Annotated in this window: 109 protein-coding genes, 2 tRNA genes and 1 pseudogene (1 of these 112 only partly in view); 62 read left to right on the top strand and 50 right to left on the bottom strand. The window is 64.2% G+C overall.

Translation table 11 applies throughout. From position 1 onward, the window contains the following. Nucleotides 1-264, bottom strand: partial view of an MOSC domain-containing protein gene (locus P7F60_RS04225; RefSeq protein ID WP_277916433.1) — the 5' end (the start) only. The gene continues 345 nt to the left of window position 1, outside the view; only the first 264 of its 609 coding nucleotides appear in the window; its start codon is at nt 262-264; its stop codon lies beyond the left edge, outside the window. Between the two features lie 58 nt (nt 265-322). On the opposite strand from P7F60_RS04225, the gene recR reads away from it, so the two are divergent. The 11 genes from recR (at nt 323) to P7F60_RS04170 (ending at nt 13,709) form a co-directional block, all read left to right on the top strand. Then, complete coding sequence (gene recR, locus P7F60_RS04220; protein ID WP_277916432.1) at nt 323-928, top strand: recombination mediator RecR; 606 nt, start codon at nt 323-325, stop codon at nt 926-928. Nucleotides 929-947: 19 nt separating this feature from the next. Beyond that, nucleotides 948-2,189, top strand: coding sequence for a lytic murein transglycosylase (locus P7F60_RS04215; RefSeq protein WP_277916431.1), 1,242 nt, complete (start codon nt 948-950; stop codon nt 2,187-2,189). 162 nt (nt 2,190-2,351) lie between these two features. Next, complete coding sequence (gene rimP / locus P7F60_RS04210) at nt 2,352-2,984, top strand: ribosome maturation factor RimP (RefSeq protein WP_277916430.1); 633 nt, start codon at nt 2,352-2,354, stop codon at nt 2,982-2,984. Nucleotides 2,985-3,048: 64 nt separating this feature from the next. Next, on the top strand, nt 3,049-4,677 hold the full coding sequence (gene nusA / locus P7F60_RS04205; RefSeq protein ID WP_277916429.1) for a transcription termination factor NusA: 1,629 nt from the start codon (nt 3,049-3,051) through the stop codon (nt 4,675-4,677). Next, nucleotides 4,674-5,363: an RNA-binding protein gene (locus tag P7F60_RS04200; RefSeq protein WP_277916428.1), complete on the top strand. Its 690-nt coding sequence runs from the start codon at nt 4,674-4,676 to the stop codon at nt 5,361-5,363. The genes nusA and P7F60_RS04200 overlap by 4 nt, the downstream gene beginning before the upstream one ends. A 99-nt stretch (nt 5,364-5,462) precedes the next feature. Continuing rightward, the gene (gene infB / locus P7F60_RS04195; protein WP_277916427.1) at nt 5,463-8,222 is read left to right on the top strand and encodes a translation initiation factor IF-2; all 2,760 of its coding nucleotides are present in this window, start codon (nt 5,463-5,465) and stop codon (nt 8,220-8,222) included. A gap of 159 nt (nt 8,223-8,381) precedes the next feature. Further along, on the top strand, nt 8,382-8,789 hold the full coding sequence (rbfA, locus tag P7F60_RS04190) for a 30S ribosome-binding factor RbfA (RefSeq protein ID WP_277916426.1): 408 nt from the start codon (nt 8,382-8,384) through the stop codon (nt 8,787-8,789). Nucleotides 8,790-8,800: 11 nt separating this feature from the next. After that, nucleotides 8,801-9,733, top strand: a complete 933-nt coding sequence (gene truB / locus P7F60_RS04185; protein ID WP_277916425.1) for a tRNA pseudouridine(55) synthase TruB — start codon at nt 8,801-8,803, stop codon at nt 9,731-9,733. Nucleotides 9,734-9,899: 166 nt separating this feature from the next. Continuing rightward, on the top strand, nt 9,900-10,169 hold the full coding sequence (rpsO, locus tag P7F60_RS04180; RefSeq protein ID WP_277916424.1) for a 30S ribosomal protein S15: 270 nt from the start codon (nt 9,900-9,902) through the stop codon (nt 10,167-10,169). 297 nt (nt 10,170-10,466) lie between these two features. Next, the gene (gene pnp, locus P7F60_RS04175; protein WP_277916423.1) at nt 10,467-12,617 is read left to right on the top strand and encodes a polyribonucleotide nucleotidyltransferase; all 2,151 of its coding nucleotides are present in this window, start codon (nt 10,467-10,469) and stop codon (nt 12,615-12,617) included. Nucleotides 12,618-12,698: 81 nt separating this feature from the next. Beyond that, entirely contained in the window at nt 12,699-13,709 is a 1,011-nt protein-coding gene (locus P7F60_RS04170; RefSeq protein WP_277916422.1) for a class I SAM-dependent methyltransferase, read from the top strand. Between the two features lie 62 nt (nt 13,710-13,771). On the opposite strand, the gene fabI is transcribed toward P7F60_RS04170, so the two are convergent. The 3 genes from fabI to fabA are packed head-to-tail and all read right to left on the bottom strand — an operon-like array spanning nt 13,772 to nt 16,368. Next, the gene (gene fabI, locus P7F60_RS04165; protein ID WP_277916421.1) at nt 13,772-14,578 is read right to left on the bottom strand and encodes an enoyl-ACP reductase FabI; all 807 of its coding nucleotides are present in this window, start codon (nt 14,576-14,578) and stop codon (nt 13,772-13,774) included. A 6-nt stretch (nt 14,579-14,584) separates the two neighbouring features. Next, a complete protein-coding gene (gene fabB, locus P7F60_RS04160; protein ID WP_277916420.1) occupies nt 14,585-15,805 on the bottom strand; it encodes a beta-ketoacyl-ACP synthase I in 1,221 nt (406 codons plus the stop codon). A 47-nt stretch (nt 15,806-15,852) separates the two neighbouring features. Further along, the gene (fabA, locus tag P7F60_RS04155) at nt 15,853-16,368 is read right to left on the bottom strand and encodes a 3-hydroxyacyl-[acyl-carrier-protein] dehydratase FabA (protein ID WP_277916419.1); all 516 of its coding nucleotides are present in this window, start codon (nt 16,366-16,368) and stop codon (nt 15,853-15,855) included. 292 nt (nt 16,369-16,660) lie between these two features. On the opposite strand from fabA, the gene irrA reads away from it, so the two are divergent. Next, nucleotides 16,661-17,080, top strand: a complete 420-nt coding sequence (gene irrA / locus P7F60_RS04150; protein ID WP_277916418.1) for an iron response transcriptional regulator IrrA — start codon at nt 16,661-16,663, stop codon at nt 17,078-17,080. Between the two features lie 88 nt (nt 17,081-17,168). Then, nucleotides 17,169-17,642 carry a hypothetical protein gene (locus P7F60_RS04145; protein ID WP_277916417.1) on the top strand — a complete coding sequence of 158 codons (474 nt, stop codon included), beginning with the start codon at nt 17,169-17,171 and terminating at the stop codon, nt 17,640-17,642. Between the two features lie 6 nt (nt 17,643-17,648). Here the strand turns inward: P7F60_RS04145 and P7F60_RS04140 are convergent, their stop codons facing one another. The 3 genes from P7F60_RS04140 to P7F60_RS04130 all read right to left on the bottom strand — a co-directional run bounded on the left by P7F60_RS04140 (nt 17,649) and on the right by P7F60_RS04130 (nt 20,421). Beyond that, complete coding sequence (locus P7F60_RS04140; RefSeq protein WP_277916416.1) at nt 17,649-18,434, bottom strand: YdcF family protein; 786 nt, start codon at nt 18,432-18,434, stop codon at nt 17,649-17,651. A 10-nt stretch (nt 18,435-18,444) separates the two neighbouring features. Beyond that, a complete protein-coding gene (locus P7F60_RS04135) occupies nt 18,445-19,635 on the bottom strand; it encodes a TMEM43 family protein (protein WP_277916415.1) in 1,191 nt (396 codons plus the stop codon). A 90-nt stretch (nt 19,636-19,725) separates the two neighbouring features. Then, nucleotides 19,726-20,421 carry a YoaK family protein gene (locus tag P7F60_RS04130; protein ID WP_277916414.1) on the bottom strand — a complete coding sequence of 232 codons (696 nt, stop codon included), beginning with the start codon at nt 20,419-20,421 and terminating at the stop codon, nt 19,726-19,728. Nucleotides 20,422-20,697: 276 nt separating this feature from the next. Between P7F60_RS04130 and P7F60_RS04125 the strand changes: the two genes are divergently transcribed. Continuing rightward, complete coding sequence (locus P7F60_RS04125) at nt 20,698-21,939, top strand: adenylate/guanylate cyclase domain-containing protein (protein ID WP_277916413.1); 1,242 nt, start codon at nt 20,698-20,700, stop codon at nt 21,937-21,939. On the opposite strand, the gene P7F60_RS04120 is transcribed toward P7F60_RS04125, so the two are convergent. Then, nucleotides 21,936-23,840: a potassium transporter Kup gene (locus P7F60_RS04120; RefSeq protein ID WP_277916412.1), complete on the bottom strand. Its 1,905-nt coding sequence runs from the start codon at nt 23,838-23,840 to the stop codon at nt 21,936-21,938. The two genes, P7F60_RS04125 and P7F60_RS04120, sit on opposite strands and share 4 nt — an antisense overlap. A gap of 294 nt (nt 23,841-24,134) precedes the next feature. On the opposite strand from P7F60_RS04120, the gene P7F60_RS04115 reads away from it, so the two are divergent. Beyond that, nucleotides 24,135-25,295: a DUF4214 domain-containing protein gene (locus P7F60_RS04115; protein WP_277916411.1), complete on the top strand. Its 1,161-nt coding sequence runs from the start codon at nt 24,135-24,137 to the stop codon at nt 25,293-25,295. Between the two features lie 64 nt (nt 25,296-25,359). Here the strand turns inward: P7F60_RS04115 and P7F60_RS04110 are convergent, their stop codons facing one another. The 3 genes from P7F60_RS04110 to P7F60_RS04100 form a co-directional block, all read right to left on the bottom strand. Beyond that, nucleotides 25,360-25,947, bottom strand: a complete 588-nt coding sequence (locus P7F60_RS04110; RefSeq protein WP_277916410.1) for a DUF4214 domain-containing protein — start codon at nt 25,945-25,947, stop codon at nt 25,360-25,362. Between the two features lie 533 nt (nt 25,948-26,480). Then, nucleotides 26,481-26,556 (bottom strand) — tRNA-Ala (locus tag P7F60_RS04105). Nucleotides 26,557-26,716: 160 nt separating this feature from the next. After that, complete coding sequence (locus P7F60_RS04100; protein ID WP_277916409.1) at nt 26,717-27,106, bottom strand: TIGR02300 family protein; 390 nt, start codon at nt 27,104-27,106, stop codon at nt 26,717-26,719. A gap of 287 nt (nt 27,107-27,393) precedes the next feature. On the opposite strand from P7F60_RS04100, the gene aroA reads away from it, so the two are divergent. The 3 genes from aroA (at nt 27,394) to rpsA (ending at nt 31,280) form a co-directional block, all read left to right on the top strand. Continuing rightward, entirely contained in the window at nt 27,394-28,776 is a 1,383-nt protein-coding gene (gene aroA / locus P7F60_RS04095; protein WP_277916408.1) for a 3-phosphoshikimate 1-carboxyvinyltransferase, read from the top strand. Continuing rightward, nucleotides 28,773-29,417, top strand: coding sequence for a (d)CMP kinase (gene cmk / locus P7F60_RS04090; RefSeq protein ID WP_277916407.1), 645 nt, complete (start codon nt 28,773-28,775; stop codon nt 29,415-29,417). The genes aroA and cmk overlap by 4 nt, the downstream gene beginning before the upstream one ends. A gap of 159 nt (nt 29,418-29,576) precedes the next feature. Further along, nucleotides 29,577-31,280 carry a 30S ribosomal protein S1 gene (rpsA, locus tag P7F60_RS04085; RefSeq protein ID WP_277916406.1) on the top strand — a complete coding sequence of 568 codons (1,704 nt, stop codon included), beginning with the start codon at nt 29,577-29,579 and terminating at the stop codon, nt 31,278-31,280. A gap of 108 nt (nt 31,281-31,388) precedes the next feature. On the opposite strand, the gene P7F60_RS04080 is transcribed toward rpsA, so the two are convergent. Continuing rightward, the gene (locus tag P7F60_RS04080; RefSeq protein WP_277916405.1) at nt 31,389-33,206 is read right to left on the bottom strand and encodes a hypothetical protein; all 1,818 of its coding nucleotides are present in this window, start codon (nt 33,204-33,206) and stop codon (nt 31,389-31,391) included. Nucleotides 33,207-33,501: 295 nt separating this feature from the next. Between P7F60_RS04080 and P7F60_RS04075 the strand changes: the two genes are divergently transcribed. Continuing rightward, the gene (locus P7F60_RS04075; protein WP_277916404.1) at nt 33,502-34,893 is read left to right on the top strand and encodes a nicotinate phosphoribosyltransferase; all 1,392 of its coding nucleotides are present in this window, start codon (nt 33,502-33,504) and stop codon (nt 34,891-34,893) included. Nucleotides 34,894-34,953: 60 nt separating this feature from the next. On the opposite strand, the gene P7F60_RS04070 is transcribed toward P7F60_RS04075, so the two are convergent. The 4 genes from P7F60_RS04070 to P7F60_RS04055 form a co-directional block, all read right to left on the bottom strand. Further along, nucleotides 34,954-35,271: a hypothetical protein gene (locus tag P7F60_RS04070; RefSeq protein ID WP_277916403.1), complete on the bottom strand. Its 318-nt coding sequence runs from the start codon at nt 35,269-35,271 to the stop codon at nt 34,954-34,956. 134 nt (nt 35,272-35,405) lie between these two features. Further along, nucleotides 35,406-36,680, bottom strand: a complete 1,275-nt coding sequence (locus P7F60_RS04065) for a hypothetical protein (protein WP_277916402.1) — start codon at nt 36,678-36,680, stop codon at nt 35,406-35,408. A 92-nt stretch (nt 36,681-36,772) separates the two neighbouring features. Further along, nucleotides 36,773-37,399, bottom strand: coding sequence for a ribonuclease D (locus P7F60_RS04060; protein WP_277916401.1), 627 nt, complete (start codon nt 37,397-37,399; stop codon nt 36,773-36,775). A gap of 71 nt (nt 37,400-37,470) precedes the next feature. Continuing rightward, nucleotides 37,471-38,187: a transcriptional regulator NanR gene (locus tag P7F60_RS04055; protein WP_277916400.1), complete on the bottom strand. Its 717-nt coding sequence runs from the start codon at nt 38,185-38,187 to the stop codon at nt 37,471-37,473. Nucleotides 38,188-38,432: 245 nt separating this feature from the next. On the opposite strand from P7F60_RS04055, the gene oiaX reads away from it, so the two are divergent. From oiaX to P7F60_RS04010, 9 genes are all read left to right on the top strand, one after another. Continuing rightward, a complete protein-coding gene (oiaX, locus tag P7F60_RS04050) occupies nt 38,433-39,683 on the top strand; it encodes a 3-oxo-isoapionate-4-phosphate decarboxylase OiaX (protein WP_277916399.1) in 1,251 nt (416 codons plus the stop codon). Between the two features lies 1 nt (nt 39,684). Further along, on the top strand, nt 39,685-41,025 hold the full coding sequence (locus tag P7F60_RS04045) for a four-carbon acid sugar kinase family protein (RefSeq protein ID WP_277916398.1): 1,341 nt from the start codon (nt 39,685-39,687) through the stop codon (nt 41,023-41,025). 88 nt (nt 41,026-41,113) lie between these two features. Then, nucleotides 41,114-41,941 carry a phosphogluconate dehydrogenase C-terminal domain-containing protein gene (locus P7F60_RS04040; protein WP_277916397.1) on the top strand — a complete coding sequence of 276 codons (828 nt, stop codon included), beginning with the start codon at nt 41,114-41,116 and terminating at the stop codon, nt 41,939-41,941. A 109-nt stretch (nt 41,942-42,050) separates the two neighbouring features. Continuing rightward, nucleotides 42,051-42,992: a D-ribose ABC transporter substrate-binding protein gene (locus P7F60_RS04035; RefSeq protein WP_277916396.1), complete on the top strand. Its 942-nt coding sequence runs from the start codon at nt 42,051-42,053 to the stop codon at nt 42,990-42,992. A gap of 87 nt (nt 42,993-43,079) precedes the next feature. Then, nucleotides 43,080-43,715, top strand: a complete 636-nt coding sequence (locus P7F60_RS04030) for a DUF2291 family protein (RefSeq protein ID WP_277916516.1) — start codon at nt 43,080-43,082, stop codon at nt 43,713-43,715. After that, nucleotides 43,712-45,256: a sugar ABC transporter ATP-binding protein gene (locus P7F60_RS04025; protein ID WP_277916515.1), complete on the top strand. Its 1,545-nt coding sequence runs from the start codon at nt 43,712-43,714 to the stop codon at nt 45,254-45,256. The genes P7F60_RS04030 and P7F60_RS04025 overlap by 4 nt, the downstream gene beginning before the upstream one ends. Further along, entirely contained in the window at nt 45,256-46,320 is a 1,065-nt protein-coding gene (locus P7F60_RS04020; RefSeq protein WP_277916395.1) for an ABC transporter permease, read from the top strand. Before P7F60_RS04025 ends, P7F60_RS04020 begins: the two co-directional genes overlap by 1 nt. Before the next feature lie 5 nt (nt 46,321-46,325). Next, on the top strand, nt 46,326-47,360 hold the full coding sequence (locus tag P7F60_RS04015; RefSeq protein ID WP_277916394.1) for a Gfo/Idh/MocA family oxidoreductase: 1,035 nt from the start codon (nt 46,326-46,328) through the stop codon (nt 47,358-47,360). Then, entirely contained in the window at nt 47,357-49,303 is a 1,947-nt protein-coding gene (locus tag P7F60_RS04010; RefSeq protein WP_277916393.1) for a hypothetical protein, read from the top strand. The genes P7F60_RS04015 and P7F60_RS04010 overlap by 4 nt, the downstream gene beginning before the upstream one ends. Nucleotides 49,304-49,366: 63 nt before the next feature. Here the strand turns inward: P7F60_RS04010 and P7F60_RS04005 are convergent, their stop codons facing one another. Genes P7F60_RS04005 through P7F60_RS03985 form a run of 5 tightly spaced genes read right to left on the bottom strand, consistent with a single transcriptional unit; the run spans nt 49,367 to nt 53,286 of the window. Beyond that, nucleotides 49,367-50,626, bottom strand: a complete 1,260-nt coding sequence (locus tag P7F60_RS04005) for an ABC transporter substrate-binding protein (protein WP_277916392.1) — start codon at nt 50,624-50,626, stop codon at nt 49,367-49,369. A 25-nt stretch (nt 50,627-50,651) separates the two neighbouring features. Continuing rightward, entirely contained in the window at nt 50,652-51,083 is a 432-nt protein-coding gene (locus tag P7F60_RS04000; RefSeq protein WP_277916391.1) for a DUF4440 domain-containing protein, read from the bottom strand. Next, the gene (locus P7F60_RS03995; RefSeq protein ID WP_277916390.1) at nt 51,083-52,138 is read right to left on the bottom strand and encodes an aldo/keto reductase; all 1,056 of its coding nucleotides are present in this window, start codon (nt 52,136-52,138) and stop codon (nt 51,083-51,085) included. Before P7F60_RS03995 ends, P7F60_RS04000 begins: the two co-directional genes overlap by 1 nt. Nucleotides 52,139-52,141: 3 nt before the next feature. Then, nucleotides 52,142-52,495: a TIGR04076 family protein gene (locus P7F60_RS03990; protein ID WP_277916389.1), complete on the bottom strand. Its 354-nt coding sequence runs from the start codon at nt 52,493-52,495 to the stop codon at nt 52,142-52,144. Continuing rightward, nucleotides 52,492-53,286 (bottom strand): GntR family transcriptional regulator, encoded by a 795-nt coding sequence (locus tag P7F60_RS03985; RefSeq protein ID WP_277916388.1) that lies wholly within the window; start codon nt 53,284-53,286, stop codon nt 52,492-52,494. Before P7F60_RS03985 ends, P7F60_RS03990 begins: the two co-directional genes overlap by 4 nt. A 122-nt stretch (nt 53,287-53,408) precedes the next feature. Between P7F60_RS03985 and P7F60_RS03980 the strand changes: the two genes are divergently transcribed. The 8 genes from P7F60_RS03980 (at nt 53,409) to P7F60_RS03945 (ending at nt 61,328) form a co-directional block, all read left to right on the top strand. Beyond that, entirely contained in the window at nt 53,409-54,215 is an 807-nt protein-coding gene (locus tag P7F60_RS03980) for an ABC transporter ATP-binding protein (RefSeq protein ID WP_277916514.1), read from the top strand. Then, nucleotides 54,212-54,961, top strand: coding sequence for an ABC transporter ATP-binding protein (locus P7F60_RS03975; RefSeq protein ID WP_277916387.1), 750 nt, complete (start codon nt 54,212-54,214; stop codon nt 54,959-54,961). Before P7F60_RS03980 ends, P7F60_RS03975 begins: the two co-directional genes overlap by 4 nt. Further along, nucleotides 54,958-55,866, top strand: coding sequence for a branched-chain amino acid ABC transporter permease (locus P7F60_RS03970; protein ID WP_277916386.1), 909 nt, complete (start codon nt 54,958-54,960; stop codon nt 55,864-55,866). Before P7F60_RS03975 ends, P7F60_RS03970 begins: the two co-directional genes overlap by 4 nt. Beyond that, nucleotides 55,866-56,846, top strand: a complete 981-nt coding sequence (locus P7F60_RS03965; RefSeq protein WP_277916385.1) for a branched-chain amino acid ABC transporter permease — start codon at nt 55,866-55,868, stop codon at nt 56,844-56,846. The genes P7F60_RS03970 and P7F60_RS03965 overlap by 1 nt, the downstream gene beginning before the upstream one ends. Nucleotides 56,847-56,882: 36 nt before the next feature. After that, nucleotides 56,883-58,370, top strand: coding sequence for an aldo/keto reductase (locus tag P7F60_RS03960; protein ID WP_277916384.1), 1,488 nt, complete (start codon nt 56,883-56,885; stop codon nt 58,368-58,370). A gap of 106 nt (nt 58,371-58,476) precedes the next feature. Next, nucleotides 58,477-59,685, top strand: coding sequence for a pyridoxal phosphate-dependent aminotransferase (locus P7F60_RS03955; RefSeq protein ID WP_277916383.1), 1,209 nt, complete (start codon nt 58,477-58,479; stop codon nt 59,683-59,685). Between the two features lie 88 nt (nt 59,686-59,773). Further along, nucleotides 59,774-60,571, top strand: a complete 798-nt coding sequence (locus tag P7F60_RS03950; protein ID WP_277916382.1) for an ABC transporter substrate-binding protein — start codon at nt 59,774-59,776, stop codon at nt 60,569-60,571. A gap of 82 nt (nt 60,572-60,653) precedes the next feature. Next, nucleotides 60,654-61,328: an amino acid ABC transporter permease gene (locus P7F60_RS03945; RefSeq protein WP_277916381.1), complete on the top strand. Its 675-nt coding sequence runs from the start codon at nt 60,654-60,656 to the stop codon at nt 61,326-61,328. A 54-nt stretch (nt 61,329-61,382) separates the two neighbouring features. Here the strand turns inward: P7F60_RS03945 and P7F60_RS03940 are convergent, their stop codons facing one another. The 6 genes from P7F60_RS03940 to P7F60_RS03915 all read right to left on the bottom strand — a co-directional run bounded on the left by P7F60_RS03940 (nt 61,383) and on the right by P7F60_RS03915 (nt 68,855). Beyond that, a complete protein-coding gene (locus P7F60_RS03940; RefSeq protein ID WP_277916380.1) occupies nt 61,383-61,892 on the bottom strand; it encodes a MarR family transcriptional regulator in 510 nt (169 codons plus the stop codon). Nucleotides 61,893-62,004: 112 nt separating this feature from the next. Continuing rightward, complete coding sequence (gene dnaJ, locus P7F60_RS03935; protein ID WP_277916379.1) at nt 62,005-63,138, bottom strand: molecular chaperone DnaJ; 1,134 nt, start codon at nt 63,136-63,138, stop codon at nt 62,005-62,007. Nucleotides 63,139-63,319: 181 nt separating this feature from the next. Beyond that, nucleotides 63,320-65,236, bottom strand: a complete 1,917-nt coding sequence (gene dnaK, locus P7F60_RS03930; RefSeq protein ID WP_277916378.1) for a molecular chaperone DnaK — start codon at nt 65,234-65,236, stop codon at nt 63,320-63,322. Nucleotides 65,237-65,518: 282 nt separating this feature from the next. After that, on the bottom strand, nt 65,519-67,825 hold the full coding sequence (locus P7F60_RS03925; RefSeq protein ID WP_277916377.1) for a transglycosylase domain-containing protein: 2,307 nt from the start codon (nt 67,823-67,825) through the stop codon (nt 65,519-65,521). A 140-nt stretch (nt 67,826-67,965) separates the two neighbouring features. Further along, nucleotides 67,966-68,427, bottom strand: coding sequence for a YbaK/EbsC family protein (locus P7F60_RS03920; protein ID WP_277916376.1), 462 nt, complete (start codon nt 68,425-68,427; stop codon nt 67,966-67,968). A gap of 266 nt (nt 68,428-68,693) precedes the next feature. After that, on the bottom strand, nt 68,694-68,855 hold the full coding sequence (locus tag P7F60_RS03915; RefSeq protein ID WP_277916375.1) for a hypothetical protein: 162 nt from the start codon (nt 68,853-68,855) through the stop codon (nt 68,694-68,696). A gap of 189 nt (nt 68,856-69,044) precedes the next feature. Here P7F60_RS03915 and P7F60_RS03910 point away from each other — a divergent pair, with 189 nt between their 5' ends. Both P7F60_RS03910 and cysK read left to right on the top strand, forming a co-directional pair. Next, entirely contained in the window at nt 69,045-69,290 is a 246-nt protein-coding gene (locus P7F60_RS03910; protein ID WP_277916513.1) for a DUF2188 domain-containing protein, read from the top strand. A gap of 122 nt (nt 69,291-69,412) precedes the next feature. After that, entirely contained in the window at nt 69,413-70,381 is a 969-nt protein-coding gene (gene cysK, locus P7F60_RS03905) for a cysteine synthase A (protein ID WP_277916374.1), read from the top strand. Between the two features lie 66 nt (nt 70,382-70,447). Here cysK and P7F60_RS03900 read toward each other — a convergent pair whose 3' ends face one another. The 5 genes from P7F60_RS03900 to rsmI form a co-directional block, all read right to left on the bottom strand. Next, a complete protein-coding gene (locus tag P7F60_RS03900; RefSeq protein WP_277916373.1) occupies nt 70,448-71,980 on the bottom strand; it encodes a YifB family Mg chelatase-like AAA ATPase in 1,533 nt (510 codons plus the stop codon). A gap of 164 nt (nt 71,981-72,144) precedes the next feature. Beyond that, the gene (gene gshB / locus P7F60_RS03895) at nt 72,145-73,092 is read right to left on the bottom strand and encodes a glutathione synthase (RefSeq protein ID WP_277916372.1); all 948 of its coding nucleotides are present in this window, start codon (nt 73,090-73,092) and stop codon (nt 72,145-72,147) included. Between the two features lie 80 nt (nt 73,093-73,172). Next, nucleotides 73,173-73,679 (bottom strand): cupin domain-containing protein, encoded by a 507-nt coding sequence (locus tag P7F60_RS03890; RefSeq protein ID WP_277916371.1) that lies wholly within the window; start codon nt 73,677-73,679, stop codon nt 73,173-73,175. Nucleotides 73,680-73,886: 207 nt separating this feature from the next. After that, a complete protein-coding gene (locus P7F60_RS03885) occupies nt 73,887-74,255 on the bottom strand; it encodes a YraN family protein (RefSeq protein ID WP_277916370.1) in 369 nt (122 codons plus the stop codon). After that, on the bottom strand, nt 74,245-75,159 hold the full coding sequence (gene rsmI / locus P7F60_RS03880) for a 16S rRNA (cytidine(1402)-2'-O)-methyltransferase (RefSeq protein ID WP_277916369.1): 915 nt from the start codon (nt 75,157-75,159) through the stop codon (nt 74,245-74,247). The genes P7F60_RS03885 and rsmI overlap by 11 nt, the downstream gene beginning before the upstream one ends. Nucleotides 75,160-75,408: 249 nt before the next feature. Here rsmI and dnaN point away from each other — a divergent pair, with 249 nt between their 5' ends. From dnaN to P7F60_RS03850, 6 genes are all read left to right on the top strand, one after another. After that, nucleotides 75,409-76,527 (top strand): DNA polymerase III subunit beta, encoded by a 1,119-nt coding sequence (dnaN, locus tag P7F60_RS03875; protein WP_277916368.1) that lies wholly within the window; start codon nt 75,409-75,411, stop codon nt 76,525-76,527. Nucleotides 76,528-76,644: 117 nt separating this feature from the next. Beyond that, complete coding sequence (pmtA, locus tag P7F60_RS03870; protein ID WP_277916367.1) at nt 76,645-77,283, top strand: phospholipid N-methyltransferase PmtA; 639 nt, start codon at nt 76,645-76,647, stop codon at nt 77,281-77,283. Between the two features lie 87 nt (nt 77,284-77,370). Then, nucleotides 77,371-78,078 carry an orotidine-5'-phosphate decarboxylase gene (pyrF, locus tag P7F60_RS03865; RefSeq protein WP_277916366.1) on the top strand — a complete coding sequence of 236 codons (708 nt, stop codon included), beginning with the start codon at nt 77,371-77,373 and terminating at the stop codon, nt 78,076-78,078. Nucleotides 78,079-78,096: 18 nt separating this feature from the next. Beyond that, nucleotides 78,097-78,384: a DUF1330 domain-containing protein gene (locus P7F60_RS03860; protein ID WP_277916365.1), complete on the top strand. Its 288-nt coding sequence runs from the start codon at nt 78,097-78,099 to the stop codon at nt 78,382-78,384. A 111-nt stretch (nt 78,385-78,495) separates the two neighbouring features. Then, nucleotides 78,496-79,476: a complex I NDUFA9 subunit family protein gene (locus P7F60_RS03855; RefSeq protein ID WP_277916364.1), complete on the top strand. Its 981-nt coding sequence runs from the start codon at nt 78,496-78,498 to the stop codon at nt 79,474-79,476. 300 nt (nt 79,477-79,776) lie between these two features. Next, complete coding sequence (locus tag P7F60_RS03850; RefSeq protein WP_277916363.1) at nt 79,777-79,932, top strand: hypothetical protein; 156 nt, start codon at nt 79,777-79,779, stop codon at nt 79,930-79,932. A 141-nt stretch (nt 79,933-80,073) separates the two neighbouring features. Here P7F60_RS03850 and P7F60_RS03845 read toward each other — a convergent pair whose 3' ends face one another. After that, nucleotides 80,074-80,871 (bottom strand): undecaprenyl-diphosphate phosphatase, encoded by a 798-nt coding sequence (locus P7F60_RS03845; RefSeq protein ID WP_277916362.1) that lies wholly within the window; start codon nt 80,869-80,871, stop codon nt 80,074-80,076. Between the two features lie 313 nt (nt 80,872-81,184). Here P7F60_RS03845 and P7F60_RS03840 point away from each other — a divergent pair, with 313 nt between their 5' ends. The 13 genes from P7F60_RS03840 to guaA all read left to right on the top strand — a co-directional run bounded on the left by P7F60_RS03840 (nt 81,185) and on the right by guaA (nt 94,933). Then, nucleotides 81,185-81,877 carry a glutathione S-transferase family protein gene (locus P7F60_RS03840; RefSeq protein WP_277916361.1) on the top strand — a complete coding sequence of 231 codons (693 nt, stop codon included), beginning with the start codon at nt 81,185-81,187 and terminating at the stop codon, nt 81,875-81,877. Between the two features lie 11 nt (nt 81,878-81,888). Beyond that, a complete protein-coding gene (queG, locus tag P7F60_RS03835) occupies nt 81,889-83,043 on the top strand; it encodes a tRNA epoxyqueuosine(34) reductase QueG (RefSeq protein ID WP_277916360.1) in 1,155 nt (384 codons plus the stop codon). A gap of 1 nt (nt 83,044) precedes the next feature. Next, a complete protein-coding gene (locus P7F60_RS03830; RefSeq protein WP_277916359.1) occupies nt 83,045-83,923 on the top strand; it encodes an SDR family oxidoreductase in 879 nt (292 codons plus the stop codon). A 448-nt stretch (nt 83,924-84,371) separates the two neighbouring features. Then, nucleotides 84,372-84,731, top strand: coding sequence for a septal ring lytic transglycosylase RlpA family protein (locus P7F60_RS03825; RefSeq protein WP_277916512.1), 360 nt, complete (start codon nt 84,372-84,374; stop codon nt 84,729-84,731). A 146-nt stretch (nt 84,732-84,877) separates the two neighbouring features. Continuing rightward, nucleotides 84,878-86,167, top strand: a complete 1,290-nt coding sequence (locus P7F60_RS03820) for an RsmB/NOP family class I SAM-dependent RNA methyltransferase (RefSeq protein ID WP_277916358.1) — start codon at nt 84,878-84,880, stop codon at nt 86,165-86,167. Between the two features lie 110 nt (nt 86,168-86,277). Further along, nucleotides 86,278-87,552, top strand: coding sequence for an imelysin family protein (locus P7F60_RS03815; protein WP_277916357.1), 1,275 nt, complete (start codon nt 86,278-86,280; stop codon nt 87,550-87,552). A 354-nt stretch (nt 87,553-87,906) separates the two neighbouring features. Further along, nucleotides 87,907-89,436, top strand: a complete 1,530-nt coding sequence (locus P7F60_RS03810; protein ID WP_277916356.1) for a di-heme oxidoredictase family protein — start codon at nt 87,907-87,909, stop codon at nt 89,434-89,436. Further along, a complete protein-coding gene (locus P7F60_RS03805) occupies nt 89,436-90,536 on the top strand; it encodes an imelysin family protein (protein ID WP_277916355.1) in 1,101 nt (366 codons plus the stop codon). Before P7F60_RS03810 ends, P7F60_RS03805 begins: the two co-directional genes overlap by 1 nt. Before the next feature lie 4 nt (nt 90,537-90,540). After that, nucleotides 90,541-91,629 (top strand): DUF1513 domain-containing protein, encoded by a 1,089-nt coding sequence (locus tag P7F60_RS03800; RefSeq protein WP_277916354.1) that lies wholly within the window; start codon nt 90,541-90,543, stop codon nt 91,627-91,629. Nucleotides 91,630-91,692: 63 nt separating this feature from the next. Next, nucleotides 91,693-92,145: a TspO/MBR family protein gene (locus P7F60_RS03795; protein ID WP_277916353.1), complete on the top strand. Its 453-nt coding sequence runs from the start codon at nt 91,693-91,695 to the stop codon at nt 92,143-92,145. A gap of 67 nt (nt 92,146-92,212) precedes the next feature. Then, nucleotides 92,213-92,662, top strand: a complete 450-nt coding sequence (locus P7F60_RS03790) for a PaaI family thioesterase (RefSeq protein WP_277916352.1) — start codon at nt 92,213-92,215, stop codon at nt 92,660-92,662. Beyond that, complete coding sequence (locus tag P7F60_RS03785; protein ID WP_277916351.1) at nt 92,659-93,300, top strand: 5'-methylthioadenosine/S-adenosylhomocysteine nucleosidase; 642 nt, start codon at nt 92,659-92,661, stop codon at nt 93,298-93,300. Before P7F60_RS03790 ends, P7F60_RS03785 begins: the two co-directional genes overlap by 4 nt. 70 nt (nt 93,301-93,370) lie before the next feature. Continuing rightward, the gene (guaA, locus tag P7F60_RS03780; protein WP_277916350.1) at nt 93,371-94,933 is read left to right on the top strand and encodes a glutamine-hydrolyzing GMP synthase; all 1,563 of its coding nucleotides are present in this window, start codon (nt 93,371-93,373) and stop codon (nt 94,931-94,933) included. Between the two features lie 62 nt (nt 94,934-94,995). Here the strand turns inward: guaA and P7F60_RS03775 are convergent, their stop codons facing one another. Further along, on the bottom strand, nt 94,996-95,946 hold the full coding sequence (locus P7F60_RS03775; protein ID WP_277916349.1) for an aldo/keto reductase: 951 nt from the start codon (nt 95,944-95,946) through the stop codon (nt 94,996-94,998). A 181-nt stretch (nt 95,947-96,127) separates the two neighbouring features. Between P7F60_RS03775 and P7F60_RS03770 the strand changes: the two genes are divergently transcribed. Next, nucleotides 96,128-97,114, top strand: coding sequence for a Gfo/Idh/MocA family oxidoreductase (locus P7F60_RS03770; RefSeq protein ID WP_277916348.1), 987 nt, complete (start codon nt 96,128-96,130; stop codon nt 97,112-97,114). On the opposite strand, the gene P7F60_RS03765 is transcribed toward P7F60_RS03770, so the two are convergent. The 4 genes from P7F60_RS03765 to P7F60_RS03750 are packed head-to-tail and all read right to left on the bottom strand — an operon-like array spanning nt 97,111 to nt 99,505. After that, nucleotides 97,111-97,440: a hypothetical protein gene (locus P7F60_RS03765; protein WP_277916347.1), complete on the bottom strand. Its 330-nt coding sequence runs from the start codon at nt 97,438-97,440 to the stop codon at nt 97,111-97,113. The two genes, P7F60_RS03770 and P7F60_RS03765, sit on opposite strands and share 4 nt — an antisense overlap. Next, complete coding sequence (locus tag P7F60_RS03760) at nt 97,440-97,802, bottom strand: transporter (RefSeq protein ID WP_277916346.1); 363 nt, start codon at nt 97,800-97,802, stop codon at nt 97,440-97,442. The genes P7F60_RS03765 and P7F60_RS03760 overlap by 1 nt, the downstream gene beginning before the upstream one ends. Nucleotides 97,803-97,806: 4 nt before the next feature. Next, a complete protein-coding gene (locus P7F60_RS03755; RefSeq protein WP_277916345.1) occupies nt 97,807-98,502 on the bottom strand; it encodes a class I SAM-dependent methyltransferase in 696 nt (231 codons plus the stop codon). 13 nt (nt 98,503-98,515) lie between these two features. After that, nucleotides 98,516-99,505: a glycosyltransferase gene (locus tag P7F60_RS03750; RefSeq protein WP_277916344.1), complete on the bottom strand. Its 990-nt coding sequence runs from the start codon at nt 99,503-99,505 to the stop codon at nt 98,516-98,518. A gap of 137 nt (nt 99,506-99,642) precedes the next feature. Between P7F60_RS03750 and P7F60_RS03745 the strand changes: the two genes are divergently transcribed. Further along, the gene (locus tag P7F60_RS03745) at nt 99,643-101,493 is read left to right on the top strand and encodes a hypothetical protein (RefSeq protein WP_277916343.1); all 1,851 of its coding nucleotides are present in this window, start codon (nt 99,643-99,645) and stop codon (nt 101,491-101,493) included. 6 nt (nt 101,494-101,499) lie between these two features. Here the strand turns inward: P7F60_RS03745 and P7F60_RS03740 are convergent, their stop codons facing one another. Both P7F60_RS03740 and P7F60_RS03735 read right to left on the bottom strand, forming a co-directional pair. Continuing rightward, on the bottom strand, nt 101,500-101,745 hold the full coding sequence (locus tag P7F60_RS03740; protein ID WP_277916342.1) for a hypothetical protein: 246 nt from the start codon (nt 101,743-101,745) through the stop codon (nt 101,500-101,502). A 104-nt stretch (nt 101,746-101,849) separates the two neighbouring features. Then, nucleotides 101,850-102,113 (bottom strand): hypothetical protein, encoded by a 264-nt coding sequence (locus P7F60_RS03735; RefSeq protein ID WP_277916341.1) that lies wholly within the window; start codon nt 102,111-102,113, stop codon nt 101,850-101,852. Nucleotides 102,114-102,282: 169 nt separating this feature from the next. Here P7F60_RS03735 and xseA point away from each other — a divergent pair, with 169 nt between their 5' ends. Then, nucleotides 102,283-103,872, top strand: a complete 1,590-nt coding sequence (gene xseA / locus P7F60_RS03730) for an exodeoxyribonuclease VII large subunit (RefSeq protein ID WP_277916340.1) — start codon at nt 102,283-102,285, stop codon at nt 103,870-103,872. Between the two features lie 19 nt (nt 103,873-103,891). On the opposite strand, the gene P7F60_RS03725 is transcribed toward xseA, so the two are convergent. From P7F60_RS03725 to P7F60_RS03690, 8 genes are all read right to left on the bottom strand, one after another. Further along, nucleotides 103,892-104,026, bottom strand: a complete 135-nt coding sequence (locus P7F60_RS03725; RefSeq protein ID WP_277916339.1) for a hypothetical protein — start codon at nt 104,024-104,026, stop codon at nt 103,892-103,894. 260 nt (nt 104,027-104,286) lie between these two features. Beyond that, nucleotides 104,287-104,463 carry a hypothetical protein gene (locus tag P7F60_RS03720; protein WP_277916338.1) on the bottom strand — a complete coding sequence of 59 codons (177 nt, stop codon included), beginning with the start codon at nt 104,461-104,463 and terminating at the stop codon, nt 104,287-104,289. A 517-nt stretch (nt 104,464-104,980) separates the two neighbouring features. Further along, entirely contained in the window at nt 104,981-105,181 is a 201-nt protein-coding gene (locus P7F60_RS03715; protein WP_277916337.1) for a hypothetical protein, read from the bottom strand. A 34-nt stretch (nt 105,182-105,215) separates the two neighbouring features. Beyond that, nucleotides 105,216-105,461 carry a 30S ribosomal protein S21 gene (gene rpsU / locus P7F60_RS03710; RefSeq protein ID WP_277916336.1) on the bottom strand — a complete coding sequence of 82 codons (246 nt, stop codon included), beginning with the start codon at nt 105,459-105,461 and terminating at the stop codon, nt 105,216-105,218. A gap of 127 nt (nt 105,462-105,588) precedes the next feature. After that, nucleotides 105,589-105,798, bottom strand: coding sequence for a cold-shock protein (locus tag P7F60_RS03705; RefSeq protein ID WP_277916335.1), 210 nt, complete (start codon nt 105,796-105,798; stop codon nt 105,589-105,591). 393 nt (nt 105,799-106,191) lie between these two features. After that, nucleotides 106,192-106,278 (bottom strand) — tRNA-Leu (locus tag P7F60_RS03700). An 80-nt stretch (nt 106,279-106,358) separates the two neighbouring features. Beyond that, a complete protein-coding gene (locus P7F60_RS03695; RefSeq protein ID WP_277916511.1) occupies nt 106,359-107,786 on the bottom strand; it encodes a phosphomannomutase in 1,428 nt (475 codons plus the stop codon). 130 nt (nt 107,787-107,916) lie between these two features. Beyond that, the gene (locus P7F60_RS03690) at nt 107,917-108,210 is read right to left on the bottom strand and encodes a SelT/SelW/SelH family protein (protein WP_277916334.1); all 294 of its coding nucleotides are present in this window, start codon (nt 108,208-108,210) and stop codon (nt 107,917-107,919) included. A 190-nt stretch (nt 108,211-108,400) separates the two neighbouring features. Here P7F60_RS03690 and P7F60_RS03685 point away from each other — a divergent pair, with 190 nt between their 5' ends. Next, entirely contained in the window at nt 108,401-108,835 is a 435-nt protein-coding gene (locus P7F60_RS03685; protein ID WP_277916333.1) for a DoxX family protein, read from the top strand. 68 nt (nt 108,836-108,903) lie between these two features. Continuing rightward, complete coding sequence (locus tag P7F60_RS03680; protein ID WP_277916332.1) at nt 108,904-109,650, top strand: type 1 glutamine amidotransferase; 747 nt, start codon at nt 108,904-108,906, stop codon at nt 109,648-109,650. A gap of 53 nt (nt 109,651-109,703) precedes the next feature. On the opposite strand, the gene pheT is transcribed toward P7F60_RS03680, so the two are convergent. Together pheT and P7F60_RS03670 are read right to left on the bottom strand one after the other, a co-directional pair. Next, nucleotides 109,704-112,127 carry a phenylalanine--tRNA ligase subunit beta gene (gene pheT / locus P7F60_RS03675; protein WP_277916331.1) on the bottom strand — a complete coding sequence of 808 codons (2,424 nt, stop codon included), beginning with the start codon at nt 112,125-112,127 and terminating at the stop codon, nt 109,704-109,706. 22 nt (nt 112,128-112,149) lie between these two features. Then, nucleotides 112,150-112,336 (bottom strand): annotated as a pseudogene (locus P7F60_RS03670) (phenylalanine--tRNA ligase subunit alpha); the annotation flags it as partial.

The following is a 112,336-nucleotide window of genomic DNA, read 5'->3' as shown; positions in this document are numbered from 1 at the left end:
GGCGATGACGAGATTTTCGCCAAAACTGCCGGGCGGCAGGTCGCGGCCCAGCTCCGCCCGCCACCAGTCGAGGGTTTGTTCGCCCTCGATCAGGATCGCCTGATCGGGGCCGCCGTGATGCTTCTTGTTGCAGACCTTGTCGCCGACGAGACCGAGGCGGTCGATCATGACAGGGCCGCCGACGGCGCGCTTGTCGATGCCGCTGCGGTAGGATTTGCCGGGCAGCTTTTGCGAGGCACCGATGCAGACGGCGGTGATTTTCATGCGGCTTCTCTCATCCAGATCATTTCTTCACGGGCGAACATGGGATAAAAGCGCGGCCATGGCAAAACGAGTCACCGGCCCGGAAATCGAAAAACTCATCCAGCTTCTGGCGAAGGTACCGGGTCTCGGGCCCCGGTCGGCGCGGCGCGCGGCGCTGCACCTCGTCAAGAAGAAGGACCAGCTTCTCGGCCCCCTGTCGCAGGCGATGGGCGAGGCTTACCAGAAGGTGCGCATCTGCTCCACCTGCGGCAATGTCGATACGATCGACCCCTGCACGGTCTGCACCGATATCCGCCGCGACCAGTCTGTCATCATCGTCGTCGAGGATGTCTCCGATCTCTGGGCGCTGGAACGCGCCGGCGCCATGAACGCCGCTTACCATGTGCTCGGCGGCACGCTGTCGCCGCTCGATGGCGTCGGGCCTGACGACCTCAACATCCGCACGCTGATCGACCGGGCGCAGGCGGGCGGCGTGCGCGAGATCATCCTCGCCGTCAACGCCACCGTCGAGGGCCAGACGACGGCCCATTACATCACCGACCAGCTCTCCGGGCTGGAGGTGAAGATCACGAGGCTTGCGCATGGCGTTCCCGTCGGCGGCGAACTGGATTATCTCGACGAGGGCACGCTGACGGCGGCGCTGCGCGCCCGCACGGCGATCTGAGTTTCAACGGGACGGCTTCATGCGCACATTGCTGAAAACATTGCTGATCTGCGGTCTTTCCCTGCTGCCGCTGCCGGCCTTCGCCCTGGATAAGGCGGCGGTCGAAAAGCAGTTCCATGGCTGGATCGAGGCCGAGATCTGGCCGCAGGCGAAAGCTTCGGGCGTCTCGCGGGCCAATTTCGACGGCGCCTTTGCCGGCGTGACGCTGAACTGGGATCTGCCCGATCTCGTGCCGCCCGGCACCAAGCCGCCCAAGGAACAGGCGCAGACACAGGCCGAGTTTTCCGCCCCTGGCGGCTATTTTTCCGAAAAGCGCCTGAGCGGGCTGGCCGCGACCGGCAAATCGCTCGCCGCCACCCATGCCTCGACCTTGAGGCGCATCGAAAAGACCTATGGCGTGCCGGGCGCGGTGGTGCTGGCGATCTGGGGCCGCGAAAGCGGTTTCGGCGCGGCGAAAATTCCCTATTCGGCGATGCAGGTGCTGGCGACCAAAGCCTTCATGTCAACCCGCAAGGACATGTTCCGCACCGAGCTGATCGCGGCCCTGCACATCGTCGACGGCGGCGACGTGACGCCGGCGGCGATGAAGGGCTCCTGGGCCGGCGCCATGGGCCAGCCGCAGTTCATGCCGACCAGCTACCTGAAATATGCCGTCGATTTCGACGGCGACGGCCACCGCAACATCTGGACCTCGGTGCCGGATACGCTGGCCTCCATCGCCAACTATCTGGTCAAGAAGGGCTGGAAACCCGGCCGCACCTGGGGCTACGAGGTGACGATCCCCGAAAACGTCTCCTGCGCGCAGGAAGGCCCGGATCTGGCAAAGCCGCTGTCGGCCTGGACCGGCATGGGCATCGCCCGCATTTCCGGAAAAGCCTTTCCGCCAAACGAGGCCAAGGCCGAGAGCATGATGCTGCTGCCCGCCGGCCGCCACGGCCCGGAATTCATCGTCTCGCCGAATTTCTACGTGCTCAAGGAATACAACAATTCCGACCTCTACGCGCTGTTCATCGGCAATCTCGCCGATCGCATCGCCGGCGGTGCTGGTCCGTTCAAGGCGCCTTGGGGCGATGTCGGAAAGATGCTGCGCTCGGACGTGCTGACCATGCAGAAGACGCTCGCCGCCAAGGGCTACGATGTCGGCAAGGTCGACGGCCTGCCGGGCTACAAGACGCGCCGCTCGCTCGGCGACTGGCAGGGCAAGAACGGGATTGCCGCGACCTGCTATCCCGACGAATCTCTCAAGAAACGGCTCAAATAGAGCAATTCCGGCAAAAGTTTGCAGCGGTTTTGCGTCCGGAATTGCGTCGGAATAAGCCGGTCCTTGCAATTTGCGCCGATCGCGCGTATATCAACGTCAAATTCTTGATCGTTCGATGAAGAGTGGGCCCGGCAGGACCCGCTCTTTTTTATTACCGCGATCATGGCAATCCGAATTTCAGGGAGAGATCGCTTGGCCGATATCCAGGCTGAAGACGCCAACGAACCGCGGCTGATCGTCGAAACCGGCCTCGACCGCCGCATCGCCGAGATCATCGAGCCGGTCATCGTGCCGATGGGCTACAAGCTGGTGCGCGTGCGGCTCCTGAATCAGAACGGTTTGACGCTGCAGGTGATGGCCGAGCGCAACGACGGCACCATGACCGTCGAGGACTGCGAAGCCCTGTCGATGGCGATTTCGCCGGTGCTGGATGTGGAAGATCCGGTCGACAAGGCGTATCATCTGGAAATGTCGTCGCCCGGCATCGACCGCCCAATGGTCCGCAGGTCGGATTTTTCGCGCTGGCAGGGTCATGTCGTCAAATGCGAGACCTCGGTGCTGCTCGACAACCGCAAGCGGTTTCGCGGCAAGATCGCCGAAGTCGACGCCGAAGGTTTCACGCTGGAGCGCGACCAGGTCGCCTACGGCGAGTCCCCGCGCGTGATCATCCCGTTCAGCGCGCTGGCGGAAGCCAAGCTGGTGCTGACCGACGACCTGATCCGCGACGCGTTGCGCGCCGACAAGCTGGCCAAGGCGGAAGCCGCCAACCAGAACGAACAGAGTGACGACGAGTAATTTTCGACAATCCCGCGGCCCATACGAGGGGTCCGCGATTTGAATTGGCTGATGGAGAACGAGAATGGCAGTCAGTGCGAACCGGCTTGAACTTCTGCAGATCGCAGATGCTGTCGCGCGCGAAAAGGTGATCGACCGCGAGATCGTGCTGGCCGCGATGGCCGACGCCATCCAGAAGGCGGCGCGCTCGCGCTACGGTTCGGAATCCAACATTCGCGCCGACATCAATTCCAAGACCGGCGAAATCCGCCTGCAGCGTCTGCTGGAAGTGGTGGAGCAGGCCGAGGACTATTCGACCCAGATCCCGCTGCTTCTGGCGCGCGACCGCAATCCCGACGCCAAGCTCGGCGATTTCATCGCCGAGCCGCTGCCGCCGATGGATTTCGGCCGCATCGCCGCCCAGTCGGCCAAGCAGGTCATCGTGCAGAAGGTGCGCGAGGCCGAGCGCGATCGCCAGTTCGACGAGTTCAAGGACCGTGTCGGCGAAATCGTCAACGGCACCGTCAAGCGCGTCGAATACGGCAATGTCATCGTCGATCTCGGCCGGGGCGAAGGCATCGTGCGCCGCGACGAGATGATCCCGCGCGAAAACGTCCGCTACGGCGACCGCATCCGCGCCTATGTCTACGACGTGCGCCGCGAGCAGCGCGGCCCGCAGATCTTCCTGTCGCGCACCCATCCGCAGTTCATGGTCAAACTCTTCACCATGGAAGTGCCGGAAATCTACGACGGCATCATCCAGATCAAGTCGGTGGCCCGCGACCCGGGCTCGCGTGCGAAAATCGCGGTGATTTCCAACGATTCGTCCATTGATCCGGTCGGCGCCTGCGTCGGTATGCGCGGCAGCCGCGTCCAGGCGGTGGTCGGCGAGCTGCAGGGCGAGAAGATCGACATCATCCCGTGGTCGAACGAGCCGGCGAACTTCGTCGTCAACGCGCTGCAGCCGGCCGAAGTCGCCAAGGTGGTCCTCGACGAGGATTCCGAGCGCATCGAGGTCGTGGTGCCGGACGAGCAGCTGTCGCTGGCCATCGGCCGTCGCGGCCAGAACGTCCGCCTCGCCTCGCAGCTCACCGGCTGGGACATCGACATCATGACGGAAGCCGAGGAATCGGAACGCCGCCAGAAGGAATTCAACGAGCGCTCGAAGCTGTTCATGGATTCGCTCGACGTCGACGAGATGGTCGGCCAGGTTCTGGCCTCGGAAGGTTTTGCCGCCGTCGAGGAGCTCGCCTATGTCGACCTGGAGGAAATCTCCTCGATCGACGGCTTCGACGACGACACTGCCGTCGAAATCCAGACCCGCGCCCGCGAATATCTCGACCGCATCGAGGCCGAGATGGACGAGAAGCGCAAGAAGCTCGGCGTTTCCGACGAGCTGCGCCAGATCGACGGCATGACCGCGCAGATGATGGTCGCGCTCGGCGAGGAAGGCATCAAGACGATCGAGGACTTCGCCGGCTGCGCCGCCGACGATCTCGTCGGCTGGTCCGAACGCAAGAACGGCGAGACCAAGAAGTTCGAGGGCGTGTTCTCGAAGTTCGACGTCTCCCGCGTCGAGGCCGAGAACATGATCGTGCAGGCGCGTCTCGCGGCCGGCTGGATCACCGAGGAAGAACTGGCGAGCCAGCAGGTCGAAGAGACCGATGCCGAGGCCGAAGCCGGCGATGAAACGGGCGACGAGCAGGACGCATGATGGCCGGGCCATTGCGCAAGCGCGAGGGCGACGACGATGCGGCCGGTGACGACGTGAACGGCCGCATGTGCATCGTCACCCGCGAAAGCGGGACGCCGGAGATGCTGATCCGCTTCGTGGCCGGGCCCGACGGTTCCGTCGTGCCCGACCTGAAGCGCCAGCTTCCGGGACGCGGCTGCTGGGTCAAGGCCGAGCGGACGCTGGTGGACAAGGCGGTGGCGAAGAAACTTTTCGCCCGCGCCCTCAAGACGGAGGTGACTGTCGCGGCCGATCTCGGCGCGATGGTCGACCGGCTGCTGGCTGCCCAGCTTGCCGGCATGATGAACCTGGGGCGCAAGGCCGGCGGCTTCATCACCGGCTCGGCCAAGGTCGATGCGGCGGTGCGTTCGGGCGAGGCCTTGGCGGTGTTCCACTCTCTGGATGCCGCCGCCGACGGCGTGAGAAAGATCGACCAGGCCCGCAAGGCCTGGCATCTCGGAATGGAGACCGAGGAAGAAATTCCCTCATTTCGCTTGTTCACGGACAGCGAAATGCAGGAACTGATGGGCCAGAATGCTTTTATCCATGCTGCGGCGCTTGCAGGGCAGGCGGGTGAAGGTGTAGTGAAGCGCGCAAACCTGCTCGAACAGTACCGCAATGGCGGTCAGTCCCGGGCAATTGGCGTCGCTGCCCAGACAAGACAATGACGCGGTCACCGGCGGGTGCCGGTCGCGACTTCGAGTTTAAGGTATGTAAAGACAGGGTCTGATGTCGCATCCGTCCCTGCCCGAAGGAACAGGAACGGAATGACCGACAACAAAGACGACAAGACAATCAGCGTACCGGGCAAGAAAACCCTCACCCTGAAGCCAACGGGCGTGACGCAGGGCACGGTGCGTCAGGATATGGGTCGCGGTCGCACGAAAGCGGTGGTCGTCGAAACCCGCAAGCGGCGCCCGATGCGCCCTGAAGACGAAAAACCGATCACGCCGGTGGCGAGCACGCCCGCTCCGGCGGCCCGCGCGCCCGAGCCGCAGGCCAGCCAGCCTGCGCGCCCGGCGCAGCCGCAACCGCGCATCCACCAGCCGAACCAGCAGCGTCCGCAGCCTGCGCGCCAGGACCGTGACAACCGCGACCGTGACAACCGCGATCGCGATCGTCCGCGCGGCCAGGTCCTGCACGGCCTGTCGGCCGGCGAAATGGAAGCCCGCCGCCGCGCGCTGATCGAAGCGCAGGCGCGCGATCTCGAAGACGCCAAGCGTCGTGCCGAGGAAGAGGCGCGCCGCAAGGCGGAAGAGGAACTGCGCGCCGCCGAGGCCGCCCGCGAGGCCGAAGAGCGCCGCCGCGAGGAAGAGCAGCGCCGCGCCGCAGAAGCTGCGGAAGCCAAGGTTGCGCCCCGCGCCGAGCCCGCCGTCGCCCAGGCGCCGGCTGCTGCCCGCACCGATAGCCCGGCGCCTGCCGCGCGCCGTCCCGACCAGCGCCCACAGGCTCCGCGCCCGCAGGCCCCCGGCGCCGTGCCGCCTCCGGACGGTGCACCTGTGCGTCGCCGCACCGGTGATCAGGAAGACGGTCGTGGAGCAGGGGTTCCCCGTGGCGGTCTGCCCGCCCGCGGCAAGGTCGTGCGTCCGGAGCCGGCCAAGCCCGCCCCGCGCGCCAAGACCGAGGAAGAACGCCGTCGCGGCAAGCTGACGGTCGGTGCCGCCAGCGTCGACGACGACGGTTCGACCCGTGGCCGCTCGATGGCCGCCATCCGCCGCCGCCAGGAAAAATTCCGCCGCAGCCAGATGCAGGAAACCCGCGAGAAAATCGCGCGTGAAGTCATCCTGCCGGAAACCATCACCATTCAGGAACTGTCGCAGCGCATGGCCGAACGGGCCGTCGATGTCATCAAGTACCTGATGAAGGAAGGCCAGATGATGAAGCCGGGCGACGTCATCGACGCCGACCTTGCGGAACTCATCGCCGGCGAATTCGGCCACACGGTCAAGCGCGTCTCCGAGTCCGACGTCGAAGAAGGCATCTTCAACATCTCCGACGAAGAAGGCGAAATGCAGTCCCGTCCGCCGGTCGTGACCATCATGGGCCACGTCGACCACGGCAAGACCTCGCTGCTCGACGCCATCCGCCACGCCAATGTGGTGGCGGGCGAAGCCGGCGGCATCACCCAGCATATCGGCGCCTATCAGGTCGAGCAGAACGGTCAGAAGATCACCTTCATCGATACGCCCGGCCACGCCGCCTTTACCGCGATGCGTGCCCGTGGCGCCCAGGCGACCGACATCGCCATCCTGGTGGTCGCCGCCGACGACAGCGTCATGCCGCAGACGATCGAATCGATCAACCACGCCAAGGCGGCCGGCGTGCCGATCATCGTGGCGATCAACAAGGTCGACAAGCCGACCGCCGACCCGCAGAAGGTGCGCACGCAGCTCCTCCAGCACGAGGTGTTCGTCGAATCCATGGGCGGTGAAGTGCTCGACGTCGAGGTCTCGGCCAAGAACAAGACCAATCTCGACAAGCTGCTCGAAGCCATCCTGCTGCAGGCCGAAATCCTTGATCTGCGCGCCAATGCCAACCGCACCGCCGAAGGCACGGTCATCGAAGCCGAGCTGGATCGCGGCCGCGGCGCCGTCGCCACCGTCCTGGTCCAGAAGGGCACGTTGCGCCCGGGCCAGATCATCGTGGCCGGCGATCAGTGGGGCCGTGTGCGCGCTCTGGTCAACGACAAGGGCGAGCACGTCAAGGAAGCCGGCCCGGCGACCCCGGTCGAGGTTCTCGGCCTGTCCGGTACTCCGGCAGCCGGCGACAAGTTCGCCGTCGTCGAGAACGAAAGCCGCGCTCGCGAGATCTCCGAATATCGCCAGCGTCTGGCCCGCGACAAGGCGGCTGCCCGCCAGTCCGGTTCGCGCGGTTCGCTCGAACAGATGATGACGCAGCTGCAGACCTCCGGCATGAAGGAGTTCCCGCTGCTCATCAAGGGCGACGTGCAGGGCTCCATCGAAGCCATCATCGGCGCCCTCGACAAGCTGGGTACCGACGAAGTTCGCGCCCGCGTCGTGCATTCGGCGGTCGGCGGTGTCACCGAGTCGGATATCTCGCTGGCCGAGGCCTCGAATGCGGCGATCATCGGCTTCAACGTCCGCGCCAATACCCAGGCGCGCGCGCTCGCCGAACGCGAAGGCATCGAAATCCGCTACTATAACATCATCTACGATCTGGTCGATGACGTGAAGGCGGCGATGTCGGGCCTGCTCTCGCCGGAACGGCGCGAAACCTTCCTCGGCAATGCCGAGATCCTGGAGGTGTTCAACATCACCAAGGTCGGCAAGGTCGCGGGTTGCCGCGTCGTCGAAGGCAAGGTGGAGCGCGGCGCGGGCGTCCGCCTCGTGCGCGACAACGTCGTCATCCACGAAGGCAAGCTCAAGACCCTCAAGCGCTTCAAGGACGAAGTCTCGGAAGTGCCGGTCGGCCAGGAATGCGGCATGGCTTTCGAGAACTACGAGGATATCCGCGCCGGCGACACCATCGAGTGCTTCCGCGTCGAGCATATCACCCGCACGCTCTGATCCGGGCTTGCGTCGAAATTCGAAACCGCCGGCCTCGCGGGCCGGCGGTTTTTTATCGCCTGGGGTGTGGCGACACGCCCAAGCCTTGATTTTTCCGGCCAAACGAGTCATTGGACCGGCTTTACGGGCGCTCCTGTCGAGCGCAGCAACGGATACACCATGACAAAAGCAACCTCTTCCGCGCCTTCGCAGCGCATGTTGCGCGTTGGCGAACAGGTGCGCGCAGCGCTGACCCAGGTTCTGCAGCGCGGCGAGGTGCGTGACGACCTGATCGAGAAGACGGTGATTTCGATCTCGGAAGTGCGCATGTCGCCTGATCTGAAGATCGCTACCGCCTATGTGTCGCCGCTGGGCGTCGCCGATCACGCCGGCGTCATCGCCGCGCTCAATCGCAATGCGAAGTTCATCCGCGGCCGCCTCAGCGGCCAGCTTCGCCAGATGAAATACATGCCGGAGGTGCGTTTTCGCGACGACACCTCCTTCGACAATTACAGCAAGATCGACGCGCTGCTGCGCTCCCCCGAGGTCAGCCGCGACCTCGATGCCGGCAATGACGACGACGAATAGAACGAGACCGCATGTCCAAACCGCGTAAACCCAAGGGCCGGCCGATTTCCGGCTGGATCATTCTCGACAAGCCGGTGGATTTCGGCTCGACCGAGGCCGTTTCCAAGATCAAGTGGCTGTTCAACGCCCAGAAGGCGGGACATGCCGGCACGCTCGATCCGCTGGCGTCGGGCATGCTGCCGATCGCGCTCGGCGACGCCACCAAGACCGTGCCTTATGTCATGGACGGTCGCAAGATCTACGAATTCACCGTCAGCTGGGGCGAGGAGCGCACCACGGACGATCTCGAAGGCGAGGTGACGCAGTCCTCGGCAAGCCGCCCGGCGGAAGAGGCGATCCGCGCTCTGCTGCCGCGCTATACCGGCGTCATCGAGCAGATCCCGCCGCAGTTTTCCGCCATCAAGATCGCCGGCGAGCGCGCCTACGATCTCGCCCGCGAGGGCGAGACGGTAGTCATCCCGGCCCGCGAAGTTGAAATCTTCCGCCTGACGCTGCTGGCCTGCCCGGACGAAAACACCGCCTGCTTCGAGGTCGAATGCGGCAAGGGCACCTATGTGCGGGCCTTGGCGCGCGATTTCGGCCGCGAGCTCGGTTGCTACGGGCATATTTCGGAGCTGCGCCGCACCTTCGTCGCGCCGTTTGCCGAGGAGCAGATGGTGCCGCTCGAAACGCTGACGGCGCTGGAAGCGGTCGAGGACCGCGACGAGCGGCTGGCCGCACTCGATGCCTTCCTGGTCGATACCGGCGAAGCGCTTTCCAACCTGCCGCATATTGCCGTCAACGACGACCAGGCGCACCGCCTGAAGATGGGCAATCCGATCATCCTGCGCGGGCGCGATGCGCCCGTGGCCGAGTCGGAAGCCTATGCCACCGCGCGCGGAAAACTGATCGCCATCGGCGAGATCGGCGAAGGCGAGTTCCGGCCGAAGCGTGTCTTCGGCTAAACTTCGATCGGGTGAGGGGCGGCTTTGAAGGCGGCCTCTTCCCTTTCGTCCCCGAATGGAGTATAGGCGGCGCCAGCAAGTGGCAAGCCGCCTGCATTCATGGCCAAGGCTGGACGACATCCCGGCCTATGGCGACCCAATTCCTCCCATCAGAAAGGATTTACCGATGTCGATCACTGCAGAGCGCAAGGCCGCCCTCATCCAGGAATACGCCACCAAGGCAGGCGACACCGGTTCGCCGGAAATCCAGGTCGCGATCCTGACCGAGCGGATCAACAATCTGACCGAACACTTCAAGGGCCACAAGAAGGACAACCACTCCCGTCGTGGCCTTCTGTCGATGGTTTCGAGCCGCCGTTCGCTTCTCGACTACCTCAAGAAGAAGGATGAAAGCCGTTACACGACCCTGATCGGTCGTCTGGGCATTCGCCGTTAATCTCTTGATCCGGCGGGTTTTGCTTCTGGCGAAACCCGCCGGTCCCTTATTCGGGGCGCAATTGCGCCCCATATGACGCTTGAGGCGGGCCGGATGGGCCGGAACCGCCGATGACAACCCGATGACCTGTCATGGGGCAGGATTGTTGGATGCTTCCCTTGGGTGCCACACCTCAAGTGTCTTGAAGCCTCCCGCTGTCTTGCCCATGATGCGTCGCAACGATGCGAGGCAACGGGTCCGCGCCGGCCATCAGGAATGGCGGGCGCAGTCCGAAATGCCGCATGTGAAGGACAAGATATGTTCGATATCCATTCCGTCGAAATCGAGTGGGCCGGCCGGCCGCTGAAGCTGGAAACCGGCAAGATCGCCCGCCAGGCCGATGCCGCCGTTCTCGCCACCTATGGCGAAACCGTCGTGCTCGCCACCGTCGTTTCGGCCAAGGCGCCGAAGCCCGGCCAGGACTTCTTCCCGCTCACCGTCAATTATCAGGAAAAGACCTATGCTGCCGGCAAGATCCCCGGCGGTTACTTCAAGCGCGAGGGACGTCCGAGCGAGAACGAAACCCTGGTTTCGCGCCTCATCGACCGCCCGATCCGCCCGCTCTTCCCGGAAGGCTACAAGAACGACACGCAGGTCGTCGTCACCGTCGTCCAGCATGACCTGGAAAACAACCCCGACGTTCTCGCCATGGTCGCCACCTCGGCTGCTCTGACCCTGTCGGGCATCCCGTTCATGGGCCCGGTCGGCGCCGCCCGCGTCGGCTACATCAACGGCGAATATGTGCTGAACCCGCATATCGACGAGATGGACGAAACCAGCCTCGACCTCGTCGTCGCCGGTACGCATGACGCCGTGCTGATGGTCGAATCCGAAGCCAAGGAACTCAACGAAGAGGTCATGCTCGGCGCCGTCATGTTCGGCCATCGTGGCTTCCAGCCGGTTCTCGACGCGATCATCAAGCTCGCCGAAGTCGCCGCCAAGGAGCCGCGCGAATTCGAGCCGGAAGATCATTCCGCCCTCGAAACCGAAATGCTGGGCATCGCCGAAGCCGAACTGCGCGACGCCTACAAGATCACCCAGAAGGCCGATCGTTACGCCGCCGTCGACGCCGTCAAGGCCAAGGTCAAAGCCCACTTCTTCCCCGAGGGCGCGACCGAACTGCGCTACACGCCGGAAGTCGTCGCCGCCGTCTTCAAGCACCTGCAGGCCAAGATCGTCCGCTGGAACATTCTCGACACCAAGAGCCGCATCGATGGCCGCGATCTCGAAACCGTTCGCCCGATCGTCGCTGAAGTCGGCCTCCTGCCGCGCACCCACGGCTCGGCCCTGTTCACCCGTGGCGAGACCCAGGCGATCGTCGTCGCCACGCTCGGCACCGGCGAGGACGAGCAGTATGTCGACAGCCTGACCGGCATGTACAAGGAGCAGTTCCTGCTCCACTACAACTTCCCGCCCTATTCCGTCGGCGAGACCGGCCGCATGGGTTCGCCGGGCCGCCGCGAAATCGGCCATGGCAAGCTCGCATGGCGCGCCATCCACCCGATGCTGCCGACGACCGAGCAGTTTCCCTATACGCTGCGCGTCGTCTCGGAAATCACCGAATCGAACGGTTCCTCCTCGATGGCCACCGTCTGCGGCACCTCGCTGGCGCTGATGGATGCCGGCGTGCCGCTGGCAAAGCCGGTTGCCGGCATCGCCATGGGCCTGATCCTCGAAGGCGAGCGTTTCGCGGTCCTCTCCGACATTCTCGGTGACGAAGACCACCTCGGCGACATGGACTTCAAGGTCGCCGGCACCGCCGACGGCATCACCTCGCTGCAGATGGACATCAAGATCGCCGGTATCACCGAAGAGATCATGAAGGTCGCGCTGAACCAGGCCCAGGGCGGCCGCCAGCACATCCTCGGCGAAATGTCCAAGGCGATCACCGAAAGCCGCGGCCAGCTCGGCGAATTCGCCCCGCGCATCGAAGTGATGAACATCCCGGTCGACAAGATCCGCGAAGTCATCGGTTCCGGCGGCAAGGTCATCCGCGAAATCGTCGAGAAGACCGGCGCCAAGATCAACATCGAGGACGACGGCACCGTCAAGATCGCCTCCTCCTCCGGCAAGGAAATCGAAGCGGCCCGCAAGTGGATCCACTCGATCGTCGCCGAGCCGGAAGTCGGCCAGGTCTATGAGGGCACGGTCGTCAAGACCGCCGATTTCGGCGCCTTCGTCAACTTCTTCGGCGCCCGCGACGGCCTCGTCCACATCTCGCAACTCGCTTCCGAGCGCGTCGCCAAGACGACCGACGTCGTCAAGGAAGGCGACAAGGTCTGGGTCAAGCTGATGGGCTTCGACGAGCGCGGCAAGGTTCGCCTCTCCATGAAGGCCGTCGACCAGGCGACCGGCAAGGAAGTCGCCCGCGAAGACAAGAAGAAGGAAGACGGCGAAGCCGCCGAATAAGGCCTTCGTTTCGTCAGAAGCTTCGAGGCGCGGGGCATTGCTCCCGCGCCTTTTTTCTATTGTCCCGATTGAAGGTTTTCCATGAGCCGCGACGCCGTCAAAACCCTGTTCCATCCTTACGCCTCGGGCGTGCTCGATGCGCCGAAGGCCGGCGAAAAGGTCCTGTTCCTCGGCGCGGAGCCGGGCTATGCGCTGCCGGACGGTTTCGAGGCCGAACTCGTCGCCGTCCAAGGCTTCCGCCCGCTGTTCCTGCGGCTGCAGGCGGCCCATGTCGCGGCCGAGCCGCAATTGCCGGAAGACACTTACGCCCACGCTTTGGTGCTCTGCGGCAAGCACAAGGGCGAGAACGAGGCGCGCATTGCCAGCGCCCTGATGCATGTCGCCCCCGGCGGCATGATCGTCATCGCCGGCTCCAAGGAAGACGGCGTGCAGCCGCTGCGCAAGAAGCTGGAAAAGCTCGGCGTCGAGGCCGGCTCCATGCCGAAATATCACGGCCTCGCCATCTGGTTCCAGCGCCCGGTCGCGCCCGAGGCGCTGGTCGCCGCCTTTGCCGCTCCGCCCGTGCGCGTCGAAGGCCGCTTCTCGGCCGCCCCCGGCATGTTCTCGCATGATCGCGTCGATGCCGGCTCGCTGCTGCTGGCAGACCGCCTTCCGACCGATTTCAACGGCAATGCCGCCGATTTCGGCGCCGGCTGGGGTTATCTATCGGCCATGCTCGCCGAGCGCTCGCCGATGGTCAACCGCATCGATCTCTACGAAGCCGATTTCGATTCGCTGGAGCAGGCCAGGGCCAATCTGGCAGGCAGCCGCGTCGACACGCGCTTCTTCTGGCACGACGTCGCCGCCGAGACGATCAAGGACCGCTATGAACTCGTGATCATGAATCCGCCCTTCCACGAGGGCCATGCGGCAGAGCCCGGCCTCGGCCAGGCCTTCATCCGCCAGGCGGCGACGGTGCTCAAGGGCGGCGGCCGCCTGCTCTTGGTCGCCAATCGTGGCCTGCCTTACGAGCCGGTTCTGGCGGAGCTGTTCCGCGAGAGCGGCGAGGTCTGCCGCAACGCCCGCTACAAGGTGCTGTGGGCGAAGAAATAACCCAAACAAAAAGCCCCGGAAGCGACGCTTCCGGGGCTTTTCTCATTCTGGACTGGAAAGTCCTATTCCGTGTCGGCCTTGCCGAGCGCTTCCAGCGTCGGCATCGAGGTGATGTTGTAGCCGGCATCCACATAGTGAATTTCGCCTGTCACACCCGAGGACAGGCCGGAGAGCAGGTAGAGCGCCGAGTTGCCGACATCCTCGATGGTGACGGTGCGGCGCAGCGGCGAATTCTTCTGCTGCCAGGAGAGCATGGCGCGGGCATCGGAAATGCCGGCACCGGCCAGCGTGCGGATCGGGCCGGCGGAGATGGCGTTGACGCGGATGCCGCGCGGACCGTAATCGCTGGCGAGATAGCGCACCGAGGCTTCCAGCGCCGCCTTGGCGACGCCCATGACGTTGTAGTTCGGCATGACCCGCACCGAGCCGCCATAGGTCAGCGTCAGCATGGTGCCGCCGGCATTCATCAGTTCAGCCGCGCGCTTGGCGATCTCGGTAAACGAGAAGCAGGAGATCACCATGGTGCGGGTGAAATTCTCCCGCGTGGTGTTCGCATAAAGGCCCTTCAGCTCGTTCTTGTCGGAAAAGCCGATGGCATGGACGATGAAGTCGAGGCCGCCCCAGCGCGCCTTCAAGGCCGCGATGACCTGATCGACCGAAGCCAGATCCTCGACATCGCAGGGCAGCAGGAAATCCGAATTGAGTTCGGCGGCCAGCGGCTTGACGCGCTTGCCGAGCGCCTCGCCCTGATAGGTAAAGGCCAGTTCCGCCCCTTGCCCCGCCAAGGCCTTGGCAATGCCCCAGGCGATCGAGTGATTGTTGGCAACGCCCATGATGAGGCCGCGCTTGCCCTGCATAATTCCCGTCATGTGCGATTATCCGTTGTAGCGCTGGAAAACGAGCGTCGCATTCGTTCCGCCGAAGCCGAAGGAATTGGACAGCGCGATGTCGATCTTGGCATTGTCGATGCGCTGGCGCACGATCGGCACGCCCGCAAATTCCGGGTCGAGTTCGCTGATATGGGCGCTCTCGCCGATGAAGCCGGCCTGCATCATCAGGATCGAATAGATCGATTCCTGCACGCCGGCAGCCCCCAGCGAATGGCCGGTCAGCGACTTGGTCGACTGGATATGCGGCATCTTTTCGCCGAACACTTCGCGGATGGCGCCGATTTCCTTGGAATCGCCGACCGGCGTCGAGGTGCCGTGGGTGTTGATGTAGTCGACATCGCCCTTCACGGTCGACAGCGCCTGGCGCATGCAGCGCATCGCACCTTCGCCCGAGGGAGCCACCATGTCGTAACCGTCCGAGGTCGCGCCGTAGCCGACGATCTCGGCATAGATTTTCGCGCCGCGCGCCTTGGCATGTTCCAGCTCTTCGAGGACCAGCACGCCGGCGCCGCCGGCAATCACGAAGCCGTCGCGGTTGACGTCATAGGCGCGCGAGGCGACCGAAGGCGTCTCGTTGTATTTCGAGGACATCGCGCCCATGGCGTCGAACAGGTTGGACATCGTCCAGTGCAGGTCTTCATGGCCGCCGGCGAACATCACGTCCTGCTTGCCCCACTGGATCATCTCGGCGGCATTGCCGATGCAATGGGCCGAGGTCGAGCAGGCCGAAGAGATCGAATAGTTGACGCCGTGGATCTTGAACCAGGTGGCAAGCGTCGCGGAGGCGGTCGAGGACATGGCCTTCGGCACGGCGAAGGGGCCGATGCGCTTCGGGCTGTGGTTCTTCTCGGTGATTTCGGCGGCCTCGACGATGGTGTTGGTCGAGGGGCCGCCAGAACCCATGATGATGCCGGTGCGCTCGTTGGTGATGTCACCCTCTTCCAGGCCCGAATCGGCGATCGCCTGCTTCATGGCGACATGGTTCCACGCGCCGCCCTGCGACAGGAAGCGCATGGCACGCCGGTCGACGAGATCGGTCGGATCGAGGGTCGGCCGGCCCCAGACCTGGCACTTGAAGCCGTGCTCCTGGAAATCCGGCGAGAAGGAGATGCCGGACTTGGCCTCACGCAGCGAGGCCGTCACCTCGTCCGCATTGTTCCCGATGGAGGATACGATCCCCAGACCCGTGACAACTACCCGTCTCATATTCCTCACCTTTTCTTGAACGTCTCGTAAAGGGCGGCGTTCCGCCCTCAGGCTTCCTTGTCTTTCGACAGGCCGACACGCAGGTCGGTCGCCTGATATATGGTCTCACCATCCGCCTTCAACCACCCGTCCGCCGTGCCGAGCACGAGGCGGCCGCGCATGACGCGCTTGAAGTCTATGCCATATTGCAGGAGCTTGGTGTCGGGGCGGACCATGCCCTTGAACTTCACTTCGCCGGTGGAAAGCGCCATGCCGCGGCCGGGCTCGCCGAGCCAGCCGAGGAAGAAGCCGGTGAGCTGCCACATGCCGTCGAGGCCGAGGCAGCCCGGCATGATCGGGTTGCCGAGGAAGTGACAGGGGAAATACCAGTCGTCCGGCGTCACGTCGTATTCGGCGCGGATATAGCCCTTGTCGAAGGCGCCGCCGGTTTCGGAAATCTCGGTGATGCGGTGGACCATCAGCATCGGCGGCAGCGGCAGCTGCGCATTGCCGGGACCGAACAGCTCGCCCCTGGCGCAGGCGATGATTTCGTCGTAGGTGAAGCTGGACTGTCGTGTCGTCATTTAAAATCGTTTCCCTGGCGCGGATATTCCGTCGCAGCAATAGAGCAAGTTCAGGCCGAATTGAAGCACAGATCGTCGCTCTTGTCTTGCCGGCCGCATGGTTGCCCTTGTTCGATGTGCGCCCCATACAGGAACGGGGCGGAAGGAGCCAGAGGCAAATGCCGAAACCTCTGTCTTTGCCGCGGCGGCACGGTTAAAACCTAAAACTATTGAAATGCAGTCAAGTAAAAGTTATATGCGATAAAGACGGGATCTCAGGATCGATCGAAGCGAAGGACGGAGTTCGGCACGGATGACGGCTGAAAACGCCAGGACTGTTGAAGGCAGGCTGCGCCATCATGGGCTGCGCCCGACGCGTCAACGCATCGCACTCGCCGACCTGCTGTTCGCCAAGGGCGACCGGCACCTGACGGTCGAGGAACTGCATGAAGAGGCGGTGGCCGCCAATGTGCCCGTCTCGCTCGCCACCGTCTACAATACGCTCCACCAGTTCACCGAGGCCGGGCTGATCCGGGTTCTCGCCGTCGAAAGCGCGAAGACCTATTTCGACACCAATACCTCCGACCATCACCATTTCTTCGTCGAAGGCCGCAACGAGATCCTCGACCTGCCGCTCAGCAACCTGACGATCGAAAACCTGCCGGAGCCGCCGGAAGGCATGGAAATCGCCCATGTCGACGTGGTGATTCGCCTGCGTCCCAAGGCAGGCTGAGCCTTCTTTTCCCGCAAGCCTCAAGGGCGACGCAAGGCCGCGCTGCTAAAGCGGCCTGATATCTGCTCGTCTGCCAGAAGGCTTGATCATGAAACACCGGATTTTCGCGCTGGTCGCCGCCCTGATGTTGGCTGGCTTCCCCCCTGTCGCTCTTGCCCAGCAGGATCTGATCGGGGATCCGGAAACCTTCGAGAAGAAGCATTTCCAGAAGCAGTGCACCAATGCCCAGTTCGGCGACAACTACGTCTCGCGCATCGACATCAACAATGACGGCATCACCGACGCTGTCGTCAACGAGGGCGAGCTGATCTGCGACGGCGTCAAGGGTCCCGATTGCGATGCAGACGGCTGCCCCTATAATTTCTATCTGCAGGTGAAGGAGGGCGGCTATTTCATGATGGCCACCGCCCGCATCTATGGCTACGATTTCATCAGGCGCTACGGCAACATGGTTTTCGTCCTGAAGATGCATCCGCGCTTCTGCGACCGTACCGACAGCGAGCCCTGCCTGATGACGGTGCGCGTGCGCGGCACCAGGATGGTGACGCTGTTCAAGAAGTAATTGCCGTTAACGCGGAAACAATGTGTTGGTGCGCCCGGTCAGGTAGTAGGCAAGCAGCCCTGTCCATTCCCGCGTCGCCGTGGTCATCAATTGCGCGTTCAGCGATGGCTGGGTGAAGTCGAAGCCGAAGACTTCATCGCCGCGGGTGCGATAATCGGTCGGCCATGGGGTCATCGCCAGGTCGGCCTTGCGCGTCAGGCCCATGGCGCGCGGCATGTGGAAGGCCGAGGTCACCAGCAGGCAATCCTTCAAGCTGCGCTCGTCGAGAAAGCCTTTCAGGTTCTGCACGTTCTCGAAGGTGGTGCGCGAGGTCGTCTCCTGGATCAGCCTGTCGGCCTCGATGCCGAAGGCCGGGAAGAAGCGTTCGGCGACGATTGCGTCGCCTTCGTATTTGCCGCTGATCGAACCATCGCCGCCGGAGACCAGGATTTTCGCCTGCGGATAGAGCCGCGCCAGCCGCAGCGTTTCGACGAAGCGGTCGCCTGCCTGGTTGAGTTCGAAGCCGCCGCGCCGCGTGGTGACGTCGGTTTCGAAACCGCCGCCCAGCACGACGATGCAGGAGACATCGGCCGGGGCGGCGGGGCGGGCAATGCGGTCTTCCAGCGTCTGCAGCAACACCGCGCCCGCCGTGGTGAACAGCGTCACGAACAGCACGAGGCTGGCGAAGACCGCCAGCAGGCTGCGCAACCGTTTCCAGCGCGCCATCCCTGCCAGCAGGCTGGCGACGATCAGCAGGAAGGACAGGGAGAGCGGCTGGATCACCAGCCAGGCCAGTTTCGACAACAGGAACATGGGACGCGTCTCAGGCTGTGGGGCGGCCGAAGCCGGTGGTCGACGGCGCTGCCGGGCGCGCAGCACGCCGACGCAGCGCGACGATGCCGGCCGCGACCGCCACGCCGGCGGCGACGATGCCGATCGCCAGCAGCGGCCGGTAGGCGATCCAGCCGATGGCGATGACCACGGGGCCAAGAACGGCGGTTGCGGCAAAAGCGATCAGCGAGGTGCCGAAACCGACGATCGAGCCGACGAAGGGGATGAGATCGGCGGCGACGCCGAGGATCGACAGGATGAAGGCGAAGCCGATGAACATGCCGAGCAACCCGCCGGCGCGCACGATCCAGGTGATGACCGTGTTTTCGGTCTTGGCGCTTTCGAACATCTCGTCGGCGGTGCTGTCGCCGGCCGCACTCAGGAACAGCTCGCGGCCGTTGCTGGTCTTGTAGGGGCGCAGGCTGTCGCCGCGCTGGGCGCCGATGAAGCTCGCGGCGGCAAGATCGATCCGGCGATAGCTGATCTTGAGGTCTCCGACCTGCGGCCCACGCGGATCGTTGCCGACATAGAGGAGATTGTTCTGCACCTGAACGTTCTGTCCGCCCATGGCGTTGCGGAAGGCGGCGATGGCATCGGCGCCGGGAATGATGGTCTTTTCGCTGCCGAGCGCCGCGACACGGTTTCCGGGCAGGGTGAAGGCGCCGACCGTCGCGGTCTCGACGGTGAACCGGGCGCTGTCGACGGCGCGCTGCGGATTGGAATGGCCGTCCGGCTGGCGGAACTGGCTGGAATCGACGTCGGTGGCGCGCCATTCCTTGGAGTAGTTGTAGGTGGTGACGGTTTCCTCGCTGCCGCCGAGCTTCTTTTCGGTCTTGGATTCCGAATGCTCGACCCATTGATACATCTCGACGTCGCGCACCAGCCCGACCGCCTTGTCGGCGCGGATGCCGTAGGTGTCGTCGCCGGGCGTGCCGACCGGGGTGACGGGACCGGAAATATGCACCAGCCTGCCGTCATTGGCGGCATCCACCGTGCCGGCATCGACGGAGACGACGAGGCCGGCGCCCTCGACCAGGGCACGGTAGGTCTTGATCGCCCGGCCCTCGTTCCAGAACAGGAGCACGGTGGTGGCGATGACCAGCACGATGCCGACGAGAATGCGCATCAGCGCGCCCTTCAGCCGCGCGAACCAGGAGGTGGTGGTCGTTTCCGTAAAGCTCATCGGTTCCTCTTTGGCGGGTTGGGCGGGGCGCGGGCGTTGCGCTCTCCCGTCCTACCGCCTGAATCTCAAGGCTTCGTGAAGGCAGGAGCCTCAGCGCGCCGCGCGCTGGCCGAAGCGGCGTTGCAGATGATGCGGCACGATCAGCGTGGCGAGCGCCAGCGTCATTGCAAAGCCGGCGACGATCTTCAGCGCCTGCGGCTGCAGCCATTGGGCGAGCATGGCCCCTGAAATGGCGCCGGAGACCATGCCAAGCCAGGGAATGAGCTGGATCGTCCAGTCGAACCGGCGCTCGCCGAGCAGGAAACGGCCGATGCCGCGCCCGAAACGCGACAGAGCGCCGGTGACATAGGTGAGCCCGATCGGCAGCCCCTCGATATGCTCGACCGTCGCATTGACCATGCCCATGGCCAGCACCACGAGCGCGAATTGCAGGAGCGGCAGCGACTCCGTGTCGACGAGCGCGGCGAGGCCGATCGTCAGGCTGACGCAGGCGAGCACGGTGAATACCCGGCGCGACGCCAGATGCGCGACGACGACGCCCAGGGCATTGCCGATGACGAACAGCAGGATGGCGAGCAGCAGCGTCAGCGCATGCGCCAGATCGCTGCGGGCGAGCGCAATCGCCGCGCGCGTGGTGTTGCCGGTCATGAAGGACACGAAGTCGCCTGTTATCACCAGCCCCACCGCGTCGGTCATCCCGGCCAGGAAGGAAATGGCCGCCACCAGCGCCAGCCCGGTGCCGGTGCGCCGGGCGTGAACGATCCGCCGCCTGCGTTGTCGCGTCATGGATGGACTGGCCCCGATTCTCCTGAACTGCCCCGGCCCTCAGAAAAGGCAGGCGAGGCCCCGCTGTCAATCCGCGACGGAATTTTCACCGGTGTGGCGCGCTTGCGCTTTCGAATCGGCCGCGCCGATCCTATATCAAGCTTAGCATTTCCGGAAAAATTCCGCTGGAGATGCGTCAAAACGTAGAATGTCATCCTGCTTCGGCGGCGATGACGAGGGTTTCCGGTCTGCCGGCGTCTTTGCCGCAACCGGCGCCTTTTGGAGCAGTCCCCTTCCGTGAACGCAGAGCAGACACTTCCTGACGACATACAGGCCGGACAGTGGCCGAGACGGCGCAGCGCCATTCTCGACTGGCTGCTGATCGGCACGCGTCATGTCCAGTATATGGACGATATCTTCCTTCTCCTGTGCGGCAAGCTGCACGAGGCAGGCCTGCCGCTCGGCCGGGTGACGCTGCATCTGCGCACGCTGCATCCGCAATGGCTGGGCGTACGCTTCCTGTGGCAGCCGGGTATGGAAAAGCCGAAATTCGACACGTTCGGTCACGGAATCGAGAAGACCGCGCAATATCTCATGAGCCCGATCCACGCGCTTTACCAGGGCGTCGATCTGGTGCGCCAGCGCCTCGACGATCCGTCCGCGCGCCTCGGTCGCTGGTATCAGCTTTATGACGAACTGATCGCCGAAGGGCTTACCGACTACGTCGCCTGGCCGCTGGAACATACCTTCGGCAAGCGCCAGGTCGTCACCTTTTCCTGCAATCGCAAGGGTGGCTTTTCGGCAGACGAGATCGCCTTCCTCACCGACCTCCTGCCGGTGCTGGCGCTGGTCAGCGAAATCCGCATGAAGAACCGGCTGGCGCGCACGCTGCTGGAAACCTATGTCGGCCCGCATGCCAGCGAGCAGATTCTTGCCGGCGCCACGACGCGCGGCAGCGGCGCCACGGTCGGCGCCGCCATCCTCGTCTGCGACATGCGTGATTTCACCACGATTTCCGACCATTGGCCACGCGACGACGTCATCGAGCGTCTCAACGCCTATTTCGACGCGCTGTCCGGCCCGATCGAGCGCCATGGCGGCGAGATCCTGAAATTCATGGGCGATGGATTGCTGGCGATCTTTCCCCTGAGCGACCCCGATGCCGGCCCGAAGCTGCTGGCCGCCATCGCCGAAGCGCGGCTTGCGCTTGCCGAGTTGGACGTCGCCTGCCGCGACAAGGGCCAGCCGGCGCTCGCCTACGGCATCGGCGTGCATGTCGGCGATGTCATGTACGGCAATATCGGCTCGCGCCAGCGGCTGGATTTCACCGTCATCGGCCCGGCGGTCAATGTCACCGCAAGGCTGGAGGCGTTGACCAAGGAACTTGGCCGGCCGATCCTGCTCTCCGGCGCCTTCGTCGACATGGCCGATTGCCGCGACCGCGTCGAATGGCTGGGCAGCCATCCCTTGCGCGGCCTCGGCGAGCCGGTCGACGTCTTCGCCTATCCGCGCGAAGATATCGTCTTGCCCACCCGTTAAATCACCATCTGCTCACCCAGTTCCACGACGCGGTTGCTGGGAAGCTGGAAATATTCGGAAGGATCGATGGCGAAGCCGGCCATGGCGATGAACAGCTTGTCCTGCCAGTTCGGCAGGCCGGAATTGGGATCGCCGACGAACTTGCGCCGCCCGACATAAAACGATGTCGACATGATCTCGAATTTCAGCCCCGCCTGGCGGCAGAGCGTCAGCGCCTGCGAAACGTTGGGCGTTTCCATGAAGCCGAAATGCAGCTCCAGCCGGGTGAAGCGCTCCGACAGCCTAGTGATGACGAAACGCTCCTCCTCCGGCACCACCGGGCGCGAGGCGGTATGGACGTTGAGCACCACGTTCTGGTCGTGCAGGACGTGGTTGTGCTTGAGATTGTGCAGGAGCACGCCCGGCGTCTTGTCGGGCACGCTGGTCAGGAAGATCGCCGTGCCCGGCACCCGCACCGGCGCGTTTGCCGAGGGGCGCTCGATCATCTCGATGAAGGAGCGCAGCGGAATGTCGGCGGTGGCGGATTTTTCCCGCACCAGCGAGACGCCGCGCTTCCAGGTCCACATCATCGTCATCAGCACCGCGGCGATGGTGACCGGGATATAGCCGCCGTCATGGATTTTCAACAGGTTGGCGCTGAGGAAGATGCATTCCAGCACGAAGAGCGGCGCAAGCACCGCAGCGGTGGTCGCCGCCGTCCAGCCGCGCACCACCCTGAGATACTGGAAGGCGAGGATCGTGGTCATCACCATGGCGCCGGTGACCGAAATGCCATAGGCCGTCGCCAGCGCTTCGGAGCTGCCGAATTCGAGGATGAGGATCAGCACGCCGATGAGCAGCACGGTGTTGACGGCGGGAACGTAGATCTGCCCGGTATTGGTCTCCGAGGTGAAGCAGATCTCCAGCCGCGGCAGGAAGCCGAGATGGATCGCCTGGCGCGCCAGCGAGAAGGCGCCGGTGATCACCGCCTGGCTGGCGATGATCGTCGCGGCGGTGGCGAGGATGACCACCGGCAGGATCGCCCATTCCGGAAACATCAGGTAGAAGGGGTTGGTCGCCGCTTGCGGATTCTTCAGCACCAGCGCCCCCTGGCCGAGATAGTTCAGCGCCAGCGACGGAAACACGACCACGAACCAGGCCCACTGGATCGGCCGCCGCCCGAAATGCCCGAGATCGGCATAAAGCGCTTCGGCGCCGGTGACGGTCAGGAACACGGCGCCGAGCACGACCAGTCCGACGAAACCGGCATGGGAGACGAATTCGATCGCATGCCATGGATTGAGCGCCGTGAAGATCGACAGGTCGTCGGCGATATGGGAGATGCCGCCGAGCGCCATGACCACGAACCATAACAGCATGATCGGCCCGAAGAACTGCGACACCGCCGCCGTGCCGCGCGATTGCACCAGGAACAGCGCCAGCATCATCGCCACCGCGAGCGGCAGCACATAGGGCGACAGTGTCGGCGTCACCAGCTTCAGGCCCTCGATCGCCGAGAGCACCGACAGCGCAGGCGTGATCATCGCATCGCCGATGAACAGCGCCGCCCCGATGATGCCGGCGAAGAAGAAGATGCCGGCGTGCCGGCTCACCTTCTTGGTGAGCAGCGCCAGCAGCGACAGCGTGCCGCCTTCACCGTCATTGTCGGCGCGCAGCAGGAACAGCACATATTTGACCGTGACGATCAGCGTCAGCGTCCAGAGCATCAGCGAGATCAGGCCTATGACCTCATGCGGCGTCACGCCGTCATGCATGAAGGGCCGCAGCGCCTCGCGGAAGGCATAAAGCGGGCTCGTGCCGATATCGCCGTAGACCACGCCGATGGCGCCGAGAACGAGAACGGGCAGGGACCGGGATTTCGTAGCGCCATGCAGGTCGCTTGCCGGGGAAGAGGTGCTCATGAAGTTTCCGAAAAAGAGTGGCCCTCATGATATCGTGCGAAATGGCCTCGGGGCAATGTCCGCCGGCAGCCGCGTTTCCGGTTGAGAGCCGGGTCGCCAAGGCTGGGGCTGACGGCGAAAAATGGGGCAGGGGATCCATGAAATGGCCGCCTTGTGGCCGCGCCTTCTCTCTTCTGCGTCATTTTCTTTCCGGCTTCCCTCGCTATACGCTGCAGTTCGACGGCGATTCGCGGAGTGCGAACGCTTTCAGCCCGAATCGGAAAGAGGGGCAGTTTTCCAGAAGAAGGATCCTCCATGGTTGGTTATGTCTTGGAACAGGGAAAGTGGGGCTCGGGCTTCCTCGGCCAGAGCGGCGGCACGGTGCAATGGAGCTTTGCGCTGTCCAGCCGCCCGGATGGCTACCAGTTCGACGCGGCGATCACCGATTCGGCCTATCAGGGCCTGATCCGCGCCGCGCTCGCCGCCTGGCAGGCGGTCGCCAATATCAGCTTCGTGGAAATCGCCGACAGCGCCCAGGCGCAATTGCGGTTCGGCTGGGACGCGATCGATGGCGCCTTCGGCACGGTCGGGGAGGCGCAATATTCGGGGGCGACCAGCAGGAATGCGCCGTATTTTTCGATCACCGAGGCGGAGGTGCGGTTCGACACGGCGGAAAGCTGGACGACGGACAGCAATTATTCCGCCAACGACAAGACCAATTTCTTTGCCGTCGCGCTGCATGAGATCGGCCATGCGATCGGCCTCGATCATACCGACGATACGGCCACGATCATGTATCCGATGGTCACCAGCCTCCACAGCCTGGGAAGCGGCGATATCGCCGGCGTCCAGGCGCTCTATGGCGCCAAGGCGGGGGCGACGCCGACGGTGGGCACCGCCGGCAACGACGTGTTCACCGCCACGGCCGGCAACGACACGTTCGATGGCGGCGCCGGGCTCGACACCGTGGTGATGAACGGCGCGCGCGCCAACTTCGGCGTCAAGATCGCCGCCCCGGCAAACGTGACCGTCACCGGCGCTGGCACCGACAATTTCCTCAACATCGAGCGGCTGCAATTCAGCGACGGCACGCTGGCGCTCGATACAAGCGGCAATGCCGGCCAGGCCTATCGCATCTATCAGGCTGCCTTCGACCGCACGCCGGATGCGGGCGGCCTGTCCTTCTGGATCAAGTCGATGGACGGTGGGCGCAGCCTGAATGATGTTGCGACCGGCTTCGTCAACTCCGCCGAATTCGCCTCGGTCTACGGAAGCACGCCGTCGAACAGCCAGTTTGTCGACAAGCTCTATCACAACGTGCTGGGACGTGACGGCGAGACCGGCGGCATCGCCTATTGGAACGGCCGCCTCGATAGCGGCGTCTCGAAGGCAGAGGTTCTCGCCGGCTTCTCGGAAAGCGCCGAGAACGTCACCGGCGTCAGCGCGAAGGTTGCCGACGGCATCTGGTTCGTGTGAGAGAACGGAATCACCGCAGGTCAGCCATGGCCGCCCTCGAAGGGCGGCCATGGCTGTTTCAGACTCAGGTATACCAGATGCCGTCCGAGATCGACGGTGCGACCCCGGCGACGTTCTCGGCGCTTTCGGAGAAGCTCGCCAGCACCCAGCCGCGGGTATGGCCATAGGAAAGCTGGTCGGCCCAGTAATTGACACCGCTCTGCTCGCCGGTGCGGCCGAGCACGTTGTAATAAAGCTCCTGCACGAACTCGCTGTTGCTGAGATTCGGGCCGTACATTTTCCGGAATTCGCTCGAATTGACGAAATCGGCGCCGACATCGACGAGGTTAGCGCCATTGTCGAGGGTGCGAACCCAGTAACCGAGGCCGCTGGCATCGGGCTTACGGTCGAAAGCGGCCTGGTAGATGCGATAGCCCTGGCCGGCCGCACCATCCGTGTCGAAGGCCAGCGTGCCATCGGAAAAATTCAGCCGCTCGATGGAAAACAGCTTGTCGTGCCCGTCATTGATGTAATTGCCGTAGTCACGAACGTCCTGCTCGGACTTGGAGTAGACCGTGACGGTGTAATCCTGGCCCTTGCCGCTGAAATAGACGGTGTCCACGCCGGGACCGCCGTAAAACGTCTCATCGCGCGGTGTCGAATAAAATTTCATTCAGGTAATCCTCGTTCGTGGCCCGTGGTTGTTGCGAAGGCAATCCCGCCCGATCGGCATCGGTGGCCGGGATTGCGTGGAAAACAAGAAGATAGGGCGATCCGCATCCGGTCAAGGTCACGCCGCGCCCCGGAACGGTCCTGAACCCCCGCCCCTGCCGAAGGGCACCGGTTTCACGTCCCGTTTCACCATAGATGATAGAGTAATTATGGCGCGGCTTTGGCAGAGCGATAACCTTTCGATTGCACCCGCTGGAAGTTTCCCGCTGATCGGACACGGCCCGGCAGCGCCCGTTTCCAGCCTGAGGCTTCACATGTCGACGCAAAATCGAATCGACAAGATGGAAGCGCAGAGCAGCAATACGGCCGCAAGTCGCCAAGCAGGCCCATGGCCGAATCACGGATGACATGAGCCTGCCGTGCGGCTTCACATGCCCGTCGCGAAAAGCGGGGTACGCAAATGGGGTACGAGAGGAGCGATGCCGATTTGATATCTAGTTGTTTTTAAAGGGGAATTTTCATTGACAAAGTGATTGGTGGAGCTAAGCGGGATCGAACCGCTGACCTCTTGCATGCCATGCAAGCGCTCTCCCAGCTGAGCTATAGCCCCATCAGAGGGTACCGGGCGAACCGGTTTTCCGGGAACCGTGTCGGCGTCTCGCCGTCGGTTGGCGGGTTATTACTTTGCCGTTCCGGGCTTGGCAAGCGAAAAAAACAAACCCGGCGATTTTTTTTGAATCGCCGGGTTTTGCAAGGGGTTAGCCGGATGCTCAGACTTCGTCGTCGTCACCGGTCACGCCGATGATGCCGGAGACGTCGTCGTCGTCCTCGTCTTCGTCGGCTTCCAGGAAGGTGTCGTCATCGTCGTCGCCGATATCCACGTCGTCGTCGCCGATATCGGGGATGTCGTCGCCGCTGGCGCCGTCTTCGGCATCCTCAAGCGAAACCAGTTCGACTTCGGTGCTCTCGGTATCGACTTCCGCGACCTCGTCCTCCTCCTGTGCCTTCTCCATGACGGCGGCGGCCGAGCTTTCCTCGAAATAGGAGAGCGGCCAGGATTTGCCGGTATAGGGGGAGACGACCGGATCCCGGTTCAGGTCGTAGAATTTCTTGCCGGTATCCGGATCGGTGCGCTTGGTTCCAAGTTCCGCTTTTGCCACTGTGAAGCCTCGTTAAACAGCCGGAGCGATGCCGGCAGAGCCGTGAAAACCGGCCTTTTTCATGGGAGAACAAGGCCGGTCCCTTAATCTGTGCGCCGGTCCATGTCAAATAACATGTAAAAACCGCCGGTTTTCGCACGTCTCACGCGCCGAATTTCTGGCGCTTGAGGCGTGACCGCGTGTCCGCTTTATGGTAACGACCCGCAAAACCGCCAGACTGATCCGCATGGTGCCCGCACCCGTGGCAGTTTGCGAAAGACTCCTGCCTATTGCAAAGGATTTTTCCAATGTCGCCCGTTTCCAGGACACATGGGGCAGCCGCCAAACCCGCCATCGCCCGCCGGTCGTCGAACCTGTCCGGCACCGCCCGCATCCCCGGCGACAAGTCGATTTCCCACCGCTCCTTCATGTTCGGCGGCCTGGCATCCGGCGAGACCCGCATCACCGGCCTTCTCGAAGGCGAGGACGTCATCAACACCGGCAAGGCCATGCAGGCCATGGGCGCGAAGATCCGGAAAGACGGCGACGTCTGGATCATCCAAGGCACCGGCAATGGCGCATTGCTGGCGCCTGAGGCGCCGCTCGATTTCGGCAATGCCGGAACGGGATGCCGCCTGACCATGGGGCTGGTCGGCGTCTATGATTTCGATTCGACCTTTATCGGCGACGCCTCGCTCACCAAGCGTCCGATGGGCCGCGTGCTCGATCCGCTGCGCCAGATGGGCGTGCAGGTGAAGGCGGAAGCAGGTGATCGCCTTCCGGTGACGCTGCACGGGCCGCTGACGCCGGCGCCGATCACCTATCGCGTGCCGATGGCCTCGGCCCAGGTGAAATCCGCAGTCCTGCTCGCCGGCCTCAACACACCCGGCATTACTACCGTCATCGAGCCGGTCATGACCCGCGACCACACCGAAAAGATGCTGCAGGGTTTTGGCGCCGACCTCACTGTCGAGACCGATGCGGACGGCGTGCGCACCATCCGCCTCGCGGGTCGCGGCAAGCTCACCGGCCAGACCATCGATGTGCCGGGCGATCCCTCCTCCACCGCCTTCCCGCTGGTGGCGGCGCTGCTGGTGCCCGGTTCGGATATCACCATCGTCAACGTGCTGATGAACCCGACGCGCACCGGCCTGATCCTGACGCTGCAGGACATGGGCGCCGATATCGAGGTGCTCAATCCGCGCAATGCCGGTGGTGAGGATGTCGCGGATTTACGTGTGCGCCATTCTGAGCTGAAGGGCGTCACTGTGCCGGAAGACCGCGCGCCGTCGATGATCGACGAATATCCGGTCCTTGCCGTCGCCGCCGCCTTCGCCAAGGGCGAGACGGTCATGAACGGGCTGGAGGAACTGCGCGTCAAGGAATCGGATCGCCTGTCGGCGGTTGCCAACGGCCTGAAGCTCAACGGCGTCGATTGCGACGAAGGCGAAAGCTCGCTCGTCGTGCGCGGCCGCCCGGATGGCAAGGGGCTCGGCAATGCGGCCGGCGAAGCCGTCGCCACCCATCTCGACCACCGCATCGCCATGAGTTTCCTCATCATGGGCCTGGCCAGCGAGCATCCGGTGACGGTGGACGACGCCACGATGATCGCCACCTCCTTCCCGGAATTCATGGATCTGATGACGCGCCTCGGCGCGAAGATTGAGATCGAGGAAGGCGCGGCCGCGTGAGCACCGTCATCGCCATCGACGGTCCTGCCGCCGCCGGCAAGGGCACCTTGTCGCGGAAGATCGCCGAAACCTACGGCTTTCACCATCTCGACACGGGCCTCACCTACCGCGCGACGGCCAAGGCACTTCTCGATGCCGGGCTGCCGCTCGACGACGAGGCGGTGGCGGAAAAGGTAGCGCGCGAGGTCGATCTCGGCGGGCTCGACCGGGACGTGCTGTCGCGTCACGAGATCGGCGAGGCGGCGTCGAAGATCGCGGTGATGTCGCCGGTGCGCAAGGCGCTGGTGGAGGCGCAGCGCGCCTTTTCGCAGCGTTCCCCCGGCACGGTGCTCGACGGGCGCGACATCGGCACGGTGGTCTGCCCGGATGCGCTGGTGAAGCTTTATGTCACGGCCTCGCCCGAGGTGCGGGCCAGGCGTCGTTACGACGAGGTCGTCGGCAGGGGCGGTTCGGCGGATTACGCGGCGATTTTTCAGGATGTGAAGGCGCGCGACGCGCGCGACATGGGCCGCGCCGACAGTCCCTTGCGCCCCGCTGATGACGCGCACTTGCTTGATACGTCCGAAATGAGTATAGAGGCCGCGTTTCAGGCCGCGAAATCGATCATCGACGCCGCCCTGAGTCGAAATGCCTCGAAATAACCGGGTTTGCGTGATTTCACGCGCCCGATCGATTTTATGCAAGCCTGAAATTCCGTCCACGCGCCGGAAGCTCCTCAAAAGGGGCGGACTGGATTCAGGTCATGTCCAACACCAGCCACCGGCGCGCCCGTGTCCGAACCGGACACACCAGGAGATTCCATGTCTGTTTCTAACCCCACCCGTGATGATTTCGCAGCCCTGCTCGAAGAATCCTTTGCCAAGAACGATCTGGCCGAAGGCTATGTAACGAAGGGCATCATCACGGCCATCGAGAAGGACGTCGCCATCGTCGACGTCGGCCTCAAGGTCGAAGGCCGCATCGCGCTGAAGGAATTCGGCGCCAAGGCCAAGGACGGCACGCTGAAGGTCGGCGACGAAGTCGAAGTCTATGTCGAGCGCATCGAAAACGCCCTCGGTGAAGCTGTTCTGTCGCGCGACAAGGCCCGCCGCGAAGAGAGCTGGACCCGCCTCGAAGTCAAGTTCGAAGCCGGCGAGCGCGTCGAAGGCGTCATCTTCAACCAGGTCAAGGGTGGCTTCACCGTCGATCTCGACGGCGCTGTCGCCTTCCTGCCGCGTTCGCAGGTCGACATCCGTCCGATCCGCGACGTGACCCCGCTGATGCACATTCCGCAGCCCTTCGAAATCCTCAAGATGGACAAGCGTCGCGGCAACATCGTCGTTTCGCGCCGCACGGTTCTGGAAGAGTCCCGCGCCGAGCAGCGTTCTGAAATCGTTCAGAACCTCGAAGAAGGCCAGGTCGTTGACGGCGTCGTCAAGAACATCACCGATTACGGTGCGTTCGTCGACCTCGGCGGCATCGATGGCCTGCTGCACGTGACCGACATGGCATGGCGCCGCGTCAACCATCCGTCGGAGATCCTGAACATCGGCCAGTCGGTCAAGGTTCAGATCATCCGCATCAACCAGGAAACCCACCGCATCTCGCTCGGCATGAAGCAGCTCGAGTCCGATCCGTGGGATGGCATCCAGGCCAAGTATCCGGAAGGCAAGAAGATCTCCGGCACCGTCACGAACATCACCGACTACGGTGCGTTCGTCGAGCTGGAGCCGGGCATCGAAGGCCTGATCCACATCTCCGAAATGTCCTGGACCAAGAAGAACGTCCATCCCGGCAAGATCCTGTCCACCAGCCAGGAAGTCGATGTCGTCGTTCTCGAAGTCGATCCGACCAAGCGCCGCATCTCGCTCGGCCTCAAGCAGACGCTCGAGAACCCGTGGCAGGCCTTCGCGCACAGCCATCCGGCCGGTACGGAAGTCGAAGGCGAAGTCAAGAACAAGACCGAATTCGGCCTGTTCATCGGCCTCGACGGCGACGTGGACGGCATGGTTCACCTCTCCGACCTCGACTGGAACCGTCCGGGCGAGCAGGTCATCGAAGAGTTCAACAAGGGTGATGTCGTCAAGGCCGTCGTTCTCGACGTCGATGTCGACAAGGAGCGCATCTCGCTCGGCATCAAGCAGCTCGGCAAGGATGCCGTCGGCGAAGCCGCCGCATCCGGCGAACTGCGCAAGAACGCCGTCGTCTCGGCCGAAGTCATCGCCGTCAACGACGGTGGCATCGAGGTTCGTCTCGTCAACCACGAAGACATCACCTCGTTCATCCGCCGCGCAGACCTGTCGCGCGACCGTGACGAACAGCGTCCGGAGCGTTTCTCGGTCGGCCAGACGGTCGATGCCCGCGTGACCAACTTCTCCAAGAAAGACCGCAAGATCATGCTGTCGATCAAGGCGCTGGAAATCGCCGAAGAGAAGGAAGCCGTTGCCCAGTTCGGTTCGTCCGACTCGGGTGCTTCGCTCGGCGACATCCTCGGCGCGGCTCTGAAGAACCGCAACGCCGAATAATCTTTCGACGGATCGCCGGGGCTTTCTCCGGCGATCCGCAAGATTTCAGATTAAAAAACCCGCCGCGAGACATCGCGGCGGGTTTTTTGTTGAACGGATTCTGGCCGCTCAGGCCCAGCCTGCCATGCGCTGGTAAAGCCCGTAGGCCCGTTCGCTTTGATCGCCGTCATCCTCGGCGGCAAATTCGGCGAAGGAGGGGCGGGGGCGCTCCTTGTCGTCCTCGTCGTCGCCGTCCTGATCGGCGGCGGCATCGTCGCCCTCGGCTTCGTCCTCATGAAAACGGCGTTCCTCGGCTTCCTTCTCGTCCTCATAGGAGAGGACGTCGGCCAGCGGCGAGAAGGGAGCGATGGCGAACAACGGGGTTTCGCGCCCGGTCGGCTGCAACTGCGCCAGCACCTGGCGCTCGACCGCGACCGGCACGACCTTGGCGGCGGCCGATTCGGCGGGCGGTTTTTCCGGTGCAGGCGGCAGGCGCGCAGGTGCGGCGTCTTCGGTGGCCTCGCTGCTCAGGCCGGCGGCGCTGCGCGGATCGTAGATCGGATCGGCATCGTCCAGCATCGGCTCCGGCAGGTCGATCGCCGGCTCCGCGTCGACGGCTTGCGCCGTCGCCATCTCCTCGATTTCCGTGCCGGCGGCGATCATCGCCTGCGCTTCCTCGCCGTCCTCAGCGATGATGTCGTAGGCCGTCGTCAGATCGCGGGCATCGAAATCCGCCTCGGTCCAGCCCTTCAGGGCGAGGAGCGTCGGCTGGTAGTCCTCGTGTTCATGGCCGGCTGGCCGCGCGAGCAGGGCCGTGGCGCGCGGCGAAAGGATGGCGGCATCGCGTCCGTGTTCGCCCGCCTGCGGCGCATCCGCGACATCGTCATGCGTCGCCATGGTCTCGGCCGGGCGGGGCGGCAGCGCCTCGCGCATCCCGGCGCGAGGCAGGGGGGGTGATTCGGCGGCCGGCGGCGCTTCGGCCGGCGTTTGCAACTGGAAGCGGGGGTCGAGGTCGAATTCGACGGGTTCCTCGATCAGGGCTTCGATACCGCCGGCAATCTCGGCGGCCACGCGCTCTTCGGCGGTGGCGAGAAGCGCGGCGGTCGCCCTGGCCTCGATGGTCGAATCGCCGCTTTCGCCGCCTTCGAAGGCGCGGCGCAGCAGTGCCTGCAGGCTGCGGGCGTCGATGCCGTTGTCGGGTTCGAGTGCGGAAAATTCCGGTGTCGAAACGACGTTCTCCGGTGTCTCGGCGCCGCTGGAAGGCGCCTGGGCCTCAGCGATCTCGGCGCCGTCGGCCGTCATCGGCGCTGGCGCCGCGGCGGTTTGCGGCGTTGTCAGGACCGCTTGCGACTTGCCGGCGGCCTGGGCGGCCGGTGTTCCGGCGGTTTCGCCATGAGAAGGTGCTGCGGCAGGGATGTGTTCGGCCGATCCGGCGTCCGGGCCGCCATTCTGGCGGTAGGAGGTGACCACCGAGCGGGCGACGGGATCGCGGTCCTTGTAGCGGGCCGTTTCCAGATAGGCGACGATGCGCGCCGCCTGCGGCCCGGTCGGGTTGCCGAAAGCCTCGAACAGAAAGCGCAGCTTCAGCCCCTGCACGATGAGATTGAGCTGGCGCTCGACATCGGTGCGCTGGCGCGGCGTCATTTTCGCCAGAGCCTCGGCCAGGCGGACGACGTAGTCGCCATTGCCCTCGTTTTCCCGGCGCGGCAGATCGATGGCGCGCCCGACGGCATCGGCGAGCATGGCGAGATGATCGGCGATGCGCTCGCGCCCGGCGAGCAGCAGCACGTTGAGCTTGCCGGCGGAGCTGGAATTGGAATCCCCCTTCCAGTCGGCGAAATGCACCTTGTAGGCGGCTTCCGCCACCGAAGGGCCGGAGCCGTTCAGTGGCGATTGATTCTGGTATGACGACGTCGATCCCGACGACGAGCGAAGCGGAGGCAGCATCAGCGAACCCCTTTGATGTCTGGCGGATGGCGGTTGAAACAGGTCCAACAGAGGGCCGCTCATGCGGCCCGTCGCATTCCGTCGCAGGGACCGCGCCATTTTCGGCCCTCGGTCCCATCCTGCGCATGCCGATTGCGGCATGCCTGAGCTTGCGTGGCGCCTCATGGCACCGATGAATGCTTCAATTAACGATTAATTTAACATTCGTTGGTTAATAAAATACTAACCGTCGGGGGGAGGTCGGGCGGTTGCCCGGTGCGCAAAGCCTCCCGATTGAAAACCGGGATATCGTCCAATGCCTCACAGCAATCCGATCCTCAACGTCGACAGCTACAAGCTCAGCCATTTTCTGCAATATCCGCCGGGGGTGCGGTCGATCTCGGCCTATGTCGAGGCGCGTGGCATGTCGCAGCGCCCGGAAGTGGTGTTCTTCGGCCTGCAGATGTTTCTGAAGGATTACCTCGCCCGCGCGGTGACCAAGGCGGATATCATGGAGGCGGCCGAAGTCTCCGCCCTGCATGGCGTGCCGTTCAACCGGCAGGGCTGGCTCGATATCGTCGATCGCCATGGCGGTTTTCTGCCGCTGCGCATCGAGGCGTTGCCGGAGGGGCAGGTGGTGCGTCGCGGCGTGCCATTGATCCAGGTGGTCAACACCGATCCGGATTTCGCCTGGCTGACGACCTATGTGGAAACCGCGCTGCTGCGCGCCGTGTGGTATCCGGCGACGGTGGCGAGCCATGCGCGGCGGCTCAGCGACATGCTGCTGCAGGCGCTGGAAAAAACCTGCGATGCGCCCGCAGAGGTGTTGCCAACGCGGCTGCATGATTTTGGCGCCCGCGCGGCGACGTCCGCCGAGCAGGCCGGGCTCGGCGGCGCTGCGCATCTTCTCTATTTCTCGCTGACCGACACGCTCTCCGGCATCCTGCACGCCCGCCGCTTCTACGGCGCGCCGATGGCCGGCACCTCCTATCCCGGCGCCGAGCATTCCACCGTCACCGCCTGGGGACCGCAGCGCGAGACCCAGGCCTATGAGCACATGCTCGACGCCTTCGGCGACGAGACCTTTTCGGTGGTCTCCGACAGCTATGATATCGCCAACGCGGTCAGCGAAATCTGGGGCAAGGCGCTGAAGGACCGGGTGCAGGGCTTGTCCGGCCGGCTCATCGTCCGCCCCGACAGCGGCGATCCCGTGGATACGCCGATGCAGGCCGTCAACCAGCTTGCCTATGCCTTCGGCACGCGGTTGAACGGCAAGGGCTACAAGGTGATCGATGCGCCGGTCGAGGTGTTGCAAGGCGACGGCGCCTCGGGCCAGGACATCGCGATGATCCTCGGCCGCCTCGAAGGCATGGGCTTTTCCGCCGAGAATATCCGCTTCGGCATGGGCTCTGGCCTCCTTCAGAAGGTGACGCGCGACAGCTATTCCTTCACCATGAAGGCCAATGCCTGCGAGGATGCGGACGGCGTCTGGCACGGCATTGCCAAGCGCCCGGCGACCATGCGCGAAAAGGCCTCCCGCAACGGCCGCGTCGCTGTGGTCGAGCAGTTCGGCGAACTCGTCGGCGTCAGCCTGGAGGAAGTGGGCGGCCGCCACAACCATCTCGCTCCCGTCTGGGAAAACGGCAAGCTGCTGCGCGACTGGAGTTTCGACGAGGTGAAAGCCCGCGCGCAAGGGGCGGGCCTGTAAAAAGGCAGGCGCTGCCTCGCTTTGGCGTGGAAGCAGCGCCCTTTGATGAAACCCCGCCGCTTACGGCGACAGGTTGCGAAACAGGCGATAAAGGCCGGTTTCGTCGGAATTGACGGCGGTCACATAGCCGGTTTCGGCAGTGTGATCGTCCATGTTCTCGCGCTGGAAGGCGTCGAGCCAATTGCCTTTCACGCTCTTGGCGGGCTGGCGGTTGCCGCCGGCGGCCATGGCCTGAAGTTCCATGCCGAACCCGTCGTCTTCGGCGGAAAAGGCGTCATCGAAATCATCCGGCAAGCTGCCGGCATCCGCATTCAGGAAATCCAGTGCCGAGGCCGGAAGACCGGATTCGACGCCGTCCTGCGGGAATACATTTCCCATTCCAACTCCTACCCAGATACGCTTTACGCTACGCGGGACCGGAAGAGCGAGGCGATGCGGAATGCCTTTCGTCCGGGCCGGCGCCATTTCATGCCAGATTGGTTAACGGATCCATAAGTCCGCCCCCTGGAAAATCATGCCGATTTCTTGTCCTTGCCGATCAGGCGATAGAGACCGATATCATCGACATTCACCTGCAGAATGTCGTTTCTGGCCTGCTGCTGCGCCTCGGCTGCGGCTTCCGGCGAATGGTTTTCGACGAGATAGATCTGTTCTTCGCGGCTCATCACAGTTGGGTCGCCGTCATCCACCGGACTTTCCGACTTGGTGGCGGTGGCGGATTTTGCCGCCGCGGCGGTCTGCGAGGCCTCGGCGCTGGCAGCCAGAACCTGGATGACCTCGGTCGCCTCGATACCGCCGCTGCCGGGTGCGCCCTCGCCGTTTTTGGCGGGATCGCCGTCACCGCGGATCTGCTCGCCGATGGCGTCCTGGCGTTTCTTGACGTCCTCGACCTTCTCCTGGCTCTCGCGAACCTGAATGTCCTTCTCGCGCTCGGCGCGGGTCTCGGCATCCTCGACCCGGGTCGGATCGTCCCGGCTACGCTCGGCCTTCAGCTCGGATGACGTCTTCGGGTCGGCAATGTCCTCGAGTCGCTGGATGACCTTGGCGACGTCCTTGGTCAGCGTCCGCTCGTCGCTGGCCTGCGCGTCGAGCGCGGCCTGGACCTTGCGCGCCGTGTCGCCCCAGGGGCGGCGGATCGCCTCGATCAGTTCCTCGGCGGTGAGGCCGAGCTTGCGCAGGCCGGATTTCTCCTCGACCTCCTCGACCGTCTTCGGCAGCTTTCCGCGCGCATCCGTCAGCGCCTTTTCCATTTGGCCGGAAAAATCCCCGGATTCAGGATCGACGCCGGCATCGAGCCCGATGCGGGCGGCCAGCCGCGCCTTCGGATCATCCTTGTCCGAGGTCTCGCCCTTCATGATCGACTTCACCGAATCGGCGCTGGCGCCGAAGGTCTTCAGCGTCACGGGGATGGCTTGGCCGTCGGCATATTCGCGCGACACCAGCCGGGTGAAGGCGACGGCGGTCGCCAGCCGGTCGGCGAAATCGCCGGCCGATTCGTCGCTTCCTTGGGCGAGACCGAGCGCATCGGCAAAATTGGAAATCAGCGTCGCCATCGGATTTTCGTCGCGCTTGAGGGCGCCGAAGAAATGGGCGTTAATCTTGGCATTGGCGGCAGCGGCCGATTCGTCGGGGCGGATCTGCGCCTTGAGCGCTTCCTGCTGCTTGTCCTCGCGTTTGCCCTCGGCCTTCTTGCGCTCCTCCTGCTGTCGCTCCTCGATATCGCGCACGAAGCCGCGCATGAAGTCTGTCAGGTAGGTGCTGGCGGCTTGCTCCGTCGGCAAGAGCATGGGCGGACTCCCGGAAAAACGTTGCGATTTCCCGGAAATTTATGGCGAAACTGGTAAATTTGGCCTTAAGGTTGTGCCAGGGAAAGGCCGGACTAGCTGTGCGCGAAAATGTCGGTCTCGTCCCAGCCGAGCAGGTCGAGCTTGGCGCGGGTCGGCAGGAATTCGAAACAGCTTTCGGCAAGCTCCATGCGCCCGTCGCGTTTCAGCCGATCGATCAGCCGGTCACGCAGCGCATGCAGGTAGAGCACGTCGGAGGCCGCGTAGTCGAGCTGGGCCTGCGACAGGGTCTCAGTCGCCCAATCCGAGGATTGCTGCGCCTTGGAGATGTCGACTTCCAGCATTTCCTTGAGATTGTCCTTGAGGCCATGCCGGTCGGTATAGGTGCGCACCAGCCGCGAGGCGATCTTGGTGCAGAACACCGGCGTCGTCGTCACCCCGAAGGTGTGGAACAGCACGGCGATGTCGAAGCGGCCGTAATGGAAGATCTTCTGCTTGCTGGGATCGGCGATGAGGGCGGTGAGATTGGGCGCCTGCGTCTGGCCGGCGGCGATCCGGATGATGTCGGCCGAGCCGTCGCCGCAGGAAAGCTGCACCAGGCAGAGCCGGTCGCGGCGCGGCACCAGCCCCAGCGTTTCCGTATCGATGGCGACGGCTCCGGTATAGCGGGCGGCATCGGCATCGGCGATATCGCCGACATGGATACGGATGGTAGCGGCCATGATTTTCTCCGGGGCAGGCGTTCGAACTGTCTATAGAGCCTTTTCACCCCGAAGGAAACGCGAAGCGCCGTTCAGGCGTCGTCGCCGCGCGGCAGCGTATAGAGGGCGCGCGAGCGTTCCAGATGCTTGAGCATCGCCTGCTCGGCGCCGTCTGCGTCGCCGGCGGCAAGGCGGTCGACGATCTCCTCATGTTCGGCCAGCGTAAACCGCTCCTTTCCGGTCCAGATCAGCATGTCGGTATGGTATTCCTGCAGCCAGGCGAGCATGGATTCGCTGACCGCCGCGAAGATCGGATTGCCCGAGATCTCCGCAATTCGGGCGTGAAAAGCCATGTCGGCGGCGATGAAGGCTTCGGCATCGCCGAGCGAGGCGCGCTGGCGGTCGAGGATGGCGTGCAAGGCGGCGATATCCTCTGCGGAGGCTTTTTGCGCCGCCTCGCGGGCCATGCCGCGCTCGAAGAAGATGCGCGCGCTTTTCAGGTGCTCCAGCGTATCGGCCGATTTGGCGAGCATGATCTTTGCGGTCAGGTCCATCTGCCGGAACAGGGATTTGGCGGTCAGCTCCAGAACCTTGGCGCGCTCGCCATGCGAGATCGCCACCAGCCCCATGCGCTCCAGCGCCTGCATCGCCTCGCGGATCGCCGGGCGGCCGACCTTGAAGCGGTCCATCAGCTCGCGCTCGGAAGGCATGTCGTCGCCGGGCGTCAGCTCGCCTGAGGAGATCATGCGTTCGAGGCGGTCGAACACCTCGTCGGAGAGTTTGCGGCGGGGGATGGGTTCGGATCGCATGGGCAGAATTCCGGTGGGGCTGGTCTTATCGAATAGAGCATGTCGCGCAAAAGTGTGCAGCGGTTTTGCGAGAACGACATGCGAAAAACAAAGATCTAAAGCGCGAGGAGCGAATCTGAAAGATCGCGACGCGCTTTAGGCGTGTTTTGGCAGCTTGAAAAGTCTCGATATCGTCCCTTGCATTGTTGGAATACTCATTATACCAGTTGCCGAGACGACGCCAGATGGCAGGAGGAGAAGCCGCGATGATCATCGTCACCTACCGGATCGAGACGGCGGGCAGCATCGAAGCCATGGCGGAGAAGATCGCCAGCGATCAATCGACGGGCACCTTTGTCGCGGTTCCGGGCGAAACGCCGGAGCTGAAGCAGCGTGTCGCCGCCCGCGTTTTGTCGATCCGACCGCTGGCCGATGCCGAACGCCCCTCCTGGCCGGAATGGGACGGGAGGGGGCCGATCCGCCGCGCCGAGGTCGAGATCGGCTTTCCGCTGGAAGCGGTCGGCACCGATCTTTCGGCGCTGATGACCATCGCCATCGGCGGCATTTTCTCGATCAAGGGTTTTACCGGCCTGCGGGTCGTCGATCTCAAGCTGCCGGAAGAATTTCGCGGCGTCTATCCCGGGCCGCAATTCGGCCTTGCCGGCAGCCGCCGGCTGACCGGCGTCGACGGGCGGCCGATCATCGGCACCATCGTCAAGCCTGCGCTCGGCCTGCGCCCGCATGAGACGGCGGAATTGGTCGGCGAACTGATTTCCTCCGGCGTCGATTTCATCAAGGACGACGAGAAGCTGATGAGCCCGGCCTATTCGCCGCTCAAGGAGCGGGTGGCGGCGATCATGCCGAAAATTCTCGACCATGAGCAGAAGACCGGCAAGAAGGTGATGTATGCCTTCGGCATTTCCCACACCGATCCCGACGAGATGATGCGAAACCACGATCTGGTGCTGCAGGCCGGCGGCAATTGCGCCGTCATCAACATCAATTCGATCGGCATGGGGGCGATGGCCTTTTTGCGCAAGCGCTCCGGCCTCGTGCTGCATGCGCATCGCAACGGCTGGGACGTGCTGACCCGCCATCCCGGCATCGGTTTCGATTTCCGCGTCTGGCAGCAGTTCTGGCGCCTGCTCGGCGTCGACCAGTTCCAGATCAACGGCATCGGCGTCAAATACTGGGAGCCGGACGACAGTTTTGTCCGTTCCTTCGAGGCGGTGACGACGCCGCTGTTCGACGACAGCGATTGCGCCTTGCCGGTCGCCGGCTCCGGACAGTGGGGCGGGCAGGCACCGGAAACATATCGCCGCACCGGCCGCACCACCGATCTGCTCTATCTCTGCGGCGGCGGCATCGTCAGCCATCCGGGCGGGCCGGCGGCCGGCGTGCGCGCGGTGACGCAGGCCTGGGAGGCGACCGTCGCCGATATCCCGCTGGAAACCTATGCGAAGGATCATCCCGAACTCGCCGCCTCGCTCCAAAAATTCGGCGGCAAGGGAGAATGACATGACCGGCTCCCTGCTCCTCAGCTATTACGGCGACGATTTCACCGGCTCCACCGATGTCATGGAGGCGCTGGCCTCGAACGGTGTCGAGACGGTGCTCTTCCTCGATATTCCCGACGAGGCGCTGCTGCAGCGCTTTTCGCATGTGCGGGCGCTTGGACTTGCCGGCACCAGCCGCAGCGAAACGCCTGAGTGGATGCAGGAAAAGCTGACGCCGGCCCTTGCCTGGTTGAAGGCGCGGGGTGCGGCGATCTGCCATTACAAGGTCTGCTCGACCTTCGATTCCAGCCCCGAAGTCGGCAATATCGGCACGGCGGTGGAAATCGGCAAGGCGCTGTTTCACCAGCCCTACGTGCCGTTGATCGTCGGCGCGCCGCAGTTGAAGCGTTATACCGCCTTCGGCCATCTCTTCGCCGCCTATCAGGGCGAGGTCTATCGCATCGACCGCCATCCGGTGATGAGCCGGCATCCGGTGACGCCGATGCATGAGGCGGACTTGCGCCGGCATCTCTCCGGGCAAACGCTGCTTTCCACCGGTCTCGTCGATCTCGCCACCCTTGGTCTGACCGATGCCGATGCCCGTATCGACAGACTCGCTGCCGATGCGGACGGGATGCTGCTGTTCGATGTCGACAGTTTTTCGTCGCAGGCGCAGGCCGGCCGGGCGCTGTGGCGGCTGACGCCGCCGCAGGGCTGGTTCGTCGCCGGCTCCTCCGGCGTCGAATATGCCTTGCTATCCGCATGGAAAGAGCAGGGCCTGGTGCCCGGCACCGCCAGTTTCCCGAACCCCGGCAAGGCGGAGCGCATCGCCGTCGTTTCCGGCAGCGTCTCGCCGACCACCGAACGTCAGATCCGCACCGCAATAGCCGAGGGTTTCGAGGCCATCGCCGTCGATCCGCTCAGCCTGCTCGGCGAGGAGGGCGAGCGGGCCATGGAAGCGGCCATCGCCGCCGGACTTGAGGTTCTGGGACGCGGGTTAAGCCCGATCCTCTACACCGCGCTTGGCCCTTCGGCCGACCGTGGCGGCGAGATCGACCGCATCGCCGGCAGCCGCCATCGCCTCGGAAACATGCTGGGCGCCGTGCTGCATCGGCTGGTGGCCGAAGCGCGGCTGACGCGCGCCGTCATTGCCGGCGGCGATACCTCCAGCCATGCCCTGCGCCAACTCGACGTGCAGGCCCTGACCACGCTGCTGCCGCTGCCGCAGACGCCCGGCTCGCCGCTCTGCACCGCCCATGGGGCCAATGCCGCCACCAACGGCCTGCAGATCGCCCTCAAGGGCGGCCAGGTCGGCGCCGATGGCTATTTCGCCCAGATTCGCGACGGGCTGGCGGCGGCTTGAAAAATTTTCGACAGCAAGTGATATGCTGATTGACTCATTATACCAGTTGGCTATAGTCGCCCTCAACATAGCATTCAGGTGGGGAAACATGACTTCGATCGCGTTGTTCGGCGCCGGCGGCAAGATGGGCTACCGGCTCGCCAAGAATCTCAAGGGTTCGCGTTTCGACGTGCGCCATGTGGAAGTCAGCGAGGCCGGCAAGGCGCGGCTTCAGGATGAGCTCGGCCTCGATTGCGTGCCGGTCGACCGGGCGCTGGATGGCGCTGATGTCGTCATCCTCGCCGTCCCGGATACTGCAATCGGCAAGGTCGCCGCCGGGATCGTCGACAGGCTGGCGCCCGGCACCATGGTCGTGGCGCTCGATGCCGCCGCCCCCTTTGCCGGCCATTTGCCGCAACGTGCCGATCTCACCTATTTCGTCACCCATCCCTGCCATCCGCCGATCTTCAACGACGAGACCGAGATGCAGGCGAAGAAGGACCATTTCGGCGGGTTGTTTGCCAGGCAGCATATTGTTTCCGCGTTGATGCAGGGGCCGGAAGAGGCCTATGGCCTCGGCGAAGAGATCGCCAAAATCATCTGGGCGCCGGTCATGCGTTCGCACCGCGTTTCCGTCGAGCAGATGGCGATGCTGGAGCCGGGTCTCTCCGAAACCGTCTGCGCCTCGCTGCTGGTCGTCATGCGCCAGGCGATGGACGAATGCGTCGCGCGCGGCGTGCCGAAGGAAGCCGCCCGCGATTTCCTGCTCGGCCACATGAACGTGCTCGGCGCGGTGATTTTCGAGGAAGTGCCGGGCGTCTTTTCCGATGCCTGCAACAAGGCCATCGAATTCGGCATTCCCGCCCTGATGCGCGATGACTGGAAGAGGGTCTTCGAGCCGCAGGAAATCGCCGAGAGCATCCGCCGCATCACCTGATGCCGGCCTTTTCTTAACCAGCATTGTCTTGCCGGGGGAATTCCTCCTCCGGCCATGTCATCTGCCTTGCGGGGAGCGGGGCGGTCGATTTTTCTATCGGGAGGATATCATGAAAATCACACGCAGACTGACCTTGGCCGCACTCGCGGCGACGCTCGCCATGGGCACCGCCATGCCGGCCTTTGCCGCCGACCTGATCGCCATCATCACGCCCTCGCACGACAATCCCTTCTTCAAGGCCGAAGCGGTCGGCGCCGAGAAGAAGGCGAAGGAGCTGGGTTACGAGACGCTGGTTCTCGTCCATGACGACGACGCCAACAAGCAGTCGCAGCTCATCGACACCGCCATCGGTCGCGGCGCCAAGGCGATCATCCTCGACAATGCCGGCTCGGAAGCCTCGATTGCCGCCGTGCAGAAGGCCAAGGATGCCGGCGTTCCCTCCTTCCTGATCGACCGCGAGATCAATGCGACCGGCATCGCCGTCTCGCAGATCGTCTCCAACAACTATCAGGGCGCCCAGCTCGGCGCGGAAGAATTCGTCAAGCAGATGGGTGAGAAGGGCAAATATGTCGAGCTGCTCGGCCGCGAGGCCGATCTCAATGCCGGCATCCGCTCCAAGGGGTATCACGACGTCATCGACGAATATCCCGAGATGAAGATGGTCGCCCAGCAATCGGCCAACTGGAGCCAGACGGAAGGCTATTCCAAGATGGAAACCATCCTGCAGGCCAATCCGGATATCCAGGGCGTCATCGCCGGCAACGACACCATGGCCATGGGCGCGATTGCCGCGCTGCAGGCCGCCGGCCGCAAGGATGTCATCGTCGTCGGCTTCGACGGCTCCAACGACGTGCGCGACTCGATCCAGTCGGGCGGCATCAAGGCGACGGTGATGCAGCCGGCCTATGCCCAGGCGCAGCTTGCCGTGCAGCAGGCCCATGATTTCATCACCACCGGCAAGAAGCCGGTCGAGGAAAAGCAGCTCATGGACTGCGTGCTGATCACCGCCGACAACGCCAAGAAGCTCGAAACCTTCGCGCTGACCGAATAAGCCCTCCCAAGCCTGACGGGCGCGGAACGGTTCTGGCCGGCTCCGCGCCCCGCTGCCGTTTCCGGGGATAATCCTATGTCGCTGCCGCTGCCGCAGATGCGCGCCGCCGCCGTCCTTGTCGCCTGTGCCTTGGCGATGAGCGGCTGTAAATTCGTCAAGACCGCCGACCAGCAGGCCGAAGCCGCCGCCGGCGCCTTCGATCCCGACAAGCTGGTTGCCGATATCTGGGACGCCAAGGTCGTTCCTTATCTCAAGGGGCGGGCCGGCTCCTTCCAGGAGGTCTCGGCGCTGGTCTCCGGCAATCTCGATGCCGCCGCCCAGAAATACGGCCACAAGGAAAAGCAGGGCAATGCCCCCTGGACCTTCGCCGCCACCGTCAAGGGTAAAATCACCTCCGCCGAGACCAAGTCGCGCGCGGGTTCCGTCGACGTCGATGTCGACGGCGACGGCAAGGCGGATGTGCGCGTCGCCATCGGCCCGGCGATCCGTGGTACGGCCATCCGCGACGTGCTCGACTTCGTGAATTTCAACGAATTCAAGAACCAGATCGAATGGGCGCAATACGGCAAGGCGTTCAACACCCGCATCAACACGCTCTCTCTCGAAAAGCTGCCGCGCGACGGGCTTGTCGGCAGAGAGGTCGAGGCGCTCGGCGCCTATCCGTTGCCGGCGGCGGGGCAATTGCCGCAATTCGTGCCGGTCACGATCACGGTCGGAGGCTGACGATGAGCGACAGCGACGACGTCATCCTCGAACTGCGCGATATCACCAAGGCCTATTCCGGCATCGTCGCGCTGAAGAAGGCCGATCTGAAACTGCGGCGCGGCGCGGTCAACGTGCTCGTCGGCGAAAACGGCGCCGGCAAGTCGACGATGATGCGCATCATCGCCGGCGTCGAGCGTCCCACACTCGGCGAAATCTGGATGGAGGGCGAACGCATCCATCTCGATTCGCCTGGTGATGCCGTGCGCCACGGCATCGGCATCGTCTTCCAGGAGCTGAACCTGTTCGGCAATATGACGGTTGCCGAAAACATATTTGCGACCCGCGAGCTGACGCGCGGGCTGTTTGGCATCGACCACAGGGCGCAGGTCGAAAAGGCCAATGAATTCCTCGATCGCCTCGAAGCCGGCATCACCGCCGATACGCTGGTCGAGGATCTGCCTATCGGCCAGCAGCAACTGGTCGAGATCGCCCGCGCCGTGTCGCTCAACACCCGCATCCTGATCATGGACGAGCCGACCTCGGCGCTGTCGGCGGCCGAAGTCGACGTGCTCTTCCGGGTCATCGCCGAGCTGAAGGCGCAAGGCGTCGCCATCGTCTATATCTCGCATCGCCTCGAAGAGCTGATGCGCATCGGCGATTACATCACCGTGCTCAAGGACGGCCAGATCACTGGCCATGCGCTGGTCAGGGATATCGACACACGCTGGATCGTCCGCTCGATGATCGGCTCCGACGCCAAGGATTTCGCCAAGGAGGTGGACCATGCGCTCGGCGAAGAGGTCATCCGCCTCGAAGACATCGCGCTGCCGCGCGCTCAGGGCGGCTATGCCGTCGACCATGTGTCGCTGTCGGTGCGCAAGGGCGAGATCCTCGGCATTTACGGGCTGATGGGCGCCGGCCGCAGCGAGCTGTTCGAATGCATCATGGGCCGCCATGGCCATTATTCCGGCAAGGTCTTTGTCGATGGCCGCGAATTGCAGGAGCGCGACACCACCGGCCGCATCGCGCGCGGCATCGCGCTGATCCCCGAGGACCGGCAGCGCGAGGGGCTGGTGCAATGCCTGTCGATTGCCGAAAACCTGTCGCTCGCCAGCCTCGGCCAGTTCGTGAAATTCGGCTTCCATATCGAGCCGAAACGCGAACGTAGCGCCATTGCCGAGGCGATCCGCAACCTGTCGATCAAGGCGCGCAACCCGGATTTCGAGGTCACCTCGATGTCCGGCGGCAACCAGCAGAAGGTGGTGATCGGCAAGGCGCTGATGACCGGCCCGAAAGTGCTTTTGATGGACGAGCCGAGCCGCGGCATCGATGTCGGCGCCAAGGCGGATGTGTTCCGCACCATGCGGCGATTGGCCGGCGAAGGTCTCGCCATATTGTTTTCCACCTCCGACCTCGAAGAGGTCATGGCGCTGTCGGATCGCATCGCCGTGATGAGCAATGGCCGCCTGATCGCGGTCATGGACCGCACTGAGGCCACCGAGGAAGCCATCGTGGCCGCCTCCGCCGAGGGACACAAGACCAGAAGGATGCATGCGTGATGACCAGCGCCACCCAGACGGCCGCTGCCGGCCCCGCCACCGGCGGCTCCCTGTTGCTGACCCTGATGAAACTGCGCACCTTCATCGCGCTGTTTGCGGTCGTCGTCTTCTTCTCGATCTTCGCACCGAATTTCCTCTCGACCGCGAACATGATCCTGATGTCGAAACACGCGACGCAGAATGCCTTCCTGGCAATCGGCATGACCTTCGTCATCGTCACCGGCGGCATCGATCTCTCGGTCGGCTCCATCGTCGGGTTGTGCGGTATGATCGCCGGCGGCCTCATCCTGCACGGCATCGACCTGCCGATGGGCTATACCGTCTATTTCAACATCCTCGAAGTCGCCGTCATCGTCGCCATCGTCGGCATTGTCATCGGCATCCTCAACGGGTTGTTGATCACCCGGCTGAATGTCGCCCCCTTCATCGCCACGCTCGGCACGCTGTATGTGGCGCGCGGCATGGCGCTGCTCTATTCGGATGGCCAGACGCTGCCCAATCTCGTTGGCCGCGAAGACCTCGGCAATACCGGCTATGCGATCTTCGGATCCGGGACATGGCTCGGCCTGCCGGTCTCGGTGTGGATGCTGATCGTCGTGGCGCTGGGGGCTGCCTATTTCGCCCGCTTCGTGCCGCTGGGACGGCATATCTTCGCCGTCGGCGGCAATGAGCGCGCCGCGCGCATGTCCGGCATCCGCGTCGACCGGGTGAAAATGTTCGTCTACATGTTCTCCGGCTTCTGTGCCGCCCTTGTCGGCCTCGTCATCTCCTCCGAGCTGATGGCCGCGCATCCGGCGACCGGCACCAATCTCGAACTCAATGCCATCGCCGCAGCCGTTCTCGGCGGCACCTCGATGTCGGGCGGGCGCGGCACGATCGGCGGCACCATCGTCGGCGCCTTCGTCATCGGCATTCTTTCCGATGGCCTTGTCATGATGGGCGTGTCATCCTTCTGGCAGATGGTCATCAAGGGCCTCGTCATCATCATCGCGGTGGTGGTCGATCAGGCGCAACGAAAACTGCAGGCGCGCGTTACCCTGATGCAGATGGCAAAGCAGGGTTGATGGACATGGCAGAGTTGAACGGGGCCCTGATCGGCTGCGGTTTCTTCGCCGTCAATCAGATGCATGGCTGGAAGGATGTGGACGGCGCCGGGATCGTCGCGCTCTGCGACCGCGATCCCGAACGGCTGAAGATCGTCGGCGATCAGTTCGGCATCGTCAGGCGCTATACCGATGCCGCCCAAATGTTTGCCGATGGCGGCTTCGATTTCGTCGACATCGCCACCACGGTGCAAAGCCACCGGGTGCTGGTCGAAATGGCCGCGGCCCACAAAATCCCGGCGATCTGCCAGAAACCTTTCGCGCCGACGCTGGATGACGCCAAGGCCATGGTGGGAGCCTGCCGCGATGCCGGCATCCCCCTGATGATCCATGAAAATTTCCGCTGGCAGACGCCGATCCAGGCGGTGCGCAAGGCGCTGGAGGCGGGGGCCATCGGAAAACCCTTCTGGGGCCGCTTCTCCTTCCGCTCCGGCTTCGACGTTTTCGCCGCCCAGCCCTATCTGGCGGAAGGCTCGCGCTTCATCATCGAGGATCTGGGCATCCACACGCTGGATATCGCCCGCTTCATCCTTGGCGACGTGACGTCGCTGACGGCGCGCACGAAACGGGTCAACCCTGATATCAAGGGCGAGGACGTCGCCACGATCCTGATGGATCATGAAAACGGCGCCACCTCCATCGTCGACGTCAGCTATGCGACGAAACAGGCGGTCGAGCCTTTCCCGGAAACCCTGATCGAACTCGACGGCAGCGAGGGATCGCTGCGCCTGTCGCAGGGCTATCGCCTGACGATCACCAATGCCTCGGGCATCGATGTCACCGATGTCTCGCCAGCGCTGCTCACTTGGGCCTCGCGGCCTTGGCACAATATCCAGGAAAGCGTTTTCGCCATCCAGCAGCATTGGGCCGATGCCCTAAAAGCCGGGGTCGAGACCTCGACCTCGGGCGCCGACAATCTGAAAACCTTTGCGCTGGTCGAAGCGGCCTATGCAAGCGCTGCCTCCGGCCAGCCGGTCGATATCGGAGGGCTGCTCAGATGACGATTTCCGCCGACCGCGCCTTTCTGCTCTACGGCACGACGCAAGTCGAACCCGCCCCGACCGAGTTGAAGGCCGGCCGGTTGACGGCGAAATTTTCCGGTGGCGCCCTGCGCCGCATCGCCTATGACGGCATCGAGGTGCTGCGCGCCATCTCTTTCCTGGTGCGCGACCGCGATTGGGGTACCTACGATCCGGCGCTGTCCGACCTCACGGTCGAGCAAGAGCCGGAAAGATTCATCGTGCGCTATCGTTCCCGCTGCGCCGGGACTGATGATACCGAACTCATTATTGCCGCAACGATCACCGGCACGCCTGAAACGCTGACCTTCGAGGCGAGCGCCGAGACCACGACCGGGTTCGAAACCAACCGCTGCGGCTTCTGCATCCTGCATCCCATCGTCGGTCTTGCCGGTTCACCGGTCACCGTCGAGCATGTCGACGGCACCGTCGAGGAGACGCATCTGCCTGACCATATCGAGCCATGGCAACCTTTTAAGGATATGCGCGCGATCACCCATGCCGTCCTGCCCGGCGTCACCGCCGAATGCCGCATGGAAGGCGATACTTTCGAGATGGAGGACCAGCGCAATTGGTCGGATGCCTCCTACAAGACCTATGTGCGGCCCCTGGCGCTGCCCTGGCCCTATCGCATCGGTGCGGGGGAGACGGTCACGCAAAAAATCACACTGACTATCCGCGATGCCCGCGATGAATCGCAGGCGATGCAAAGCGCGGATACCGGCCCGGTGGCGCTGCGCTGGGGCGAGGGCGCCGGCAACCTGCCGTCCATCGGCCTTGCGGTGTCGCCGGATGAGGCGGCGGCAACCTTGGCGGCGCTGGAAGACGTCGGCGATTTCGGCGCACAGGAATTGCTGCTGCATTTCGATCCCGATGCCGGCCATGGGCGCGGCACCATCGAGGCCTTCGCGGCGCTCAGTCATCACTATCGCGGTTGCCTGACCATGGAAATCGCCGTGCCCTGCCAGCGCCCGCTCGGCGAGGAGATGGAGGAGATCGCGGCCTTCGCCCATGAGGCCGGCCTGCCGCTCGACGCCGTGCTGGTCTCGCCCTCCGTCGACCGGCAATCGACGCCGCCCGGCAGCGCCTGGCCGGATTGTCCGGCATTGGACGATGTCTATGCGGCGGCGAAAACCGCCTTCCCGGCGATCTTTGTCGGCGGTGGCATGTTGAGCTACTTCACCGAGATCAACCGCAAGCGCGTGCCGGCGGAGCGGCTGGCCTTTGTCAGCCATGCCACCAACCCCATCGTCCATGCCGCCGACGATGACAGCGTCATGCAGACGCTGGAGGCGCTGCCCTTCATCACCCGCTCGCTGCGGGCGATCTATGGCGAAAAACCCTATCGCATCGGCCCCTCGACCATTCCCATGCGCCAGAACCCCTATGGCAGCCGCACCATGGACAACCCGCAAGGCGGGCGCATTGCCATGGCCCATCGCGATCCGCGCCACAATGCTCTGTTCGGCGCCGCCTTTGCGCTCGGTTATGCCGCCCGTGTCGCGGGTGCGGGACTGGAGCGGCTGACGCTCTCGGCCGTCACCGGCCCTTTCGGCCTGATCGCCGGCCCGGGCGAGCCGATGCCGGAAGGGGCCTTGCGCCCGCTCGCCCATGTGGTGCGGTCCCTGGCGATGATGGCCGGCTGGACGTGGCGCGAGGTGATCTCAGATCGTCCGCATGAAATTCTGGCACTGGCAGGCGAAAGTCGCGATGGCGAACGGGTGCTGCTACTCGCCAACATTACCCCCGAGACATCAGACGTGGACCTCTCCGCCCTCGGTCTTGCCGATGCATCGCTGGCGATACTCGACGAAACCACCGTGCTGGAGGCCGCCCATGACCGCATCGACGAGGCCGCCTTCACCGGTCCACAACTGACGCTGCGCCCTTACGCCATCGCCCGCCTCGGCTGGCGGAACGCATAGCCGGCTATTTCCGCGCATGAAAAAACCCCGGATCGCCGATCCGGGGTTTTTCATGGTCATGCCTCACTTGTCCGTCTCGGCCTTGAGCTTGCCGACATCGTCGGCGCTCATCTCGCTGACGGTGACGACTTCACCATCCTTGATCTTCCACAGGCGGAAGGGGCCGGTGATGTCGCCGTATTTGTCGAAGGCGACCGGGCCGATGACGCCTTCGTAGCGGATCGGCTTACCTTCGCCGATCAGCTTCAGCGCCTTGGCGAATTCTTCCTTGCCGGCATAGATCGGCTCGCCCTTGGGATCGACGACCTTGTAGATCGCCTCGCGAATGTCGGCGGATTTGTCGGAACCGGCAGCGGCGATGGCGAGACCGACGATGGCGCCGGCATCATAGGAGCGGTCGGCGGCCGGGTTGGAGGGCTCGATGTTGGAGAAGGCCTTGTAATTGGCGTTGAAATATTCGGTCGACTTGGTCGGGCTGGTGCCGGACGAGGTGCCATAGGCTTCGTTGAGATATTCCGCACCGACGGCGGTGATGAAATCCTTGCTGTTCATGCCGTCGTTGAGCAGGAATTTCTGCACGCCGCCTTGCGAGATCCAGGCGCGCGCGATGGTGGCGCCGTCGACCGGATAGGAGATGAGGTAGAGGCCGTCGGGTTCGCCTTCCATCGCCTTGGTGACTTCCGACTGGTAGCTCGATTGCTTCTCGTTATAGGGCGTCACCGAGACGATCTCGCCGCCCAGCGCCTTGTAGGCCCGCGAGAACTCGTTGACCATGTTGACGCCGAAATCGTTGTTGACATGGATGACGGCGAGCTTCTTGAAACCCTGGTCGAGGGCATATTTCGCAGCGGCCACCCCCTGCAGCGCATCCGAGGTGATGGTGCGGAAGAAGATGCCGTTGGTCTTGCCGTCGCGGCCGAGCGCCGTCAGCGTCGGCGAGGAGGAGGCGGGCGAAACCTGCACCACCTTTGCCGGCGCGGTCACCGAGGTCAGGATCGGGATCGACACCGAGGAGATGATGCCGCCGATGACGACCGGCACCTTGCCGACCTGCACCAGTTGGGTGGCGGCATCGACGGCGACATTGCCCTGGCTCTGGCTGTCGCGGGTGTCGGTGGCAAGCTGGCAGCCGCGCACACCGCCGGCCTCGTTGATGTCGCGGAACGCCATGTCGACGGATTTGGCGCCCGCCTGGCCGTATTCGCCGGCAGGGCCGGTCAGTTCCATGACGACGCCGACGGTGATCTTGCAGTCGGCGGCATTGGCGGCGGCAGCGGCGCTTAACGCCAGCGCCGAGGTCAGTGTCAGAAGCAATGTCTTCATGGTCGTTCCCCTTGTTTTGAAGTCATCAGTCTGCGGAATTGTTTGGCGCCTGCAGCCAGGTTTCGTGCAGGTAGCGCCATTCGAGGCCGAGCGGCGCGGCATCGTTGCGGGTGAGAAGCACGCTGGAGCGGCGGCGCGTCTGCTGGCCGTTTCGCCATTGCGCCTCGACATAGCTGACGAGAATGCCGCGCTCGTCTTCCAGATGGGCTCGGACATCCTCGATCTCGATGCGGAAATCCTTGTCCACCGCGCCGCGCGCGGCGCGGACATGGTGGACAACGGCGGCGCGATCGAGCACCGCGCCGGAGGGCGGGATCATGGTCATATCCGCCGCCATCGCCGTCTCGAAGCGGGCGAAATCGGGGGCCGGGCGGCCGTCGTCGACGAACCAGCGGACGAAGAAATCGTGCAGCTCGACGATCTCGCGCCGGGCGGTTTCGAAAAGACTGTCTGCCATCAGTGCCGCCCGTCGTTGAGATTGTAATGCATGATCGAGCCGTGGCGGCCGCTGCGGTCGCGCTCCAGCGTGTAGATATCGCCCTCCGGCCCCTGGCGACGAGCCATGACCGCCTCTATTTCGGCTTTGTCCGCATCGGAAAGGGTGATCGCCATGATTTTCGCATTGGCGAGCGCATGCGCCTGGTTGCGCGCTCCGACGATGACGGCGCCGACGGTCGGTCGCGTCAGCATATAGGCGCTGGCGATGGTGGCGATATCCGCCCCATGCCGGTCGCCGACATTTTTCAGGGCGCGCAGCAGTTCCTGGAACAGGCCCCAGCCGCCGAAATCGTCGATGATCAGCTTGTATTTGGTGAGCGAGCGGTTTTCGAGCGGCATTTCCGGCTCGTCCACGCCAAGCCATTTGTCGCTCAGAAAGCCGCCGGCGACGGAGCCGTAACAGAGCAGGCTAACGCCGTTTGCGGCGGCGAGCGCCGCAAGCCCGTGTTCCGGCCGATTGTCGAGCACGGAATATTGCACCTGCATGCTGACCAGCGGAATACCGGCCTTCAGCACGGCGGCGACATGCTCGCTGTCGAAATTGGTGCCGCCGACATTCTCGATCTTGCCGGCCTGGCGCAGTTCTTCCAGCCAGCCGAAGGCATCGAGCCAGCCGGAAAAGCCATAATCCCACCAATGGAACTGCACGAGGTTCAGCCGCTCCATACGCAGCCGCCGCAGCGACTGGTCGACGATGCCTTCAACGTAGGCCTTGCTGATTTTTGGTAGCACATCGAGATCCGGCACCATCTTGGTGTGGACCTTGACCTTGGCCGCGACATCCGCACCCCGCGTCTGCGCCAGCTTGGCGCGGAACGCGCCAATAATCTCCTCGACGCCGGTATAGATATCGGCGCAGTCATAGGTGGTGAGCCCCGCATCGAAGGCGGCGATCAGGTCGTCGATCGCCTGGGCCTTGTCGATGGCGCCATGGCCGCCGGCCAGCTGCCAGCCGCCGCGAATGACGCGCGAAATACTGTAGCCGGGGCGCAGGGTAAAACTCGTCTCGCTCATGGGTCATTCCTTCTCGGGCAGCGGCACGGCGGTGGTTTCGGCATGGCTGAAACGGCGCTTTCCCAGCCGGACGATTTTCAGCCGGCTGGCGCAATGGGGATCGGGGCAGGCGATTTCGGCGTCGCTGGTCATCCAGTCGTTGGGATGCGTCGCCCGCTGCTTGGCGGCGAGCAGCGGCAGCACGGCGGAGAGCGAATAGATGGAGAAGCTTTGGCCCGGCGGCAGCGACAGCATTTCGCCGTGCAGCTCGAAATAATCGCCGGGTTTTGCGCCGCAAAAGATCGGCTTGCCCTCCGGCACCACCGCCTCGACGCGGAGATCGTAAAGCTCGAAACTGTCGTCGGGGGCAGCGCTCATGATGTCTTCCGTCTGTAGCGGCGTTTGGGGGCAAGGGGCGGGTCGGCCTCAAGGATCGGCGCGTCGCGCAAAAGGTCGAAGGCGCGGCTGATGTCGGAGGCGAGCGCCTGCTTGGCCGCTGCCGCATCGCGCACCTTCATCGCCGTCAGAATATCGCGATGATAATGCAGCGCCGAGATTTCGCTGGCCGGATCGAATTTCAGCACAGCAGCGCGCACATAGGGGCCGGATTGCAGCCACAGGCTCTCGATGATCGGGAACAGCACGTCCGAGCCGGAATGCTGATAGATCTGGAAATGGAAACGCTTGTTGAGTTCCAGTTCCTGCTCGATGGGGTAGCTGTCGCGGCGCGCAATGGCCTCGTCGTAACGGCCGATCAGCGGTTGCAATTCCTCGATTTCGGCATCGCTGATGCGGGCCACCGCCAGTTCCAGCGCCGCACCTTCGATGACGATGCGGGCCTGCAACAGGTCGTCGAGCCGCTTGAGGTCGATGGGCGGCACGCGCACGGAACGGTTGGGCAGCGCTTCCAGCGCCTGTTCCGAAATCAGCCGCGACAGCGCATCGCGCACCGGCATGGTGCTGACCTGCAACGAGGCGGCGAGATCCTGGATGATCAGCACCTGTCCCGGATCGAACAACCCGTAGATCAGCGCCTGGCGCAATTCCTTGTAGACCCGGTCCTGCACCGTTTCGCGCACCACCGGGTTGAGCCTGGTGTGCGGCGCAGATGGGGACACGGCGCCGAAGGCGCTTTCACCGACTTCCAGAATTTTCGAAAATTCCGCCATCTGCCCGTCCGGATCGCTCTTGCAAGGGAAGAAATGTCGCGTTACCGTGTGATTGACGATATGTGATCACAAATTGAAGATCAAATCTTTTTTGGAGGTTGCCGTTGGAAATCGAGGCGGACATGCCGAAGGCGACAGGCCGGCGAGACGGGCAGGCGGCACGCCCGCTGCTGGCGGTGGAAAAGGTCGTGCAGCGCTTCGGCGGCGTCGCGGCGGTCGACGGCGTCTCCTTTTCGATCCGCGATGGCGAGATCGCCGGCCTGATCGGCCCAAACGGCGCCGGCAAGACGACGATGTTCAATCTCATCGCCGGCTCCATGGCGCCCAGCGAAGGCCGCATCCTCATCGAGGGCGAGAGCGTCGAGACGCAGCCGGCGCATCGCCGCCTCTCGGTCGGCCTCGGCCGCACCTTCCAGATCCCTCGTCCCTTCGGGCAGATGTCGCTGGTCGAAAACGTCATGCTCGGCCGCAAGGGCCAGAGCGGCGAGCGCATCCTGCCCAACTGGCTGGCCCCCGGCCGCGTCGCCCGCGAGGAGCGCGAGACCTATGACAAGGCGATGGCGCTGCTCGAATTCGTGACGCTGACGCATCTCGCCCGCGAGCCGGCGCGGGTGCTCTCCGGCGGCCAGCGCAAGCTGCTGGAACTCGCCCGGGTGCTGATGGCCGAACCGCGCATCATCCTGCTCGACGAGCCCGCCGCCGGCGTCAATCCGAGCCTGCTGGAAGTCATCATCGATCGTATTATCGAGATCAACCGGCGCGGCACCACCTTCCTGATCATCGAGCACAACATGGATATGATCGCCCGGCTTTGCCGCCATGTCTTCGTCATGGCGACCGGCAAGCTGCTCTGCGAAGGCACGCCGGCCGCCGTCGCCGCCGATCCGCGCGTCATCGAGGCCTATCTCGGCGGAGGGCATCTCGCATGAGCGAGCCCATCCTTGCCGTCTCCGCCCTGGTTTCCGGTTACGATCCCGGCGTGCCCATCGTTCGCGGCGCGTCGATGACGGTGGCGCCGGGCGAAATCGTCGTCATCCTCGGGCCGAACGGGGCCGGCAAATCCACCTTCATCAAGTCGATTGCCGGGCTGGTGCCGAAGGTCTCCGGCTCGGTGCGGCTGGAGGGGCGCGAGATCGCCGCCGTGCCCGCCCATCGCCTCGTGCATGAAGGCCTCGCCTTCGTGCCGCAGACCGAAAACGTCTTCGGGCTGATGAGCGTCGAGGACAATCTCCTGCTCGCCGCCGGCATCCTGCCGAAATCGGCGCGGGCCGGAAGGTTGCAGGATATGTTCGACATGTTCCCCGATCTCGCCCGCCAGCGCAAATTGCCGGCCGGCCGGCTCTCCGGCGGCCAGCGGCAGATGGTGGCGGTCGCCCGCGCCTTGATGGTGTCCCCGCGCGTCATCATGCTGGACGAGCCCTCGGCGGGGCTTTCGCCAAAACTGGTGGAGCAGGTCTTCGTCAATCTCGCCGCGGTGCGCCGGGCCGGCGTCACCGTCGTGCTGGTCGAGCAGAACGCCAAGGCGGCGCTCGCCATTGCCGACCGCGCCTATATCCTCGCCGAGGGCCGCAATGCCCATGAGGGCGGGGCGAAGGATCTGTGGAACGACCCGGCCATCGCCGCCCTCTATCTCGGCGGCGGCAAGATCCGGCAGGACGGGGAGGGGATGCGATGAATCTGCAATTCGTGGTCGACGGGCTGCTGACCGGCTCGATTATCGGGCTCGGCGCCATCGGCGTGACGCTGACCTATTCGATCCTGCGCTTTTCCAATTTCGCCCATGGCGAATTCATCGCCTGGGGCGCCTATGCCGCACTTGCCGCCTCCACCCTGCTCGGCTGGATGGCCGGCGGCAATGTCTCCGCCATCGCCCCCTTTTCCTTCGGCTGGACGCTGATCGCCGCGACCGTGATCGCCGTGCTGCTCACCGGCCTGCTGGCCTTAGCGCTGGATTACCTGCTGTTCCGGCGGCTGCGCCGCCGCGCCAACACCATCACCGCCGTGATGGCCAGTTTCGGCGCGTCGATGGCGCTGCGAAGCCTCTTGGAATTCATCTTCACCTCGTCGCCGACCTATTTCAGCAAGAAGCTGCAGATCGCCCAGAAACTCGGGCTCGGCGTGCGCGCCACGCCCGACCAGATGATCCTGATCGTCATGACCGGCATTCTCGTCCTGTCGATCCACCTGCTGCTCACCCGCACCCAGACCGGCCGCTCGATGCGCGCCGTCAGCGAAAACCCCGATCTCGCCCGCGTCGCCGGCATCGATGTCGGGCGCATCGTCAACATCACCTGGATGATCGGCGGCGGGCTCGCCTGCTTTGCCGGGGTCATGGTCGGGCTCTTGGTGCAGATCCGTCCCTATATGGGCTTCGATCTGCTGCTGCCGCTGTTTGCCGCCGCGATCCTCGGCGGCATCGGTTCGATCCCAGGCGCGCTTCTCGGCGGGTTGATCGTCGGGCTGGCGGAAGCCTTTGCGGTGCAGACCGTGGGCGCGGAATGGCGCGCCGCCGTCGCTTTCGTGCTGTTGATCGCCGTGCTTCTGGTGCGCCCCGCAGGCATCATGGGAGGAAAAGCCTGATGCTCGATTTCTTCTCTTCCGGCCTTGCCGGCTATCTCGCCTTCTTCCTCGCGACCGCGCTGAGTTATGCGATCATCTGCCTTGGCCTCAACCTGCAATGGGGCCAGACGGGTCTCTTCAATGTCGGGGTCGCCGGTTTCGTCGCCATCGGCGCCTATACCTCGGCGATCCTGACGACGCCGCCGAGCGACACCCATCTCGGCGGCTTCGGCCTGCCGATCCTCGTCGGCTGGGCCGGGGCCATGCTGGTTTCCGCCGCCGCCACCGGTTTCGTAGGGCTGCTGACGCTGCGCCTGCGCTCCGATTACCTCGCCATCGCCACCTTCGGCATCGCTGTCACCATCCAGCTCGTGGCGCTGAATGCGCAGGCGATTACCGGCGGCCCGTTCGGCATCGGCTTCATCCCGCGCTTGTTTTCCGGCTGGGCGGAAGATGCGCTGCTGTTCAATTTCGCCAATCTCGCCGCCGTCGCGCTGGTCGTGCTCATCCTCTATATCGGGCTGGAGCGGCTGGTGCGCAGCCCCTGGGGCCGGGTGCTCCGCGCCGTGCGCGAGGATGAGGAGGCAGCCCGTTCGCTCGGCAAGAGCCCGTCGCACTATCGCTTGCAAGCCTTCGTGCTCGGGGGCGCGATCATGGGGCTGGGCGGCGCGGTACAGGCACATTTCATCGGCTTCATCGCCCCGGAAAACTACCTGCCGACACTGACCTTCCAGGTCTGGACCATGCTGATCATCGGCGGCTCCGGCAACAATCTCGGCGCCATCCTCGGCGGCGTCGCCATCTGGGCGCTGTGGAGCGTTTCCGGCAGCGCCATCACCGTCTTCTTCCCGCCGGAGCAGCAGGCGCGTGCCGCAGCCCTGCAGATCACCGGCATCGGTGTGCTGCTGTCGCTCGCCCTGCTGCTGAGGCCGCGCGGCCTGCTCGGCGAGCGCATCAACGTCTCGCGCCACACCGACGCCAAGCCGGCAAAAGCCGGCTGACACCTCCCTTTTCTCCGACCGAACGGATCGACGCCCATGACGCTTCCCATCGCTCCCGACCGCTTCCAGCTCGCGCCCGACCTGAACATCAGCCGTATCGTCACCGGCCTGTGGCAGGTGGCGGACATGGAGCGCGACCGCCCGGCGCTCGACCCCGACGCCATGTCCTCGGTGCTGCTCGATTACGCCAGGGCCGGCTTCGACAGTTTCGACATGGCCGACCATTACGGCAGCGCCGAAATCATCGCCGGCCGCCTGCTGTCGCGGGTCGCCGCTGGCGAAAAGGCCGGCGAGCATCGCCCGGTCGCCTTCACCAAATGGTGCCCGGTGCCGGGGCCGATGCCGCTTTCGGTGGTGCGCGAAGGCGTGGAGCGCAGCCTGAAGCGCCTCGGCGTCGAACGCATCGACCTGATGCAGTTCCATTGGTGGACCTTCGAACATCCCGCCTATCTCGATGCCATGAAGGGTCTGGCTGAACTGAAGGAGGAGGGCCTGATCGGCCATATCGGCCTCACCAATTTCGATACCGCGCATCTGCAGGTGCTGGTCAAACACGGCATTCCCGTGGTCTCCAACCAGGTCTGCTTCTCGCTGCTCGACCGCCGCGCCGCCGGCGAAATGAGCGCCTTCTGCCTGGAAAACGGCGTCCGGCTACTGGCTTACGGCACACTGGCCGGCGGGCTGATGTCGGAACGCTGGCTGGGCAAGCCGGAGCCGGCCGAGGGCGATATCGGCGACTGGAGCAAATCGAAATACAAGCGTTTCGTCGACGAGATCGGCGGCTGGCCGGCGCTGCAGGCGATTCTCGGCACGCTGGACACGGTGGCGAAGAAGCATGGCGTTTCGGTCTCCAACGTCGCCACCCGCTGGGTGCTGGAGCATGAGGCGGTTGCCGCCACCATCATCGGCGCGCGGCTCGGCGAACGCGAGCATCGCGGCGACAACCTGAAACTCTTCGGCTTCGCGCTGGATGCCGGGGACAAGGCCGTCATAGATGCCGCGCTGGCGACGACGGCGATGCTTTCGGGCGATTGCGGCGACGAATACCGCAAGCCGCCCTTCCTGACCGCCTCGGGCGATCTCAGCCACCATCTCGACGCTGTCCCGAAATACTTTTCGGCGCAACCCGTGCCCGGCCGTCCCGGCCGGCTGCGGGTCGATTCCGGCAGCGTCTGGGAACCCTTGGCCGGCTACAGCCGTGCAGTGCGGGTCAAGGACCGCGTCATGGTCAGCGGCACGACGGCGACCAACGGCTCGGGCGAAGTCGTCTGCCCCGGCGATCCCGCCGGCCAGACCACCTTCATCCTCGACAAGATTGCCGCGAGCCTCGCCGCGCTTGGCGCGCGGATGGAGGATGTGGTGCGCAGCCGCGTCTTCTTGAAAAACATCGACGACTGGGAGCCTGTTTCGCGCATCCATGGCCGTTATTTCAGCGAGATCCGCCCCGCCAATACGCTGCTGGCGGCCGGAGATCTGGTCGGCGATTACCTGGTTGAAATCGATGTCGAGGCGATCGTCGATTGAAAACATGAATTTGCATGGAATTTTTTTAAACTTAAAACTTCTCGCTTGAAAACCGGCCGGATTTGTCTCACGATCAGTCTCAAGTCGGTTCCAGGAAAGGTCGTCGATGGCGCGAGAGAATGCTTCGTTTGGTGAGGGGCATAACAGAGAGCGCACGGCGCTCTCCGGCATTCGCCCGCAAATTCAGGATCTGAGGACCGAGAATATCGCCGCGCTGGCCTTGCGCGCCCGCGAGATCGGTGATGTCATCCCGCTCTGGTATGGCGAGGGCGACATGGTCACGCCCGCCTTCATCCGCGACGCTGCCAAGGCGGCGCTTGATGACGGCAACACCTTCTACATTCCCAACATGCGGGGAATGGAGGCGCTGAACACCGCGCTTGCCGATTACCAGACGGCGCTGCATGGCCGCCGCATCGGCATTGAGCGCACGACGGTGGCGCCGAGCGGCATGCAGGCGCTCTACATCGCGCTGGAAATGCTGGTCGATGTCGGCACCAATGTCGTTTACGTCTCGCCGCAATGGCCGAACATCCACAACGCCATCCACCTGATCGGCGGCGAGCCGCGCCCGGTGGCCCTGGATTTCGACACCGATTTCCGTCTTGACCTCGACAAGTTGTTCGCGGCCTGCGATGCCCGCACTCGGGCGATTTTCCTGTCGACGCCGTCGAACCCGACCGGCTGGACAGCCAGCCGCGACGAGATGCAGGCGCTGCTGGAGTTCAGCCGCCGCACCGGCATCTGGATCATTTCCGACGAGGTCTATGGCCGGCTCTATTTCGACGGGCCGGTGGCGCCGTCGATCCTGCAGATCGCCGAAGACGAGGATCGGGTCATCTCGATCAACAGTTTTTCCAAGGCCTGGGCGATGACCGGCTGGCGTATCGGCTGGCTGAGCCACCCGGCCAGCGTCGCCGGCCATCTGGCGGCGATGACGCAATATATCAACAGCGGCACCTCGGGCGCGGTCCAGGCCGGCGCCGTGGCGGCGATCCGCAATGGCGAGGGGCTGATCGGGGATATCCGCGAGCGGGTCAAGACCGGCCTCGATCTCGCCTATGACCGCCTGTCGCAGATCCCCGGCATCATCCTGCCGGACAAGCCGAAGGGCGGCATGTATGCCTTTTTCGGGCTGGAGGGCGAGGCCGATTCCGGCATCGCCTGCGCCCGCATCCTCGAATCAGCCCGCGTCGGCCTCGCGCCCGGCTATCTGTTCGGCGACTCCTCGCGCGCTTTCCTGCGCATGTGCGTGTTCCGCGAGACGGGGCAATTGGCTGAGGCGCTGGATCGCATGGTCGAGGCTTTGCGCTGACGGGTCTTCAGTATTCGCCGGCCCCTGCGCCGGCGAAAGACGCAGGAAAACAACAACAGAATGGCTATAACGCCAGAGGGAGAATGCCATGAATTTCACCAGACGACATGTGTTTGGCCTGATGGCCGCCATCGGCCTGCTTTCGGGCACGGCCTCGATCGCCGCCGCGGAAGCCCTGAAGATCGGCTCCTATCCGAGCAATCCGCCATTCGAATACAAGAATGAAAGCGGCACTTTCGAGGGCTTCGAGGTAGACATCGCCACGGAGGTCGCCAAGCGTCTCGGCATGACGACCGAAATCTCCGACCTCGGTTTCCAGGCCTTGTTCGCCGCTACCAGCTCCGGCCGTATCGACGTCGCTATTTCTTCGATCACCATTACCAAGGAGCGCCTTGCCAGCCAGTCCTTTACGCAGCCCTATTACGATTCGGACATGGGCATTGCCGTGAAGAAGGATTCGACGCTGGCCGCCGAAGGCGACCTGAAGGACAAGATCGTCGGCGTGCTCTCCGGTTCCACCGGCGACAAGTGGTCGAAGGAAAACCAGGAAAAATTCGGTATCACCGAGGTCAAGGGCTATAACGCCCAGCAGGACATGCTGATGGATCTGAATGCCGGCCGCATCGATGCCGCCGTCAGCGACATCCCCGGCATGCAGTATGCGTTCCTGAAGATGAAGGATCTCGAAGTGAAGGTGCGCATCAAGACCGGTGAGCAATATGGCCTGATGATGACCAAGGACCATCCGCTGCTGCACAGGGCCAATGACGCGATCACTGCGATGAAGAAGGACGGCACGCTGGCCGCGATCCATAAGAAATGGTTCGGCACGGAGCCGCCGGCCGGCTCCGCCACCGTCACCGAGCTGCCGATCCCGACGCCCTGAGCCGGATTTCCGCCGTCACCTCGCGCCGCCTTTCCGGGTGGCGCGAGGTTTTCGCATGAACGCCATTTGAGATGAGCCCGCCATGACGCTCGCCGATACCTTCTTCAACATCGACGTTCTCATCGCCAGTTTTCCGGCGCTGATGCGCGGCCTGTTGAACACGTTCCTGCTCGGCATCGCCGGCATCGTTTTCGGCGTTTCGGCCGGTCTGGCCATCAGCCTCGTCAGGCTTTATGCGCCAAAGCCGCTCAGGCTGCTGGCGATCCTCTACATCGATATTTTTCGCGCGGCGCCCGTGCTGGTGGTGCTGATCCTGATCTATTATGCGCTGCCGTTCCTAGGCCTGCGCTTCTCGTCCTGGACGTCGGCGGCGCTCGGCCTGTCGATCGTCATGGCCGCCTATTCGGCGGAGGTATTCCGTTCCGGCATCGAAAGCGTGCCGACCGGCCAGTTCGAGGCGGCTGCGGCGCTCGGGCTGCCTTTCCTGATCACGCTGCGCAAGGTGGTGCTGCCGCAAGCGCTGCGCATCGTCATCCCGCCGACCACCAGCAATTGCGTGTCGATGTTCAAGGATACCGCGCTCGCCTCCACCGTCGCCCTGCCGGAACTTCTGAAGGAAGCGACGGATGCGCAGGCGCTGCACGCCAATCCGACGCCGCTGATCGGCGCGGCGCTGATCTACATCGCCTGCCTCTGGCCGATGGTGCGCTTCGTCAGCCTGCTCGAAAAGAAGTTTCAGAAAGAGAAGAAGCGCTAAGCAATTCCAGGAGAAGTGCGTAGCGGTTTTCCGTTGGGAGTTGCACGGGAAAACTCAATCGGCGGGGCCGGCTGACAGGTGATTGTTGGCGGAGGCCTTGACGATGCCGATCTCGCCGAGCAGCGTCGAAACGGTCGCCGGCTCGACATCGGCCATGATGTCGCGCAGCCAGCCTTCATGGGCGGCGGCCATGGCGCTGAAATAGGTTTCTCCGCGCGGCGTCAGTTTGGCGACGGTGACGCGACGATCGCCGTCCGGCGTCTCGCGGATGACGAAACCGTCCGCCTCCAGCCGCTCCACGAGGCCGGTGACATTGCCGTTGGTGACCATGGTGCGCTTGGAGAGTTCGCCGAGCCGCAGGCCCTCGCGCTCGCGATAGAGCTGCGCGAGCAGGTCGAACTGCGGCAGCGTCGCGCCGAATTCGGCGCGCAGGCGCCGACGGATTTCCTGGGAGATCAGTTTGGTGGTCGAGAGCATGCGCAGCCACAGCCGCAGTTCCGGCTTGCCGGCGCCGCCCTGGGCGATGATTTCCAGATCGATCGCGCTGTTGTCCGTCTCCGCCATCCGACGCCGGATCCCCTTGTAAATGCTCACACCAAAGGTCTAAGCGGCAATATTTGAAATGTCAAAGGTTTCGGGCCGGGCATAAAAAGGGCGGTTCATGCCGCCCTTTTCGTCAGTTGCTCAGCGTATCGAAGAAATCTTTCATCCGGGCAAAGAAGCCGGTGGATTCCGGACTGTTTTCCTTCGACGAGATCTGCTCGAATTCCTGCAGCAGCTCGCGCTGGCGCTTGGTCAGGTTCTGCGGCGTCTCGATCTGGATCTGGATGTAGAGATCGCCGACCTGGGTCGAGCGCAGCACGGGCATGCCCTTGGCCTTAAGGCGGAACTGCTTGCCCTGCTGCGTGCCTTCCGGCACGGAGACGCGCGACTTGGTGCCGTCCAGTGTCGCCACCTCGAACTTGCCGCCCAGCGCCGCCGTGGTCATCGAGATCGGCACGGTGCAGTAAAGATCGGCGCCGTCGCGCTGGAAGAATTCATGCGGCTTGACCGACAGGAAGATGTAGAGATCGCCCGCCGGGCCGCCGCGCACGCCGGCTTCGCCTTCGCCCTGCAGGCGGATGCGGGTGCCGTCCTCGATGCCCGAGGGAATGTTGACCGAGAGCGAGCGCTCCTCGGTGACGCGGCCGGCGCCATGGCATTTGGTGCAGGGGTCGGTGATCGTCTGACCGCGCCCGCCGCAGGTCGGACAGGTGCGTTCGATCGAGAAGAAGCCTTGCGCGGCGCGCACGCGCCCCGAGCCCTGGCAGGTGGCGCAGGTCTTCGGGCTGGTGCCGGGCTTGGCGCCGGTGCCGGTGCAGAGGTCGCAGGTGATCGAGGTCGGCACGCGAATCTGCGCCGTCTTGCCGGAGAAGGCTTCCTCCAGTGAAATTTCCATGTTGTAGCGCAGGTCGGCGCCGCGTTCGCGCCCGCCGCTGGAGCGACGGCGTCCGCCGCCCATCATCTCGCCGAAGATATCCTCGAAGATATCGGAGAAACCGCCGGCGCCGCCACCGAAGCCGCCGCCACCGCCGCCCATGCCGCCTTCGAAGGCGGCGTGGCCGAAGCGGTCATAGGCCGCGCGCTTCTGCGGATCCTTCAGCGTTTCATAGGCTTCGTTGATTTCCTTGAAGCGGCGCTCGGCCTCGGTATCGTCGGGATTCTTGTCCGGGTGATACTGCATCGCCAGCTTGCGAAAGGCGCTTTTCAGTGCCTTGTCGTCCGCCGTCCGGGAAACGCCGAGCGTTTCGTAAAAATCAGCTTTTGCCATTCGGTTGAAGACCCCGGTCAACAGAACTTTGCCGCTTCTCCTGGAAAAGCGGCTTCGCCCTATCTCTTTTGTTGTACGCAAATCCATCGGGCCCGCGCCTCGCGCGCTCTCCGGACCTGCTCATAGCGTTCCGGCTGCCGAAGCAGCCGGAAATTCATGACATGACAGCCTTGGCCCAGCCTTATGCGGAGCGCTTGCGGTCGTTGTTGTCGTCGTCGTTGATTTCCTCGTAGTCGGCATCGACGACGTTGTCATCACCCTTTGCGGCTTCCGCACCACCTTCGGCCTGCTGGGCCTCATAGATGGCCTGGCCGAGCTTCATGGCAGCTTCCGTCAGGACTTGCGTCTTCGCCTTGATGTCGTCGGCATCCGGCTCGGAAGCTTCGATGGCGGTCTTCAGCGAGGCGATCGCATCCGAAATGGCGTTGCGGTCGGCTTCCGAGACCTTGTCGCCATAGTCCTTCAGCGACTTCTCGGTGGAGTGGATCAGGCTTTCGGCCTGGTTCCTGGCTTCCACGCCTTCGCGACGCTTCTTGTCCTCGGCGGCATGGGCTTCGGCGTCCTTGACCATCTTCTCGATGTCGGAGTCCGAAAGGCCGCCGGAGGCCTGGATGCGGATCTGCTGTTCCTTGCCGGTGCCCTTGTCCTTGGCCGAAACCTGAACGATGCCGTTGGCGTCGATATCGAAGGTGACTTCGATCTGCGGCACGCCGCGCGGCGACGGCGGCAGGCCGACGAGGTCGAACTGGCCGAGCAGCTTGTTGTCGGCGGCCATTTCACGCTCGCCCTGGCTGACGCGGATGGTCACGGCCTGCTGGTTGTCCTCGGCGGTCGAGAAGGTCTGGCTCTTCTTGGTCGGGATCGTCGTGTTGCGATCGATCAGACGGGTGAAGACGCCACCCAGCGTTTCGATGCCGAGCGACAGCGGGGTCACGTCGAGCAGCAGCACGTCCTTGACGTCGCCCTGGAGAACGCCGGCCTGGATGGCGGCGCCCATGGCGACGACTTCATCCGGGTTGACACCCTTGTGCGGCTCCTTGCCGAACAACTGCTTGACGGTTTCCTGCACCTTCGGCATGCGGCTCATGCCGCCGACCAGAACGACTTCATCGATGTCGGAGGCGTTGACGCCGGCATCCTTCAGGGCCGCCTTGCAGGGAGCGACAGTGCGCTGCACGAGGTCGTCGACCAGGCTTTCCAGCTTGGCGCGGGTCAGCTTCAGCGTCAGGTGCTTCGGACCGGAAGCGTCCGCCGTGATGAACGGCAGGTTGATTTCGGTCTGCTGCGACGAGGACAGCTCGATCTTGGCTTTTTCGGCAGCTTCCTTGAGGCGCTGAAGGGCGAGCTTGTCGTTCTTCAGGTCGATGCCGCTGTCCTTTTTGAACTCGGCCGCGAGATATTCGACCAGGCGCATGTCGAAGTCTTCACCGCCAAGGAAGGTATCGCCGTTGGTCGACTTCACTTCGAAGACGCCGTCGCCGATTTCCAGGATGGAGATATCGAAGGTGCCGCCGCCAAGGTCGTAGACGGCGATGGTCTTGCCGTCCTTCTTGTCGAGGCCGTAGGCGAGCGCGGCAGCCGTCGGCTCGTTGATGATGCGCAGCACTTCGAGACCGGCGATGCGGCCGGCATCCTTGGTGGCCTGGCGCTGGGCGTCGTTGAAGTAGGCAGGAACGGTGATGACCGCCTTCTCGACCTTTTCGCCGAGATAGGATTCGGCGGTTTCCTTCATCTTCTGCAGGATCATGGCCGAGATCTGGGCGGGCGAATAGCCCTTGCCATTGGCTTCGACCCAGGCGTCGCCATTGTCGCCGCGAACGATGTTGAACGGGACGAGAGCCTTGTCCTTCTCGACGGTCTTGTCTTCGTAGCGGCGGCCGATCAGGCGCTTGACTGCGAACAGCGTATTGGTGGGGTTGGTGACGGCCTGGCGCTTCGCCGGCTGGCCGACGAGGCGCTCGCCGTCGTCGGAAAATGCCACCATCGACGGCGTCGTGCGCGCGCCTTCGGCATTCTCGATCACCTTGACATCCTTGCCGTCCATGACGGCGACGCAGGAATTGGTCGTTCCCAGGTCGATACCGATTACTTTTGCCATATCATTCTCTCCTTGAAGCAAGCTGTCGGGACCCTCGTAAAGGCATTCCATGGACAGCCCCTTAACGGGATTGGTCACTGGATTTCGCAGCGGTCACTGCAGCGATGCGGCGTATATAAGAAGCAGTTTTCGCGACTGCAAGGCGGTTGATGCGCCGGAATTCGGCAAATTGGGCCGTTTATGACGATTTGTTCGGCGGCCTTCGCGACGGCTGCGCAAGGCGGAGCGCCATGCTGCGCCGTGCCGGCGATTCGGGCAAGGGAAAGCTCCGGATACGGGGAATCAATTGCCCATGAGAACGTCGAGCAGCGTCTGCCGGCGGGGTGCCGGCGTTCCGCCGCCGCCAACGTCTGCGGGCGGGATGAGATCGGGATCGACGCCGGCCCCGCCATGGCCGCGTTCGGGCAGCCGTGCGGGGATGCCGGCCGGCACGTCCATGCCGCCGCCGGCCGCCGACATCATCGGTTCCGCGCCGACGGGCACCGGCGGATAGGGGTTGGGATCGGCATTGCTGATGATGTCGCCGATATTGGCCGGCGCTTCCGCCGCGGGTTCGATCGTGCTTGCCGGAATGTCGTCGACGGGCTGGCCGTTACCGAACAGCGGCGCCGGCGTCAGGCCTTTATGGGCGGCTGTCATGAACTCGTGCCAGGCGAGCGCCGGCAAGCCGCCGCCGGTCACCTTCTTCATCGACTTGCCGTCGTCGTTGCCGAACCAGACGCCGGTCGTCAAATTGCTGGTATAGCCGACGAACAGCGCGTCACGAAACGATTGCGTCGTGCCGCTCTTGCCGGCAGCCTGCCAGCCGTCCAGCCGCGCTTTCTTGCCGGTGCCTTCGGTAATGACCCGCATCAGCATGGCATTCATATTGGCGACGACATTTTCAGCGAGCACGCGCGGCGGATTGTCATAGGTGTTTTCGTAGAGCACCTTGCCCGAGGCCGTGGTCACGCGGCGAATGACATGAGCGGTTGCCTTGTAACCGCCGTTCATGAACGGTGCATAGGCCGCCGTGAGCTCCGTCAACGTCACTTCCGAGGTGCCGAGCGCGATCGAGGCATTCGCCTGCAGATCCGATTCGATGCCCATGCGATGGGCAAGCTTGGTCACCTGGTCCGGCCCGACTTCCATGACGAGCTGTGCCGCGATGGTGTTGAGCGAATTGGCCAGCGCGGACGCAAGCGTCACCTCGCCGCGAAACTTCTGGTCGTAATTCTCCGGCGTCCACTTGCCGATCCTGACCGGCGCGTCGCGACGGATCGAGCCGGGGCGGATGCCCATTTCCAGCGCCGCCGAATAGACGAAGGGCTTGAAGGCCGAGCCCGGCTGGCGCCTGGCCTTGACGGCGCGGTTGAACTGGCTTTCGGCGTAGTCGCGCCCGCCGACGAGCGCCCGGATGGCGCCGGTGCCGTCGATGGCGACGAGCGCGCCTTGCGAGACGTTGAGCCTGCGGCCGTCCTTGTCGAGAGCATGGGCGATGGCGCTTTCGGCCTTCTTCTCCAGCCCCATGTCGATGGTCGTGTCGACGATCAGGTCTTCCTTGACGTCACCGATCAGGCCGGGAAGCTGGTCCATGACCATGTCGGCGACATAATGCTCGGCGCCGGACCAGAAGCTCTTCGCCCGGGTCGGCTTCTGCGACATGGCGGTCGCCACTTCCTTATCGGTGACGAAACCCTCTTCGCGCATGGCTTCGAGCACGAGCTGGGCGCGGGCTTCGGCCGCCTGCGGATCGCGCGCCGGCGACAGGCGCGACGGCGCCTTCAGCAAGCCGGCGAGGATCGCCGCCTCGCGCAGCGTCACGTCGCGCGCCGACTTGTTGAAATAGCGCCGCGACGCCGCCTCGACGCCATAGGCGTTCGAGCCGAAGAAGACGCGGTTGAGATACATCGCCAGGATCTGGTCCTTGGTATAATGCTGCTCCAGCCAGAAGGAGAGCAGCACTTCCTGCACCTTGCGCTCCAGCGTCCGCTCCTGAGACAGGAACATGTTCTTGGCGAGCTGCTGCGTCAGCGTCGAGCCGCCCTGCACCATGCGGCCCGTCGTCAGGTTGGTGACGATGGCGCGGCCAAGGCCCAAGGGATCGATGCCGAAATGTGAATAGAAACGCCGGTCCTCGATGGCGATCACCGCCTGCGGGATATAGGGCGACATGGTCTGCAGCGACAAGGCCTCGCCGCCGGTATCGCCGCGATTGGCGATGATCGAGCCGTCGACGGCGGCGATCTTGACGTTCGGCGGCCGGTCGGGGATCGCCCAGGTGCTGGCATTGGGCATGCGCGCGCCGTAATAGACCACCAGACCGGCAACGCCGATGCCGGCCCAAATGCCGAGCACGAGGCACCAGTAAACAAGGCGACGCAGCAGGCCGATCAGGCCTCCGCTTCCGCCGGAGCGGCGCTTGCTGCTCTTTCGCGACGCGGATTTGGCAGGCTTCGGGTTCTCGCGGCGTCCACCACCCGAACCACGCCCGCTGCCCGTGACCCGGTCGCCGGCGCCGAGGCGAAATTCGTCGTCGCGGTCGCCAGCCCCTCGACCTGTGTCGAAAGTCGGTTCGATGCGCTGCCGCGATTTGCCTTTTCCTGCCATACCCGACCGACGCTGCCCCGTTGGTTGCTGAAATCGCCTCAAGCCTGTGACATCACAGGCGAGCCCGGCAGTCCCGTTGAACTTTAAATGCGGCGATTTAACGCCTTCTTAAGATCGTTGGCAAAGGTGCGGTGGGGGTGTCACCCTTGTGCGACGTCGACCCATTCGGCCGCCGTCAGCGCGGCCATGCGCTGCGGGGGGATGCGCACGGCGGCATTGGTGGCGCCGGCGGCGGGAACGACGGTGTCGAATTTTTCCAGCGACCGGTCGCAATAGACCGGCAGCGCGGAGGACAGGCCGAAGGGGCAGACGCCGCCGACCGGATGGCTGGTCGCTTCCAGCACTTCGTCGGCGGCCAGCATGCGCGGCTTGCCGCCGAGTGTCTCGCGGCATTTGCGGTTGTCGAGCCGCGCCGTGCCAGCCATCACCACCAGCACCGTGCGCTCGCCCACACGGATGCAGATCGTCTTGGCGATCTGGTCGGGTTCGACGCCATGGGCTTCGGCCGCCAGCGCCACCGTCGCCGAACTGGCCTCGGTTTCGATGACGTCGATATCGGGTGCGTTGGCCCGGAAAAAGGCGCGGACGGATTCGATGCTCATGGAGCCTGAATAAGCGAGCTTGGCCGCGGCTTCAATCCCTGGCGTTGAGCTATGCGAATTACGCATTGCTGCGCTGCAATAAAAGCCTGTTTTTTAGTCGGGAATCGTGTATAGTTCCTCTCGTCGACGCGGCACACTCCTCCTCCCAGTGCCGCCCGATTGGACTGACGATCCTCCTCCTCCCGATTGTCAGTCAGTATCAGTGCCCGGCGCCTCCTCCTCCCGCGCCGGGCACTTTCATTTTCAGCCTCCCGCTTTCTCCTTTATCATAGACGTTTGGCCGGATTGTCGTTTTCGTCCGGATTGGGCAGTGGCGCCTCGTCCGGCAGGCGGTCCGGTTCCGGTTCGGAAATCGGCGGAGGCGGATCGAGCGGCGGCGGAACGGGTGGCTTGGCGGGCTCCGGAATGGGTTCGACGGGATAGCTCATGGCATTCTCCTGATGGGTTTCGGCCCCTGCGAAAACGCGGGCAGCCTTGCGGCGATGGCATGCGTCGATATCAGAGACCAACGACATCAGGCCGCCATTGTTCCAGGCCGGATGGAACCACCGGCGCCGATTGCGGGTTTGAAGGGCGGCGGACACCGGCGGCGAGCGCCGGCCCGCACCGGAGACCCCATCATGCAGATCACCTACCATATCGCGGAACATGACGGCGGCTGGGCCTATAGGCTGGGCGACGTCTGGTCCGAACCCTTTGCCTCCCACGACGAAGCACTGGCCGCTGCCCGCCGCGCCGCCGAGCGCCAGCAGGTCGGCGGCGACAATGCGGAGATCGACTACCAGGCCGGCGACGGTCGCTGGCGCCACGAGCATGTCGATGGCGGCGACCGCCCTGAGGTCGAGGTCGATCCCAAGGACTGATCTTTCCGCATCGCCGGATCGTGATCTTTCTTCCGCGCCGGTTACGGTGCCGGCCACTGGAATAGGGGCGCGATTGCCCCTATTGTCCATGCAGACATATCGCGCACCAAGGGAGAGAGAACATGTCCGAACCCCGCAAGCCCGGCCGCGGCCGCGTCTATTCCTCGATAACCGAGACCATCGGCGATACGCCGATCGTCCGCCTCGACAAGTTTGCGCGCGAAAAGGGCATCAAGGCCAACCTGCTGGCCAAGCTGGAATTCTTCAACCCGATCGCCTCGGTGAAGGACCGCATCGGCGTGGCAATGATCGAAACGCTGGAGGAGCAGGGCCGCATCACCCCCGGCAAGACCGTGCTGATCGAGCCGACCTCCGGCAATACAGGCATCGCGCTTGCCTTCGCCGCCGCCGCCAAGGGCTATCGCCTGATCCTCACCATGCCGGAGACCATGTCGATCGAGCGCCGCAAGATGCTGGCGCTGCTCGGGGCGGAACTGGTGCTGACCGAGGGGCCGAAGGGCATGAAGGGCGCCATCGCCAAGGCCGAGGAACTGGCCGCCGACCTGCCGGATGCGATCATCCCGCAGCAGTTCGAAAACCCAGCCAATCCGGAAATCCACCGCCGAACCACCGCCGAGGAGATCTGGAACGACACGGATGGCGCCGTCGATATCCTCGTTGCCGGCATCGGCACCGGCGGCACGATCACCGGCGCCGGCCAGGTTCTGAAATCCAAGAAGCCCTCGGTCAAGGTCGTCGCCGTCGAGCCGACCGACAGCCCGGTGCTTTCCGGCGGCAATCCTGGCCCGCACAAAATCCAGGGCATTGGCGCCGGTTTCGCCCCGAAAATCCTCGACACCAACGTCTATGACGAGATCGTCACCGTCAGCAATGACGACGCCTTCGGCAATGCCCGCCTCGTCGCCCGCCTCGAAGGCGTGCCGGTCGGCATTTCCTCGGGCGCGGCGCTGGCGGCGGCCACCGTCATCGGCCAGCGCGAAGAAAATGCCGGCAAGACCATCGTTGTCATCATCCCCTCCTTCGCCGAGCGCTATCTTTCGACCGCGCTGTTCGAGGGGCTGGGCGGTTAGTTTTTCAAAGAGCGAAGGGTCGCGCCTGTCCCGGTGCGGCCTTCCTTCTTGCCGGAAGCGCCGGCCTCACGCCGCCGCCGTCAGCCGCTCGCCGGCGATGCGATAGGAAATCGCTTCCGCCAGATGGATGCGGCCGACCGTTTCCTGTCCCTCGAGATCGGCCAGCGTGCGCGCCACCTTGAGGATGCGATGATAGCCGCGAGCGGAGAATTTCATTTTCTCGGCGGCATCGCGCAGCAGTTTCAGCCCCGGCTCGTCCGGTTCCGCCACCACCTCGATCAGGGCGGTGGAGCAGCGGGCATTGGTGGTCGCGGCCGGCAGGCCGGCGGCGACATAGCGCCGGCGCTGCATGTCTCTTGCACGCGCCACGCGGGCGGCGACCGTCGCGCTGCTCTCGGCGGCGCGGGGACGGATGAGGTCGGCGGCGGAAACGGCGGGCACGTCGATGCGGATATCGATGCGATCCATCAAAGGCCCGGAAATGCGCGCCTGGTAATCGCTCATGCAGCGCGGACCCTTGGCGCAACTGTGGCCGGGCTCGCCGGCCATGCCGCAGCGGCAGGGGTTCATCGCCGCGACGAGCTGGATATTGGCGGGGTAGGAAACGCGGTGATTGGCGCGGGCGATAATGCATTCGCCGCTTTCCAGCGGCTGGCGCAAGGCATCCAGAACCTGCGGCGAGAATTCGGGGAATTCGTCGAGAAACAGGATGCCGTGATGGGCAAGCGAGGCCTCGCCCGGTCGTCCACGAAAGCCGCCGCCGACCAGCGCCGCCATGGTCGCCGAATGATGCGGGGTGCGATAGGGCCGCCGGTCCGACAGCTTGCCGCCGGCAAGCTGTCCGGCGACGGAATGGATCATCGACACTTCCAGCAGTTCGGCGGCCGAGAGCGGCGGCAGGATCGAGGGCAGGCGCGCCGCCAGCATCGACTTGCCGGAACCGGGCGGGCCGACCATCAACAGGTTATGCCCGCCGGCGGCTGCCACCTCCAGCGCCCGCTTGGCGCTTTCCTGTCCCTTGATTTCCGAGAGATCGGGCAAATTGGCGGGATTGGCGCGGATCGCCGGCACGGGGCGGGACAGCTTCTGGGTGCCGCGGAAATGATTGGCAAGCGCGATCAGGCTGCGGGGCGCGAGAATATCGATGCCCTCGCCGGCCCAGGCGGCTTCGGCGCCGCTGTCGGCGGGGCAGATCAGCCCCTTGTCGAGCGCATGCGCCGCGATCGCCGCCGGCAAGGCGCCGGCGACCGGGGCCAGCGTGCCGTCCAGATTGAGTTCGCCGAGAACGACGTAATCCGCGAGCGCATCAGGCGGCACAGCGCCCAGCGCCGCCATCAGGCCGAGCGCGATCGGCAGGTCGAAATGCGAACCTTCCTTGGGCAGGTCGGCAGGCGCGAGGTTGACGGTGACGCGTTTCGGCGGCAAGGCGAGGCCGCAGGCGTGAAGGGCTGCCTGCACCCGCTCGCGGCTTTCGGCTACCGCCTTGTCCGGCAGGCCGACGATCTGCATGCCCACCTTGCCGGGCGCGACCATGACCTGCACCTCGACGGGAACACCCTCGATGCCTTGAAAGGCCAGCGTGCTGACGCGCCCCACCATGTTTCCTGCCCTCTCGCCCGATCCGATGCACCCTCAGCGGGTTATGGATTGCAATCTGGCATGGAATATGGAATAAAACAAGAACACAAAATGAACAATCTCCCGCATCCGGTGTGATCAGGTTGCGGGAGGTTGTATGGCTGGAACAAACGAGGGAGGAAGGCTCAGCTTTTCTTGGCTTCGATCGCGTCCCAGAGGAGTGCCGCGATGTCGGCGCCGCCGAATTTCTTCACTTCGCGGATGCCGGTCGGCGAGGTGACGTTGATCTCGGTCATGTAGTCGCCGATGACGTCGATGCCGACGAGCAGGAAGCCGCGTTCGCGTAAAGACGGGCCGATGCGCTCGCAGATTTCGCGCTCGCGCGCCGTCAGTTCGGTCGCTTCGGCGCGGCCGCCGACATGCATGTTGGAGCGGCTGTCATGCTCGGCCGGCACGCGGTTGATGGCGCCGACCGGCTTGCCGTCGACGAGGATGATGCGCTTGTCGCCCTTGCGCACATCCGGCAGGTATTGCTGGGCGATATAGGGTTCGCGGAACATCTGTGCGAACATTTCGAGCAGGGAGGAGAAGTTGCGGTCGTCGCGCGAGGAATGGAAGACGCCGGCGCCGCCATTGCCGTAGAGCGGCTTGAGGATGATGTCGCCCATTTCGGCGCGGAATCGGGCGATCTCGGCGGGATCGCGGGTGATCAGCGTCTGCGGCATCAGGTCGGCGAATTCGGTGACGAAAATCTTTTCCGGCGAATTGCGCACCCAGGCCGGGTCGTTGACGACGAGCGTCTTCGGATGGATGCGCTCGAGCAGATGCGTGGAGGTGATATAGGCCATGTCGAAGGGCGGATCCTGGCGCAGCAGGACGACGTCTATGGTCGCGAGGTCGATGCGCTCCGGCGTGCCGAGGGTGAAATGGTCGCCCTTGACGTCGCGTAGCGCCATTTCCTCGACGGTCGCAAAAATCGTGCCGTCGCGCATGGTCAGCTTGTCGGGCGTGTAATGGAACAGCTTGTAGCCACGCGCCTGCGCTTCCAGGCTCATGGCAAAGGTCGAATCCCCGGCAATGCTGATGCCGGAAACATGGTCCATCTGGACCGCTACGTTCTTGATCTTGGCCATAGGCTCGAAGGGCTCCCCGCTGAGTTCGCGCGCTTCCATTTAGGATGCGCCGGCGCCGATGGCAACGGGGGCGCCCGAAGTCAGGCGGCGAGGCCGACCGATCCGCCCGAAGTCAGGAAACGCTTGATGCGGATGGCGGCGGCCAGCGGCTTGGGGAAGGGGCGGCGCAGGAAGGCGATCTTGCGCACATAGCCTTCCACCTGCCAGGTCGCCCAGGTGTCGCCGGCAAAATAGGCGATGTCGCCGGTCTTCAGTGTTCGCGTCGACCCGTCCGCGGCGGTGACATGCACGGTGCCCTCAAGGATCAGCACGGTCTCGTCCCAGGGAAAATACCAGCGGAAGCTGCCGTCGGTGCAATCCCAGACGGCAGTCAGCGCGGCGTCGTCGGGGCTGCGGGAATGTTCGGCGGCGCGCGCCTGCGGGTCGCCGGAGAGCACCCAGGCCGGATTGATCGGCGCGGGCGTCATTTCCATCTCGCCCATGGGCGCGGTGACCAGCGGCGGCATGGTGTTGCCCGACAGAAGATTCGGCGGCACCACGCGCATCGCCATCGTCGCAGCACTCGCCAGCATCATTTTCCAGACCATACTTGCCCCCAATTATACAATGTCCCAAAACGGGACGCCCACCGGGAGGCAGGTTACGCCATGAGCCGTAACGGTTCGGTTCAGGTTTTCCGCTGTATTTTAACGACCCTAAAGCATGACCAGCCGAAGCGTGTTCGCTTCGGCGTCGGACAATGTGGAACCAAGAGAAGAGATCATTCCCCGTGACCTGTGTTCACCGGAAATGTCCTAGAAGGCGTCGACAAAATGGCGCGGCCAGCGCAGCGGCATTACGGCGACGATGTCGTAACGCTGCGACAGCAGATGGGCGTCGCGTTGACGCGACAGCCAGATGTCGCTGGCGGCGCGGATGCGTTTCTGCGCCGTGGCGCCGACGGCATCGACGGCCCTCAGTTCGTCGCCGCGCGCCTTGACCTCGATGAAGACGGCAAGATCGCCCTTGCGGGCGACGATGTCGATCTCGCCGAGTTTCGTACGATAGCGCAGGGCGAGGATGCGATAGCCTTTGAGCAGCAGGTAGGCGGCGGCGATCCATTCGGAGACATGGCCGCGCCGATGCGCCTTGCGCCGCCGGTCCTTGAGCGGGTCAGCCTCCATTGCCCTTCATATCCAGCAGACGGCGGTAGAGATCCTTGCGCGGCAGGCCGCTCAGGCGCGCCGCTTCGGTGGCGGCCTTGCCGGCCGGCATGTCCTTCGATAGCTGGCTCAGGAGAGCGTCGACATCGGCCTCTTCCGGTGGCGGCGGGGCGTCCGGCGGAGCGATGACCAGCACGATTTCGCCTTTTACCGTCCGTTCGGCAAATTCGGCGGCAAGCTCGCCAAGCGTGCCGCGGCGAAATTCCTCGAACGTCTTGGTCAACTCGCGGCAGACGGCGGCGCGGCGTTGCGTGCCGAGCACCTGCGCCGCCGCGACGAGGCTGTCGCCGATGCGATGGGGGGAATCGAAATAGATCAGCGTTGAGGGAATGGCGGCGAGTTCCGCGAAGCGGTCGCGCTTCGCCTTGTCCTTGTGCGGCAGGAAGCCGGCGAACAGGAAGGCGTCGTTGGGCAGGCCGGAGCCGACCAGTGCGGCAAGCGGCGCGGAGGCGCCGGGCAGGGGGACGACGCGAAAGCCGGCCTCGATAGCCAGCGTCGCGAGGCGATAGCCGGGATCGGAAACCAGCGGCGTCCCGGCGTCGGAGACGAGGGCCACGGATTTTCCCTCCGCGAGGAAGGCGAGCAGGCGCGGCCCGGCCTCGTCGGCATTGTGTTCGTGATAGGCGAAGGGCCGGTTGCGAATGCCGTAGCGGTCGAGCAGCACGCGGGTGACGCGGGTGTCCTCGCAGGCGAGCACGTCGGCTCCGGCAAGCGTTTCCAGCGCACGCAGGGTGATATCGGCGAGATTGCCGATGGGCGTGGCGACGAGATAGAGTGCCGGCTCCAGCGGCCGGGCGGGTATGGAAACGTCATGCAGGCGGTAGCTGCGCGCATGGCCCCCGCCGTCCTCGTCATGCCTGTCCACGCCCGTGCCGCCTTCCTGTTCCGGTCTGTGGCCGTTTATGGGCCATGCGGATGCGTTTGCACAAGGCGATTTAGCGGATCGAGGCTGTGGAATTGGCCGAATGTCGGGGGGCAAGATGCCATAGGCCTTGCAATTGCCCTGAAAACTCTGCCATTTTGCCCGTCCATATTTCCGGCATCGGGCCGGGCGGTCAATGTGCGTCTCCCCGGGGTTTCCGGGCACGGCGCCGGTCGAAAGCGGTAGCATCTCATGCGTATTACTCTTGAGCGGTCCAATCTCCTGAAGTCGCTGAACCACGTTCATCGCGTGGTCGAACGTCGCAACACGATCCCGATCCTGTCGAACGTTCTGTTGCGGGCCGATGGAGCCGCACTCGCCATGAAGGCGACCGACCTCGATCTGGAAATCACCGAGGAAACGCCGGCCAATGTCGAGCAGGCCGGCGCCACCACCGTGCCGGCGCATCTGCTCTATGATATCGTGCGCAAGCTGCCGGATGGCGCCGAAGTGCTGCTGGCGACGACGCCGGACGGGAATGCCATGACGGTCGCCTCCGGCCGCTCGAAATTCTCGCTGCAGTGCCTGCCGCAATCGGATTTCCCGGATCTGACGGCGGGCGCGTTCAGCCATACCTTCAAGCTGAAGGCGACCGATCTCAAGATGTTGATCGACCGCACCCAGTTCGCCATCTCGACCGAGGAGACGCGCTATTACCTGAACGGCATCTTCTTCCACACCATCGAGGCGGACGGCGATCTCAAGCTGCGGGCGGTGGCGACCGATGGTCACCGCCTCGCCCGCGCCGATGTCAAGGCGCCCTCGGGTTCGGAAGGCATGCCGGGCATCATCATCCCGCGCAAGACGGTCGGCGAATTGCAGAAGCTGGTCGACAATCCCGAACTGATCGTCACCGTCGAGGTGTCCGACGCCAAGATCCGCCTGACCATCGGCTCGATCGTCATGACCTCGAAGCTGATCGACGGCACTTTCCCGGATTACCAGCGCGTCATTCCCGCCAACAACGACAAGCAGTTGCGCGTCGATTGCCAGACATTCGCCCAAGCCGTCGATCGCGTCTCGACGATTTCCTCGGAGCGCGGCCGCGCGGTCAAGCTGGCGCTGGCCGACGGGCAGCTGCTGCTGACCGTCAACAATCCCGATTCAGGCAGCGCCACCGACGAACTGGCGGTCTCCTATGACAATGACGCCATGGAAATCGGCTTCAATGCCAAATACCTGCTGGATATCACCGCGCAGCTTTCCGGCGAGGACGCCATCTTCCTGCTGGCCGATGCCGGCTCCCCGACGCTGATCCGCGATACGGCCGATGACGACGCGCTCTATGTACTGATGCCGATGCGGGTCTGACAAGCATTCGCCCCGGCGAAGCCCGGCGGCCGCGCGACTTGGATTTGCCGCAGTTGCGGCCGATCTATTGCGAACGGTTGAGGACAGCCGGTCTATAACAGGGGAAGTCGGGGCGACATGATGTTGCATGCCAAGATGAAAGAGCGGTTCGTCCGCCGGTTCGATGATGAAATCCGCTTCTTTCGCGGCTGGATGACAAAGCCCAAGGCGGTCGGTGCGATCATGCCGACCTCGGCGCGCATGGCGCGGCGCATGGCGAGCCTGATCGATACCGGTTCCGGCCTGCCCGTGCTCGAACTCGGCCCCGGCACCGGCGTCATCACCCGCGCCATTCTGGAGCGCGGCGTCGCGCCCGATCAACTCGTCTCCGTCGAATATTCCACGGATTTCTACCTGCATCTCAAGCGGATGTTCGATGGCGTGCGCTTCATCAACGGCGATGCCTTCGATCTCAAGGAAACGCTCTCCGATCTCGGCGAACAGCGTTTCGACAGTGTCATCTCCGGCATACCGCTGCTGAATTTCCCCATGCATATGCGCGTGTCGCTCCTAGAGGATCTGCTCGATCTCCTGCCGCCCGGCCGTCCCGTGGTGCAGTTTTCCTATGGGCCGGTGTCGCCGATCGTCGCCCAGCCGGATCGGTATCGCATCGAGCATTTCGATTTCATCATGCGCAATATCCCGCCGGCGCAGATCTGGACCTATCGACGCGGCGGCGAACTGCATCACATTCCGCGCAAGTGGTGTCGCAAATAGCCTCTCCCGCCCGGCTTGCCTTTGACGTCCTCCCGTGCGAGGGGATGCCGGTTTGACCGCACGATTGCCGAAAGGGTGGAGAGAGATATGCAAGCACGCGACCGTCTGATCGTCAGCCTCGATGTCCCGACCGTTCAGGAGGCTGAAAAGCTCGTGAAGCTGCTCGGCGACGAGGCCTCCTTCTACAAGATCGGTTACCAGCTCGTCTTCGCGGGGGGACTGGAATTCGCCCGCGACCTGGCGAAGAGCGGCAAGCGGGTTTTCCTCGACATGAAGCTCCTCGACATCGACAACACCGTCGCGTCAGGCGTCGAGAACATCGCCAAGATGGGCATGTCGATGCTGACGCTGCATGCCTATCCCAAGGCGATGCGCGCCGCCGTCGAGGCTGCGAAGGGCTCCGGCCTCTGCCTGCTCGGCGTCACCGTGCTGACATCGATGGACGAGGCCGACCTCAGGGATGCCGGTTATGCCGACGATCCGCGCACGCTGGTGCTGCGCCGCGCCGACCAGGCGCGCGACGCCGGCATGGGCGGCATCGTCTGCTCGGCCGAAGAAGCCGAGGCCGTGCGCGCCGTCATCGGCCCGGATATGGCCCTCGTCACCCCCGGCATTCGCCCGGCCGGCGCCGACAAGGGCGACCAGAAGCGGGTGATGACGCCTTACGACGCCCTGTCGGCCGGCGCCAGCCATCTCGTCGTCGGCCGCCCGATCGTCAAGGCGCCCGATCCGAAGGCTGCCGCGCACGCCATTCTTGCCGAAATGCTCGCCGCGAGCTGGCCGGCCAACCGCTAGAAAGTCAAGGAGGACATCATGGCCAAGGGTTACTGGATCGCGCGGGTGGATGTGCGCGACCCCGAGCGCTACAAGGATTACGTCGCCGCCGCCAAGCCGGCGTTCGAGAAATACGGCGCGAACTTCCTCGCCCGCGGCGGCGCCTATACCGCGCTGGAAGGCCCGGCGCGGGGCCGTAACGTTGTCATCGAGTTCCCCAGCCACCAGGCTGCGGTCGACTGTTACAACTCGCCTGAATACCAGATAGCCGCCAAAATCCGCCAGGAAGTCGCCGACGCCGAAATGATCGTCGTCGAAGGCGTCTGAAAGCGTAAGGCAACCGGTTGCGGTGCGGCGTGATGGCCCTTCACGCCGCCGCTCTCTTCGGCTAAGACGAAACGCAACAGCTATCGTTTCGCCTTCTTGAAGGAGCCTGCCATGACCTTGTCCAACCTGCCGCCGCTCGTCACCGTGTTCGGGGGCTCGGGGTTCGTCGGGCGCAGCATCGTTCGTGCGCTGGCCAAGCGCGGCTATCGCATCCGTGTCGCCGTGCGTCGTCCGGATCTGGCCGGCTTCCTTCAGCCGATGGGCAATGTCGGGCAGATTTCCCTGGTGCAGGCCAACCTGCGTTACCGCGCCTCGGTCGATGCCGCCGTCGCCGGCGCGACCCATGTCGTCAATTGCGTTGGGATCTTGCATGAGGCCGGCCGCAATACCTTCGACGCCGTGCAGGAATTCGGCGCCCGCGCCGTGGCGGAAGCCGCCCGCGCCGCCGGCGCGACGCTCACCCACATTTCCGCCATCGGCGCCGATGCCAATTCGCAGTCCTCCTATGCCCGCACCAAGGGCCGCGCCGAAGCGGCCGTGCTGGCGATCAAGCCGGATGCGGTGATCCTGCGCCCCTCGGTCGTCTTCGGGCAGGACGACAGCTTCTTCAACAAGTTCGGCCGCATGTCGCAGACCATGCCTTTCCTGCCGCTGATCGGTGGTGGGAAAACGAAGTTTCAGCCTGTTTTCGTCGAGGACGTGGCCGAAGCGGCCGTGCGCGCCGTCGACGGCAAACTGACGCCCGGCGCGGTCTATGAACTGGGCGGCCCGGCCGTGATGACCTTCAAGGAGTGTCTGGAGACCGTGCTGCAGGTGGTCGATCGCCACAAGCCGCTGGTGCCGATGCCCTTCGGCATCGCCTCGCTGATCGGCTCCATCGCCTCGCTGGTGCCCTTCGTGCAGCCGCCGCTGACGGCGGACCAGGTGACGCTGCTGAAGTCCGACAACATCGTCTCGAAGCAGGCGACCGAGGCTGGCCGCACGCTTGCCGGCATGGGCATCGTGCCGACCATGGTCGACACCGTGCTGCCGACCTACATGGTACAGTATCGCCCGCAGGGCCAGTTCCGCCGCTCCGGCCGGGCGGCCTGAGCGTTTCCAAGACAGTTCTTTATTACGAATCACTGTAACGCCGCTGCGGGTCCACCCGCGGCGGCGATTTTGTTTCAGGCAAAAAATATCTCAGGATCCGCCGTTTTGCGGCGGGATTTTTAGCCTTCGGCGGGTTCCGGCGTTGCACAAATATCGCACGCGAAAACGGAACGCATTAACCGGCGATTCAGGTGAATCCTCTATTGATGTTTGTCAGCCGCCGGCTTAGACACGCCCGGCGTGACGCTGGCGCCAAGGGACGGGCGCCGCGCACCATCCTGATTTGAAAGGCATTTTTCCATGGGAAAGTCTATCGCACTGTTTTTTGCGTGTGCGGCTCTGGTCATTCTCGCCGGCTCGTTCATCGCGCCGGGCACGGTCGCGGCGATCAAGGGTGAATGCGCCCCTGCCTACGGCGTCGATCCGTGCAGCACCGGCAGCATCTCCGCCAACTGAGCGGGGTCCTTTTCGCGCGCTGACAGGCGCATGAGCGAAGGCGGCAGAACGCCTGCTTGAACGGCAGGATGTTTCACCGCCTTTTTCCATGCCTTGCGAAAGACGCCAGGACCGGGCGCCGCAGCGCCCGGCCGCAATGCCTCAGGCGATATAGCCGAGCGCGGCCATGCCGAGCAGGATGACGCCGAGAATGATGCGGTAGATCGCGAAGGCGGTGAACCGGTGGCTCTGGATATAGGTGAGCAGCCATTTGACCGCGACGAAGGCGACGATGGTGGACACCACGAAAGCCAGGCCCAGCGCCGTCCAGTCCTCGCTGGCCGCGCCGCCGTCCTTCCAGGTCTTCAGGAGCTGGTAGGCGCTCGCCGCATACATGGTGGGAATGCCGACCAGGAAGGCGAATTCGGTGGCTGCGGCGCGATTGGCGGTGCCGGCCAGCATGGCGACGAAGATCGTCGCGCCCGAACGCGAGGTGCCGGGAAAGACGCCGGCGACCACCTGGGCGATGCCGACGAGGATGGCGACCATCCAGGTGATCTGCGTGTAAGGCGGCTTGCGCGCCGCCATCCATTCGGCAAAAATCATCCAGAAGCCGCCGATGATCAGCGCCCAGGCGACCGGGGTGGCGGTCTCCGGCAGTTCGAAGCCGAGTTTCTTGACGAGGAGACCGAGGACGGCGGTGATCAGGAAGGCGAGGATCAGCATCATCGCGTAGCGGCGATTCTTCGGCTCGCGCCAGCCGAGCGCCAGATCGAGCAGCCGCCGCCAGTAGATGATGGTCACGGCAAGGATGGCGCCGGCCTGGATGACGATGTTGAACGTATCCGACCGGGCACCCAGCCATTGCTCGGCAATGATCAGATGGCCGGTGCTGGAGATCGGCAGGAATTCGGTAATTCCCTCGATGATCCCCAATATGATAACGTTGATGTAGTCCATGAAGGTCTCCGATTGAAGGCGGCGGGAGCCTGAGCATTCCGGTGTGAAGCGGTTTTCCGTCCGGAAATGCGACAAGACAGTGAGCGAGATGCGCCGCGCATCGTTCCATTCCCGATCCGCATGGCGAAAAAACGCCCGTTTCGGCGGATCGTCATGAAATGTCCATGATTGGCGGCGCTTGGGGCAGGGCTAAAACTTGATTCTCATACTGAACCGACCATGTAATCCTATATCTTTCTTAAACTCTGATCGTTAGGAGTTTGATAAAGGATACGAGATCCCCAAGGCGCCAGCGGGCGGACCGAAGCGAAGAATGCCAGTACTGTATCACCACCCCATCTCCACGACCTCCCGGTTCATCCGGCTGGTGCTTGCGGAATACGGTTACCAGGTCGAGCTGATCGAGGAGCAGCCCTGGGACAAGCGGCGCGACTTTCTCGCGCTCAACCCGGCCGGCACCTTGCCCGTCTATGTGGACGACAGCATGCGGGCGCTCTGTGGGGCGACGGTGATTTCCGAATATCTCGACGAGACTCACGGCGTGTTGAAGCGCGACCGGCGGCTTCTGGCCGAGGATCCCTTTCAGCGCGCCGAAATCCGCCGCCTGACCGAATGGTTCCTGCAGAAGATGGAGCAGGACGTCACCCGGCCCCTGGCGCGAGAACGCGTCTTCAAGCTGCAGATGACCTCGGAACAGGGCGGCGGCGCCCCCGACAGCAAGGTGCTGCGCACCGCCCGCAACAATATCCGCCAGCACATGCGCTACCTTTCCTGGCTGGCCGGCTCACGGCAATGGCTGGCCGGCGAGCGGCTGAGCTATGCCGATCTCGCCGCCGCCGCCGCCGTTTCGGTGCTGGATTATCTCGGCGAAATCGACTGGTCGGAATCGCCCGTGGCCAAGGACTGGTATCAGCGGCTGAAATCGCGCCCCTCCTTCCGCCCGATGCTCAACGACCGGGTGCGCGGCCTGACCCCCGTTTCTCATTACGCCGACCTCGACTTTTGAAGGAGGCGGCCATGAGCGAGGCCGCCCGCCCCGACAAAAACGAAAAACAGCGCCGCGTCCTGACGGATTTCGTCAAGGCGGAAGCAAAGGCCATCGGCTTCGACCTCTGTCGCATCACCCGCCCCGACGCCATTCCACAGACGCCGGAGCGCCTCGCGGCTTTCCTCGGCGCCGGCTATCATGGCACCATGGCGTGGATGGCGGAGACGCAAGCGCGCCGCGCCGATCCGCGCGTGCTCTGGGGCGATGTCCGCTCCATCGTGTTGTTCGGCCTGAATTACGGCCCTGAGACCGATCCGCGCGCGGTGCTGGAAAAACCGGACCGAGCGGCGATTTCCGTCTATGCCCGCAATCGCGATTATCACGACATTATAAAGGGCCGGCTCAAGGAGATCGCCACGCGCTTCGCGGCGCGGTCGAAGCAGGATGTCAAGGTCTTCGTCGATACCGCGCCGGTGATGGAAAAGCCGCTCGCCGCCGCTGCCGGTCTCGGCTGGCAGGGCAAGCATACCAATCTGGTCAGCCGCGACTTCGGCTCCTGGCTGTTTCTCGGCAGCATGTTCACCACGGCCGATCTGGTCGCCGACGAGCCGGAGCGGGACCGCTGCGGCTCCTGCCATGCCTGCCTGTCTTCCTGCCCGACCGACGCCTTTCCCGCCCCCTACAGGATCGATGCGCGCCGCTGCATTTCCTATCTCACCATCGAACACAAGGGGGTCATCGATCCGGTGTTGCGCGTCCGGATGGGCAACCGCATCTATGGCTGCGACGATTGCCTCGCCGCCTGTCCCTGGAACAAGTTCGCCGCCGCTGCTTCCGAGATGAAGCTGAAAGCGCGCGAGGATCTCAACGAACCCGCCATCGCCGACCTGCTGAAACTCACGGACGGCGAATTTCGTGCATTCTTCAGCGGCTCGCCGGTCAAGCGCATCGGCCGCGACCGCTTCGTGCGCAATGTGCTGATCGCCGCCGGCAATTCCGGCGACCGGTCGCTGATCGCGCCCTGCCGGGCATTGCTGGAGGATGCCGCGCCGGTGGTGCGCGCCATGGCGGTCTGGGCGCTCTCGCGGCTGATGGCAGCTCAAGAATTCGAAACACTCTCTCTTTACAGAGAGGCGGAAACGGATGAAGCCGTCCTGGATGAATGGAGGCAAGCGGGGGCATGACATGCGGATGATGATTTTCGGCGCCGGTTATTCCGGCAAGGCGATCGGGCTGGAAGCGAAAGCCAAAGGCGCGGACGTCTGCGGCACGACACGCGCGCCGGAGAAAGCCGCAGGCCTTGCCGCCGCCGGTATAGAGCCGCTGCTCTTCGACGGCGCGGCTTCGTCGCTGTCGCCGGAGATCGCGGCGCGCATGGCGACGGCCACGCACCTCGTCCAGTCGATCGCGCCCGGCCGAGAGGGCGATCCGCTGTTGCGGCTGGCAGGCGAAAGCGTGCGCGCCCGTATGCCGGCGCTGCAATGGATCGGCTATCTTTCCACCGTCGGCGTCTATGGCGACCATCAGGGCGGTTGGGTGGATGAGGAGACGCCCTTTCGCCCGGTGTCGCAGCGCTCGCGCGAGCGGGTGGAGGCGGAGCAGGGCTGGATGGCGCTGGGCGAAAAGGCCGGCATTCCCGTCGCGATCCTGCGCCTTGCCGGCATTTACGGCCCCGGCCGCAACGCCTTCGTCAATCTTCAGAACGGAACGGCCCGCCGGCTGGTCAAGCCGAACCAGGTGTTCAACCGCATCCGCGTCGAGGATATCGCCGGCGCGACGTTGTTCATGGCGGAACGGGGGTTGGGCGGCGTCGTCAACATCACCGACGACGAGCCGGCGCCGCCGCAGGATATCGTTGCCGAGGCCGCGCGGCTGATGGGTGTTGCCCCGCCGCCGGAACAGGCCTTCGAAACCGCCGAGCTGTCGCCGATGGCGCGCTCTTTTTATGGCGAGAACAAGCGTGTTTCCAACCGTCGCCTGCGGGCGCTGGGCTATGCGCTGCGGTTTGCGGATTACCGCGCCTCGCTGGCGGCGCTATGGCAGGAACAGGGCTGGCGCGGCTGACTCGTTCGCCGGCATGACTGGCGTGTAATGCTGCCTGTGGTTGTAGGCAGAAACCATGCATTTCCGAACGCCGACGAACTGAAAATTTCATTTCAGGCGGGGTTGAGAGTCAAATTTGCTCAAAACAAGTCCTAACAGACGGTAAATATGGCGCTGTTTGGGGCCATTCCAGCCCATTCGCGAAAAAAAATTTTACATATTTTTGTGATTGGTTCAGGTCTCGCAACGAACCTGGATTTTATTTCCGCTTTTCGACTGAATCTACTTTATTTTTTCTCAAATTTGCGCAAACGCCCGGAGCGAATCAAAGGTCCGTTTGAATCACGAATATTACAGACTGTAACAGTCCGTGATCGTTGCGCGGCCATTTTTTGCCATTTTTCGTCGGTTTTTGCCGCCCCCATCGCCGAACGCGGTTCCGACCGCCCCGAAAATGGGAAGCCTCGCATTGAAGAAACTGTGCCGTACTGCCCTCGTTTCCGCCGCCATTCTTGCAACCACTGCTTTCGCCCCGCTTCAGGCCTATGCCGCCGGCTGTGGTGGCGCTTCCTGGTACGCCCTCGGATCGAAAACCGCCTCCGGGGAACGCATGAACCCGAGAATGATGACAGCCGCACATCGCTCCCTCCGTTTTGGAACGAAGCTCAAGGTCACCAACCGCAACAACGGGCGCAGCGTCGTCGTCCGCATCAACGATCGCGGACCGTTCATTCGTGGTCGCGTGCTCGACCTGTCCAAGGCCGCCGCCCAGAACATCGGCATGGTCTCGTCCGGCACCGCCAAGGTCTGCTACGAAGTCATCGGCTGATGCCGGCTGCACGGTTCGCCGCCCGGCTGTGTAAAGACTTGCTCTCGCTCGTGATCGCGGTTACCACCGCCGGAGCAGTTTCCGGAGACCTCTAAACGGCCTCCGTTCGGAAATGTTCCGAAAAAACGACAACAGGAGAAGACGTCATGCGTTTGGGCGGCCGGCTGGCAGGAGCCATCGAGGTTCTTGCCGATATCGAGACGCGAAAGCGGCCGGTTGCGGACGCCTTGAAGGATTGGGGTCTGGCGCATCGTTTCGCCGGCTCCGGGGACAGGGCGGCCATCGGCAACATCGTCTATGACGCCCTGCGCAAACGCCTTTCCCATGCCTGGCTCATGGACGACGACAGCCCCGCCGCGCTCGGCTACGCCGTCATGCTGCGCCAATGGGGTGAAACGCCGGACAGCATCGGCGCCGAACTGGAGGGCGACCGCTTCGCCCCCGAACCGCTGAAGCCGGAATGGCTGGCGGCATTGTCCTCCCGAAACCTCGATGACGCTCCCGCTTATGTGCAGGGCGACATCCCCGACTGGGCGCAGCCGGCGTTGGAGGAAAATTTCGGCGGGGACTGGCTGGCCGAGGCGAAAGCGCTGGCCGAACGCCCGACGCTCAATCTACGCGTTAACACCTTACGCGCTGATCGCTCCAAGGTGCTGAAGGCGCTGGAGCGCTCGCAGCCGCAGGCGGCGCGCATCGCCCGCCAGGGCATCCGCATTCCCGCCGGCGAAGGCCCGTCGCGCCTGCCGAACGTCACTGCCGAACTGTCCTTCCAGAAAGGTTGGTTCGAGGTGCAGGACGAGGGCTCGCAGATCGTCGCCGATCTGGCCGAGCCGCGCGAGGGCGATCAGGTGCTGGATTATTGCGCCGGCGGCGGCGGCAAGACGCTCGCCATGGCGGCTGCCATGCACAACAAGGGCCAGGTCCACGCCTATGACGCCGACCGCAAGCGTCTGGCGCCGATCATCGAGCGCCTGCGCCGCGCCGGCACCCGCAATGTCCAGGTCCATGACGGCCGCGCTGCCCTCGACGCGCTGAGGGAGCGCTGCGACCGCGTCCTCGTCGATGCGCCTTGCACCGGCACCGGCACCTGGCGGCGCCGCCCCGACACCAAATGGCGCCTGACGGCCAAGAACCTCGACGAACGCCTCGCCCAGCAGCAGGAAGCGCTGGACCAGGCCGCCGCCTATGTGCGGCCGGGCGGTTTCCTGATCTATATCACCTGCTCCATCCTGCCGCAGGAAAACGATGCGCAGGCGCTTGGTTTCTGCGAGCGCCATCCCGACTATCGCATCGTGCCGGCACTGGACAAATGGACGCAGCTGTTCGGGGTGGACGCGCCGAAACCGCGCTCGCGCGACGGTCGCCTGCTGACGCTGACGCCGGCCTCCACCGATACGGATGGGTTTTTCTTCGCTTTGATGCAGCGTGGCGCCTAAGCCTTTTCCATAATGATTCCAAACTAGAGCGTTTGACACCACTATAGATTTGCGCGATGACATCGGCTGTCGAATGAGGGGACGGCTTCCCGCCGTCACAGGAGAGCCGAATGATCCGCAAATCCATGCTGCGCGCCGGGCTGGCGCTGCTTGCCGTGTCCGCCGCCTTTGCCGTGCCGGCGCATGCCGCTACCGATGCCGCCGCCGTCATCAAGCATTACACCGATGTCGCCCATGCCAAATACGAGGATTCGCTGACCACGGCGAAGAAGCTCGACAAGGCCATCGACGCCCTGATCGCCAAGCCCAGTGAAAAGACGCTGAAGGCGGCGCGCGCCGCCTGGCTTGCGGCCCGCATTCCCTACCAGCAATCGGAAGTCTACCGCTTCGGCAATCCGATCGTCGACGATTGGGAAGGCAAGGTGAATGCCTGGCCGCTGGATGAAGGCCTGATCGACTATGTCGATGCCTCCTACGGCACCGAAAGCGATGAAAACGCGCTCTACACCGCCAATGTCATCGCCAACAAGACGATCAAGATCGACGGCAAGGATGTCGATGCCTCGAAAATCACGCCGGAACTCCTGCAGACCCTGCATGAGGCAGGCCATGTCGAAGCCAACGTCGCCACCGGTTATCACGCCATCGAATTCCTGCTCTGGGGCCAGGATCTGAACGGCACCGGCCCCGGCGCCGGCAATCGGCCCTACACCGATTACGACCAGAAGAACTGCACCCACGGCAATTGCGACCGCCGCGGCGATTTCCTCAAGGCCGCCTCGACGCTGCTGGTATCCGATCTCCAGGAGATGACCGATGACTGGGCGCCGGAAGGTGAGGCGACCAAGCATGTTTCGGCCGATCCCAAGGCCGGCCTCGTCGCCATCCTCACCGGCATGGGCTCGCTGTCCTATGGCGAACTCGCCGGCGAGCGCATGAAGCTCGGCCTCATCCTCCACGATCCGGAAGAGGAGCACGATTGCTTCTCCGACAACACCTATAATTCGCATCTCTACGACGCCATCGGCATCGCCTCCGCCTATACCGGCGACTACATCCGCACGGATGGCACCAAGATGCACGGTCCCTCGCTGTCCGAACTGGTGGCGGAAAAGGACAAGGCGCTCGACAAGGAGATGAAGGGCAAGCTGAAGACGACGCTCGACGCCATGCGCGTCATGGCCGATCGCGGCAAGCGCGTCGAAGCCTATGACCAGATGATCGGCGAGGGCAACAAGAAGGGCAATGCGGTGGTCCAGGCCGCCATCGACGGTCTGGTCGACCAGACCAAGAGCATCGAACGCGTGATCGCCGCCCTCGATCTCGGCACGGTGAAGCTCGAAGGCTCCGCCAGCCTCGACAATCCCAGCTCCGTCTTCAAGTAAGGAAAAGCGGCCGGCGGCGTCAGCCTCCGGCCGATTGCCGATGCTCTGCCATTTCGCCCGGTTTCCGGTTGAGACAAGCGCCGATAACGCCCTCCTTGGCGCTTTTCCCTGCCTTCGGGCGAAGGGAGGATTGCAGGTGACGCACATCCATGTCGCTCTCTCTCTTCGCCCACGAGACAGGGCTGTTGCCTATGAAATGCGGCGTTTGCCTCGAAAACCCTTCTCCCATCGGGCGAAAAGGGCGCGGCAGTGGGATGAGGGGGATGTCACAGGCGCAAAAAGCCGAATATTCCCTCGTCTCACACCCCTCATCCGGCCCCTCGGGCCATTTTCTCCCGGAACGGAGAGATGGAAATGAGGCGGCGTTTTTCTTCCGTTTCCCGCCGTCTCGGCCTCACGTCCCTGGCCATCTTCCTTGCCGTTGCGGCCGGCGGCATGGCGGCGGGGGAGGCGCGGCGCGACGATCTTTCGGCCGACGATCTCGGCCGGGTTCTGGCGGTCACCGCGCCGGCTGCGGATTTTTCCCGCGCCGAACCTTTCGAGGCGATGCCGGGCGGAGCGACGACTGGCCGCAAGACGCAAGGGCGGGATGTGTTTTCGACCCCGTCCGCCAATCTCGACAGTGCGGCCGGCCATGATTTCATCCTCGGCAACGCCCTGTTTCGAAAACTCTGGGTCGCCTCACCTTCCTCGACACTGGCTTCGGACGGCCTCGGTCCGCTTTACAATGCCCGTTCCTGCCAGAGCTGTCATGTTCGTGACGGCCGTGGCCATCCTCCGGAAGACGGCAATGCGGTCTCCATGGTCCTGCGCCTTGCCCGCGATGCGTCCACCCCGGCGGAAAGGGCGGTGTTCGCCGTTCACGAAGCGCTGAATTTTCCCGATCCCGTCTATGGCCGGCAATTGCAGGATTTCGCCAGCCCCGGCCTTGCCGCCGAGGGCCGGGTCGCGGTGCGCTATACGGAAGAGGCCGTGGCGCTCTCGGAGCGCGAGACGGTCAGCCTGCGCAGACCGGTCTATGCGGTGGAAGCGCTGGGTTATGGCCCGCTCGATCCGGCCACCACGCTATCGGCGCGTGTCGCGCCGCCGATGATCGGGCTCGGCCTGATCGAAGCGATCCACCCCGCCGATATCGAGGCGCTCGCCGATCCGCAGGATCGCGACGGCGACGGCATTTCCGGCCGGGTGGCCCGGGTGCGCGACGAAAAAGGCGCGCCGGCGCTCGGCCGCTTCGGCTGGAAGGCGCAGAACGCCACCGTCGCGCAGCAGACCGCTGCCGCCTTTGCCGACGATATCGGCATTTCGACGCCGCTCGCCGACCGCCCCTATGGCGATTGCACGCCCGCCCAGACCGCCTGCCTGTCGCGCCCGAACGGCGTCCAGAAAAAACTTGGTCCCTACGAGGCTCCCGATCCGGTGCTGGGCCTCACCAGTTTTTATGCCCGGCACCTGGCCGTGCCGGCGCGGCGTGATGTCGCGGACCCGAAGGTGCTGGCCGGCAAGGCGCTGTTCTATGCCGCCGGCTGCGCCGCCTGCCATCACCCGAAATTCGTGACCCGCCGGGACGCCGCCGATCCCGCGCTCGCCTTCCAGCTCATCTGGCCCTATTCCGATTTCCTGCTGCACGACATGGGCGAGGGCCTTGCCGATGGCCAGCGCGTCGGCGAGGCGGATGGGCGGGAGTGGCGCACGCCGCCGCTCTGGGGTATAGGTCTGACCCGCGCCGTCGGCGGCCAGGCCTTCTTTCTGCATGACGGCCGCGCCCGCAGCCTCACCGAAGCCATCCTCTGGCATGGCGGCGAGGGGGAAAGGGCGCGCACCGCTTTCGCCACCCTGTCGCGGCCCGACCGCGATGCCCTGCTGGCCTTCCTGGAGTCGCTGTGATGACCCGTCTTTGCCGCCTGCTGCCCGTTCTTGTCGTCGCTCTCATGCCGCTTTCGGCAGCCGCGCAAGACGGCGCGTCGAAACTGCAGGAGGCGGCCGTGCCCGCCGTCATGACCAAGGCGGTCGACGAGGTCATCCGTCCCGGCTATCGCAGGTTCCATGAAACGGCCTCCGGCCTCACCGGCGCGATGAAGGCGCTCTGCGCCACGCCCTCGGCCGATGCGCTGGCAAAGGCGCGGGCCGGTTTTGCCAGCGCCGTCGCCGCCTGGTCTGAGATCGAGATCGTCCGCGTCGGCCCGGCGCTGGAGGAGAACCGTTTCGAGCGCATCCTGTTCTTCCCCGATCGCAAGGGGCTGGCGTTGAAGCAGGTGCAGACCACGATCGCCGGCAAGGACGAGAAGGACACGACGCCGGAGGGCATCGCCGGCAAGAGCGTCGCCGTCCAGGGTCTTACCGCGCTGGAATATGTGCTTTACGGCAGCGGCGCCGAGACGCTGGAGAGCGAGGCGAATGGTTTTCGCTGCCGCTTCGGCGCGGCCGTCGCCGGCAATGTCGACGCCGTCGCCGCCACGCTTTCGGCCGATTGGGAAAAGAAGGGCGGCATCGCCGACCAGTGGAAGACCCCCGGCCCCGACAACGAGCAGTTCCGCGACGGCCGCGAGGCGATCCAGGCGCTGCTCGGCATCCTCGTCCACGGCGTCGAGACGGTGCGCGACCAGCGGCTGGAAGCCTTCTACAAAGGCAAGGACAAGCCGGTGCGGCCGAAATCGGCGATCTACTGGCGCGCTGGCCTGACATTCCCCTCGATCACCGCCAATCTCAAGGGCATTAAGGCCCTGTTCGTCGCGTCCGGCATGGAGCAGGTGCTCGACCCCGCCGACCGCGCCATCGCCGCCGACATCGTGGCGCTGCTGAGCTCCCTCGGGGAAACCGCCCCCACTGTCGATGCCGATGTCGCCAAGGCCGTTGCCGACCCGAAGGACCAGGAGAAGCTGGATGCGCTGCTGCGCGGCACCCGCGAGCTGCTGGTCAAGCTGAATGACGGCTATGGCGGCGCCATTGGGCTTGCCGCCGGCTTTTCCTTCGCCGACGGGGATTGAGGGCGTGGCGAACCCGCTCATCGACCGCCGTCGTTTCGTGCAGGCGGCCGGCATCGCCTTCCTCGCCGGCCTGTCGCCGCGCGTGCTTCATGCGCTGGAGCGCGCCGACGCCGTCTTCGCCTCCGCCTTCCGCGCCAAGGACGGCTCCTATGGTGTCGCGACCGTCACCGAGCGGGGCGAGATCGTCTCGCGCAGCCCGCTGCCGGCCCGCGCCCACGGCATGGCCGCCTGCCCGGCAACGGCGAAGGCGGTCGCCTTCGCCCGCCGTCCCGGCACCTTCGCCATGGTCCTCGATCTCGCCGGAGGCGCCGATCCCGTGGTCATCGCCGCCCCCGATGGCCGGCATTACTTCGGCCATGGCTGCTTTTCCCCGGATGGACGCTGGCTCTATGCCAGCGAGAACGATTTCGACGCCAATCGCGGCGTCATCGGCCTTTACGATGCGCGCGAGAATTTCGCCCGCATCGGTGAGTACGAAGCCTTCGGCATCGGCACCCACGACCTGTCCGTCTCCGACGACGGGGCGATGCTGATCGCCGCCAATGGCGGCATCGAGACCCATCCGGATTTCGGCCGCACCAAGCTCAATCTCGACCGCATGGAACCATCGCTGGCGCTGATCGACGCCCGCGACGGCGCGCTGATCGAGCGCCACATCTTGCCGGAAACGCTGCGGCAGCTTTCCACCCGCCACATCGACCTCGATGCCGCTGGACAGATCTGGTTCGCCTGCCAGTACGAAGGCCCGCGCAACGACACGCCGCCGCTGGTTGGCCGGTTCTCGAAAGGCGAGCCGCTGGCCTTCCTCGACTTGCCCGAAGAAACCGTGCGGACGCTCGGCAATTATGTCGGGGCCATCGCCGTCAACCGCCGCCTCGGCCTCGTCGGCGTCACCTCGCCGGTCGGCGGTGCCGCGGTCACCATCGATGCCGCCAGCGGCCGGGTGATCGAGAGCCGCAACCGCCCGGACGCCGCCGGCATTACCGCCGCCCCCGAAGGTTTTGCCGTCTCCTCCTATGACGGACGGATGCTGGAGACGCAAAGCGACGTCGCCTGGGACCAGCACATACTACGCCTGTCAGGCCACGGCTGATGCGGCCGTCCTTGCGCATCCGCCGCGCTCGCCAAACGCACGCCGCGCCCTAGATGAGTCGCCATGCGAAAGATTGCCACCCATCTTCTCTTCATTGCCGCTGTGCTCGGCGGCGGCCTGTTTGTCGGCTTCAATTTCATGCCGGGTGACTGGTACCAGTCGCTTGCCAAGCCGCCTTTCAATCCGCCGAACTGGATTTTCGCACCCGTCTGGTCGATCCTCTATATCCTGATCGGCGTTGCCGGCGCGCGAACCTTTCTGCGCGACGGCCTGTCGAATGCCTTCGGCCTCTGGGTCATGCAGCTCATCCTCAATTTCCTGTGGTCGCCGGCCTTTTTCGGTGCGCGGAACGCGCATCTGGCGCTGGCGGTCATCGTGCCGCTGCTGGCAACGATCCTGGCCTTTATCGCGCTGCGCTGGCGGCGCGATCGCGTGGCCGCCCTGTTGTTCGTTCCCTACGCCGCCTGGGTCGGTTTTGCGACACTTCTCAACGCATCGATCGTCTGGCTGAACTGAATTCCCCGCCGATGGCTTGCCGAATCCGAGGGTCCGTGCCACTTTCCGCCCGAACAGGGGTCATGCAATGGCAGAGGAAGACGGCGGCGATTTCGGCGAGCGCATCCGGCAGAGTTTTTCCCGGCAGCGGATCATGGAAACCATCGGCGCCGAGCTGACCCGCATCGAGCACGGCACGGTCGAGATCGAGCTGGATTTCGATCCGAAGCTGACGCAGCAGCATGGTTTCCTGCATGCCGGCATCGTCGCGACGGCGCTCGATTCCGCCTGCGGCTACGCCGCCTATACGGTCATCGATGCCGATGCCTCGATCCTGACCATCGAATTCAAAGTGAACCTGATGTCGCCGGGCCGGGGAAGCCGCTTCCTGTTTCGCGGCGAAGTCACGAAACCCGGCTCCAACATCATCGTCGCCGATGGCCGCGCCTATGCGCTGCGTGACGGCCCGGCCAAGCTCGTCGCCTCGATGACCGGCACGATGATGGTGGTGCGCGGACGCGAGGGAATTGCCGGATGACGACCTACGAACTCAAGCGTATCGCGGGAAAATCGATCCTGTTCGTCATGGCGGTGAAGGCCGAATACGGCGCGCTCCTGGAAACGCGGTTCTCGCCGCTCCTGACCGGCGTCGGCCCGGTCGAGGCCGCCATCAACCTGACGCGCGAACTGGCGCGCCTGCAGGCGGCGGACGATTTGCCCGATCTCGTGGTGTCCCTGGGGTCGGCCGGCGCGCCGGCGCTGGAGCATACGGAAGTCTATCAGGTCTCCAGCGTGTCCTATCGCGATATGGACGCCACGGCGCTCGGCTTCGAGAAGGGCTGCACGCCGCTTCTCGACCTGCCGGCGGTCCTCGAATTGCCGCTGCGCATTCCGGGCATTCCCGAAGCGCGGCTTTCCACCGGCGCCAATGTGGTCTCGGGCCGCGCCTACGAAACCGTCGATGCCGATATGGTCGACATGGAAACCTATGCGGTGCTGCGCGTTTGCCAGATCTACGGCCTGCCGTTGATCGGCCTGCGCGGCATTTCCGACGGCAAGGCGGAACTCAGCCATATCGGCGACTGGACGGAATATCTGCATGTCGTCGACCGCAAGCTGGCCTATGCCGTCGACAGCCTGTTCGAAGCGCTGGAGGACGGGGTCTTCTGGTTCTGAGGGACAACAGGGACAATATAAACGCCTGCGGCCGATTGCATGTCGCAGCGGATTTCATTAAAGGCTCGCCATGACCCAGACAGCTCCCTCCGACACCGTTCTCATCGTCGATTTCGGCAGCCAGGTGACGCAGCTCATCGCGCGGCGTGTGCGCGAAACCGGCGTCTATTGCGAAATCGTGCCCTTCCAGTCCGCCGAGGAAGGCTTCGCGCGCCTCAAGCCGCGCGCCGTCATCCTCTCCGGCAGCCCCGCCTCGACCGTGGACGAAGGCTCGCCGCGCGCCCCGCAGGTGATCTTCGACAGCGGCGTGCCGGTCTTCGGCATCTGCTACGGCCAGCAGACCATGTGCGTCCAGCTCGGCGGCAAGGTCGAGAGCGGCCATCACCGCGAATTCGGCCGCGCCTTCCTCGACGTCGAGAAGGAATGCGCCCTGTTCGAAGGCATCTGGCCGCTGGGTTCGCGCCATCAGGTATGGATGAGCCATGGCGACCGCGTCACCGCTTTGCCGGAAGGCTTTGAGGTCGTCGCCACCTCGCCGAACGCGCCTTACGCCTTCATCGCCAACGAGGCGAAGAAATATTACGCCGTGCAGTTCCACCCGGAAGTGGTGCATACGCCCGACGGCGCCAAGCTGATCGCCAATTTCGTCCACAATATTGCCGGCCTTCAGGGTGACTGGACCATGTCGGCCTATCGCGCGCGCGCCGTCGAGGCGATCCGCAAACAGGTCGGAAACAAGCGCGTCATCTGCGCGCTTTCCGGCGGCGTCGACTCGTCGGTTGCCGCGCTGCTGATCCATGAGGCGGTCGGCGAGCAGCTGACCTGCATCCTGGTCGACCACGGCCTGATGCGCAAGAACGAGGCGGCCGATGTCGTCGCCATGTTCCGTGAGCATTACAACCTGCATCTCCTGCATATCGACGCTTCCGACCGCTTTATTTCGGCGTTGGAAGGCGAGAGCGATCCGGAGGTCAAGCGCAAGACCATCGGCCGCCTGTTCATCGAAGTCTTCGAGGAAGAGGCGAAAAAGCTCGGCGGCGCCGAGTTCCTGGCCCAGGGCACGCTGTACCCGGATGTGATCGAAAGCGTCTCCTTCACAGGCGGTCCCTCAGTGACCATCAAGAGCCACCACAATGTCGGCGGCCTGCCCGAGCGCATGAACATGCAGCTTGTCGAACCGTTGCGCGAACTGTTCAAGGACGAAGTCCGCGTCCTCGGCCGCGAACTCGGCCTGCCGGAGAGTTTCATCGGCCGCCATCCCTTTCCGGGCCCGGGCCTCGCCATCCGCTGCCCCGGCGGCATCAGCCGCGAAAAGCTGGAGATCCTGCGCGAGGCGGATGCGATCTATCTCGACGAAATCCGTAAAGCGGGCCTCTACGACGCTATCTGGCAGGCTTTCGCCGTGCTGCTGCCGGTCCAGACCGTCGGCGTCATGGGCGACGGCCGCACCTATGAATTCGTCTGCGCGCTGCGCGCCGTCACCTCCGTCGACGGCATGACCGCGGATTTCTATCACTACGACATGGAATTCCTCGGCCGCGCCGCCACTCGCATCATCAACGAAGTCCGCGGCATCAACCGCGTCGTCTACGATGTGACGTCCAAGCCGCCGGGCACGATCGAGTGGGAATGATGCCGTAGCGGCATTTTTAGACTATCGAAGGGCGCCGGCATCGACCGGCGCCCTTTGTCGTTTCAGGCGCCGGCCTTGTCGAGCAGGGCGATCTGGTCCGACGTCAGCGACAGGCTGGCGGATTTGATCAGGCTTTCGAGCTGGGAAAGGCTGGTGGCGGAGGCGATGGGGGCGGTCACAGTGGGTTTGGCCATCAGCCAGGCGAGGGCGATCTCGGCCGGTTTGGCGCCGATCTCGGCGGAGACCGTGTCGAGGGCGGCGAGGATGCGCTGGCCCTTGGCGTCGAGATATTTGCCGGCGTCCTCGCCGCGCGCCTTGCCTTGCGTATCGGCAGGCGTGCGGTACTTGCCGGTCAGGAAGCCGGAGGCGAGGCTGAAATAGGTGATGACGCCGATGTCTTCCCTCTGGCATAGCTCGGCGAGCGGACCTTCGAAACCGCCGCGGTCGTAGAGATTGTATTCCGGCTGCAGCACGTCATAGCGCTGCAAGCCGTTTGCAGTGGCCGCATCGAGTGAGGCCTGAAGCTGGGTGGCGTCGAGGTTGGAGCCGCCGACGGCGCGCACCTTGCCCTGTTCCTTGAGTTTCGTGTGGGCGGCCAGCGTTTCCTCGTAGGGGACAGAGGCATCCGGCCAGTGCGAGAGGTAGAGGTCGATGTAGTCGGTCTGCAGCCGCTTCAGCGAATCCTCCACCGCATGCATGATCCATTTTTGCGACAGGCCCTTGCGTCCTTCGCCGAGATCGGAACCGACCTTGGTGACGACGATCGCCTTGTCGCGCGCCACGGCGCCGGACTTCAGCCATTTGCCGATGATCACCTCGGATTCGCCGCCGGAATTGCCGGGCGCCCAGGACGAATAGACATCGGCGGTATCGACCGTGTTGAAGCCGGCCTCGAAGAAGCGCGACAGCAGCGCAAACGAGGTCTTTTCATCCGCCGTCCAGCCGAACACATTGCCGCCGAACACCAGCGGCGCGATTTTCAGGCCGGTTCGGCCAAGGGGTCGCAATTCCATACTCTCCACTCCTTCGTTGCGTCGGCGCGCAAATCGCCGGCATTCGGGCGCGAAGCTAGCGCTCCCCTTGGCCTCTTTCCAGTCGCATTCGCGTGAAGCGCCGCCGAAAGCGGAGCGCCGATTGCATCGCCGCCGCCGGCTGACTAAGGTGCCGCACGTCAAAAAGATTTCGGAGGAAGAGATGCTGCGTTTCGGAATTCTGTCCACCGCGAAGATCGGCGCCGAGCTGGTCGTGCCCGCCATTCAGGATGCGGAAAACTGTGTCGTCACCGCCGTCGCCAGCCGCGACCTGGCCAAAGCGCGGGCCATGGCCGATCGTTTCTCCGTGCCCCAGGCCTTCGGCTCCTATGAGGAGATGCTGGCTTCCGATGTCATCGATGCGGTCTATATCCCGCTGCCGACCTCGCAGCATGTCGAATGGGCGATCAGGGCCGCCGATGCCGGCAAGCATGTGCTGGTGGAAAAGCCGTTGGCGCTGAAGGCCGACGAGATCGACGCCGTCATCGCCGCCCGCGACCGCAACAAGGTGGTGGTGACGGAAGCCTTCATGGTCACCTATGCGCCGGTCTGGCGCAAGGTGCGCGCGCTGTTGCAGGAAGGGGCGATCGGCAAGCTGCGCCATGTTCAGGGCGCGTTCACCTATTTCAACCGCGATCCCGGCAATATGCGCAATATCCCGGCGCTCGGCGGCGGCGGCCTGCCGGATATCGGTGTCTATCCGACGATCACCACCCGCTTCGCGACCGGGCAGGAGCCGAAGCGGGTCCAGGCCGTCACCGAGCGCGATCCGGAATTCGGCACCGACATCTATTCGAGCGTCAAGGCCGAGTTCGACAGTTTTGAACTGAGCTTCTACATCTCCACCCAACTCGCCAACCGCCAGGTGATGGTCTTCCACGGCACGGACGGGTTCATCGAGGTGAAATCGCCCTTCAATGCCGATCGCTACGGCGCGGAAGAGATCGAACTCACCAATCGCAACCACGGCGAGTCCCGCATCTTCCGCTTTCCCGACAGCCGCCAGTACAAGCGCGAGGCCGAGGCTTTCGCCCGCGCCGCCTTGGGCGAAAAAGAGGAAATCGTCTCGCTGGAAAGCTCGAAACTCAACCAGGCCTTCATCGACGCCATCTATCGCGCCAGCGAAAAGGACGGATGGGAAACGGTCTAACCTTTCGGTTTGCGCAGGTAGAGCGCAAAGCCGAACAGCGCGAAGCCGAGAGCGGCGAGGGCGGCCAACGCCCGCGCTGCCAGCGGTTGCAACAGCGGCAGCAGCAGGATCAACGCCAGCGAGAGCAGCGTCGACAGCACGAGGCTGATCGTCAGGAGATCGCGCGCGCGTCTTTGAAGACCCGAAAGCTGGACGACGCCCAGCGCCACGGCAAGGCCGGCGACCCCACCGATCAGCATGGTCGTCTCGACCCGATAGGACAGCAGGTGCCAAACGGCCAGATCAGCCGCCAGCGCTGCCAGGAGCACGCCGAGATAACGCGCCATCAGCCGTTGATAGCCAGCATGCCGGCGACGATCAGAGCGGCCCCGAACGCATATCGCAAGGTCAGCGTCTCGCCGAGAAAGAGCTGCGCCAGCAGCGGCACGAAGCAGAATGTCAGCCCCATGAAGGAATAGGCGAGCGTCAGCGGCACGGATTTCAGCACGTAGATCCAGACGAGCGTGCCGATGCCGTAGAGTGCGAGCGCGGCGATCAACAGCGGATTGAGGGCGAGATGCAACAATCCGCGAAAGCCGAAATCGCCCGCCGACGCGCTGGTCAGCTTGAACAGCACCTGACCTGCCGCAATCAGCAGCGGCGTGCCGAGCAACCCCATCCAGATGCCGGCCGGAAGCGTGGGAAACATCCGTCTACCCCTTGTCTTCGCAATAAAAAATGTCGCGGCCGATATCGATGCATTCGAATCGCTCCGGCACGGGATGCACGGCCCGCAGGAAGGAATGAGTATAGGGGAAGAAATTGAAATGCGGGTTGAAGGTGTAGCGGTATTCGCGCTCACGTGGCACGACGATGATCAGCCGCCGCCGCGCGATGCGCCTGAGTTCGGCGATCGCCCGGCGATAATCGAGCAGATGCTCGATGACATGGGTGCAGACGACGGTATCGAATTCGCCATCGGCAAACGGCAGTTCCTCGATGCGGGCGGCGACATATTCGATGCCGGGCAGGGCCGCCGCATCCTCGACGACGAAATCGACGCCGGTCAGGCGCTGGATTTCAGGATGCGCCGCCTGGATATGCGAGAGCAGCGCTCCGGTGCCGCAGCCGACGTCGCAAAGGCTGTCGCCGATCACGCCGGCATTGATGCGTCGGATGGTGGCAGCCGAATTGTCGGTGCCCTGGTGCACGCGCGGATGGTTGCGATAGAGCGTTTCATACTCGGTTTCGGTGAGGAAGGGCGCGCGTTCGCGAAAACGGGCGAGATGGTCGATATGGTCGCCCCAGGCCAGCCGTGCCATCCAGCGGAAGGCGGCGCAATCGCGCAGGATCGGCGGCAGGACGTCTTCGATGACGAAACGGATGCGGTTGGTGGTTTCGCGGTTCATGGTCGTTTTCCGGTCAGGCCGCCCTGTCCGCCTGGGCTGCGGCGGCGCGCGCCTCCGACACGCCCGCCCTGGCGGCGGGCAGGTTGACATAATGCAGCCGCAGCAGCTCCGCCCGTGCGCGCGCCACGGAATCGAGGATGACGCCGGCGGCATACAGGATGAAGGCGATCATCATCAGCGCCAGGGACAGGACCCAGGTCGGCATGCGCGGCACGAGGCCGGTTTCGAAGAATTCGATCAGCACCGGCGTCATGAAGACGAGGCTTGCCGCCATCACCGCCGTTCCCAGCGCCCCGAAGAAGGCGAAGGGCCGGGTCTCCTTCATCAGCATGGCGAACATCCAGAGGATTTTGGCGCCGTCGCGGAAGGTCGAGAGTTTCGAGTGCGAGCCTTCCGGGCGCCGCCCGTAATCCAGCTCCAGTTCGCTGACCGGCAGTTTCAGACGCGAGGCATGCACGGACATTTCCGTCTCGATCTCGAAGCCGGCCGAAATCGCCGGAAAGCTCTTCACGAAACGGCGGGAGAAGGCACGGTAGCCGGAAAAGATATCGGTGAACTCACTGCCGAAAATGCCGCGATAAAGCTGGTTGAACAGCCGGTTGCCGAAGGCATGACCGTTGCGTCCGGCATCGGCATGCACGTTGCGGCGGGTGCCGACAACCATGTCGGCGCCTTCGGTCATCAGCGTGCGGATCAGGTCTTCGGCGTCGTCTGGCGAATAGGTGCCGTCGCCATCGGCCATCAGGTAGATGTCGGCCTCGATATCGGCGAACATGCGGCGCACCACATTGCCCTTGCCCTGCCGCCGCTCGCGCGTCACGGCCGCACCGGCCAGCATCGCCTGCAGTGCCGTGCCATCGGTGGAATTGTTGTCGTAGACATGGATGCGCGCCTGGGGCAGCGCCGCGCGAAAACCGCGCACGACTGCCGCGATGGTGCCCGCCTCGTTGTAGCAGGGAATGAGAACCGCGATCTGCGGCGAGCCGGGCCCGGCATCCGTCATGATGTCCTCGACGCAAAACACACAGTGCCGGCCGCCCATGCCGCCAGGTCGTTTTTTACTATTTCTTGAGAAGGTTAAGGCATGGTTTCCGCCAAGGCCCCCAACGCGGAAAAGGGCGGCGGAAAAGGAAGGCCGGCATGACGAATGCGTTGCTTGCGAGCGAGGGTGCCGGTCCGGCCGAGGCGAAGGCGGCCCCCGGCCGCTTGGCTTTGCTGCTTTCGCGCCTGCCCGCCGCCATCGCCTTCTACGGCATCCTGACCATTCTGGTGCTTCTACTGCTCAACCTGCCGAATGCCACGGATTATGTCGGCGCCGACAATGACGACGTCATGCGCCTCATCGAGGTGCGCGATCTCCTCGGCGGCCAGGGCTGGTTCGATCTGATGCAATACCGCCTTGGCCTCGGCGATGGCACACTGATGCACTGGTCGAGGCTGATCGACCTGCCGCTCGCCAACCTCATCTCCACATTCGACCTGTTTCTGCCGCATGAGCGCGCCGAGGCGCTGGCGCTGACGGTCTGGCCGCTCTCCCTCAGCCTGGCCCTGCTGGCGGCGATGGGGCTGGCCGGGCGGCGGATCGGCGGTATCGCGGTCATGCATGTCAGCCTTGGGCTGACCGCGCTGTTCATGGTCACGGGAAACCGTTTCCTGCCGGGTTCCATCGATCATCACAATGTCCAGCAGGTGCTGATCGCCACCATGGCCGCCATGCTGGTCGACCCGGCGCGCCGGGCGCCAAGCTTTTTCTTCGCCGGGGCCGCGGCGGCGCTGGCCGTCGCCATCGGCGCCGAAACCGTGCCGCATGTGGCGGTCGCCAGCATGATCGTCGCCCTGCTCTGGGGCTGGCATGGGCCGATGATGGCACGGGCGGCGCGCGCCTATTGCCTCGGTCTGGTGGGCGTCGTCTCCGCCGCCTTTTTCGCCACCATACCACCGTCGCGTTATGGCGCGGTTACCTGCGATAACCTGTCGCTCGGCTTCTACTCGATCATCGCCGCCGGCGGCCTCGGCCTGATGGCCGCCACCTTTCTTCCCGCCCGCTGTCGCTTCTCGGCGCGGCTGGGGGCGCTCGGGCTCGTCGGCGCGGCCGTTGCCGGCACGGCCGTATTGATCGCGCCGAAATGCCTCGGCAATCCCTTGTCCGATCTCGATCCGCTGGTTGTGCGGCTATGGCTGTCCAATGTCACCGAGGCGCGCTCGATGGTGGCGTTCGCAAGGCTCGATCCCTCCGCCTGGGGTGCGTTCTACGGGGTCGGCGCGGTCGCCTTCGCCATTGCGATCTTTTTCGCCATCGAGAGGCGGCGGGTGGAAACCGCGCTGATCCTTGCGGCGCTGATCGGCGTGAGCTGGCTGGTTGCCGCCTTGCAGGTGCGCGGCGCGGCCTTTGCCAACCTGCTCGGCATCCTGCCCTTCTCGCTGCTGCTGATCGATCTGCGCCGCTTCGTCCATGCCAATCCGCAGCATATGGGCGCCAGTTTTCTCTATCTTTGCATGGGTTTCGCCGCTTTGCCATCGGCTTGGGCGATGGCCGGGCTGGTCGCCACGGAAGGCGTCAAGGGCATCGTCGAGCGTCTGTCGCCAAAAGTCGATGCCGGCAATACGCCGGCCTGTATCGGGCCGGCCGCACTTGCGACGCTCGCCGCCCTGCCGCCGACCACGGTTGCCGCACCCGTCGAATTCGGCGTGTCGATCCTGCGCTACACCGGCCATCGCGTTCTGACCGCGCCCTATCATCGCAACCAGGGCGGCATTCTGACGGAGATCTATATCGGCCTGTCGAAGCCGAAACAGGCGGAAGCCTTCCTGCGCGGCGCCGGCGTCGGGGTACTCGCATTCTGCAGAAGCGATTGGCAGACGATGAATTTCGCCAAGCTGGAGCCGCAGGGGCTTTACGGGCAACTGACCGCGGGCAATATACCCGGCTACCTGGAGCCGGTCGCCGGAACGGAAACGGCGCCGCTTCAGCTTTACCGCGTCAAACCGTAGTCAACCTCAGGCGTCGCGCCGCTTTTCGGCCGGCCGGCGGCGGTCGAGCGCCAGCATGCAAAGCACGAGGCCGAAAATGCCGAGATTGAAGCCGAGGATGGAATAGACCAGCCAGCGCACCGAGACGAGGCCCGAAAACAGCGAGGCCGCGCCATAGGCGAAAAGGATCAGGAGGGCCGCAACCAACACCGCCGTGACCGAACGCATCAGTCCCGCGGTAAAGCCGATCGTCATGCTTGTCAAAAAGATCATGCTCGCCCCCTTCGCTGTTTGTAGCCGGGGAGTATTGCCCCGGCCTTGCTAACAAATGCTTTCGGCGGAGCGCGTCTCCCCTAACGATTGAGAGCGCGGGAAGTTCAGGCGAGCGCGATAATATTGCCGGCGGTGGTCCCGGTTGCGCGGATGCGCGATACCCGCACCGGCAAGAACGTGCCGGCGGCGAGACCGGTAAAGGTCACGATCTCGCCGGACAGCATTCTGACGCTGAGATTGCCGCCCGTGCCGATATAGACGGCGCGGCTGGCCTCGGGCAGATCGGTGCCGTCGTCGGGCGTCACCGGAAAGGCGGCGAGCGCCGGGCCGGAAAGCGAGGGCTGAACATTGGCAAAACGGTCGAACATGGCGATCCTCTCGGGTTGGGTGTTGATCGCCCCATCTTCTCCCGGCGCGCCGGCCCGTGAATGAAAGAGGACGGTTTTTTGCCGCGCCCGCCTGCAAATCCCGTGCAGAAGGGGCTTCGCCCGCGCTTTCCGGCTGCCCATCGCGGCGGCGATCCGCTAGACTTCGGCCATGACCAATCTTTTCGACACCGATGCCGCCTCGAACCTGACGGAATATACCGTTTCCGAATTGTCCGGCTCCATCAAGCGCACGGTCGAGACCGCCTTCGACCAAGTGCGGGTGCGCGGCGAAATCTCCGGCTATCGCGGACCGCATTCCTCGGGTCACGCCTATTTCTCGCTGAAGGATGACCGCGCCCGCATCGATGCCGTCGTCTGGAAAGGAACCATGAGCCGGCTCAAGGTTCGCCCGGAAGAGGGCATGGAGGTGATCGCCACCGGCAAGATCACCACCTTTCCCGGCTCCTCTAAATACCAGATCGTCATCGAAAGCCTGGAGCCCGCCGGCGCCGGAGCGCTGATGGCGCTGCTCGAGGAGCGCCGCCGCAAGCTTGCCGCCGAGGGACTGTTCGATGCCGACCGCAAGCGCCGCCTGCCGTTTCTGCCGCGCGTCATCGGCGTCGTCACCTCGCCGACCGGCGCGGTGATCCGCGATATCCTGCATCGCATTTCCGACCGCTTTCCGGTGCATGTCCTCGTCTGGCCGGTGAAGGTGCAGGGTGAGGGATCCGGAAACGAGGTGGCCAACGCCATCAGGGGCTTCAACGCCATGACGCCGGACGGACCGATTCCGCGCCCGGACGTTCTGATCGTCGCCCGTGGCGGCGGCAGTCTGGAGGATCTGTGGAGCTTCAACGACGAAATCGTCGTGCGCGCCGCCGCCGAAAGCACCATTCCGCTGATCTCCGCAGTTGGCCACGAGACCGATTGGACACTGATCGACCACGCGGCCGACATCCGCGCGCCGACGCCGACCGGTGCTGCTGAAATGGCCGTGCCGGTCAAGGCCGAGCTGCAGGCCCAGCTTTCCAGCCTCGCCGCCCGCCTGCAAGGCTGTACTGGCCGCCACATGGATCGCCGCCGGCAGGATGTGCGTGCCCTGGTGCGGGCGCTGCCCTCGCTCGACCAGTTGCTGGCGCTTCCGCGTCGCCGCTTCGACGAAGCGGCCGTCGGCCTGGGTCGCGGACTGTCTATGACGGCGTTGAACAAACGCCGCAGCTTTGAGCGCGTCGCCAGCCATCTACGCCCGGACATGCTCTCCGCGCGTATTGCCGAGCGCCGCCAGCGAGTGGCCGATCGCCTGCAGCGCATCGAACGGTTCGTCGAACGCCGCACCGACGATGCCCGCGCAAGGCTGCGTCGCGCCGATGCCGTGCTCGGCCTCGTGCCCGCCCGCCTGCAGGTGCAGACGGCGCGCTTTTCCGATCGCCTGGCAAACCTCATGCGCCACGCCGATAGCGCGCTGACGCACCGCCTCGGCCGCCTGCGCGCCGACATGCAGGCGCAAAACCGCGTTCTCGAATCGCTGTCCTACAAGAATGTGCTGCAGCGCGGCTATGCCGTAATCCGCGATGCCGAGGATCGTCCCCTGTCCCGCGCCGCCGCCATCGGCCCGCGTGAGGCGATCTCCATCCAGTTCGCCGATGGCCGCGTTGACGCCGTCACCGGTGAAGCCACCGCGCCGGACGCCGCGTCACCCGTCAAAAAACGCTCCTCCAAACCGAAATCGGAACCGCCGACGCAAGGCAGCCTGTTCTGACACGACTGGCGGGCGCCGGCTATTTCTTCTTACCTGAGCCAGGCAAAACCTCGACCTGCCGGCCGTTGTTGGTTGGCGGCAGCTTGGCCTTTTGCGCCTTGTCCTGCTTGGGCTTGCGCGGCTCCTTGCTGCTTCGAATCTGGCCTTTCGACATTCGATCCTCCTGTTTCGACCCTGCCAGTCGATGACGAATCGAGAAGCACCAGGCGACTTGCCTCCGGCTTGCCGTTCTGGTGAAGCCGACCGGCCGTAGGCATTCCTTGAATTGCGTAACGATGCAGCCGCGTCACGCCGCAGATCGTGTCTTGATGGGTGGTCTTCATGGGACGAGGCCGCGCTTTCTCAGGGCTGGCGGATGCGCCGGCTCCTGAAGAGAGGAAAAACGATTGCCAAGGGTACATGGTCGAGTCGCCCCTATCGGCTTGGCTGAAGTTCGCGATTGAACCGCCGCAGCAGAATGAGCGACGCTTGACGCTCCGCGCCGGAAAGCGGCTCCATTCTCTCGCTGACATAGCCCGCACGCCTCAAAATCTCCCGCAGCAGGCGCGCGTGGCGAGGACCGAAATCGATATGTCGGATATTGGAAGACATCTGGTCCTCCTTTCGTTGGGGCAAGGAAGCAAGTCCCTTAGTCGGCATGCGCCCGAAAAATGGGTGCCGAGGCTGTCACAATGCGCCTCTGCGCCGGTAATGGCAAATCGTCAATTAAGGTCATTTGGCGATTCGGCCATACGGACCTTGTTTCGACCACAATCGCCCATTATAAATAGGCAATCGGCATTGCTGATGAGCGCTGAAATGAATTCGCCGCTCGCAATCGCCGCGTTGCTTCAGGCTTTTGACCACGGATGTACTGGCATTGGTAGGGAAGCGATGATGAGGAAGGTCGGTGCGATTTCGCCCCGGCCTTTTTTGTTGCGCGGTCGCAGGCGGGTTTCGTCATCCCGATGCCCTGTCCTTGTCCGCGCCACCAAACTTGAGATCGCCCGACATGGTGATCGCAGTCGGATAGCCGGGGCGGCGCGGAAAAATCGCCATCGGGCTTGATGGTGCGCGCCAGGCAGGTATGTCCGGGCGGTCTGCGCCCGGCCTGGTCAGCATCTTTGCGTCACTTGCGCTTGGTTTTCGGCAAGGGCGCGGGCTCGGCGGCCTCCTTGGCCAAACGCAGCGCCCGAAGCTTTTCGGTCTTCTTCTCCCGCGCCGCCGTCTCCTGCGCAACGATGCCCTTGGCGGCGGAATCGGTATTTTCCGCTTTCTTGGCGGCGCTGGCCTTTCCCGGCTTAAAAAACTGCTCTTCAGATGCGGTCATCTAGGGCTCCTTCGAATTCCGGCGTCTCGTGGCGTCACTTCGCCCGGCCTGGCAGCGGCTTCTTCTTGGGAGCGGGCAGGAGCCCCTCGCGCTGCGCCTTCTTGCGGGCCAGCTTCCGGGTGCGCCGGACGGCCTCGGCTTTTTCCCGCGCTCTCTTTTCGGAAGGCTTTTCATAAGCGCTCCGTGCCTTCATTTCCCGGAAAAGCCCTTCTCTCTGCATTTTCTTTTTCAAAACGCGGAGGGCTTGATCGACGTTGTTGTCCCTGACGAGAACTTGCAAGAACCTATCCTTTCACAGCGATTCCAGAGGCAGAAAGCAAAAAGGCCGGGCATGACCCCGACCTCTCAAGATCACTCAGCCGCGCCGCCAGTACATCCGTGGTCAGCGCCGGCGAATGACAAAGTCATCAAGCAGCGCGCAGATTGTCTGCGGCATACTTGCCCGAGCGACGATCCTGTACGAGATCGTACTGCACGGTCTGCCCTTCGCTAAGCGAGCGAAGGCCGGCGCGCTCGACAGCAGTGATATGCACGAATACGTCGTTGCCGCCATCGTTCGGGGCGATGAAGCCGAAACCCTTGGTGCCGTTAAAAAACTTTACGGTGCCTGTGTTCATAACGATTTCCTTTCAATCGTTGGAATTGCCGGGAGTTTCCGGCGAAATAATCGACGATGAAGGGAAGAATGACAGGCGCTCAAGGCGCAGAGACAAAAGTCGCAGACAAAGTTCGATAAATTCAATGTAGGATTTTTAACACGATCATTCAAGGCATCGCGAAAATATTTCTTCGCAATGCAAAATCGAGTGGCGCGAATGATTTCAGGTTTGCATTCGAAACGATCGTCAACGGCGAGATATTGCTCACCACTTTCGGACGACACAACAAAGCTGTCGGAAAAACTGCTGGATGCAACGGGACGAGCCTGGACAATCAAAAACAAAAAGGCCCGGTTTCCCGGGCCTTTTGAAGTACCTAAGCGCCCTGTTGGACAACTTAGGTTATGAAATTGGTGCCCAGAAGAGGACTCGAACCTCCACACCCTTGCGAGTACCAGCACCTGAAGCTGGCGCGTCTACCAATTCCGCCATCTGGGCGACGAGGAGCGATGTACGGGGCTGGGCGGCGGAAGTCAACGGGGTTTTTGAAGTTTTTGTTTCAAACCTCGAAAAAAATGTCAGAGGACCCCGCCGACCCATGTGCGGATAAGGTCAAGGCCCTGTTTCAGCAGAGCTTTTGCCGCTTCCGGGGTTTCCGCTTCCACGTAGCAACGCATCTCCGGCGCATTGCCGGAGGGGCGAAAATGGATGATCCGGCCGTCCTCGAGCGCGATTCGCAACCCGTCGATGTCGCTCTTGCCCGCGACCTTGCCGATGGGGGCGAGAAAGGCGGCGAGATTGGCGTCGGAGGCGCGCAGATGCGCCATCACTGCCGCGCTTTTTTCGACGGCGAAGTTCTCCAGGCGGTCGGCATCGGCGAAGGGCAGGCGGTGGTTGCCGGCAATCTCCGAGAGCGGCTTTTTCGCCTGCGCGGCCGCCGAAAGCACGGCCAGCACCGGTAGCACGCTGTCGCGGGTCGGCAGCGGATCGAGGCTATGGCCGTTGACATCAAAGGCGGAAGCGGTCAGCAGCCCGCCATTGGCCTCGAAACCCATGACCTTGGCGCGGCCTTCGGCCAGGGCCTCGTTCATGCCGGCGATGACGAAAGGCGAGCCGACCCTGGTACGTATCACCGAGAAGCTTCCGGCCTTTTCCAGCCCCGAATTGGAGGTCACCGGCGTCACCGCCACGCCGGCATCAAGGAAAATGGCAGTCATCAGGCCGAGCAGGTCTCCGCGCAGCGGCGCGCCGGTTTCGTCGGCGAGCAGCGGCCGGTCGCCGTCGCCGTCGGCGGAGACGATGGCGTCGAGCCTGTGCTCGGCGGCCCAGTCCCGCAGCAGCGTCACGGTCTCTGCCGAGACGGCTTCGGTATCGACCGGGATGAAATTCTCCGAACGGCCGAGTGGCACGACCTCGGCGCCGTAATGGGAGAGCACCTCGACGAACAGGTCGCGCGCCACGGTGCTGTGCTGGTAGACGCCGATCTTCAGGCCGGCCAACGCCTGTTCCGGCAGGAGGGCGCGGTTACGGGCGCAGAATAGCTCCATGACGGCCACCGCTGCATCTTCGCCGCGGCCAGGCGTCGCGTCGACTGCGGTCTCGCCCTCAGCCAGTTCGGCGGCCTTGGCGCTGATCGCCGCCTCGTCCTGCTTGTCGATCTCGCCGTCCGGGCGATAGAACTTGATGCCGTTGCGGTCTGCAGGGATATGCGAGCCGGTGATCATGATTGCCGCTGCCTTGCGGCTCATGGCGTAGAGCGCCAGCGCCGGCGTCGGGACCGCGCCGCAATCGACCGGCGTGAAGCCGGCGCGCGCCAGCGCCCCGAAACAGGTTGCGGCGATCTCCGGGCTCGACTCGCGAAAATCGCGGCCGACGAAGATCGGATCGCCGGCACGCGCCCGGCCGCTTTCCAGGAGCACGCGCGCGAAGGCGGTGACATACAGCGCCGTCGCCTTGCCCTTGAGATCGACGGAAAGGCCGCGCAGGCCGCTGGTACCGAATTTCAGGCTCACGAAAGGACTCCCAATATGCATTGTGCCGCGTTGGCCGCAAGCGGCGGGAGGCATCGAGCCGCCGTCGCGCCCGCGACATCTGCTCTATGTATAGGGGATTTCCGCTGTTGTCGCTGCCGGGAAATCAGCTTTCCAGGTTGACGCGGTCGGTATGGCCGAGATCGCGGCCGGGCTCGATGATGTCGCGCACCCGCTGCTTCAGTTCCTTCGGGCCGGGAAAGCCGCCGTCGCGCTTGCGCTCCCAGATCAGCTCGCCGTTCACCCGGATTTCGAAATTGCCGCCGGTGCCGGGCAGCAGCGCCACTTCGCCAAGCGAATCGGCGAAGGTGGAGAGCAGTTCCTGCGCCATCCAGGCGGCGCGAAGCAGCCAGTTGCATTGCGTGCAGTAGAGGATGGTGATGCGCGGCTTGTCGGTCATGACGGTCTCCATTTCATGTTTTTTCCAGCTTTATGCGCACCACCGGATAACGACAACAGCGGCTCACGAAAAATTCAACTGAAATAGTCATGTTTTGATCGGGTTATGGATTGCCATTCCGGCCGCGACCCGCAGATCTGCCGCCATTCGCTTTTCAAGCGTACTTCCAAGGACAGCTCAAGGAGACGACATGACCGAACCCCGCCTGATCATCCCCGCGCTCGGGTCTCTCTATGCCGGCCTGCGCACGCCGATGGAAACGCTGCTGCGGCTTGCCGCCGGTGCGCTGCTCGCCGTCCATGGCTATGGCAAGATCATCAATCCCTTCGGGGCCGTCGATATGGTGCAGGGCCTTGGCTTCTATCCCGGCGTTTTCTGGTCGCCGCTGCTGTCGGCCACCGAATTCTTTGGCGGCATCTTTCTCACCCTCGGTTTCCTGACGCGGCCGGCGGCATTGGCCGCATCGATCGTCCTGCTCGTCACCGTCTATGCCCATGGCTTTGCCTGGGGTGACGGATTGGCGGGAGCGGAGAAATCGGTCCTCTGGGCGGCGATCACCCTCTATTTCGTCGTGCGCGGCGCCAATGCCTGGTCCGTCGATGCTCGGATCGGCCGGCAGTTCTGACAGGACCCTTGAACCTTGCGCCGGGACATGGTCTTGTCCCGGCGTGAAAGACAGCAGGGAGTGTGGCGATGCGCGTTGCGGTGGTTGAAAATACGCTTGTATCGAGTCTGGGGCAGGTCGGTGTGGCGCTGCAAGAGGCCGGCGCGGAACTGACGATCTTCCAGCCCTGGAAGGGTGGCGAACTGCCGCAAGACCCTGATGCGTTCGATGGGCTCGTCGTGCTCGGCGGCGAGCAAAGCGCCATCGACGACCACACCCATCCTTATCTGCCGCAACTGGCCGAGGTCATGCGCCGCTTCGGCGATGCCGGCAAGGCGGTGCTCGGCATCTGTCTCGGTTGCCAGATTCTGTCGCGCGGCTATGGTGGCGACAACCTGCTCGGCCAGACGCCGGAATTCGGCTGGTTTGACGTCGCGCTGACGCCGGAAGGTGCTGCCGATCCGGTTCTGGCCGCCGCCGCCGCACAGGATTTTTCGATTTTCCAGTGGCACAGCGATACCTTCACCCTGCCGTCGCAAGCAGTGCATCTGGCCTCGAGCCCGGCGGCCTCCGCCCAGGCTTTCCGCATCGGTCGCGCCGCCTATGGCACCCAGTTCCATTTCGAAGCCAGCCGCGACGTGGTCGAGGATTGGCGTCAGAAGTTCCCCGACATGATGGAAGTTTGCCGACCCGGCTGGCTGGAGGAGCATCGCGACCTGGCACAGGTGCATGGCCCCGCCGCTGACGCCACCGGCCTGGCGCTGGCTCGCGCCTGGGTCCGGCAGATCGAGGTCGCGGAGCGTTCCGAAAGGCCGGAATTGCTGGCTGGCGAATAACAAGCAAAGCCGCCCGGCAGACCCGGGCGGCTTTTCCATTTAAGATCGGCCACTCAGGCGCGCAGCGTGCCGCCGGTCGTCTTGGTGACGTTGCCGACGATCTTTGCCGTCAGCACGTCGAAATCCTCGTCGGTGAGGGTCTTTTCGATTGGCTGAATCACCACTTCGATGGCAACCGACTTCTTGTCGGCGCCAAGCGATGCTCCCTCGAACACGTCGAAGACATTGACGGCGACGATCAGCTTGCGGTCGGCGCTCGCGGCGGCCTTGAGGATGGCGCCGGCTTCCACCGTGCGGTCGACGACGAAGGCGAAGTCGCGCTTGACCGCCTGCAGGGCGGAGAGATCGAGCGCCGGCTTGGTGCGGGTGGCTTTCCGCTTCGGCTCCTGCATGGCGTCGAGATAGACCTCGAAGCCGCAGAGCGCGCCTGTCACGTCGAGGGTTTCGAGTGCGCGCGGGTGGAACTCGCCAAAAGTGCCGAGAACGATCTTCGGGCCCATCTTGATCGTTCCGGAGCGGCCGGGATGATACCAGCCGGGCGCGCCGCGTTCGATCTGGACATTGGCCATCGGCACGCCGCAGGCTTCGATCACCGCCAGCGCATCCGCCTTGGCGTCGAAGACGTCGACCGGCTTGCCGCCGCCGCGCGTGGCGTTCGACCACAAGCGGCCGGCGCCGTTCAGCGAGGCGGTGCCGCGACGGATGCCGCCGGCGACGCGCCGCTGTGCTTCCGGCGTATCGCCCTCATAGGTGCCGGAGACTTCGAAGATCGCCACGTCGCCATAGCCCTTGTCGGCATTGCGCTGTGCGGCCGAAAGCAGGCCCGGCAGCAGCGACGGGCGCATGTCGGACATGTCTGCGGCAATCGGGTTGGCGAGCTTGAGCGCCGGCTGACCGCCGCCGAAAAGCTTGGCATGGGCTTCCGGGATGAAGGACCAGGTGACGGCCTCCAGCATGCCGCGCGCGGCCAGCGCCCGCTTGGCGGTACGGGTGCGGATCTGCAGCGTCGTCAGGATCTTGCCGTTGACGGAAGACAGCTTTTCCAGCGGCGTCGGACGGATGTTGTCGACGCCATGGATACGCAGCACTTCCTCGACCAGATCGGCCTTGCCATCGACATCCGGCCGCCAGGAGGGCACGCCGACCGAGAGCGTCTCGCCTGCGCCGCCGACGGCAAAGCCGAGACGGGTCAGGATGTCGGCGCTCTCGGCGCGGTCGATATCGAGGCCGGTCAGGCGCTTGACCTCGGAGACCGGGAAGGGGACGATTTTCGTCTGGTGGCCCTGATAACCGACGACATCGGCCTTGGCGGCCACGCCGCCGCAGAGTTCCAGCACCAGTTCGGTGGTGCGTTCCAGGCCGGGCGCCATGTATTCCGGGTCGACGCCGCGCTCGAAGCGGTAGCGCGCATCGGTGATGATGCCGAGCGTGCGGCCGGTGCGGGCGACGTTCATCGGATCCCACAGCGCCGATTCGATCAGCACGTCGGTGGTGTTCTCGTCGCAGCCGGAATGCTCGCCACCCATGATGCCGCCGATGGATTCGACGCCATTGTCGTCGGCGATGACCACGTTGGCGGGGCCGAGCTTGTATTCGCGCTGGTCGAGCGCCAGCACGGTCTCGCCGTCATGCGCGCGGCGGACGGTCAGGTTGCCCTTGACCTTGGCGGCGTCGAAGACATGCATCGGCCGGCCCTGGTCGAAGGTCATGTAGTTGGTGATGTCGACCAGCGCGTTGATCGGACGCAGGCCGATGGCAATTAGCCGCTGCTGCATCCAGCGCGGGCTCGGGCCGTTTTTCACGCCGCGCACGAGGCGCAGGGCAAAGCCGGGGCACAGCGCTGCATCGTCCAGATCGATGACCACCTTGGTCGGGGTCTCGCCCTCGACCGGGAAGGACGGTGCCTTGACGTCCTTGAGGCGGCCGAGGCCGGAGGCGGCGAGATCGCGGGCGATGCCGCGGATCGAGGTGCAATCCGGCCGGTTCGGCGTCAGGTTGATCTCGATGATCGGATCGTCGAGGCCGGCATAGGCAGCAAAGGACGTGCCGATGGGCGCATCGGCCGGCAGGTCGATGATGCCGTCATGATTGTCGGAAATGTTGAGTTCCTTTTCCGAGCACATCATGCCGCGGCTTTCGACGCCGCGGATGGTGCCGACCGCCAGCGTCACGTCGATGCCGGGCACATAGGTGCCGGGAGCGACGAAGGCGCCGACGAGGCCCTCGCGGGCATTCGGCGCGCCGCAGACGACCTGCACCGGTTCACCGCTGCCGGTATCGACTTTGAGAACCCGAAGACGATCGGCCTGCGGATGCTTTTCGGCGGCGATAACGCGGGCGATGACGAAGGGCTTGTACAGCGCCTTGTCGTCGACATCCTCGACTTCGAGGCCGATGGCCGTCAGCCGCTCGCAGATTTCGGTGAGCGACGCCTCGGTTTCCAGGTGATCCCTGAGCCAGGAGAGGGTGAATTTCATGGTCTTTCTCCTTGGATGCCGGTTAGGCGCTGAGGCCGCCGAACAGGGTCGGCATGTCGAGCGGGCGGAAGCCGTAATGCGTCATCCAGCGGACGTCGGCGTTGAAGAAGTCGCGCAGGTCCGGCATGCCGTATTTCAGCATGGCGATGCGGTCGAGGCCCATGCCCCAGGCAAAGCCCTGGTATTCGTCGGGATCGAGCCCGCCGGCG

Source organism: Rhizobium sp. YJ-22, assembly GCF_029601685.1.
Lineage (GTDB): Bacteria > Pseudomonadota > Alphaproteobacteria > Rhizobiales > Rhizobiaceae > Metarhizobium.
This window is presented reverse-complemented; position numbering and strand designations above follow the sequence as displayed.

Bases quoted from the DNA above. Each gene is read 5' to 3' on its own strand.
- P7F60_RS04135 (WP_277916415.1), bottom strand. From the start codon at position 19,635: ATGAGCTTTACGGAAACGACCACCACCTCCTGGTTCGCGCGGCTGAAG.
- gshB (WP_277916372.1), bottom strand. From the start codon at position 73,092: ATGGCCAAGATCAAGAACGTAGCGGTCCAGATGGACCATGTTTCCGGC.
- P7F60_RS03855 (WP_277916364.1), top strand. From the start codon at position 78,496: ATGACCTTGTCCAACCTGCCGCCGCTCGTCACCGTGTTCGGGGGCTCG.
- P7F60_RS03785 (WP_277916351.1), top strand. From the start codon at position 92,659: ATGACGACCTACGAACTCAAGCGTATCGCGGGAAAATCGATCCTGTTC.
- rpsA (WP_277916406.1), top strand. From the start codon at position 29,577: ATGTCTGTTTCTAACCCCACCCGTGATGATTTCGCAGCCCTGCTCGAA.
- P7F60_RS04045 (WP_277916398.1), top strand. From the start codon at position 39,685: ATGACCGGCTCCCTGCTCCTCAGCTATTACGGCGACGATTTCACCGGC.
- P7F60_RS03745 (WP_277916343.1), top strand. From the start codon at position 99,643: ATGACGAATGCGTTGCTTGCGAGCGAGGGTGCCGGTCCGGCCGAGGCG.
- P7F60_RS04080 (WP_277916405.1), bottom strand. From the start codon at position 33,206: ATGCTGCCTCCGCTTCGCTCGTCGTCGGGATCGACGTCGTCATACCAG.
- P7F60_RS03840 (WP_277916361.1), top strand. From the start codon at position 81,185: ATGCCAGTACTGTATCACCACCCCATCTCCACGACCTCCCGGTTCATC.
- P7F60_RS03735 (WP_277916341.1), bottom strand. From the start codon at position 102,113: ATGTTCGACCGTTTTGCCAATGTTCAGCCCTCGCTTTCCGGCCCGGCG.
- dnaJ (WP_277916379.1), bottom strand. From the start codon at position 63,138: ATGGCAAAAGCTGATTTTTACGAAACGCTCGGCGTTTCCCGGACGGCG.
- P7F60_RS04170 (WP_277916422.1), top strand. From the start codon at position 12,699: ATGAGCCGCGACGCCGTCAAAACCCTGTTCCATCCTTACGCCTCGGGC.
- P7F60_RS03740 (WP_277916342.1), bottom strand. From the start codon at position 101,745: ATGATCTTTTTGACAAGCATGACGATCGGCTTTACCGCGGGACTGATG.
- P7F60_RS04075 (WP_277916404.1), top strand. From the start codon at position 33,502: ATGCCTCACAGCAATCCGATCCTCAACGTCGACAGCTACAAGCTCAGC.
- xseA (WP_277916340.1), top strand. From the start codon at position 102,283: ATGACCAATCTTTTCGACACCGATGCCGCCTCGAACCTGACGGAATAT.
- nusA (WP_277916429.1), top strand. From the start codon at position 3,049: ATGGCAGTCAGTGCGAACCGGCTTGAACTTCTGCAGATCGCAGATGCT.
- P7F60_RS04055 (WP_277916400.1), bottom strand. From the start codon at position 38,187: ATGCGATCCGAACCCATCCCCCGCCGCAAACTCTCCGACGAGGTGTTC.
- guaA (WP_277916350.1), top strand. From the start codon at position 93,371: ATGACCCAGACAGCTCCCTCCGACACCGTTCTCATCGTCGATTTCGGC.
- P7F60_RS03755 (WP_277916345.1), bottom strand. From the start codon at position 98,502: ATGAACCGCGAAACCACCAACCGCATCCGTTTCGTCATCGAAGACGTC.
- P7F60_RS03975 (WP_277916387.1), top strand. From the start codon at position 54,212: ATGAGCGAGCCCATCCTTGCCGTCTCCGCCCTGGTTTCCGGTTACGAT.
- rbfA (WP_277916426.1), top strand. From the start codon at position 8,382: ATGACAAAAGCAACCTCTTCCGCGCCTTCGCAGCGCATGTTGCGCGTT.
- P7F60_RS03970 (WP_277916386.1), top strand. From the start codon at position 54,958: ATGAATCTGCAATTCGTGGTCGACGGGCTGCTGACCGGCTCGATTATC.
- dnaK (WP_277916378.1), bottom strand. From the start codon at position 65,236: ATGGCAAAAGTAATCGGTATCGACCTGGGAACGACCAATTCCTGCGTC.
- P7F60_RS03860 (WP_277916365.1), top strand. From the start codon at position 78,097: ATGGCCAAGGGTTACTGGATCGCGCGGGTGGATGTGCGCGACCCCGAG.
- P7F60_RS03955 (WP_277916383.1), top strand. From the start codon at position 58,477: ATGGCGCGAGAGAATGCTTCGTTTGGTGAGGGGCATAACAGAGAGCGC.
- P7F60_RS03985 (WP_277916388.1), bottom strand. From the start codon at position 53,286: ATGGCGGAATTTTCGAAAATTCTGGAAGTCGGTGAAAGCGCCTTCGGC.
- truB (WP_277916425.1), top strand. From the start codon at position 8,801: ATGTCCAAACCGCGTAAACCCAAGGGCCGGCCGATTTCCGGCTGGATC.
- P7F60_RS04140 (WP_277916416.1), bottom strand. From the start codon at position 18,434: ATGTTCCTGTTGTCGAAACTGGCCTGGCTGGTGATCCAGCCGCTCTCC.
- P7F60_RS03805 (WP_277916355.1), top strand. From the start codon at position 89,436: ATGACCCGTCTTTGCCGCCTGCTGCCCGTTCTTGTCGTCGCTCTCATG.
- P7F60_RS04060 (WP_277916401.1), bottom strand. From the start codon at position 37,399: ATGGCCGCTACCATCCGTATCCATGTCGGCGATATCGCCGATGCCGAT.
- queG (WP_277916360.1), top strand. From the start codon at position 81,889: ATGAGCGAGGCCGCCCGCCCCGACAAAAACGAAAAACAGCGCCGCGTC.
- P7F60_RS04115 (WP_277916411.1), top strand. From the start codon at position 24,135: ATGGTTGGTTATGTCTTGGAACAGGGAAAGTGGGGCTCGGGCTTCCTC.
- P7F60_RS04000 (WP_277916391.1), bottom strand. From the start codon at position 51,083: ATGGCAGACAGTCTTTTCGAAACCGCCCGGCGCGAGATCGTCGAGCTG.
- P7F60_RS04070 (WP_277916403.1), bottom strand. From the start codon at position 35,271: ATGGGAAATGTATTCCCGCAGGACGGCGTCGAATCCGGTCTTCCGGCC.
- P7F60_RS03690 (WP_277916334.1), bottom strand. From the start codon at position 108,210: ATGACCGACAAGCCGCGCATCACCATCCTCTACTGCACGCAATGCAAC.
- P7F60_RS04120 (WP_277916412.1), bottom strand. From the start codon at position 23,840: ATGAGCACCTCTTCCCCGGCAAGCGACCTGCATGGCGCTACGAAATCC.
- recR (WP_277916432.1), top strand. From the start codon at position 323: ATGGCAAAACGAGTCACCGGCCCGGAAATCGAAAAACTCATCCAGCTT.
- P7F60_RS03845 (WP_277916362.1), bottom strand. From the start codon at position 80,871: ATGGACTACATCAACGTTATCATATTGGGGATCATCGAGGGAATTACC.
- dnaN (WP_277916368.1), top strand. From the start codon at position 75,409: ATGCGTATTACTCTTGAGCGGTCCAATCTCCTGAAGTCGCTGAACCAC.
- P7F60_RS03960 (WP_277916384.1), top strand. From the start codon at position 56,883: ATGACGCTTCCCATCGCTCCCGACCGCTTCCAGCTCGCGCCCGACCTG.
- P7F60_RS04065 (WP_277916402.1), bottom strand. From the start codon at position 36,680: ATGCTCTTGCCGACGGAGCAAGCCGCCAGCACCTACCTGACAGACTTC.
- P7F60_RS03925 (WP_277916377.1), bottom strand. From the start codon at position 67,825: ATGGCAGGAAAAGGCAAATCGCGGCAGCGCATCGAACCGACTTTCGAC.
- P7F60_RS03680 (WP_277916332.1), top strand. From the start codon at position 108,904: ATGCGCGTTGCGGTGGTTGAAAATACGCTTGTATCGAGTCTGGGGCAG.
- P7F60_RS03770 (WP_277916348.1), top strand. From the start codon at position 96,128: ATGCTGCGTTTCGGAATTCTGTCCACCGCGAAGATCGGCGCCGAGCTG.
- P7F60_RS04020 (WP_277916395.1), top strand. From the start codon at position 45,256: ATGACCAGCGCCACCCAGACGGCCGCTGCCGGCCCCGCCACCGGCGGC.
- P7F60_RS04215 (WP_277916431.1), top strand. From the start codon at position 948: ATGCGCACATTGCTGAAAACATTGCTGATCTGCGGTCTTTCCCTGCTG.
- P7F60_RS03945 (WP_277916381.1), top strand. From the start codon at position 60,654: ATGACGCTCGCCGATACCTTCTTCAACATCGACGTTCTCATCGCCAGT.
- P7F60_RS03775 (WP_277916349.1), bottom strand. From the start codon at position 95,946: ATGGAATTGCGACCCCTTGGCCGAACCGGCCTGAAAATCGCGCCGCTG.
- P7F60_RS03705 (WP_277916335.1), bottom strand. From the start codon at position 105,798: ATGAACACAGGCACCGTAAAGTTTTTTAACGGCACCAAGGGTTTCGGC.
- P7F60_RS03920 (WP_277916376.1), bottom strand. From the start codon at position 68,427: ATGAGCATCGAATCCGTCCGCGCCTTTTTCCGGGCCAACGCACCCGAT.
- P7F60_RS04200 (WP_277916428.1), top strand. From the start codon at position 4,674: ATGATGGCCGGGCCATTGCGCAAGCGCGAGGGCGACGACGATGCGGCC.
- oiaX (WP_277916399.1), top strand. From the start codon at position 38,433: ATGATCATCGTCACCTACCGGATCGAGACGGCGGGCAGCATCGAAGCC.
- P7F60_RS03750 (WP_277916344.1), bottom strand. From the start codon at position 99,505: ATGACGGATGCCGGGCCCGGCTCGCCGCAGATCGCGGTTCTCATTCCC.
- P7F60_RS04110 (WP_277916410.1), bottom strand. From the start codon at position 25,947: ATGAAATTTTATTCGACACCGCGCGATGAGACGTTTTACGGCGGTCCC.
- pyrF (WP_277916366.1), top strand. From the start codon at position 77,371: ATGCAAGCACGCGACCGTCTGATCGTCAGCCTCGATGTCCCGACCGTT.
- rpsO (WP_277916424.1), top strand. From the start codon at position 9,900: ATGTCGATCACTGCAGAGCGCAAGGCCGCCCTCATCCAGGAATACGCC.
- P7F60_RS03815 (WP_277916357.1), top strand. From the start codon at position 86,278: ATGATCCGCAAATCCATGCTGCGCGCCGGGCTGGCGCTGCTTGCCGTG.
- P7F60_RS03885 (WP_277916370.1), bottom strand. From the start codon at position 74,255: ATGGAGGCTGACCCGCTCAAGGACCGGCGGCGCAAGGCGCATCGGCGC.
- P7F60_RS03820 (WP_277916358.1), top strand. From the start codon at position 84,878: ATGCGTTTGGGCGGCCGGCTGGCAGGAGCCATCGAGGTTCTTGCCGAT.
- P7F60_RS04130 (WP_277916414.1), bottom strand. From the start codon at position 20,421: ATGACGCGACAACGCAGGCGGCGGATCGTTCACGCCCGGCGCACCGGC.
- P7F60_RS03795 (WP_277916353.1), top strand. From the start codon at position 91,693: ATGCGAAAGATTGCCACCCATCTTCTCTTCATTGCCGCTGTGCTCGGC.
- pheT (WP_277916331.1), bottom strand. From the start codon at position 112,127: ATGAAATTCACCCTCTCCTGGCTCAGGGATCACCTGGAAACCGAGGCG.
- P7F60_RS03720 (WP_277916338.1), bottom strand. From the start codon at position 104,463: ATGTCTTCCAATATCCGACATATCGATTTCGGTCCTCGCCACGCGCGC.
- P7F60_RS03830 (WP_277916359.1), top strand. From the start codon at position 83,045: ATGCGGATGATGATTTTCGGCGCCGGTTATTCCGGCAAGGCGATCGGG.
- fabA (WP_277916419.1), bottom strand. From the start codon at position 16,368: ATGACGACACGACAGTCCAGCTTCACCTACGACGAAATCATCGCCTGC.
- P7F60_RS03900 (WP_277916373.1), bottom strand. From the start codon at position 71,980: ATGGTGGGGCGCGTCAGCACGCTGGCCTTTCAAGGCATCGAGGGTGTT.
- infB (WP_277916427.1), top strand. From the start codon at position 5,463: ATGACCGACAACAAAGACGACAAGACAATCAGCGTACCGGGCAAGAAA.
- P7F60_RS03790 (WP_277916352.1), top strand. From the start codon at position 92,213: ATGGCAGAGGAAGACGGCGGCGATTTCGGCGAGCGCATCCGGCAGAGT.
- P7F60_RS03760 (WP_277916346.1), bottom strand. From the start codon at position 97,802: ATGTTTCCCACGCTTCCGGCCGGCATCTGGATGGGGTTGCTCGGCACG.
- P7F60_RS03950 (WP_277916382.1), top strand. From the start codon at position 59,774: ATGAATTTCACCAGACGACATGTGTTTGGCCTGATGGCCGCCATCGGC.
- P7F60_RS03685 (WP_277916333.1), top strand. From the start codon at position 108,401: ATGACCGAACCCCGCCTGATCATCCCCGCGCTCGGGTCTCTCTATGCC.
- P7F60_RS04015 (WP_277916394.1), top strand. From the start codon at position 46,326: ATGGCAGAGTTGAACGGGGCCCTGATCGGCTGCGGTTTCTTCGCCGTC.
- P7F60_RS04040 (WP_277916397.1), top strand. From the start codon at position 41,114: ATGACTTCGATCGCGTTGTTCGGCGCCGGCGGCAAGATGGGCTACCGG.
- irrA (WP_277916418.1), top strand. From the start codon at position 16,661: ATGACGGCTGAAAACGCCAGGACTGTTGAAGGCAGGCTGCGCCATCAT.
- cysK (WP_277916374.1), top strand. From the start codon at position 69,413: ATGTCCGAACCCCGCAAGCCCGGCCGCGGCCGCGTCTATTCCTCGATA.
- P7F60_RS03715 (WP_277916337.1), bottom strand. From the start codon at position 105,181: ATGACCGCATCTGAAGAGCAGTTTTTTAAGCCGGGAAAGGCCAGCGCC.
- P7F60_RS03915 (WP_277916375.1), bottom strand. From the start codon at position 68,855: ATGAGCTATCCCGTCGAACCCATTCCGGAGCCCGCCAAGCCACCCGTT.
- P7F60_RS04145 (WP_277916417.1), top strand. From the start codon at position 17,169: ATGAAACACCGGATTTTCGCGCTGGTCGCCGCCCTGATGTTGGCTGGC.
- P7F60_RS04010 (WP_277916393.1), top strand. From the start codon at position 47,357: ATGACGATTTCCGCCGACCGCGCCTTTCTGCTCTACGGCACGACGCAA.
- P7F60_RS03940 (WP_277916380.1), bottom strand. From the start codon at position 61,892: ATGGCGGAGACGGACAACAGCGCGATCGATCTGGAAATCATCGCCCAG.
- P7F60_RS03850 (WP_277916363.1), top strand. From the start codon at position 79,777: ATGGGAAAGTCTATCGCACTGTTTTTTGCGTGTGCGGCTCTGGTCATT.
- P7F60_RS03965 (WP_277916385.1), top strand. From the start codon at position 55,866: ATGCTCGATTTCTTCTCTTCCGGCCTTGCCGGCTATCTCGCCTTCTTC.
- P7F60_RS03980 (WP_277916514.1), top strand. From the start codon at position 53,409: ATGCCGAAGGCGACAGGCCGGCGAGACGGGCAGGCGGCACGCCCGCTG.
- P7F60_RS03890 (WP_277916371.1), bottom strand. From the start codon at position 73,679: ATGGTCTGGAAAATGATGCTGGCGAGTGCTGCGACGATGGCGATGCGC.
- P7F60_RS03725 (WP_277916339.1), bottom strand. From the start codon at position 104,026: ATGTCGAAAGGCCAGATTCGAAGCAGCAAGGAGCCGCGCAAGCCCAAG.
- pmtA (WP_277916367.1), top strand. From the start codon at position 76,645: ATGATGTTGCATGCCAAGATGAAAGAGCGGTTCGTCCGCCGGTTCGAT.
- P7F60_RS03995 (WP_277916390.1), bottom strand. From the start codon at position 52,138: ATGAGCGAGACGAGTTTTACCCTGCGCCCCGGCTACAGTATTTCGCGC.
- fabI (WP_277916421.1), bottom strand. From the start codon at position 14,578: ATGACGGGAATTATGCAGGGCAAGCGCGGCCTCATCATGGGCGTTGCC.
- P7F60_RS04005 (WP_277916392.1), bottom strand. From the start codon at position 50,626: ATGAAGACATTGCTTCTGACACTGACCTCGGCGCTGGCGTTAAGCGCC.
- aroA (WP_277916408.1), top strand. From the start codon at position 27,394: ATGTCGCCCGTTTCCAGGACACATGGGGCAGCCGCCAAACCCGCCATC.
- rimP (WP_277916430.1), top strand. From the start codon at position 2,352: ATGGCAATCCGAATTTCAGGGAGAGATCGCTTGGCCGATATCCAGGCT.
- P7F60_RS04035 (WP_277916396.1), top strand. From the start codon at position 42,051: ATGAAAATCACACGCAGACTGACCTTGGCCGCACTCGCGGCGACGCTC.
- P7F60_RS03765 (WP_277916347.1), bottom strand. From the start codon at position 97,440: ATGGCGCGTTATCTCGGCGTGCTCCTGGCAGCGCTGGCGGCTGATCTG.
- pnp (WP_277916423.1), top strand. From the start codon at position 10,467: ATGTTCGATATCCATTCCGTCGAAATCGAGTGGGCCGGCCGGCCGCTG.
- P7F60_RS03810 (WP_277916356.1), top strand. From the start codon at position 87,907: ATGAGGCGGCGTTTTTCTTCCGTTTCCCGCCGTCTCGGCCTCACGTCC.
- P7F60_RS03990 (WP_277916389.1), bottom strand. From the start codon at position 52,495: ATGAGCGCTGCCCCCGACGACAGTTTCGAGCTTTACGATCTCCGCGTC.
- fabB (WP_277916420.1), bottom strand. From the start codon at position 15,805: ATGAGACGGGTAGTTGTCACGGGTCTGGGGATCGTATCCTCCATCGGG.